The organism is Stenotrophomonas sp. YJH_SMC_69 (genome assembly GCF_059370495.1).
The window spans coordinates 1-95475 of the sequence record NZ_JCAFTS010000014.1; the positions used below are offsets into that span (position 1 = coordinate 1).

General features: G+C 67.8%; 80 protein-coding genes and 1 pseudogene. 17 read left to right on the forward strand and 64 right to left on the reverse strand.

The features are described 5' to 3' along the window. Positions 1 to 138 precede the first annotated feature (138 nt). The 3 genes from AC5P8F_RS18710 to AC5P8F_RS18720 are packed head-to-tail and all read right to left on the reverse strand — an operon-like array spanning position 139 to position 5629. Entirely contained in the window at positions 139 to 3216 is a 3078-nt protein-coding gene (locus AC5P8F_RS18710; RefSeq protein ID WP_262093855.1) for an efflux RND transporter permease subunit, read from the reverse strand. Then, positions 3213 to 4385 (reverse strand): efflux RND transporter periplasmic adaptor subunit, encoded by a 1173-nt coding sequence (locus tag AC5P8F_RS18715; RefSeq protein WP_495228740.1) that lies wholly within the window; start codon positions 4383 to 4385, stop codon positions 3213 to 3215. Before AC5P8F_RS18715 ends, AC5P8F_RS18710 begins: the two co-directional genes overlap by 4 nt. Then, positions 4382 to 5629: a TolC family protein gene (locus AC5P8F_RS18720; RefSeq protein WP_495228741.1), complete on the reverse strand. Its 1248-nt coding sequence runs from the start codon at positions 5627 to 5629 to the stop codon at positions 4382 to 4384. Before AC5P8F_RS18720 ends, AC5P8F_RS18715 begins: the two co-directional genes overlap by 4 nt. A gap of 62 nt (positions 5630 to 5691) precedes the next feature. On the opposite strand from AC5P8F_RS18720, the gene AC5P8F_RS18725 reads away from it, so the two are divergent. Next, the gene (locus tag AC5P8F_RS18725) at positions 5692 to 6366 is read left to right on the forward strand and encodes a response regulator (RefSeq protein ID WP_032962610.1); all 675 of its coding nucleotides are present in this window, start codon (positions 5692 to 5694) and stop codon (positions 6364 to 6366) included. Continuing rightward, positions 6359 to 7732 carry a sensor histidine kinase gene (locus tag AC5P8F_RS18730; RefSeq protein WP_014647335.1) on the forward strand — a complete coding sequence of 458 codons (1374 nt, stop codon included), beginning with the start codon at positions 6359 to 6361 and terminating at the stop codon, positions 7730 to 7732. The genes AC5P8F_RS18725 and AC5P8F_RS18730 overlap by 8 nt, the downstream gene beginning before the upstream one ends. Before the next feature lie 137 nt (positions 7733 to 7869). On the opposite strand, the gene AC5P8F_RS18735 is transcribed toward AC5P8F_RS18730, so the two are convergent. Continuing rightward, the gene (locus AC5P8F_RS18735) at positions 7870 to 10221 is read right to left on the reverse strand and encodes a GH92 family glycosyl hydrolase (RefSeq protein WP_495228743.1); all 2352 of its coding nucleotides are present in this window, start codon (positions 10219 to 10221) and stop codon (positions 7870 to 7872) included. Between the two features lie 460 nt (positions 10222 to 10681). On the opposite strand from AC5P8F_RS18735, the gene AC5P8F_RS18740 reads away from it, so the two are divergent. Next, positions 10682 to 10927: a hypothetical protein gene (locus AC5P8F_RS18740; protein WP_046430922.1), complete on the forward strand. Its 246-nt coding sequence runs from the start codon at positions 10682 to 10684 to the stop codon at positions 10925 to 10927. Positions 10928 to 10986: 59 nt separating this feature from the next. On the opposite strand, the gene AC5P8F_RS18745 is transcribed toward AC5P8F_RS18740, so the two are convergent. Together AC5P8F_RS18745 and AC5P8F_RS18750 are read right to left on the reverse strand one after the other, a co-directional pair. Further along, positions 10987 to 11310: a thioredoxin family protein gene (locus tag AC5P8F_RS18745; RefSeq protein ID WP_053495407.1), complete on the reverse strand. Its 324-nt coding sequence runs from the start codon at positions 11308 to 11310 to the stop codon at positions 10987 to 10989. A 5-nt stretch (positions 11311 to 11315) separates the two neighbouring features. Beyond that, positions 11316 to 11732, reverse strand: a complete 417-nt coding sequence (locus AC5P8F_RS18750; RefSeq protein ID WP_014647339.1) for a host attachment family protein — start codon at positions 11730 to 11732, stop codon at positions 11316 to 11318. A 569-nt stretch (positions 11733 to 12301) separates the two neighbouring features. Here AC5P8F_RS18750 and proP point away from each other — a divergent pair. Next, positions 12302 to 13792, forward strand: coding sequence for a glycine betaine/L-proline transporter ProP (gene proP / locus AC5P8F_RS18755; protein ID WP_046430926.1), 1491 nt, complete (start codon positions 12302 to 12304; stop codon positions 13790 to 13792). Positions 13793 to 13864: 72 nt separating this feature from the next. On the opposite strand, the gene AC5P8F_RS18760 is transcribed toward proP, so the two are convergent. The 10 genes from AC5P8F_RS18760 to AC5P8F_RS18805 all read right to left on the reverse strand — a co-directional run bounded on the left by AC5P8F_RS18760 (position 13865) and on the right by AC5P8F_RS18805 (position 25308). After that, complete coding sequence (locus AC5P8F_RS18760) at positions 13865 to 14494, reverse strand: ATPase (RefSeq protein WP_014647342.1); 630 nt, start codon at positions 14492 to 14494, stop codon at positions 13865 to 13867. Between the two features lie 3 nt (positions 14495 to 14497). Continuing rightward, complete coding sequence (locus tag AC5P8F_RS18765) at positions 14498 to 14839, reverse strand: type II toxin-antitoxin system prevent-host-death family antitoxin (RefSeq protein WP_014647343.1); 342 nt, start codon at positions 14837 to 14839, stop codon at positions 14498 to 14500. A 70-nt stretch (positions 14840 to 14909) separates the two neighbouring features. After that, on the reverse strand, positions 14910 to 16496 hold the full coding sequence (locus AC5P8F_RS18770) for a sensor histidine kinase (RefSeq protein ID WP_495228745.1): 1587 nt from the start codon (positions 16494 to 16496) through the stop codon (positions 14910 to 14912). A 9-nt stretch (positions 16497 to 16505) separates the two neighbouring features. Continuing rightward, positions 16506 to 16910, reverse strand: a complete 405-nt coding sequence (locus AC5P8F_RS18775) for a response regulator (protein WP_014647345.1) — start codon at positions 16908 to 16910, stop codon at positions 16506 to 16508. A gap of 136 nt (positions 16911 to 17046) precedes the next feature. After that, positions 17047 to 18501, reverse strand: coding sequence for a surface lipoprotein assembly modifier (locus tag AC5P8F_RS18780; protein WP_495228748.1), 1455 nt, complete (start codon positions 18499 to 18501; stop codon positions 17047 to 17049). 89 nt (positions 18502 to 18590) lie between these two features. After that, entirely contained in the window at positions 18591 to 19355 is a 765-nt protein-coding gene (locus AC5P8F_RS18785) for a Slam-dependent surface lipoprotein (RefSeq protein ID WP_014647346.1), read from the reverse strand. A 52-nt stretch (positions 19356 to 19407) separates the two neighbouring features. Next, positions 19408 to 22524 carry a TonB-dependent receptor gene (locus AC5P8F_RS18790; protein ID WP_495228750.1) on the reverse strand — a complete coding sequence of 1039 codons (3117 nt, stop codon included), beginning with the start codon at positions 22522 to 22524 and terminating at the stop codon, positions 19408 to 19410. A gap of 184 nt (positions 22525 to 22708) precedes the next feature. Continuing rightward, complete coding sequence (locus tag AC5P8F_RS18795; RefSeq protein WP_495228751.1) at positions 22709 to 23665, reverse strand: FecR family protein; 957 nt, start codon at positions 23663 to 23665, stop codon at positions 22709 to 22711. Positions 23666 to 23747: 82 nt separating this feature from the next. After that, a complete protein-coding gene (locus AC5P8F_RS18800) occupies positions 23748 to 24251 on the reverse strand; it encodes an RNA polymerase sigma factor (protein ID WP_014647349.1) in 504 nt (167 codons plus the stop codon). 130 nt (positions 24252 to 24381) lie between these two features. Then, positions 24382 to 25308 carry a LysR family transcriptional regulator gene (locus AC5P8F_RS18805; RefSeq protein ID WP_014647350.1) on the reverse strand — a complete coding sequence of 309 codons (927 nt, stop codon included), beginning with the start codon at positions 25306 to 25308 and terminating at the stop codon, positions 24382 to 24384. A 149-nt stretch (positions 25309 to 25457) separates the two neighbouring features. Here AC5P8F_RS18805 and AC5P8F_RS18810 point away from each other — a divergent pair, with 149 nt between their 5' ends. The 4 genes from AC5P8F_RS18810 (at position 25458) to AC5P8F_RS18825 (ending at position 28290) form a co-directional block, all read left to right on the forward strand. Next, a complete protein-coding gene (locus AC5P8F_RS18810; RefSeq protein WP_329767875.1) occupies positions 25458 to 26324 on the forward strand; it encodes a pirin family protein in 867 nt (288 codons plus the stop codon). Between the two features lie 72 nt (positions 26325 to 26396). After that, positions 26397 to 27077, forward strand: coding sequence for a hydrolase (locus tag AC5P8F_RS18815; RefSeq protein ID WP_495228753.1), 681 nt, complete (start codon positions 26397 to 26399; stop codon positions 27075 to 27077). A 55-nt stretch (positions 27078 to 27132) separates the two neighbouring features. Then, complete coding sequence (locus AC5P8F_RS18820) at positions 27133 to 27774, forward strand: hydrolase (protein WP_032962577.1); 642 nt, start codon at positions 27133 to 27135, stop codon at positions 27772 to 27774. A gap of 117 nt (positions 27775 to 27891) precedes the next feature. Then, complete coding sequence (locus AC5P8F_RS18825; RefSeq protein WP_049404363.1) at positions 27892 to 28290, forward strand: OsmC family protein; 399 nt, start codon at positions 27892 to 27894, stop codon at positions 28288 to 28290. An 8-nt stretch (positions 28291 to 28298) separates the two neighbouring features. Here the strand turns inward: AC5P8F_RS18825 and AC5P8F_RS18830 are convergent, their stop codons facing one another. The 6 genes from AC5P8F_RS18830 to AC5P8F_RS18855 form a co-directional block, all read right to left on the reverse strand. Continuing rightward, positions 28299 to 28628: a hypothetical protein gene (locus AC5P8F_RS18830; protein ID WP_005409871.1), complete on the reverse strand. Its 330-nt coding sequence runs from the start codon at positions 28626 to 28628 to the stop codon at positions 28299 to 28301. 98 nt (positions 28629 to 28726) lie between these two features. Further along, the gene (locus AC5P8F_RS18835) at positions 28727 to 30472 is read right to left on the reverse strand and encodes a putative porin (protein WP_111207007.1); all 1746 of its coding nucleotides are present in this window, start codon (positions 30470 to 30472) and stop codon (positions 28727 to 28729) included. A gap of 42 nt (positions 30473 to 30514) precedes the next feature. Continuing rightward, entirely contained in the window at positions 30515 to 31180 is a 666-nt protein-coding gene (gene tolA / locus AC5P8F_RS18840) for a cell envelope integrity protein TolA (RefSeq protein WP_495228756.1), read from the reverse strand. A 39-nt stretch (positions 31181 to 31219) separates the two neighbouring features. Further along, positions 31220 to 31633, reverse strand: a complete 414-nt coding sequence (locus tag AC5P8F_RS18845; protein WP_005409874.1) for an ExbD/TolR family protein — start codon at positions 31631 to 31633, stop codon at positions 31220 to 31222. A 10-nt stretch (positions 31634 to 31643) separates the two neighbouring features. Then, positions 31644 to 33428: a DUF2341 domain-containing protein gene (locus AC5P8F_RS18850; protein ID WP_495228758.1), complete on the reverse strand. Its 1785-nt coding sequence runs from the start codon at positions 33426 to 33428 to the stop codon at positions 31644 to 31646. A 38-nt stretch (positions 33429 to 33466) separates the two neighbouring features. Then, positions 33467 to 35083: a ShlB/FhaC/HecB family hemolysin secretion/activation protein gene (locus tag AC5P8F_RS18855; RefSeq protein ID WP_495228760.1), complete on the reverse strand. Its 1617-nt coding sequence runs from the start codon at positions 35081 to 35083 to the stop codon at positions 33467 to 33469. A 201-nt stretch (positions 35084 to 35284) separates the two neighbouring features. On the opposite strand from AC5P8F_RS18855, the gene AC5P8F_RS18860 reads away from it, so the two are divergent. Beyond that, positions 35285 to 35620: a hypothetical protein gene (locus tag AC5P8F_RS18860; RefSeq protein ID WP_495228762.1), complete on the forward strand. Its 336-nt coding sequence runs from the start codon at positions 35285 to 35287 to the stop codon at positions 35618 to 35620. Between the two features lie 90 nt (positions 35621 to 35710). On the opposite strand, the gene AC5P8F_RS18865 is transcribed toward AC5P8F_RS18860, so the two are convergent. Continuing rightward, positions 35711 to 36187, reverse strand: a complete 477-nt coding sequence (locus tag AC5P8F_RS18865; RefSeq protein WP_014647359.1) for a general secretion pathway protein — start codon at positions 36185 to 36187, stop codon at positions 35711 to 35713. A gap of 103 nt (positions 36188 to 36290) precedes the next feature. Here AC5P8F_RS18865 and gspH point away from each other — a divergent pair, with 103 nt between their 5' ends. From gspH to AC5P8F_RS18880, 3 genes are read left to right on the forward strand one after another with little or no spacing between them, the layout of a single operon-like run. Beyond that, positions 36291 to 36737, forward strand: a complete 447-nt coding sequence (gspH, locus tag AC5P8F_RS18870; protein WP_111206999.1) for a type II secretion system minor pseudopilin GspH — start codon at positions 36291 to 36293, stop codon at positions 36735 to 36737. A gap of 8 nt (positions 36738 to 36745) precedes the next feature. Next, entirely contained in the window at positions 36746 to 37096 is a 351-nt protein-coding gene (gene gspI / locus AC5P8F_RS18875) for a type II secretion system minor pseudopilin GspI (protein ID WP_153643303.1), read from the forward strand. Further along, on the forward strand, positions 37093 to 37707 hold the full coding sequence (locus AC5P8F_RS18880; RefSeq protein ID WP_111206998.1) for a prepilin-type N-terminal cleavage/methylation domain-containing protein: 615 nt from the start codon (positions 37093 to 37095) through the stop codon (positions 37705 to 37707). Before gspI ends, AC5P8F_RS18880 begins: the two co-directional genes overlap by 4 nt. Positions 37708 to 38073: 366 nt before the next feature. Here AC5P8F_RS18880 and AC5P8F_RS18885 read toward each other — a convergent pair whose 3' ends face one another. From AC5P8F_RS18885 to AC5P8F_RS18955, 15 genes are all read right to left on the reverse strand, one after another. Further along, positions 38074 to 50457, reverse strand: coding sequence for a filamentous hemagglutinin family protein (locus AC5P8F_RS18885; protein ID WP_495228765.1), 12384 nt, complete (start codon positions 50455 to 50457; stop codon positions 38074 to 38076). A 199-nt stretch (positions 50458 to 50656) separates the two neighbouring features. Next, positions 50657 to 51832, reverse strand: coding sequence for a substrate-binding domain-containing protein (locus AC5P8F_RS18890; RefSeq protein WP_014647364.1), 1176 nt, complete (start codon positions 51830 to 51832; stop codon positions 50657 to 50659). Between the two features lie 311 nt (positions 51833 to 52143). After that, positions 52144 to 53343 carry a type II secretion system inner membrane protein GspF gene (gene gspF / locus AC5P8F_RS18895; protein WP_197621105.1) on the reverse strand — a complete coding sequence of 400 codons (1200 nt, stop codon included), beginning with the start codon at positions 53341 to 53343 and terminating at the stop codon, positions 52144 to 52146. Between the two features lie 7 nt (positions 53344 to 53350). Continuing rightward, entirely contained in the window at positions 53351 to 54784 is a 1434-nt protein-coding gene (gene gspE, locus AC5P8F_RS18900) for a type II secretion system ATPase GspE (RefSeq protein WP_080355725.1), read from the reverse strand. Then, a complete protein-coding gene (gene gspD / locus AC5P8F_RS18905) occupies positions 54781 to 57162 on the reverse strand; it encodes a type II secretion system secretin GspD (protein WP_478411066.1) in 2382 nt (793 codons plus the stop codon). The genes gspE and gspD overlap by 4 nt, the downstream gene beginning before the upstream one ends. After that, entirely contained in the window at positions 57159 to 57686 is a 528-nt protein-coding gene (locus AC5P8F_RS18910; RefSeq protein ID WP_014647368.1) for a type II secretion system protein M, read from the reverse strand. Before AC5P8F_RS18910 ends, gspD begins: the two co-directional genes overlap by 4 nt. Beyond that, positions 57683 to 58846 (reverse strand): type II secretion system protein GspL, encoded by a 1164-nt coding sequence (gspL, locus tag AC5P8F_RS18915; protein ID WP_346601186.1) that lies wholly within the window; start codon positions 58844 to 58846, stop codon positions 57683 to 57685. The genes AC5P8F_RS18910 and gspL overlap by 4 nt, the downstream gene beginning before the upstream one ends. Beyond that, entirely contained in the window at positions 58843 to 59748 is a 906-nt protein-coding gene (gspK, locus tag AC5P8F_RS18920; RefSeq protein ID WP_495228768.1) for a type II secretion system minor pseudopilin GspK, read from the reverse strand. Before gspK ends, gspL begins: the two co-directional genes overlap by 4 nt. Positions 59749 to 59757: 9 nt before the next feature. Beyond that, positions 59758 to 60195, reverse strand: a complete 438-nt coding sequence (gene gspG / locus AC5P8F_RS18925; RefSeq protein WP_014647371.1) for a type II secretion system major pseudopilin GspG — start codon at positions 60193 to 60195, stop codon at positions 59758 to 59760. A gap of 57 nt (positions 60196 to 60252) precedes the next feature. Then, positions 60253 to 60834 carry a hypothetical protein gene (locus AC5P8F_RS18930; RefSeq protein ID WP_111206991.1) on the reverse strand — a complete coding sequence of 194 codons (582 nt, stop codon included), beginning with the start codon at positions 60832 to 60834 and terminating at the stop codon, positions 60253 to 60255. Between the two features lie 120 nt (positions 60835 to 60954). Further along, a complete protein-coding gene (locus AC5P8F_RS18935; RefSeq protein WP_049439478.1) occupies positions 60955 to 61506 on the reverse strand; it encodes a hypothetical protein in 552 nt (183 codons plus the stop codon). Between the two features lie 58 nt (positions 61507 to 61564). After that, positions 61565 to 62545 (reverse strand): FecR family protein, encoded by a 981-nt coding sequence (locus tag AC5P8F_RS18940; protein WP_049439476.1) that lies wholly within the window; start codon positions 62543 to 62545, stop codon positions 61565 to 61567. A 69-nt stretch (positions 62546 to 62614) separates the two neighbouring features. After that, positions 62615 to 63145, reverse strand: coding sequence for an RNA polymerase sigma factor (locus AC5P8F_RS18945; protein ID WP_032961748.1), 531 nt, complete (start codon positions 63143 to 63145; stop codon positions 62615 to 62617). A 16-nt stretch (positions 63146 to 63161) separates the two neighbouring features. Then, positions 63162 to 63842 (reverse strand): TonB-dependent receptor, encoded by a 681-nt coding sequence (locus AC5P8F_RS18950; RefSeq protein WP_046430979.1) that lies wholly within the window; start codon positions 63840 to 63842, stop codon positions 63162 to 63164. A 526-nt stretch (positions 63843 to 64368) separates the two neighbouring features. Continuing rightward, positions 64369 to 64833: an Lrp/AsnC family transcriptional regulator gene (locus AC5P8F_RS18955; protein ID WP_005413654.1), complete on the reverse strand. Its 465-nt coding sequence runs from the start codon at positions 64831 to 64833 to the stop codon at positions 64369 to 64371. Positions 64834 to 64961: 128 nt separating this feature from the next. Here AC5P8F_RS18955 and AC5P8F_RS18960 point away from each other — a divergent pair, with 128 nt between their 5' ends. Further along, a complete protein-coding gene (locus tag AC5P8F_RS18960) occupies positions 64962 to 65693 on the forward strand; it encodes an AzlC family ABC transporter permease (RefSeq protein ID WP_495228771.1) in 732 nt (243 codons plus the stop codon). Beyond that, positions 65690 to 66004, forward strand: a complete 315-nt coding sequence (locus AC5P8F_RS18965; RefSeq protein WP_014647378.1) for an AzlD family protein — start codon at positions 65690 to 65692, stop codon at positions 66002 to 66004. The genes AC5P8F_RS18960 and AC5P8F_RS18965 overlap by 4 nt, the downstream gene beginning before the upstream one ends. A 68-nt stretch (positions 66005 to 66072) precedes the next feature. Here the strand turns inward: AC5P8F_RS18965 and glgX are convergent, their stop codons facing one another. From glgX to glgA, 7 genes are read right to left on the reverse strand one after another with little or no spacing between them, the layout of a single operon-like run. Further along, positions 66073 to 68193 (reverse strand): glycogen debranching protein GlgX, encoded by a 2121-nt coding sequence (gene glgX / locus AC5P8F_RS18970; RefSeq protein WP_495228773.1) that lies wholly within the window; start codon positions 68191 to 68193, stop codon positions 66073 to 66075. Next, positions 68180 to 68350, reverse strand: a complete 171-nt coding sequence (locus tag AC5P8F_RS18975) for a DUF2934 domain-containing protein (RefSeq protein ID WP_014647380.1) — start codon at positions 68348 to 68350, stop codon at positions 68180 to 68182. The genes glgX and AC5P8F_RS18975 overlap by 14 nt, the downstream gene beginning before the upstream one ends. Then, positions 68319 to 70892: a malto-oligosyltrehalose synthase gene (treY, locus tag AC5P8F_RS18980; RefSeq protein ID WP_111205430.1), complete on the reverse strand. Its 2574-nt coding sequence runs from the start codon at positions 70890 to 70892 to the stop codon at positions 68319 to 68321. The genes AC5P8F_RS18975 and treY overlap by 32 nt, the downstream gene beginning before the upstream one ends. Continuing rightward, positions 70889 to 72733: a 4-alpha-glucanotransferase gene (locus tag AC5P8F_RS18985; RefSeq protein ID WP_495228775.1), complete on the reverse strand. Its 1845-nt coding sequence runs from the start codon at positions 72731 to 72733 to the stop codon at positions 70889 to 70891. The genes treY and AC5P8F_RS18985 overlap by 4 nt, the downstream gene beginning before the upstream one ends. Continuing rightward, complete coding sequence (gene treZ, locus AC5P8F_RS18990) at positions 72730 to 74448, reverse strand: malto-oligosyltrehalose trehalohydrolase (protein WP_495228777.1); 1719 nt, start codon at positions 74446 to 74448, stop codon at positions 72730 to 72732. The genes AC5P8F_RS18985 and treZ overlap by 4 nt, the downstream gene beginning before the upstream one ends. Then, entirely contained in the window at positions 74445 to 76679 is a 2235-nt protein-coding gene (locus AC5P8F_RS18995) for a 1,4-alpha-glucan branching enzyme (protein WP_046430990.1), read from the reverse strand. The genes treZ and AC5P8F_RS18995 overlap by 4 nt, the downstream gene beginning before the upstream one ends. Beyond that, positions 76676 to 78202: a glycogen synthase GlgA gene (gene glgA, locus AC5P8F_RS19000; protein WP_080354736.1), complete on the reverse strand. Its 1527-nt coding sequence runs from the start codon at positions 78200 to 78202 to the stop codon at positions 76676 to 76678. The genes AC5P8F_RS18995 and glgA overlap by 4 nt, the downstream gene beginning before the upstream one ends. 441 nt (positions 78203 to 78643) lie before the next feature. On the opposite strand from glgA, the gene AC5P8F_RS19005 reads away from it, so the two are divergent. Then, positions 78644 to 79072: a PAS domain-containing protein gene (locus AC5P8F_RS19005; RefSeq protein WP_005409905.1), complete on the forward strand. Its 429-nt coding sequence runs from the start codon at positions 78644 to 78646 to the stop codon at positions 79070 to 79072. Continuing rightward, positions 79069 to 80598 (forward strand): diflavin oxidoreductase, encoded by a 1530-nt coding sequence (locus AC5P8F_RS19010; protein ID WP_495228780.1) that lies wholly within the window; start codon positions 79069 to 79071, stop codon positions 80596 to 80598. The genes AC5P8F_RS19005 and AC5P8F_RS19010 overlap by 4 nt, the downstream gene beginning before the upstream one ends. 93 nt (positions 80599 to 80691) lie before the next feature. Here the strand turns inward: AC5P8F_RS19010 and AC5P8F_RS19015 are convergent, their stop codons facing one another. From AC5P8F_RS19015 to moaA, 11 genes are all read right to left on the reverse strand, one after another. Next, on the reverse strand, positions 80692 to 81360 hold the full coding sequence (locus AC5P8F_RS19015) for a sulfate/molybdate ABC transporter ATP-binding protein (RefSeq protein WP_126412424.1): 669 nt from the start codon (positions 81358 to 81360) through the stop codon (positions 80692 to 80694). After that, entirely contained in the window at positions 81350 to 82033 is a 684-nt protein-coding gene (gene modB / locus AC5P8F_RS19020) for a molybdate ABC transporter permease subunit (RefSeq protein WP_005409908.1), read from the reverse strand. Before modB ends, AC5P8F_RS19015 begins: the two co-directional genes overlap by 11 nt. A 3-nt stretch (positions 82034 to 82036) precedes the next feature. Further along, a complete protein-coding gene (modA, locus tag AC5P8F_RS19025) occupies positions 82037 to 82780 on the reverse strand; it encodes a molybdate ABC transporter substrate-binding protein (protein WP_288495954.1) in 744 nt (247 codons plus the stop codon). An 18-nt stretch (positions 82781 to 82798) separates the two neighbouring features. Continuing rightward, on the reverse strand, positions 82799 to 83575 hold the full coding sequence (locus AC5P8F_RS19030) for a helix-turn-helix domain-containing protein (protein WP_134808965.1): 777 nt from the start codon (positions 83573 to 83575) through the stop codon (positions 82799 to 82801). 68 nt (positions 83576 to 83643) lie between these two features. After that, on the reverse strand, positions 83644 to 84009 hold the full coding sequence (locus AC5P8F_RS19035) for a hypothetical protein (RefSeq protein WP_014647390.1): 366 nt from the start codon (positions 84007 to 84009) through the stop codon (positions 83644 to 83646). Continuing rightward, positions 84006 to 84572, reverse strand: coding sequence for a molybdenum cofactor guanylyltransferase (mobA, locus tag AC5P8F_RS19040; protein WP_075075753.1), 567 nt, complete (start codon positions 84570 to 84572; stop codon positions 84006 to 84008). Before mobA ends, AC5P8F_RS19035 begins: the two co-directional genes overlap by 4 nt. After that, complete coding sequence (locus AC5P8F_RS19045; RefSeq protein ID WP_495220528.1) at positions 84538 to 85038, reverse strand: molybdenum cofactor biosynthesis protein MoaE; 501 nt, start codon at positions 85036 to 85038, stop codon at positions 84538 to 84540. The genes mobA and AC5P8F_RS19045 overlap by 35 nt, the downstream gene beginning before the upstream one ends. A 3-nt stretch (positions 85039 to 85041) precedes the next feature. After that, a complete protein-coding gene (locus AC5P8F_RS19050; RefSeq protein ID WP_005409914.1) occupies positions 85042 to 85302 on the reverse strand; it encodes a MoaD/ThiS family protein in 261 nt (86 codons plus the stop codon). Then, positions 85302 to 86555, reverse strand: coding sequence for a molybdopterin molybdotransferase MoeA (locus tag AC5P8F_RS19055; protein WP_495220529.1), 1254 nt, complete (start codon positions 86553 to 86555; stop codon positions 85302 to 85304). Before AC5P8F_RS19055 ends, AC5P8F_RS19050 begins: the two co-directional genes overlap by 1 nt. Continuing rightward, on the reverse strand, positions 86555 to 87550 hold the full coding sequence (gene moaCB, locus AC5P8F_RS19060; RefSeq protein ID WP_049439441.1) for a bifunctional molybdenum cofactor biosynthesis protein MoaC/MoaB: 996 nt from the start codon (positions 87548 to 87550) through the stop codon (positions 86555 to 86557). The genes AC5P8F_RS19055 and moaCB overlap by 1 nt, the downstream gene beginning before the upstream one ends. Before the next feature lie 8 nt (positions 87551 to 87558). Then, positions 87559 to 88539, reverse strand: coding sequence for a GTP 3',8-cyclase MoaA (moaA, locus tag AC5P8F_RS19065; protein ID WP_134966351.1), 981 nt, complete (start codon positions 88537 to 88539; stop codon positions 87559 to 87561). Positions 88540 to 89105: 566 nt separating this feature from the next. Here moaA and AC5P8F_RS19070 point away from each other — a divergent pair. Beyond that, the gene (locus tag AC5P8F_RS19070) at positions 89106 to 89480 is read left to right on the forward strand and encodes a hypothetical protein (RefSeq protein WP_262093806.1); all 375 of its coding nucleotides are present in this window, start codon (positions 89106 to 89108) and stop codon (positions 89478 to 89480) included. Positions 89481 to 89499: 19 nt separating this feature from the next. Here AC5P8F_RS19070 and AC5P8F_RS19075 read toward each other — a convergent pair whose 3' ends face one another. From AC5P8F_RS19075 to AC5P8F_RS19110, 8 genes and pseudogenes are all read right to left on the reverse strand, one after another. Further along, on the reverse strand, positions 89500 to 89853 hold the full coding sequence (locus AC5P8F_RS19075; RefSeq protein ID WP_495228788.1) for a hypothetical protein: 354 nt from the start codon (positions 89851 to 89853) through the stop codon (positions 89500 to 89502). A 277-nt stretch (positions 89854 to 90130) separates the two neighbouring features. Continuing rightward, positions 90131 to 90517, reverse strand: a complete 387-nt coding sequence (locus AC5P8F_RS19080; RefSeq protein ID WP_495228792.1) for a hypothetical protein — start codon at positions 90515 to 90517, stop codon at positions 90131 to 90133. 98 nt (positions 90518 to 90615) lie between these two features. Then, a complete protein-coding gene (locus AC5P8F_RS19085) occupies positions 90616 to 90993 on the reverse strand; it encodes a hypothetical protein (RefSeq protein ID WP_049439435.1) in 378 nt (125 codons plus the stop codon). Between the two features lie 475 nt (positions 90994 to 91468). After that, complete coding sequence (locus tag AC5P8F_RS19090; protein WP_126412432.1) at positions 91469 to 91792, reverse strand: hypothetical protein; 324 nt, start codon at positions 91790 to 91792, stop codon at positions 91469 to 91471. Between the two features lie 318 nt (positions 91793 to 92110). Next, on the reverse strand, positions 92111 to 92551 hold the full coding sequence (locus tag AC5P8F_RS19095; protein WP_262225042.1) for a YbbD-related protein: 441 nt from the start codon (positions 92549 to 92551) through the stop codon (positions 92111 to 92113). 17 nt (positions 92552 to 92568) lie between these two features. Beyond that, the gene (locus tag AC5P8F_RS19100) at positions 92569 to 93000 is read right to left on the reverse strand and encodes a hypothetical protein (RefSeq protein WP_275428250.1); all 432 of its coding nucleotides are present in this window, start codon (positions 92998 to 93000) and stop codon (positions 92569 to 92571) included. A gap of 15 nt (positions 93001 to 93015) precedes the next feature. Next, a pseudogene (locus AC5P8F_RS19105) lies at positions 93016 to 93758 on the reverse strand (RHS repeat-associated core domain-containing protein); the annotation flags it as partial. Between the two features lie 483 nt (positions 93759 to 94241). Further along, on the reverse strand, positions 94242 to 95475 hold a 1234-nt coding region (locus AC5P8F_RS19110; RefSeq protein WP_495228800.1), incomplete at its 5' end, for an RHS repeat domain-containing protein.

Genomic DNA, 95475 nt, shown 5'->3' on the forward strand with positions numbered 1-95475 from the left:
GCCAACGGCGGAATGGTGTAGATCGCACAGGTGGCATCCACGCATGGCGCGACGCCCTTGTAGAGCCGAGCCCATGCTCGGCTGCTCTTCGCGCAAAGGCCAGAAGCAGCCGAGCGTGGGCTCGGCTCTACAGGTAGGTCACGCGATGCGCGCCTCGCGGTGGCGATGCACCCAGTAGTACAGCGTCGGCAACACCAGCAGGGTCAGCAGCATCGCCGACAGCAGACCACCGATCACCACCACCGCCAGCGGCTTCTGGGTCTCGGCACCGATCGCGTGCGAGGTGGCCATCGGCAGCAGGCCGAACATCGCCAGTAGTGCGGTCATCAGCACCGTGCGCAGGCGCTGCAGCGAACCCTGCACCACCGACTGCAGCAGGTCCATGCCCTGCTCGCGCAACTGGGCGAAGCGGCTGAGCATCACCACGCCGTTCAGCACCGCTTGCCCGAACAATGCAATGAAGCCGATTGCCGCCGACACCGACAGCGGAATGCCGGTCAGCCACAGGGCCAGGATGCCGCCGATCATCGCCAGTGGCACGTTGGCCAGGATCAGCGCGGCGCTGCTGATGTCCTTGAAGGCATCGAACAGCAGCACGAAGATGATCAGCACCGACAGCGGAATCACCCAGCCCAGCCGCTTCATCGCACGCTGCTGGTTCTCGAACTCGCCGGACCACTCCAGCCGATAGCCTTCCGGCAGCTGTACGCTGGCATCCACGCGCTTGCGCATGTCAGCCACCACGCTGCCCATGTCGCGGCCGGCGATGAAGATGCTCACCGCCTTCACCCGCTGTGCGTTCTCGCGCGAGATGTTGATCGCGCCGCTGGCCATGCGGAAGTCGGCCACGTCGGACAGCGTCACCGTGTGGCCATCGCCGATGCCAACCGGCACCGTACGCAGCCGCTGCAGGTCACGATCGGCATCGTCCAGGCGCAGGGTGATGGGGAATCTGCGGTCACCCTCCCACAGCTCGCCGACCTGGCGCCCGCCCAGTGCGGTCTCGATCACTTCGTCGACGTCGCGTACGTTCAGGCCATAGCGCGCGGCGCGGTCGCGGTCGATCTCGATCTGCAGCTGCGGCAATGACCCGTCGCGGTCGATGAAGGCGCTCTCCACGCCCTCCACGCCGCGTACCTGGCCGAGGATCGCCTGCGCCTGCTGGTTCAACACGTCCAGATCCGAGCCGCTGACCTTGATCACCACCTGGCCCTTGATCTGCGAGATGCTCTCCAGGATGTTGTCGCGCACGGGCTGCGAAATCGAGAACTCGGGGCCCGGAATGCGCTGCTCCAGCGTGCGCTGCAGATCGCTCACCAGCTGTCGCTTGCCCACGCCTTTCGGCCATTCCTTCTCCGGCTTCAACGCCACCAGCGCCTCGATCTGGTTGGCGCCCTTGGCATCGGAGCCGTCTTCCGGGCGTCCCAGCTTGGCCACCACCGTCGATACCTGCGGAAAGCTGCCGACCAGCTCACGGATGCGCCGCGACTGCTGCTGCGCTTCGCCCAGGCTGGTGCTCGGGTCGAGCGTGGCCGTCAGCCAGATCGATCCTTCGTCCAGCTCGGGCAGGAACTCCGAACCCAGCCGCGTGCCCAATGCCAGCGTGCCGACCAGCAGCGCAATCGCGGTCAGCACTACCGCACGCGGGCGGGCCAGTGCGCGCTCCAGGACCGGCCGGTACCAGCCGGTCAGGCGGTCCATCAGCGGATTGCCGTCGCGCATGCGGTCGCGCCGCAGCCACCAGTAACAGAACAACGGCACCACGGTCAGCGCCAGGATCAGCGCGCCGATCAATGCCGAGGTCACCGAGTACGCCATCGGCGCGAACATGCGGCCTTCCTGGCGCTGCAGGGTGAAGATCGGGATGTGCGCGGCGATGATGATCAGCATCGAGAAGAACGTCGGCCGGCCCACTTCCGACGCTGCCGAAAGAATGGTCGAGAACCGTGTCTTACGGTCGGCCGCAGGTGGCAGCTTCGACAATCGCGAGACGATGTGCTCGGTCACGATTACCGCGCCATCGATGATGATGCCGAAGTCCATCGCACCCAACGACAGCAGGTTGGCCGGCACGCCCCACAGATGCAGGCCAAGGAAGGTCGACAGCAGCGCAAGCGGCATCATCGCCGCCACGATCAGCGCGGCACGGGCGTTGTACAGGAACAGCCACAGCACCAGGAACACCAGCACCGCGCCTTCCAGCAGGTTGCTGAAGACGGTTTTCAGCGTGGTCGAGACCAGCCACGAGCGGTCGTAGAACGGCTCGATGCTGACCCCGGCCGGCAGCTGGTTCGCTTCGATCTCGGCGATGCGCGCATGCAGGGCGTCGAGCACGTCGGACGGGTTCTCGCCCTTGCGCATCAGCACCATGCCGAACACCGCATCGTCGTTGTCATCCTGGCCGACCAGGCCCTGCCGGGGCAGGCCGGTATCGGCGATGCCGGCCAGGTCGCGCACCAGGATCGGCGTGCCACTGCGCTGCGCGACCACCACGTTGCCGATGTCGGCCGGCGAACGCATCAGACCGACGCCGCGGATCAGGAACTGCTGCTGGCCACGTTCCACGTAGCCGCCGCCTGCGTTCGAGCTGCCCTTCTCCAGCGCCTCGGCGAACTCAGCCAGGCTGATGCCGCGGTCACGCAGCTTGTCCAGGTCCGGCTTGACCTGGAACGTACGCGCGAAGCCGCCGAAACTGATCACATCGGCTACGCCCGGCACGGTGCGCAGGCTGCGCTCCATCGTCCATTCCTGCACGGTGCGCAGCTGGGTCGGTGTCAGGTGCGGGCCTTTCAGCACGTACCGGTAGATCTCGCCCACCGCCGAGCTCATCGCCTCCAGCTCCGGCGTCACCCCTTCCGGCAGCTCCACGCCCTGCAGGCGTTCCAGCACCTGCTGGCGCGCGAAGTAATCGTCGGCCTTGTCATCGAAGGTCAGGATGATCATCGACAGGCCGAACTGCGTATGCGAGAACACCCGCACCGAATGCGGGATGCCGGACAGTGCCACTTCCAGCGGCATCGTCACCTCGCGCTCCACCTCCTCGGCGGCCCGGCCCGGGTGCAGCGATACCACCGTCACCTGGGTGTCGGACACATCCGGAAAGGCTTCCACCGGCAGCACGCGGAACGCGGCAATGCCAGCGCCGATGAACAGCAGCAGCGCCAGCATCACCATCAGCGGCTGGCGCAGGCAATAGGCAATCAGGCGATCGATCATGGCGCGGCATGCCCCGTCCCGGTGCTGGCGGCTGCGGGCGCACTGTCGACCAGCTGCTGCAGCAACAGGCCCCCTTCGACCACCACCCTGGCGCCCTGGGCCAGGCCCTCGCGCACCCACAGGCGGCCATCGCCCAGTTCCTCGGCACGCACGGCGCGGCGCGCGAAGCGGCCCTTGGCCTCCTCCACGAACACCACCTGCTTGCCGTCGATGAGCAGTACCGCAGCATCGGGCAGCGAGACACCGCCCCCGGCCGGCACTGCCACCTGCGCACGCACGTACTGGCCCGCCTTGAAACCGCGCGCACGGTTGTCCAGTTCGGCGCGCGCCTGCACCACGCGGCGTTCGCTGTCGACGAAGTCATCCACGTGCTGCAGGGTCGCCTGCTGCGGCTGCCCATCGGCGCCGGGCACGCTCACCTGCATGCCCGCCTTCAAGCGTCCGGCCAGGCTCTCCGGTACATCCAGCAGCAACCACAGGCGGTCAGGATCGCCAATCATCGCCAGCGGCTGTTCGCTGTCGGGGCTGACTGCCATGCCCGGGCTCATCCGCCGCTCCACCAGCACGCCATCAATGGGTGCGCGCAGCGGCAGCCGTTGGTCGACGTGCTGGCCGTTGCCATACGCCCTGGCGAAGGCGGTCGCGCGCGCGTGATCGGCCTGGCTGCCGGCGAAGCTGGCCTCGGCCTCGTCCAGTTCACGGCCCGACGCCACCCCTGCCGCGTGCAGTTCGCGGGTGCGGTCCAGTTCCCGGCGTGCCAGCTGCAGCTCGGCACGGCCACGCACGCCCTCCGCCTGCGCCTGGCCGAACTCGGGCGAGGTGATCCAGGCGATCACCTGGCCGGCCTTCACCTTCTGCCCCGGTTGTGCCTCGATGCGCGCCACCTGCCCCGCCAGCGGGGTGCGCAGCGCGCTGGAGCGGGTCTCGTCCCAGACCACCCGGCCCGGCAGCTGCAGGCTGGCGCTGACACCGGCGGTCACCAGCTCGCTGCGCAGCACATCCAGCTGGCGGCTGCCGGCCGGAAACAGGATCTGGCGGGCACTGACCTGCGGCGCATCCTCGGTATACGACGCCGGTTCGCGACCGCAGCCGCCCAGCAGGGCCAGCGCCAGCAGGGCCGGCAGCATGGCATGTCGCGCCCGCGGGCGATGGGCGACGGTGGACTTCATCGGGACTCTCCTTCAGCAACGGATGTGGCCGCTTCCCAGCGCGCCAAGGCAATGGCATGGTCGGCACGCGCATCAATCAGCGCGGCCTCGAACTCGCGCCAGCTGCGGCGCGCGTCGAGCAGATCGGTCAGGCTGGCGGCGCCACGGCGATAGGCCAGTTCGATGCCCTCCACCGCCTTGCGCGCAGCGTCGGACTGCAGCCCCTCGTAATCGCTGCGGCGCTGCGCGGCGGACTGCACGCTGGCCTGCAGCTGGTCCAGTTCAGCGTGTGCTTCGCGCTGCAGCAGCTGCAGTTCCAGCGCGGCGCTGTCCCGGTCGGCCTCGGCACGCTGGATCGCGCCGCGTGCGCGCGACGGGCCGCCCAGCGGAATGGTCAACGACACGCCCCAGGTGACACCGCTGATATCGGTGGGCTCGCGCTCGGCCTCCACACCCAGCTGGATGTCGCGGTGGCGCTCGCTACGTGCCAGGGCCACGCCAGCGTCGGCGGCGGCCAGGCGCGAGCGTGCCGCGCGCAGATCGGCACGCTGCTGCGGATCGAACGCGCGCACCTTGGCCACGCTGCTGGCATCCGGCCAGGGGTCATCGGCACTGATGTCGCGGCTGTCATCGCTGCCGAGCAGCAGGCCCAGCGCATGCCGCGCGTCACGCAGATCCAGGGCCGCCTCGCGCGCCGCATCGGCCACCGCCAGATGGTCCACCGCCATCCGCGCGCGATCCACCGGCGCCATCGCCCCGGTGGCCACCTGCTTGTCGGCCGCCGCCATCTGTTCGGCCGAACTCTGGCGGTTGGCCTCGGCAATCTGCGCCCGCTCCTGCGCGCCCTTCAGGCCGAAATAGGCTTCATGCAGTGCCACCTGCTGCCGGCGCCGGGTATCGAGCATGTCCAGCCCGGCCACTTCCAGCAGCGCGTCCGCCTGGCGGATGCGCAATGCGCGCTTGCCGCCGCGCTCCCAGGTCCAGCCCAGGCCCAGCGTGCTGTCCACCCGCTTGTCCTGCCAGCGCCCCGGGCCGATGCCGTGCTTCGGGCTGATCTTGCTGCTGCCGATCGACAGCTCGGCCGCTGGCCGCAACGCAGCGGTCTGCGCATCGCCCTGCACCCCACGCAGTTCCAATGCCGCCGCGCGCAGGTCCGGGTTGTGCGCTTCCATTGCACGCTGTGCATCCTGCAAGGACAGCGCCGAAGCCGCAGGCGCGCACGAAAGGGCGGCCAGCAGGGCCGCAAGACGACGGGAGAAATTCATGCACGTCACGGTAAGGTGACGCACTTGCGCCAAACTTGCCCCAACCTTGCACGAAGCTTGCAATGCGAATCCTGCTGATCGAAGACGACGCCGCCCTGGCCGATGGACTGATCCGCGCCCTGCAGGGCGCCGGCCATCTGTGCGACCACCTTTCGCGCGGGCTGCACGCGCCGGCTGCACTGGCCAGCGCGCCGTATGACGTGATGGTGCTCGATCTTTCATTGCCCGACGTCGATGGCCTCGACCTGCTCTCGCGCCTGCGCAACGACGGCGTCACACTGCCGGTGCTGATCCTCACGGCGCGCGATGGCGTGGAGGACCGCATCCTCGGCCTTGACCGCGGTGGCGACGACTATCTCGCCAAGCCGTTTGCACTCGGTGAGCTGGAAGCCCGCCTGCGTGCGCTGTCGCGTCGCCGCAGCGACGCACCGGCGCAGAAGCGGTTGGGCCGGTTGTGCTTCGACAGCATCCGCAATGAAGTGCAGGTGGAAGGCCAGCGCATCGAACTGACCGCGCGCGAGCTGTCGCTGGTCGAGGCACTGATGCAGCATCCTGGCCGCACCGTCACCAAGCAGCGCCTGTTCGACGCGCTGTACAGCTGGGATCACGAGGCCAACCTGTCAGTGATCGAAGTGCATGTCAGCCGCCTGCGCCGCAAGCTGGAACAGGCGCGCGCCGGCGTCGGCATCCGCATGCTGCGTGGCCTGGGCTATCGGCTGGAAGCCGGTGGTGACTGAGCGTGTGCACAGCCTGCGTGGCCTGCTGCTGCGCCGCCTGTGGCTGCCCCTGCTGGTGCTGCTGCTGTGCAGCGCGATCGGTTCATTCGCGTTGGCCCGCTTCTATGCCGGCCAGGTCTATGACCGCTGGTTGCTGGACTCGGCGATGTCGTTGTCCGAGCTGGTGAAGGTGCAGGACGGGCGTGCCTCGATCGAGATCACGCCCGCGGTGTCGCGCATGTTCACCTGGGATACCGCTGACGAAGTGCATGGCGAAGTGGTCGACGCTGCCGGCGGGCGCCTGTATGGGGACCTGCCCGAAGCGCTGCCCCGCCCCGCGATCGCTGCCGGCAGCGACGATGCCGTCTACTACGACGCGCGCCTGCGTGGGCAGCCGGTGCGCATGGTCGAGGTCGTGGTCAGCGCTGGGCCGGGCCACGATATCCGCCTGCGCGTGGCCGAGACGCTGCGCAAGCGGCACCGGCTGGAGCGCAAGCTGCTGCTGGCCAGCATCCCGTTCCAGGCCGCGATCCTGGCGCTGGCCGCGTGGCTGGCCTGGTCCGGTACCGGCGCGGCTGCACGCCATGCCAACCAGGTGGCGCGGCGGCTGGCCAGCCCGCGTCCGGACCCGCTGGCGCCACTGGAGCCCGCGCAGGAAGCCCCACGCGAACTGTGGCCGGCGGTCGAAGCCTACAACGCACTGCTGCAACGGCTGGACGCGATGCAGGCCGCGCAACGGCGCTTCGTCAGCAATGCGGCGCACCAGCTGCGCACGCCGCTGGCGGCAATGCAGGTGGAGCTGGAGAGCTCACTCCGCCAACAGGATCCGCAGGCCCAGCAGCTGGCGCTGTCCGGCACGCTGGCCGGGCTGGCACGGCTGCAGCACCTGGTCAACCAGCTGCTGATGCTCAGCCGCTCGGAAGATCCACAGGGCAGCGCACTGCCGCTGCAGCCGCTGGATCTGGCCGCGTTGGCACGGGGCGTGGTCGAGCGCTACGCCGACCGTGCGTTGGTGGCGGGCGTGGACCTGGGTTACGACGGACCCGACGACGGCGTGAAGGTACAGGGTGACCCGCAGTTGCTGCGCGAGGCGCTGGGCAACCTGCTGGACAACGCGCTGCGCTACGGCGCCGTGCCCGGTGTGATCACCCTGGGACTACAGCGGGATGCCGAGGGCGTGCAGGTGTGGGTGGACGATGACGGTACAGGTATCGCCGAAGCCGAGCGCGCGCGCGTCACGGAACGGTTCTACCGGGCCAGCAGCGAGGGAGATGGCTGCGGGCTGGGGCTGGCGATCGTGGCCGAGATCGCGCAGCGGCATGGCGCGATATTGATGATCGAAACGGCCCCGCTCGGTGGCGCGCGCGTCGGGTTGCGTTTCCGTTGACCTTTGTCGAATTGCCCTTGTAGAGCCGAGCCCATGCTCGGCTAAGGCACCGTGCCAAAAGCAGCCGAGCATGGGCTCGGCCCTACAGGTTCCAGGTCACCCGTGAAGCGTGCCGGCCAAGGTCGGCACCGTGCGCATCACCGGCTCATCGAGTACGGCGCCTGCGCGTCCTGCCCCGGCCAGTCCTTGTTCGGCTCGGCCTGCATGCTGAAGCGCAGTTCGCCGCCGGCCAGGATCTCGTCATGGCGCAGGAAGGTGCGCTGCAACGGCTTGCCGTTGAGGCTCACGCTGCCCACATAGGTGTGCTTGTCATCCAGGCCCTCGGCCACGATGGTGAACGTCTTGCCGTTCGGCAGACGCATCGCGGTCTTCGGCAGGAACGGACGGCCCAGGATGTACTCGCCCGAGCCCGGCGCCACCGGGTAGAAGCCCAGCGCGGTGAACACATACCAGGCCGACATCTGGCCAACGTCATCATTGCCGGCCAGGCCATCGGGGCGGTCGGCGTACTGGGTGTCCATGATCTGCTTCAGCCGCGCCTGGGTGCGCCATGGCTGGCCCGCGTACGAATAGAGGTAGGCCACGTGGTGGCTGGGCTCGTTGCCGTGCGCGTACCAGCCGATCAGGCCGGTGATGTCTTCCATGTGCTCGAAGATCGATGGATCCACCTTGGCGTTGAACACCTCGTCCAGGCGCGCGAGCAGCTTGTCGCTGCCACCGTGGGCTGCCGCCAGGCCGGCAACGTCCTGCGGCACGTACCACGAGTACTGCCAGGCGTTGCCCTCGGTGTAGTCGGTGCCGTAGCCGCTGGCGCTGGGGTCGAACGGCGTACGGAAGCTGCCGTCGCGCTTGCGCGCGCGCATGAAGCCGGTGTCCTTGTCGAACGCGTTGCGCCAGTTACCCGCGCGTTTGTCGAAGGTGGCCGCGATATCGGCCTTGCCCATCGCCTGCGCCATGCGTGCGATGGTCCAGTCATCAAAGGCGTACTCCAGCGTCTTGCTGGCCGCTTCGCCTTCCTCGTCGATCGGCACATAGCCCAGCTCACGGTACTGCGCGATACCGTCATACGGGCCGTAGTTGGCGGTCTCGACCATCGCCTTCAATGCCTTGTCGGCGTCGAAGCCACGAATGCCCTTCACGTAGGCATCGGCGATCACCGGCACGGCGTGGTAGCCGATCATGCACCAGTCTTCCAGGCCATGGAACGACCACACCGGCAGCATGCCGTACGGACTGTGCTCATGGTGGGCCAGCATCGAATTGACGAAGTCGCTGTTGCGCTTCTCCGGCTGCACCAGCGTCAGCAACGGGTGCAGCGCGCGGTAGGTGTCCCACAGCGAGAACGTCGAATAGTGCGTGAAGCCGTCGGCCTTGTGCACCGCGTTGTCCGAACCGCGGTACTGGCCATCGGCGTCCATGAACAGCGTCGGCCCCAGCATCGTGTGGTACAGCGCGGTATAGGCACTGCGCCGCGCATGCTCGGGGGCATCGATATCGAGCACGGACAGTGCCTGCGTCCAGTCCTGCTTCGCCTGCGCACGCACCCGATCGAAGTCGAAGTCGGCCACTTCAGCGTCGAGGTTGGCGATGGCACCGGCCTCACTGACCGGCGAGATGGCTACCTTCACCACCAGCGGTGCGTCCAGCTTGCCGAAGTTGAAGGTCCCGACCAGCTGCCGGCCTTCGATCTGGGCGCGCTGGGCCGGATCCTTCTCGCCCGGCGGCGGGAAGCCCTTGTAGACGATGTCCTGCTCGGTGTTGTGCAGCTCATGGCCGGCCAGCGGCCGCGAGAAACGCATCGCGAAATACAGCTGGCGACCCGGCGCCCAGCCGCGCGTCTCGCGGAAGCCGGTCACCGTGCCATCGGCGCGCACCCGCACCCGCGACCACAGCACCTTGCCAGGGTAGTCGTACATGCTGGTACGCATGTCCAGCAGCACCTTGGCGTCGGTGCCTCTGGGGAAGGCGTAGCGATGCACGCCCACGCGCGCACTGGTGGTCAGCTCGGCACGCACCTTGTAGTCGTCCAGGGTGACCGCGTAGTAGCCCGGCTCGGCCTTCTCGTCAGCGTGACGGAACCGTGAGGCGTAACCGCTGCGCGGCTTCTCCGGATCGCCGCGCTCCAGCCCGGGGTTGCCGGTGAACGGCATCAGCAGGATGTCGCCCAGGTCCGAATGACCGGTGCCGGAAAAATGCGTGTGCGAGAAACCGACGATGCTGCTGTCGTCGTAACGGTAGCCCGCCGCCCAGCCATAGGCCTTTTCGCGCGGCTGGATGCGCGTGTCCGGGCTGAGCTGGACCATGCCGAACGGCACCGTCGCCCCCGGGTAGGAATGGCCTTCCCCGCCGGTACCGATGAACGGGTCGACCGAGCCATAGGCGCGTTCGGCGGCGGATTTCGACGGAGCCGCCAGCACCGCCCCGGAGGCAAGCATGGCGGTTGCGACGAAAGCGATCAGGAGACGACGGTCCAGCGTGGGCATCGGCATTTGGATCGATTCAGGTGGTAGTCGGATCCTAGCACCGGCCCTGCCCTGTCGCATGCTGCAGTGCGGCCGCCGGAACCGGCACGATGCTTTGCACGTAATTGCATGGCCGCACGACGAATCACCTCATAGCCTTCCGGTCTCCCGCGTCCCGATCGGTGCCGATACGGCAATGGATGTCCAGACATGCACTTCTGAAAGACCGCGCCTTCCGAACGGGACAAAGCGAGACAAACCATCAATTGGTGCGCAGCGCCTCGATCTGCCCAGGATTGCACCGCAGCGGACATCCCGCTGCCGGGATTGGAACCCCCGAAAAGAAGGACAGAGATAGCCCGTCGTAACTACGGCGGGCGCTGCGTGTGGCCGTCAGGCCTTCCGGTTTTCTCTGTTCCTTCCGGGAGTTCCAAGCACGCATCGCCCGCCACCCTTGCGGTGGCCCTCGCACCCAAGGAGTTCCCGCATGAAACACACGCGTCCGCTCAGCCCGGCCATGGAGTCGCTCTTCCAGCGCATCGAACATGCCCTCAACAGTGCAGAAGGCATGGCCATCCTCATCGGCGAACAGTACGGCCCCGAGCCGAAACCTCCCGCGCCAATGGGCTACGACGCCAGGCAGATCGCCAACGCGATGGTCATGCTGAGCCAGCATGGGCGGTGCCTGTTGCAGAAGCTGCGTGCGGAAGCGGAAAAGGTGACCTATCACTAGGTCGCCCTGCAGCCGAGCCTGCTCGGCGCCGTGCGCACCGCACGCAGCGATTGCTGCCCTCAATCTGGCAATGCGTCCTGCAAGGTGGCGAGGTCGGCGCTGTCGACCGGCCTCACCACGCGCGCCACTTCCTGGCCGTCATGCAGCAACACCGCGGTGGGCCACAGCTTTACCTTGAACGCACGCCCCAGTGGCTTTCCCTTGCCATCCTCGATCTTCCAATGCACAAGATCGTGGGCGTCCACAAACGCCTGGAGTGCGGGCTGCGCGGCCTGGCAATGGCCACACCAGGGTGCACCGAACTCCAGCAGCTGCCAGCCCGCTTGGGCTTCCACGTCCGCGCCTGCTGGCTCCGCCGCCGGGTAGTCACGCATGAACGGCATGCCGGTTACGCCGCCAGCGCTTTCTGGATATCCGCCAGCGGGGCGTTGGTCAGGTCCTTGGCGATATCGCCCAGCAGACGCGCCTGGACCTCCTTGTGCAGCAGCGGGCGGATACGGCCCAGCGTGGTCGGGTCTGCCACCAGCACCAGGTGTGCATAGCGGTTGTTGAGCGCATCTTCGTTCAACTGCTCCGCCACCTGCTTGGCGAACGTCGCCTCGTTGAGCTGCGCAATGGACATGTCCTTCGGCACCGCGCCGGCCGGGCCCTGACCAGAGACGCCCTGCTCGCTGATGTCCTGCAGGCGCAGCTCACCTTCCTGCTTCAACGCCAGCTGATGTTCGCTGCCGACGTTGGTGAACACGCGGGCCGAACCGCCATCGGCGACGATGATCAACGTGCCTTCGGGAATGCGACGGGTCATGCGATGCTCCTTCTCGATTGCGTCCAGCGCTACCGTAGACAGCGTCGCGTGAGCGCTGCGGCCAGAGTTCGTTCAACACTTGTCATTGCATGCCGCGCGGATGAACAGGCGCGATGGAACACAGCGTGCAGATCAGTCCGCTTCGCTGCATGCTCACGCCGATGCCGCTATGATGAACGAATGATCGACACGACCCACTACGTGACGGGCGCACCTGTTACGTGGGAAGCACTGCCGACCGGCGCTTCGCTTGCCACGATGGCTCCCGCCCTGCCGTTCCACCGCCTCGCGCTGGATCCTGGCGGATGACGCCCGCAGGCCCTCGGCCTGCACTCCCCACGCTGCTGTGACCGCCGGCCGCTGATTGCGCGACCGCTGTGATCCCGTTGCTGCGTTTCCGCCGTTGCGGCGGTGCTTTGCCGTGCGCGTGGCGTCGTGCCTGCACACATTCCCCGGCCCCCACGCCACTCACCGATGCCCCTGCGCCACCTGCGCCTGCATCGCCGTTTCCGATTTCCGGGACCTACCTCACCGCTCATTTCCCCTCTTCTGCCTACAAGGGAGCCCCCATGCAGGACACCCCCGATGCACACGCCCATTTCGGCTGGTTCAAACGCCGCCGCCACCTGAAGGTCGATGAGATCACCGTCGTCGACAAGCCCATGCTCAAGCGCGCCGTCGGCGCGGCCGCACTCGGCAATGCCATGGAGTGGTTCGACTTCGGTGTCTACGGCTATCTGGCCGTCACCATCGGCCAGGTGTTCTTCCCCTCCAGCAACCCCACCGCCCAGGTGATCGCTGCGTTCGCCACCTTCACCGTGGCGTTCCTGGTGCGGCCACTGGGCGGCCTGGTATTCGGCCCCCTGGGTGATCGCTACGGCCGCCAGAAAGTGCTGGCGTTCACCATGATCCTGATGGCGCTGGGCACGTTTGCCATCGGCCTGATTCCCGCCTACGAGCGCATCGGCATCTGGGCACCGGTGCTGTTGCTGCTGGCGCGCGTGGTGCAGGGCTTCTCCACCGGCGGCGAATACGGGGGCGCGGCCACCTTCATCGCCGAGTATTCCACCGACCGCAACCGCGGCCTGATGGGCAGCTGGCTGGAGTTCGGCACGCTGGGCGGCTACATCGCCGGCGCCGGCACCGTCACCGCGCTGCACATGCTGCTGAGCAGCGAGCAGATGCTGGACTGGGGCTGGCGCATTCCGTTCCTGGTGGCCGGCCCGCTGGGCCTGCTCGGCCTGTACATGCGCATGAAGCTGGAGGAAACCCCGGCGTTCCGCGCCTTCGCCGAGGAAGCCGAGAAGCGTGAGCACGAGCGGCCGGGGCTGGGCGCGCTGTTCCAGGTGCATGGCCGCCAGCTGCTGGTGTGCATGGGCCTGGTGCTGGTGTTCAACGTGACCGATTACATGCTGCTGACCTACATGCCCAGCTACCTCAGCGTCACGATGGGCTATGCCGAGAGCAAGGGCCTGCTGCTGATCATCATCGTGATGCTGGTGATGATGCCGCTGAACATCGTCGGCGGGTTGTTCAGTGACCGGCTGGGCCGGCGCCCGATGATCATCGGTGCGTGCATCGCGCTGCTGGTGCTGGCCATTCCGTGCCTGCTGCTGGTCGGTAGCGGCAACGACGGGCTGATCTTCCTCGGCCTGATGCTGCTGGGGCTGGCGCTGGTGTGCTTCACCAGCTCGATGCCGTCCACGCTGCCGGCGCTGTTCTACACCCCGGTGCGCTACAGCGCGCTGTCGATCGCCTTCAATGTGTCGGTGTCGCTGTTCGGTGGCACCACGCCGCTGGTGACCGCGTGGCTGGTGGAGCGTACCGGCGACCCGCTGGTGCCGGCCTATTACCTGATGGGCGCGGCGGTGATCGGCCTGGTAACCATGCTGTTCGTGAAGGAAACCGCCGGCCTGCCGCTGCGCGGTTCACCGCCAGCGGTTGGCAGCGACAAGGAAGCAGCCGCGCTGTTGAAGAGCGATGTGCCGGTGACGGTGGACCCGACCTTGCCGCCGCTGCCGGACGTTGCCGAGCCCGAGCAGGCGAAGCCGGCGTTGTAGAGCCGAGCCCGTGCTCGGCTGACTTGCAGGGGATCAGCCGAGCATGGGTTCGACTCCGCACCCCGTGCGGCATCAATCACCCGGGGTGTCCAATTCCATCGCGCGCATCACGATGGGCTTGGCCCAGCCCGGCGTGTGCAACAGGTCGGCCACTGCGACCGGGTAATGCAGCTGGCCTGCAGCCATGGCCAATACCGGCAGCGGCACCACGCAGCCGTCGGCATCGGCCGGCGCGCTGTTGTCGTAGACATGCAGCTCGGCCAGGTGCGGCAGCAGCTCCAGCAGGTTTGCGCGCGCCGAATCGAAACGCGCGTGGATCTTCTCCACCGGAATATCGTGGCCACCGGCGGCCACCCGCGCGGCCACACGGGCGACGTGCAGCCCGACATCGGCCAGCCCACAGAACCAGATCGCCACCTGGTGCCGCTCGCAGGCCTCACGCAGCAGACGCGGAATGGTGTTGCCACCGAGCGTGGTCTCGAAGGCGAAGTCGGTGCCATCGGCCATGGCCTGGCGCAGGCGGCGGGTGCCTTCCTGCCAGGCCTCGGCATTGGCGTCCGGCAGCGGCCAGCCGGCGTCGACCAGGCGGCGGGTGAACGAGTCCGGGTTGAACCAGCTCAGCCCTTCGGCGTCCAGCCAGGTGCCCAGCAGCGAACTCTTGCCGGCGCCATTGACACCGGCCAACGCCAGGATGCGTCCCATCGATCAGAGCGGACGGCCAAGGGTGACCTTGCGGCCGCGCCGGATCGGCTGGCCCAGCACCTTGCCCAGCCCTTCCCCGCGCTGCAGCCCGGCCAGGGTCTGGTCGAACTCGCTGCGCAGGCGCTGCAGCTCCTCGCTGCGCTCACCGGCATCACCGCCGGCGGCCTTGGCCAGCAGTTCCTGGTAGGTGCGGATGTCCACGATCACCGCTTCCGGGTGGTTGTGGTTGGTGATGACCAGCGCCTGCTTTTCGCGCACGGTGCGCATCAGGCTCGGCCAGCCCCGGGTCTTCACCGACGAGGCCGGGGCCTTCTCGAGGCCAGGCAGATCCAGCGGCAGGGTCATGGCACGGCTCCAGGCGGGGTGGATGAGCGACACTATACCCAATTTGGCCAAATTGGGGATAAATCCCCTTTTACCGCAGGGGCGCGGTGTCCGGAGCGTCGGTCTGCAGCAGGCTGTCGCGTTCGCGCAGCGGGAAGCGGATCCACGCATCCAGCCCCTGTGGGCCAAAGTGCAGCTCGCCGCTGCCAGCCAGCTCGTAGGGCACGCGCTGCTCGATCAGCGCCCGGCCCAGGCCGCGCTGGCGTGGCATTTCCCAGCCCTCCACGTCGGCATGGCGCTCGCACCAGTGCAGGCCCAGCCACGGTTCGGCGTCCTGCACCTGCAGATGCCAGGACACCTCGATCCGCCCCGCCGCGCGCGCGGCCGCGCCATAGCGCAGCGCGTTGCTCGCCAGCTCATGGATGGCCAACGACAGCACCTCGGCCGCTTTCGGTGGCAGCAGCACGTCCTCACCGTGCAGCTCGCACAGGCCCGTGCCCGGCATCTGCGCCGACACTTCCTCTTCGATCATCCCGCGCAGGCAGACCCCGGCATTGCCGCCGCGGGTCAGCAGGCTCTGCGTGCGCGCCAGCGACATCAACCGCCCGCACAGCCGCTCGGCGTACTCGTCCACGCTGGCCACGGTACTGCGCGTCCGCCAGGCAAGGGCATGGATGGTGGACATGATGTTGCGGACCCGGTGCTGCAGTTCGGCCAGCAGCACCGCCTGGCGCTCGGTGGCGCGCTTGAGGTCGTCGATATCCACCGCAATGGCGAACACCCCGGTCACCTCGCCGTCTGCATCGCGCAGCGGCGCAGCGGCGACGCGTGTCCAGCGGGCGCGCCCGTCGTCATGGATGAACTGGAACTCCAGGCCAGGGACCACCGTCTCCCCCCGCAGGGCGCGGGCGATGGCGAAATCATGGGGCTCGATGCGCGAGCCGTCGGGGTGCCATCCCTGCCAGCGGTGGTGGTTGGGACGATCGGTGGACGGCACCTTGCCGGTGGGCAGATAGGTCCGCATCCGGTCGTTGGACAGTTGCAGTCGGCCTTCGGCATCGACAATGCAGACGCCCACCGGCAGCACCTTGAATGCCAGCGCCAGGCGCCGGTCGCTCTCACGGCGCTTCTGCTCCTCGCGCTCGCGGGCCGCCTGCGCGACATGCGCGGCGGTCGTTTCGAACATGGTGACAAGCACACCGTTGATGCGCCCTTCCTCACCGCGGATGGGGCTGTAGGTGATGGTGAACCAGACATCCTCCAGCCGCCCCCGCCGCGCCAGCGGATAGAGCTTGTCCTCGTAGGTGATGGTCTCGCCCTGCCACACCCGCTGGTAGATCGGGCCGTTGATGTGCCAGACCTCAGGCCAGCACTCGCGGGTGGGCTGGCCAAGCCCGCCCGGATGCTTGTCGGCGAGGATCTCGGCATAGCCATCGTTGTAGAGCTGCACCAGCTGCTCGCCCCACAGCACGATCATCGGGAAGCCGTGGGCCAGCATCAGGTCGACAGTGGCGCGCAGGTGCGGCGGCCATCGCTCGATCGCACCCAGTGGCGTGCCTGACCAGTCGTGGCGGGCAATACGGGCGGCCATGCCGTCATGGCGCGCATGCGCCTGCAGCGGCGGCGGCATGCCCGCCGGGCGCTCAACGGCCGGGAGACCCTGGATGCGGTGTGACATGCCGCGCAATCAGGCGATGCCCGCAGCAGCCTGCGGGCCTGCCACCAGCCGTGCCAGCTGCTGCACCAGTGCCTCGATGTGATAGGGCTTGGTACAGCGGGGCGCGCCAGCGAAGCGGCTGGGCAGATTGTCATCGTAGCCGGAGGTCAACATGAACGGCGTGCCGGCGTCCGCCAAGCGGTCGGCCAAGGGGTAGACCAGTTCACCCCCCAGGTTGATGTCCAGCAGGGCGACATCGATGGGGTTCTCATCGACCAGACGCCCCAGCGCCTGCAGGTCACCGGCCGGTCCCACCACCTGCGCCCCCTTCAGTTCCAGATAGTCCACCAGGAACATCGCGATGGCGAATTCATCTTCCGCCACCAGCACCCGCAGCCCTTTCAGGCCCTCTGGCTTGTTGCCCGCTTCCAGCACGACCCGCGCTCCTCGATACACGCGGCGCACCTCTGCCGCAACGCCTGCAGGATGCGCGAAACGGGCTACAAGGGCGCGTGATGATCGATGAAGATCGCCGCCACGGCCCGTTCACCCAGGCATTGCAGCGGCGCGTTCAGAACGCACGCTCCCATTTCAGGCTGAGCAGGCTGCGGTCGTGGCTGTACAGCCAGCCGACGTTGCTGTCGATGCGGGCGTAGCGCAGGCCCAGGCTGGGCACCAGCCCGGCCACCGCCAGCCGCTCGCTGCGCACGATGGCGATCAGGTTCTGTTCGTCGTCCTGCCTGCGCGCCTCCAGCAATGGACTCCAGGCGTCGTAGTCGCGGCGGCGCAGCGACACGAACACCGTGGCCGTGGTGCCGCTCCACTGCCGCGCCGCGCCCAGCCGCAAGCCGCGCTGGCGGTAGCCGTTGGCCGGGTCGGCAGCGCTGCTGCCGGTGACATCCAGCCCGGCGAAGACCGTCCAGCGCGGATTGAGCGCACGGAACCAGGTGGCATACACCGATACCAGCTCGCCGTCATAATTGCTGGCCAGGCCCTGCTGACGATACCGCTGGCGCTTCCAGTCGGCCTCCAGCTTGAGCAGGCTGCGTGCATCCAGGGCGTACTGCCATTCGCCGTGCACGCCACTGCCGCCCTGCAGCGCATGGTTGCCCAGGCCCTGGAGGTCATAGCTGGGGGCAAGCAGCACGGTCTGCCGCGCACTGCGCCAGCTGTAACCTGCCTGCACATTGGCATTGAGCTCGTTGTAGGCACGGTGCCCGCGCCATGCCTGACCGAAGGCGAGACCGCGCACGTACAGCCCATGATGCCCGTCGAGGACCCAGCGCCGTTCCAGGCTGGCGTCGTAGTCGAGGCCCCCTGCGTGCTGGGCGTCGGGCAGTTTCCGTTCGATGATGCAGGCGTCGCCTACGCCGAACAGGCAGGTGCGGCTGGCCGAGCTGCGGTTGATGTTGTCACTCCATGCGGGGCCGGCGGACAGCGCGCCTTTCCAGCGCTGGCGCGCCTGCAGGGCACCCAGGTACCCGTCCACGCGCGCGCGGACGCCGGCCGTGGCCGGATCATCAGCATTGATGCCTGCAGCGATGGCCGTGAACAGCGCGACCGCATCGCGATCACGCTGGTCTTCCGCATAGACACGTGCCAGCTCGAGACGGGCCGGCAGGAACTCCGGCTGCGCCGCCAGCAGCGCTTCGTACTCCTTCGCCGCGCGACGATGGTCGCCGGCCACGCGGGCCAACGCCCCCTGCGCGTAATGGCGCAGCAGCGGGTCATGCCCCGGCAGTTCGATGTACTCCTCGAGGAACGCCGCGGCGGCCCGCCATTGCTGATGCTGCAGTGACAGGTAGAGGGCCTGGCCGAGATCGTCAACGGTGCGCTCCACGCGCAGCGTCCTGCCGTCGATGGTGATGGTCGGCCGCTCCGACTCGGCCTGTTGCAGGCGCTGCCGGTCCTGCTGCTGGTGGCGCAGTTCGCTGCCCTGTTCAAGCACGCGGCGCAGATCGTCCTGCTGGGCGCGCACATCAGCGGCCGCCAACAGCAGTACGACAAGGAAGGTGGAATGGCGCATGGTCGATCCGTGGTGGTGCATGCAGCGGCCGAAGCAGGGACTGGCGGATCGCGGCTTGTCCCTGCCCTGCCCCGTCAGGGGCGTGGCGATCAGTTCTTGCTGCCGCCGAAGGCGGTGTCGTACTGGCTGTTGCCGGCGAACGTGGCGATACCGGCGAGCGTGGCCGCGTTGGCGCCGAAGAACTGGCCCTGGCTGTTGCCGGTGACCGAGCCGTTGGCCACGGCGGTGCCGGCGAAGGATGCATCGGCGCTGTTGATGTTGGCGCTGATCGCCAGGGTCTGGCCACCACCGGTCAGGCCGCCGGTCAGCTTGCCAGTGCCGAAGTTCGCCGCGAAGGTACCGCTGAGCAGGTTGCTGCCATTGAACCTGTTCAGGCCGGCCACCGCGTAGGTGGCGGTACCGCTGGGCAGGGTGGTGCCGGCGCGGTCGCCAGCGAAGTACACCTGGCGGTTGTTGAAGCCACCCGCAGCGCCGTCCTTGGACCATTCGCCGAACCACACATCGCCACTGCCCACCTTGACGAAGTTGAAGTGGCCCATGCCGGAATGGCTACCCGGCGTACCGGTGATCGGCATGGCCAGGGTACGCACGGTAACGCCGTTGACGGTGGTCGGGGCCGAGTAGGCCGCCAGCCCCTGGAAGTCGACCGGCTTGCCATTGGAGACGGTGCCGACGCCGATGCCGGCCTTGCCTGCGCTGTGCGGGCCGCCGTTGACTTCGGAGGCACCGACCTTGACGTACAGCTGCGAATCGGTGGCCGGGCTGGCCGCACCGACGATGTCGGCGGCCTGCGCGGCACCGGCCAGGGCGAAGGTGGCGGCCATGGCCAGTACGGAACGGGAGATCATCTTCATGGAACTACTCCTTGGGTTGAGGGAACAACGGGTACAACAACGAGGCAGGTCATCAGAAGCGCGCAGTGACACCGAGCTTCAGCGTGCGCCCCGGCGCCGGCAGCGTGGAGCGCGTGGCCGGGTCGACGTAGTAGCGGTTGCCGAGGTTGGTGCCGACCAGCTCGACGCTGGTGTGGTCATTGAAGCGCCAGCGCGCGTAGGCATCGACGGTGGTGATGTTTCCCCAGGTGAACGGCACGTTCTGCCAGATCAGGCCACCGCTGCCGGCGTACAGGCGATCACGGTAGGCCTGCAGGTCCGGGTTCTGGTGGCGCCGGTAATGCACGATGCGGCTGCCCAGCTCCAGGCGCTCATCGAACAGCCGGGTGCCCAGCGACACGTTCACCGACAACCGGGGAATGGCCTGGGTCAGCAGGTAGCCACTGACGAAGCCGTCCTGCACGCAGTTGGGCACCTTGCCGGCCAGCGCATCGAGCTGCACCGCCATGCTTTCGTCGCAGACCTTGTTTTCCAGCGTACGGGTGATGCCCAGGTCGGTGAAGAAGCGCCGGTTGTCGAACCGCGCCTGCAGCTCCAGGCCGCGGATGCGCTGCTTGTCCAGGTTGTCGAACAGGAAGTTGCCGTCGCGCTCGATCACGTTGCGGGTCTTGTGCACGTAGTAGGCCAGCTTCACGTCGGCATCGGCGGTGTTGCCGAACAGCGCCGACAGGTTGTGCACGTAGCCCACTTCGTAGTTGTAGGCGTGTTCGGGCTTGAGCGGGTACAGCGGGTTCAGGCTGCTGGAGAACGCGATGGTGCTCTCGAACATGCTGGGGAAACGCACCGCCTCGCTGTAACGCACATAGGCGCGCGCATTGGGCGAGAAATGCGCGGTGGCCGAGAAGGTCGGCAGCCAGGCATGGTCGCGCCTGCGCTCGTTGCGCCCGGCCACCGTCTGCGGCCGCCCGTTCTGGATGCTGCACAGGATCTGCGCGCCCTGCACCGGCAACAGCCCGGGAATGGCCGCCACCTGACCATTCAGGCACGGGTTGCTGGCACGGCTGTAGTTGCCGTCCGCATCCGGCAGCCACGGAATGCTGTGCTCCACCGCAACCGGCGTCTCATACCTGCTGAGCAGGCCCTTGAGCAGATCATCAACGATGAAGCCCATGCCGATGCTGTCCCAGAACGCGCGCTGCGCCTCGATGGCGTCGATCTCGCCCTGCAGGCTGGCCGGGCGCTCAGGCAGTTCGTTGACCCGGTAGCGGGCCTCCTTGGGGAACACAGAGGTGGTCATCAGTTCCGGGTGTTCCTGCAGGAAATCATCGAAGGCCCAATAGCGCGCGTAGCGCACGCCGGCGCTCAGGGAGAGGAAATCCACCGGCCGCCAGTCCAGCACCAGATAGCCCTCGCCTTCCTGGCGGCGCCCGGCGCGCGGGTACATGCGCCAGCCATCGCTTACGCCAAAGTACGGGTCCGCCGAGCGCAGTTTCTCGAACTGCCAGTTGCCGCCCACCGTCAGGTCCAGGGTGGAATGCAGCGCGAAGCGGTTGCTCAGGGTCAGGCCGGTGCGGTCGTTGCGGGCATTGGCCAGCGCGGTATTGCGCAGGATCGGGCTGCTGCCGGGGTTCCAGTCGGGGTTGCTGGCAAAATTGGGGAAGCCGCCAGCGGTGTAGGTATCGCTGGTGGTTTCGGTGCGCCACAGGTTGGCACGCAGGTCCAGCCAGCGGCTGCCGGCAGGCTGCCAGTGGTATTCCAGGTTCCAGGCATCGGCATCGACGCGGCTGAGCGGCCACTGGATGCGACCGTAGTCGGGCGCGGACAGGATGCGCGAGGGCATGATCTCGCCGTAGTGGGAGAGCGTACGCCGCCAGGTGGCGCGCAGCTGCTGGTCATCGTTGATCTGCCAGGTCGCCTTCAGCAGCCACGATTCCTGCTCGCTGGAGGTGTTGGGCACCTCGTCGCCGGGCTTGAAGTAGCGCGCCAGCGTGGTGATGTAGTCCAGGCCCTTGTACTCGAACTGCTCGCGCGGGTCCTGGTCGTAGTACGCCGTGCCCTGGGTGCCGGAGAAGTAGTTGCCGCGCTTGCGCCAGGCATACGCGGCCATCAGGTCCACGTGTTCGCCGCGCAGGCCCAGCGCCAGCCGCCAGGCCTGGTCCTCGCCGGCGAACACATTGGCTTCCGAACCGCGCGACTTCACCGGCACCAGCAGCGTGCTGTCGGCATACGGTGCCGAGGGCGAGCCCTGCGGGAACCCGGGCACCGTGCGGTAGTCCTCGCCGGTATGCAGCCGCGGCAGGCGTGGCGCCACCGCATTGCTGCTGCCTTCGATCTTCAGCTCCCCGCCGAAGCGCTCACCCGTTTCCACGATGTCATCGACGTCGATGGTCTTGATCACCAGCGCGCCACCGATCCCGCTGTGCACATCGCGCACCAGCCCCGGCCCCTTGATGACCTGGATGCCACCTATCAGGTTGGGATCGATGTAGTTGCGGTTGCTGACGCCGTTGTAGCCGCGCCAGACCGTAAGTGCCTGCTCGCCGCCGTCGATGCTGACCGGCACCCGCCCCGGCCCCTGGATGCCGCGGATGTTGATGTCCAGCGCGCCACTGTTGCGCGCATCGCCGCTGAACACACCGACCAGATCCTTGACCACGTCGGCCGGATTGGAGCCGCGGTAGCGCTCCACCCGGTCGCGCCCCGAATACGCCGTGGCCATGTCCAGCGCGAACACATCATCGTAGCCGCGCCGATCGCGGGCCTCGCCCCCTTCCGACTGCAGGCGACCGGCCACGTCCAGTGTCTCGGTCACCCGCACCCCTTCCCCTTCACCCGCCTCCGCTGCGGTACGCAGGCTCCAGGTGCCGTCCATGCCACGCTGCGCGCGCACGCCGCTGCCACGCAGCAGCAGCTGCAGGGCCTGCATCTGGCTGTACTCGCCGCTCACCGCGCTGGAGCGACGGCCTTCCACCAGGTCACTGCGGAACACCACCTGCACATCGGCCTGGCGGCCAAAGGCACGCACGGCGTCGGCCAGGGGCTGTTCCGGAATGGCGTACTGGCGCAGCGGCGCGACGACCGCCGGTTGCGCCTGCCCGGCCGGCACCCAGGCCAACTGCAGCAATGCGGTGGAAACAGCCAGGGCCAGAGCGGTGGCGCGACGATGACAGGCGGATGCCGTGGACGGCATGGACAGGAACTCCTCAAGCGGGGCGGGACCACGGACACGTCCGGTGCCCGGTGGTGTGTCTGGCTTGAGAAGAAACGCTGTTTCGCTCTGGCTATACCTCTATAGACAGCGGGCTGCGACGACTGCCCACGGTTTTTTCATGTTTTTTTTCATGCGACCGGTTCGTCCATGTTCCGCGGGTGCTTCACCACAGCAGCAACGCACCACCGGGCAAGCGCTGCACGCGCAGTCCCGCCTGCGCGGCCACGGCGACGATGGCCGTGTCCGGTTGCTGCAGGTGGAACAGGCCACTGACCCGTATGCGTGCGCCCTGCCCGCCCAGTACCCAGACCGGGGCACGACGGTAGCGCGCCAGGTCGGCGATGGCCTGCGCGGCCGGCCGATCATCGATCACTACCTCGCCACGCCGCCACGGCGCCATGCTCTCCGGATCTTCCAGCTGCACCGGCTGCAGCCAGTGCCCGTCACGGAACGCGCGTGCCTGTCCGGCATGCAGGCGCTGCACGCTGCCATCGCCCGGGCGCACATCGACCACACCCGCGCTGACCTGGGTGGTGACCGTGGTATCCAGCATCGACACGCTGAAGGCAGTGCCGATGTCACGGACCAGGCCGCCCGCTGCCTCGACCTGGAACGGGCGAGCCTCGTGCGCTACCTGGAACCAGGCCTGGCCGCGCAGCAGGCGCAGGTGGCGCTGCCGGTCATCGAACGAAAGTGCCAGCGCGGTGCCGGCATCGAGTACCGCCGTGCTGCCATCGGCCAGCTGCAGCACTCGTGGCGCATCGCTGCTGCGCACATCACTGCGCGCCAGCAGCAACGCATGCGGAGCGGCCGCGACCATCAGCACCACGGCCGCAGCCGATGCCAGCAGCCACGGCAGGCGACGGCGCGGTGCGATCGGACGCAGCCCCTGGCGGTCGGCGGTCAGCTCGGGCAGCGCGGCCAGCACCTCGGGCCCAGCAGCGTCCAACCGCTGCCAGAAGGCCTGCTGCTGGCGCCAGGCCAGCGCATGGCGCGGATCGGACTGCAGCCAGCGCTGCAGGGTGCGTTGCTGGCGTTCCGGCAACGGGCCTGCACTGCACCGTATCACCCAGCGCAACGCCTGCCTGGCCTGACGCGGCGAGGGTTCGGACGTGGTCATGGTTGTGGCCTGCCGCACCGCGAATGGGTGCGCTTTCCTGTTGTGACAACGGCGGGCACGATCTGCCCACGGCAATCGCCGCTCATCGGCCCATTCCCCGCTGCTGTTGCTGGATCAGCAGCGCTGCGCGCAGCACATGCTTGCCGACCAGGCTCTTGGAGATCCCCAGGCGCGCGGCAATCTCGCGTTCGCTCAGGCCCAGGTAGCGGTTGAGCACGAAGCACTCGCGTACCTGGGCCGGCAGGGCCAGGATGGTCTGGGTGATCTCGCGCAGCTGCGCCTGGTCCAGCGCCTGAGCCTCGCCGTCGTGGCCTGCCTCGGCCATGCCGGTGGCGTACTCGGCCATCGCGCGCCGCTCGCGGGCGTCGGCCTGGCTGCGGTTGAGCGCGTGGTGGTAGGCCATCCGGTACAGATAACCGCGCGGCTCCAGGATCGGTGGATCGCCGGGCACGCTGCTGGCCTTCAGGTAGAGGTTCTGCAGGGTGTCCTCGGTGCTGGCCGGGTCGAGGTAGCGCGCGACGAAGCGGGACAACGCACGGCGCTCGCGGATCAGCAGCTCGACCAGCGCCAGGGCATTGGGAGACATAGGTGCCAAGGCCGGACCGGGGAATGATGGGCGTGATGGCGACGGTCCGGACGTGGATTGTGGGCTGCGGGGCCGCAGGCGGCAAGCCGCGCCACGAAAGCATCATCGACGCATGGCGTGGATGGAGGATCTACGGTTCCTCCAGCGCCTCGAAGCGTTCGGCGAGGTAGTCGATCAGCGCACGCACCGCAGGCAACAGGCCGCGTCGCGACGGGAACACCGCGTGCACGATGCCGTGCTTGGGCACCCACTCCGGCAGTACCGGCACCAGCGCGCCACTGGCCAGCTCGTCGCTGATCATCATCCGCGGCAGCATCAGCAGGCCCACCCCGGCCACCGCGGCGGTGCGCAACGCGATCATGTCATCGCTGACCAGCCGCGGGCGATGGTGCACGCTGGCCAGCACATCGCCCGGCCCGGTGTATTCCCAGGCATGCTGCTGGCTGGGCGATGCCAGATCCACGGTCGGCATCATCGCCAGGTCGGCCGGCACCTGCGGCGTGCCCAGCCGCTGCAGCAGCGCCGGGCTGGCACTGGTGCACCAGACCCGGCGCGCCAGCACGCGTACCACCAGGTCACTGTCCTCCAGCGGCGGCGGCCGCACGCGGATCGCCACGTCCACACCCTCGCCCACCACATCGACGCGCCGGTTGGTGGCGTCCAGCTGCACCGTCACCTGCGGGTGCAGGGCCAGGAAATCGGCCAGCATCGTGCCAATGCGCGCGTGCAGGATCGCGATCGGACACGCCAGGCGGATGGTGCCGCGCGGCTCGGCACGTGACATCGCAATGGCTTCCTCGGCCGCTTCGGCTTCGACCAGCATGGCCTTGCAGTGGCGGTAGTAGTCCTGGCCGACCTCGGTGACCGAGAAACGCCGGGTCGAACGCTGGATCAGGCGCACGCCCAACCGTTCCTCCAGCAGCGCGATGCGCCGGCTCAGTTTCGACTTCGGCATCGCCAGCGCCCGGCCGGCCTGCGAGAAGCCGCCATGCTCGACCACCATGGCGAAGTAGAACAGGTCGTTGAGGTCACAACGGCGGATATCTGCGATGAACACGGGGCGATCTCCTGCGGCCACGGCCTGCGGACATTGTTCACCAGATAGGACTATGACGGCAAATACTGGCGTCTACCGGCCTTATTGTCACGGCGATATCGTCTTCGCAACGAAGAACAGCGGCCGGCAGCCCCGGCCAGGAGATCGCCATGAAGCGTGTCACCGGTACCTACAGCGCCCCCCGCCCGCACTGGGTGGGCGACGGATTCCCCGCCCGCTCGATGTTTTCCTACAACACCCACGGCCAGCACCTCAGCCCGTTCCTGCTGCTGGATTACGCCGGCCCGTACACCTTCGCCCCCAGCAATACGCCGCGTGGCGTCGGCCAGCATCCGCATCGCGGATTCGAGACCGTCACCATCGTCTATGAGGGTGAGGTCGCCCACCGCGATTCGACCGGGGCCGGCGGCACCATCGGCCCGGGTGACGTGCAGTGGATGACGGCTGCCTCCGGCATCCTCCACGAGGAATTCCACACGCCGGAATTCAGCAGGCGCGGCGGCACGCTGGACATGGTCCAGCTGTGGGTGAACCTGCCGGCGCGCGCCAAGATGGGCGCACCGGGCTACCAGACCCTGCTCGACGCAGAGATTCCCTCGGTGGATCTGCCCGATGGCGCCGGCCGCGTGCGGGTCATCGCCGGCCGCTTCCACGGTCATGCCGGCCCGGCGCGCACCCACACGCCGATGAATGTCTGGGACATCCGCCTGCAGCAGGGCCACCACACCGACCTGCCGGTGGCCGAGGGCCGCACGCTGGCGCTTGTGGTGCTGAAGGGCACGGTGCGGATCAACGGCGGCCAGCCGGTCGGCGAAGCGCAGCTGGTCACCTTCGACCGCAGCGGCGAGGACGTGTTCGTCGACGCCGACAGCGACGCCACCGTACTGCTGCTCAGCGGTGAGCCGATCGACGAGCCGGTGGTGGGCTATGGCCCGTTCGTGATGAACAGCCAGGCCGAGATCGCGCAGGCGGTCAACGATTTCAACAGCGGCCGCTTCGGCCAGATCGCGCACTGATCGTTTCAAAGCGGCGGGCGATGGCCCGCCGCACCGTCCGGGCCATCGCCCGCTTTTTCCAGGAGACTGACCATGAGTACCCCCGCCAACTTCAACGGTGCCCGCCCGGTGATCGATCCGGACAACGCCGCGATGCTGCTGATCGACCACCAGAGCGGCCTGTTCCAGACCATCGGTGACATGCCGTTCACCCGCGTGCGCGCCCACGCCACCGCGCTGGCCAGGATGGCCACGCTGGCAAAGATGCCGGTGATCACCACTGCCTCTGTTCCGCAGGGCCCGAACGGCCCGCTGATCCCGGAGATCCACGACGCAGCCCCGCATGCCCGGTACGTGGCGCGCAAGGGCGAGATCAACGCCTGGGACAACCCGGAATTCGTTACCGCAGTGAAGGCCACCGGCCGCAGGCAGCTGATCATTGCCGGCACCATCACCAGCGTGTGCATGGCCTTCCCGTCCATTGCCGCCGTTGCCGATGGCTATCAGGTGTTCGCGGTCATCGATGCCTCGGGCACCTATTCGAAGATGGCCGAGGAGATCACCCTGGCCCGGGTGATGCAGGCCGGCGTGGTGCCGATGGACACCGCCGCGGTGGCCTCGGAGATCCAGCGCAGCTGGAACCGCGATGATGCCCAGCAGTGGGCCGAGGTCTACACGAAGATCTTCCCGAACTACCAGCTGCTGATCGAAAGCTACCTGAAGGCGCAGGACGTGCAGAAGAACCACGAGCCGCTGGATTCGCAGCGCAGCTGACCTACGCCCGGGGTGCCGGCCCGCTGTCGGCACGCCTCTCAACCGGAGACCCATCATGTCCAGTGAACCGATCCGCGACCCGGCCAGCGATCATCTGCTGACCCCGCAGAACTCCGCCTTCATCATCATCGACTACCAGCCGGTGCAGGTGAACTCCATTGCTTCGATGGACCGCCAGTTGCTGGTCAACAACATCGTCGGCACTGCCAAAGCCGCAGTGGCTTATGGCCTGCCGATCGTGCATTCGACGGTGAACGTCAAGACCGGCCTGAACAAGCCGCCGATTCCGCAGCTGCGCCAGGTGCTGGGTGACTATCCGACCTACGACCGCACCACCATCAATTCCTGGGAAGACGTCCAGTTCCGCAGGGCGGTGGAAGCCACCGGCCGCCGCAAGCTGATCATGACCGCGCTGTGGACCGAGGCCTGCCTGACCTTCCCGGCCTTGGATGCGTTGAAGGAAGGCTATGAGGTGTATGTGGTGGTCGACGCCGTCGGCGGCACCTCGCTGGCCGCGCACGATGCCGCGCTGCGCCGCATCGAACAGGCCGGCGGCCAGCTGATCAGCGTGCCGCAGCTGTTCTGCGAGCTGCAGCGCGACTGGGCCCGTTCGGAAACGGTGCCGGCCTTCATGAACCTCTTCATTGAAACCGGCGGTACGGCGGGCATCCAGTTCTCGTACGATCGTACCGAGTAACCGGGTGGCGGCGCCGGTCCTGGCTGGCGCCGCCTTTGGGGAGCCGTCGAGCATGGCTCGACGCTACAGTGGGTTTAATCGAGCGTGGCTCGACGCCATGGATAGATGGAGAATGTGATGGCCTACGCACGCATTGTTTCGACCGCCGACAATTACCTGCACCACATCAGCAATGGCAGCTTCGATGTGGATGCGGACGAGCCTGCCTCGTTGGGCGGCCAGGGCAAGGGCTTCGCGCCGTTCGACCTGTACCTGGCCTCGCTGGCGGCGTGCACCGCCATCACCCTGCGCATGTACGCGCAGCGCAAGGGCTGGGACCTGGGCGAGTTCCATGCCGAGCTGCGCTCGGAACGTGACGAGGACGGACGCCTCCACGTGCACCGCGTGCTGCATGCCAGTGCCGAGCTGAGCGATGCGCAGTGGCAGCGATTGCTGGAGGTGGTGGAAAAGACCCCGGTGACCCTGGTGATGCGCGAAGGTGCACGCATCACCAGTGAGCGCGGGGCGGCGGCGTAACAGAGGGCTCAGCGCCGTGAATGCAGCACCGTGCGCTGACGCATCGCGTTGAATTCCTGCTCCACCTGCTGGATGTCTTCGGCCTGGAACCCGGCGGCATCCAGCAGCTGGTCGGCGGCCGCGGCCGCCAGCGGATCATCGTCACGCTGGCGCCAGCAGCGCGCCGGCAGGAAGTAGCCCACTTCGCTGCGCCCGCGCATGATCACCACCGGCCGGCCCGCGTACAGCAGGAACTCGGCCAGGTGCTGGCGCAGGCCCTCCACGGAAACATAGGCCGGTCCAACACCCAGCATCTGGCTGGACGGTTCGGGACTCTCGAACAGCTTGCGACGGCTCATCCACTCCTCCTTTTGAACAACGCGTGGTCTCCTTTCCCTAGACGGGCGCATCGCTGCGCCCCCGCCACGCACTACGTGATCCGCATCACGCCCGCTACTCAGAAGCCGGTGTTGAACTCCAGCTGGAACACGTCGATCGACAGCGGCGCACCGGACACTTCCTTGGCCGCCATCCACTTGCCGCTGATCCAGCTGCGCGCGTCCAGCGCATAGGCACCGCCCACGTAGTAGCCGCGGGCGTTGGTGCCACCGAGGTGGAAGTTCGGATCGTTGTAGGCATCCGGCAGCGCATCGGCCTCGATGTGCTTGTAGCCCAGCAGCGCCTGCCACTGGCCCTTCTCCTTCAGCTCGGTGGCACCGAAGGTGGCCTGCAGCATCCATGCCGTGTCGCCGCTGCGGAAGGTATCGATGCTGGCGGCACCACCGGCACCGTAGTTGTTGACGATGCCGTTGTTGGCGCGACTGAACATCGCCTGCTTGTCATAGGCCAGGTTGCGGATGTAGTCGCCTTCAAGGCGCAGGCCGACGTCCTGGGCCAGCTGCGTATCCCAGCGCAGGTTCAGCGTGGCCAGGCGGAATGCCGAGGCCAGGCCGACATACTGCGGGGTGGGCGTATTGGCCGGATCCAGCGGATTGCGCGCGATGTCGCGGATCAGCATCAGGGTGTTGCCCTTCTGCATGAACGCCGGACGCGACCAGTCGGTGTCGCAGCCCACCGCGCCCGCATACAGCGCGCACGGCGAGGACAGGCGGCCGCTGATGTTCTTGAAGTCGTAGTAGCCCAGTGCCGCGCGCAGCGCGTTGTCGTCATTGAAGCGCCAGTTCACGCCCACCTGCGCCCCGGACAGCCACTTGTTCTCGTTCGGGGTCTTGACCCGGCTCTGGCTGGGCGCGCTGTCGGAGGTGTATTCCAGCGGTACCACCGCCAGGTTGCCGAACAGGCCGAGGTCGCCGCCGTCGAAGTCGTACTTCAGGTTGGCGGCCAGGCCATCGAAGTTGAGGTCGTTGGAGAACAGCGTGTCGCTGGTCCAGAACGGATTGCCGAAGCGGCCGCCGCGCACCGTCACCCAGTCGGCCGGGCTGTAGGCCAGCCATGCCTGGTCCAGCCATACATCCTTCTTGCTCAGGCCGCCACCCAGCTGCTCGGTGGTCGACACCGGGCCATTGCTGCTGCCGCTGGCCAGGCGCACACCGGCCGTGGTGTGCTGGCCGATGGTCGCCTCGATGCCCAGGCGGGCGCGGATGCGCCACAGGTTGCGGCGGTCCTGGCGGGTGTTCAGCAGTGGTGGCAGCTGCAGGTTGGTGTTGGTGTTGGTGTCGAAGCCGTTGCCGGAATTGATCGACGACCAGTTGCTCACGATATCGCTGTTGCGTTCGGAGAAGAAGCGCGATTCGCTGCGCACGCGCATGTCACCGGTGACCTTGATGCGCTTGGTCCACTCAGCCACTTCGTTCGGTGCCGCCCAGCCCTCGGACCTGGCCTGCGCCATCACGTCCTGGCGTACTTCGTCACGGATGCCGTCGCGCACGCTCTGCGGCACGTAGGGCACGCGCACGTCGCCGGCCTCCAGGGCGACACCGCCACTGGCGGCCGAGGTCGCGGTGGCTGCGCTGCGCTGGGCGGCCGCCGCTTCGGCCTCGGCCTGCACCAGCAATGCCTGGCCATCTTCGGGTTTCAGTGCGCCGCTGGCGATAAGGCCCTTGATCAGCTTGACCATGGTGGTTTCAGCGGCCATCGCACCGGCCGGGGCGGCCAGGCTGAGCAGCACGGCGCAGCACAGCAGCGCCCGTCGGGCCGGCCGCGGGCGGCGGGAATCGGTTCGTGCGCGGACGTGGTCGTTCATCACGGTTCTCATCGAAAGAAGGGAAATCACGGAGGTCGGGAATCAGGCCCCGGGCCGGCGGCCCTGGATCAGGACGCGGGCGGGGAAATCAAGCGACGGTGGGGGTGCCTGGTCGACCTTGCCGATGCGACGCAGTGCATCGAGCACGGCCGCGTCGGCCTCCTCGTTGCCACTGCCACGCACCAGCTCGACCTTTTCCAGGCGGCCATCGCTGGCCAGCCACACATTCACCTGCAGCTGGAACGCCAGGCGCTTGACCTTGTCGTCGCGCGAGATTGCCTGCTGCATCAGGTAGCCGAGGTAGCGCCCATAGGTGGCATTGCCGGCACCGCCGCGACCGACGCCGGACGAACCGCCACCATTGCCGGACTGGATGCCGAAGTTGTCACCGCCGGCCTGCGCATCGGCGTTCATCGTCACCGGATCGGCATTGTCCGGAGTCGGTGCCGGCACTTCAGCCGGCGTCGGCTGCTCCAGCGGCTCCGGTTCGGGCATCGTCTCCTCCGGCGGCGTTTCCGGTTCCGGGGGCTTTTCCGGCGGCGGCGGGGGTGGCGGAGGCGCTGGCGGCAGCGCCAACATCGGCGGCTGCACCACCGGCCGACGGGTGCTGGCGGTGTCCTTGAACAGCATCCACCACACGGCGATGCCGAGCACCAGCAACGCGGCCAGCACCAGCGCGACAGTCACCAGAAGCTGGCGACCGCGCATGCCGGGCTCCGGCCGAGGGGGTTGATGGGCCGTCATGCCTCAGCCCTGCGCCTTGCCCGTGACCAGGCCCACCTGGGCCAGCTCCAGCCGCCGCAGCAGGTCCAGCACCTCGACCACGCGGGCGTACTGCACCTGTGCGTCACCGCGCACGATCACCGGGAAATCCGGCGTGGTCGCGCGCTCGGTACGCAACCGGTCTTCCAGCTCGGCCATCGTCACCGGGTAGGCATCCAGGAACACCTGGCCGCTGGGGTCGATGGTGATCGCCTTGGTCTTCGGCTTCTCCAGCGCAACGCTGTTGCTGGCCTTCGGCAGGTTGACCTCGATGCCGGGGATGGAAGCGTTGCTGGTCAGGATGAAGATCACCAGCACCACCAGCAGCACATCGACGAAGGGCGTCACGTTGATGCCCTTCTCGCGCTTCTTGATGCCGAACTTCGCCTTCTGGCCCATGGCGCGCCCCTCAGCCCTGGACCGCGGCCGGGCCGCGCCCGTCCTGCTCTTCGGCCAGGCGCGCGGCGAATTCGTCGATGAACACCGCCATGTCCGCACCGATCGCTTCGGCACGCGCGCCCAGGTAGTTGTAGCCGAACAGCGCCGGGATCGCGACGCCGAGGCCGGCGGCAGTACACAGCAGCGCCGCGGCCATGCCCGGTGCCACCGAGTTGATGTCCACCGCGCCGGCCATTGCCGCAACCACGAACACCAGCATGATGCCGATCACGGTGCCGAACAGGCCCACGTAGGGCGCGCCTTCGATGGTGGTCGACAGCCAGTTCATGCGCCGCGCCATCGCTTCCTGCTCGCGCACCATCACTGCATCCATCGAGGCGCGGATCGCCGCGATGGTGGCACCACTGAGGTAGCCGCTGTTGCCATCGCGCTGGTGGCGTTGCTGCATTTCATCGATGGCCACCTGGTAGATGCGCCACAACGAGCCATCGTGCATGGCGGTCGGCGCCCTGCCCTGGCGGTCCATGTCGGACAGGGTGCGCAGCGGTACGCCGGACAGCTTGCCGAAGCTCTCGGTGAACACCGCATTGGCCTTGCTGGTACGACCGAAGTGGCGGCTCTTGGCGATCATGATCGCCCACGACAGCAGCATCATCAGGCCAAGGATGGCGACCACCACCCAGGCATCGAACGGCATCGCCTTGAGAATGAAGGCGAAGTGGCTCTGCCCGGCGGACTGCTCGTCGGCGCCGTAGCTGACCAGGCGCGAGTCGGCGCCCTGAGCGGTGGCGTCGGCCAGCAGCAGCGCGGCCGGACGTGCCACCCGCGAAATGCGCAACTCGTCCAGGGCACCTTCGAAGTTGGCCAGCGGCTGCGCCGCGCCCGGCGCATCGGCGCCCACCACCGGCGCGGTGGCCAGCGCCGGCAGCGCACCGCTCAGCTGGGCAGCTACGCGCCCATTGAGGTACAGCTGCAACGCGCCGTTCTCTGCCGTCAGTGCAACATGCGCCCACTGCCCTTCCGGAATCGGTTGCGCCGGCGTGCTGCGCTGGCCATTGAGCTGCACGAACGGCACGCGGTTCTCGATGCCCAGCACCAGTTCGGAAGCACCATCACGGCGGGCGTAGATGGCTTGAGCCGCATTGTTGCTGCCCGGCTTGATCCAGGCCGAAACGGTGAGCGGCGCGCCCGCTTCCTGCGCCAGCGACGCGCTGGCCGGCAGCGGCAGCGAGCCGGCGCCCAGCTGCACGCCGCGGCCGATCACCGCGCCTTCCGACGGCGGCACCACCGCACCGGCATTGTTGCCATAGGCGGTGGTGTCGCGTGCCGGCGCATTGGCCTCGGCAAAGTGGTAGACCAGCGTGTAGTCCGGATCGAACACCTGCTGGCCGTTGCCGCTGGCCGGGGCTTTTTCATTGCCGTAGTACATCCAGATGGTCTGCGGCGCGGCGGCACTGACCGCCGGCAGGTCCACCCAGACCAGGGCCAGGCCCAGCGTGGGATCGAACTGCTCGATCTGGTGGGCCAGCACGGTACGGCCATCACCCGAGACGAAGCGAAGGTCGTTGCCCGCATCCTGGGTGCCGTCGAAGCCGAAGTTGCCGGTATGCAGCCGCAGCAGCAGTGGCGTGCGGCCCGGGTCACCGGCCAGGCCCGCGCCCTGCGGGCCCGCGTCTACGGTGATCGGCTTGCGGTATTTCCATTCGGCCTGCCACCAATTGGCATCGGCCGCAGCCGCAGGCAACGCAACCAGCGCGGCCAGCAGCAGCAACACTCGGGAAAGCAAACGGTCCATGCGAAGGGTCTCCGGAGAACGCATGTTCAAGGGAAGGGTCAGTAGCTGGTGCTGATGTTGAAATGCAGGCGCGGGTCGTCCTTGCGCGTGACCGGGCCATCGGCATAAGGCCAGGCGTAGTCCAGGCGCAGTTGCAGGTGTTCACCCAGGCGCAGCTGCGCGCCCAGGCCGACCGAGGCCAGGTTGTACTTGTCACGCTGCTCGGGCAGCGGCCGGCGCAGGCGCAGGTAGGCCGCGTCGGCGAAGCTGTAGACACGCAGATCGGTGCCGCTCCACAGCGACCACGCCGGGGTGCGCCATTCCAGGCTGGCCAGGCCGCCGTAGTCGCCGATCGCCTCGGCCGACAGGTAGCCACGCACGGTGTACATGCCGCCAGCAGCGAACTGCTCGGCCGACACCAGTGGCGCATCGGTTACCTGCAGCGAGCCACGCGCATACCACTGCCAGTCATTGCTGAAGGTGTGGGTCTTGGCCACGTCGGCCTTGAAGGCCACGAAGCTCGGGTCAGCCCAGTAGCGCTTCTGCCCGAACGCGGTGGCGTCGCTGCCGTAACCGAACAGGCGGCGGGTACCGGCCACCAGCTGGGTGTTGATGCTCAGCTGATCCTGCTCGCCCTGGCGCACGCCGACGAAGGCCAGGGTGATCGGCGCATACTTCAACGGTGTCTTCAGGCTGTCCTTGCCCATCTGCGTGTCTTCCTCGGTGTCCTTGAAATCCACACCGAGACTGAGCTGGCGCCACCACTGGCTGCTGCCGGCAAGGCGGTAGTTGAGCTTGAGGCCGATCGAATGGCCGTTGCCGATCACGTTGGTGCCGGTGCCGGTACCGACCTGCCCGCCTGCATTCAACACGCGGCTGTCGGATCTGTAGCCGGAGGCTTCCAGGCTCCACGGCGTGCCTTCGAACGGCATCGTGTACGAGGCCGAGAACACCTTGGCCTGCTTTGTATCTTCCGGCGCCAGGTACACGCCGATGTTGGCGCTGTGCCCGCGCTTCCACAGGTTGTCGTAGGCCAGCGACGCACTCAGGCGCAGCTTCTCGGTGTCGGCACTGTGGTCGTTGTTGAGTGACGCGCTGGCACGCCACGGCGACTTCTCCTCGACCTGCAGGTCCACATCCATCGTGCCCGGCACCTGGCCTTCGCGCACCAGCGGCATCACCTGGCGACGCCCGCCTTCGTTCAGTGCGGTCAGTTCCTTCTGGGCCTGGTCGAAGTCCGGCACCTTGCCCTCGGCCAGTGCCGGTACGCGATCGCGTATGCGGTCGGGCGATTCGTGGCGGGTGCCGACCACGCGCAGCTGGCCGATCGGCGTCTGCTGCACCTTCAGCAGCACCACGCCGCCACTGACCTGCTGCTCGGGAAGCTCGACGTAGACCGACTGGTAGCCCGCCTGCTGGTACAGCGCGTGGACCGCATCGCGCGCCTTCTCGACATCGGCCAGGGTCCTGCCCGGGCCGAGGAACGGCTCTACCGCCCGTTCGATCTGACGCGGATCGAGCACGGTGTTGCCGCGCACGATGTATTCATTGATGTTCACGCTGGGCGCAGGCGCTGCCTCCTGCGCGAACAATGGCAGCGGCATCGCGGCCAGCGCCAGCACCAGCGGATGCAGGCGCAACGGAAAGCGGACGGCTCGGCACGGAACAGGAGTCATCGAAGGCATCGCGTCGTATCGGAGGGAGTGGCCAGGGAGCGGCGCGTGGGTCTACCAACAGGACGTGCACGTCGCGTCAAAACCGCCACCAGTTTTGTGACAGCACTGTCATCTTGTGACAGCGCCAGAGCACTCGCCGGCGTAGACTGCCCTCGCCACACGTCTTCATTGCAGAGCGTCGGTTGTTGCAGGAGATTCGAGATGAGTGAGCCATTGAAGGCGGGCCTTCGCCCTGCCCTCGCCCTTGCCTTGTTGCTGGCGTTGCCATCGGCCTTGGCCGGAGAGGCGAAGAAGCAGGACGGTGCTGCGCCGTGCATCGAAGTACAGGTCAACGGCGAGCGCATCCCCGCGTGGGAATGCCTGCAACGCAGGCTGGCGCCGGCGCCGAAATCGGCGAAGTCAGCGGCGCTGCCGGATGCCGAACGCCTGATGCGGCAGCCCGGCAACCAGCTGATGCAGTACAACCTGGAAGGCACGCGGCAACGCATGGGCGATGCCTTCGGGCGGTCCGTGGTACCGCAGCGTCCGGCGCGATGAACCCATGCATCTGCAGAGCCGAGCCCACGCCCGGCTGCGCCTGCACACCGTTCAACAGCCATGCAGAGGCAGCCGAGCGCGGGCTCGGCTCTACCGAGCGCCGCCCTGCGGAGCGGCCGGCACGATGCCATCGTTCGGCACCGGTGGCAGCGCGGGCACCGGCAGGCTGCGCGATTGCCCAGCCTGGTTCAGTTCCACCGCGTTGGCGCTGATGCTGGCCAGCACCGTACAGGGCCCCAGCCGCTGGCCGGGCGCGTAAGCCTCCGGCGGGCGTCCATCCACCGACAACAGGGCCAGGGGCGCGTGGTCACCCGCCATCACACCCAGCACGACCACCTCGGTCTGCACCGCACCGGGCGACAGCAGCCGCACCAGCGGCAGACTGGCCACCGCATCGAACAGCGGCCGCGCCGGCGCATCGGCATGCGCTTCGCTGGCCGCCGCCGCAGGCGCCACCGCAGACAGGGTGACGCTCCAATAGGCCACCACCGCCAGCAGCAGGGTGGCCGCCAGCAGGGTCAACATCCGATTGCGATCCCAGCGCCTGCCATCCATGTTCCGCACCATCGCCACGTTCGTGTCCGCCCACGCTAGCAGCCGCCGCTGACGCTTTTGTTTCATCATGCGGGCCTACGCTGGCAGGCATCGACCTGGACAGGAGGCAACGTCGATGCAGCACGTGCCGCGTGGTTTCACCCTGCTGGAACTGATGGTGGTGCTGGTGATCATCGGCATCTGCACGGCGGGCATCGGCCTGGGCCTGGGCAGCCTGCTCGACCCCGCGCGCCAGCTGCGGCAGGAGGCCGAACGACTGGCGCAGCGCCTGCAGGTGGCGCGCGACGAGGCCCGCATCGATGGCCGCCCCCTGCGCTGGCAGGCCGACGCCGCCGGCTACCGGTTCAGCAGGCGCGAAGGCACCCGCTGGGTGGACGTGCAACGCGACGACCTGCTGCGCCCACAGTCATGGCAAACGGCCGGCATCGTGGTGCAGCCGGCCACCCCGGTTGAACTGAGCCCGGAGTGGATCGGCGTGGCATGGGAACTGACGTTGTCGTTGCAGGGCCGCCAGCTGCGTCTTCGTGACGATGGCAGCGGACAGTTGCAGGTCGTGCAGTGAAGCGGAACATGCGCGGATTCACCTTGATCGAAGTGCTGATCGCACTGGCGATCGTTTCGATTGCGCTGGCTGCGGTCATGCGCTCGGTCGCGGTGGCCACCGACGATCAGTCACGCCTGCGCGACCGTCGCCTGGCGCTGCTGTGCGCGCAGGACCGCTGGCAGGAGCTGCGCCTGGCCGGGCAGCCGCCGCAGGATGCACGACTGCGCTGCGTGCAGGGGCGAAGCAGTTTCCTGGTGCTGCAGCATATCGGCACGGGGAGTGACGGACAGCCGCAACTGGAACTCAGCGTGGCTGCCGAAGATGCACCGCGGCAGTCGCTGGCGCGGATGCAGCTGCCGTGGACCGCGGCGCAATGAAGCATACCGCAGCAGGCTTCACCCTTATCGAGGTGATGATCGCGATCACCATCATGGGCGTGCTGGCGCTGATCTGCTGGCGAGCGCTCGACAGCGTGGCCAGCAGCGACCAGCGCCTGCGCCGGGCCGATGCCGAGACCACGACGGCACTGCGCGTGCTGCAGCAGTTCCAGCGCGATATCGAGATGCGTGCCGACGATGCGCTGATGAACGGCGCGGTGCGCCCGGCGGATCAGCCTCAGCGCCTGCTACCCCCTTCACTGGTGAGCGAACGGCATCCGGATGGAAGCTTTGCGCTGGAGATCACCCGCAGCGTCGACAGTGATGGGCTGCGCTGGCAGCGGGTGCGCTGGTGGCGGCAAGGCAACACGCTATGGCGCGCCAGCGGTACGGCGACGGACCGCTATCCCCTGCCCGCGCCGGTTCCTTCGGAAGGCATTGCAGTGGCAAAGGATGTGCAGCGGTTCGAGGTGCGCGCCTGGCAGCCCGGGGCCGGCTGGGCGATGCTGCCGAGCGAGGGCGAGGTGCTGCCGGCCACCGGGCTGGAACTGCGGCTGGGCCTGCGTGACGGGCGTGGACCGCTGGGCTACCGGCGGGTACTGGAGCTTTAGGGTTCGTTCGTGGCACCGCATCCACGCATGGCGTGGATCTACTGCCGAGCGGCTTCTACTGCCCGGCCTGCCCTGGTGGGTGCCGACCGTTGGTCGGCACTGAGGCTGGTCCGGGCATCCGCGCATGCCGTGGACCTACTGCCGAGCCTGCCGCCGGGCGCGCTCCTGCGCCCGGCGGCGCCGTGTCGGTGGTCCTCACCGCTGATGGCCGCTCCCTGCCGTCCGTGCCATCCTGGCTGGGGCCGCTGCCGTTCCGTGGCGGCTGGCCCGATGCTGTTCGTTCTTTCGGCCCGGTCGCATCCACGCATGGCGTGGATCTATTGCCGACCTTGGTGGGCAGCAACGTGTGCCGACCAAGGTCGGCACCTACCGGCGCTGCGTGCCCTCGTCGCGACTTGCCTGCGGGAACTGGAAGGCACTGTTGGCGTCATAACCGCTGTTGGCAGTGTTGCCACGCGCCGGCGGGTCGATGCTGCTGGTACCACTGCCGAAGCCCAGAATCTGCACGCTGATCACCGACGGCTGGTTGCGCCGTGCCTCGTCCTGGCTCTTGCGCATCACATCCTGTGCCGCCTGGCTGGCGCTGTTGGCTGCCGCACTGGCCGAGGCCAGCGCATTGACGTTCACCGATGCCAGCACCGGCAGGCCCTTGCTCTCGCCCTGCACCTGGATGTTGGCCGCGTTGAGCACCTGCAGTGCGGCCAGGTTGATGTTGCCCGAGACGCGGATACCGGCCTCGCCCGCATCGATGGAGCCAAGCGGTGCGATCAGGTCGACGTCGCCCGGCGATACTTCGGCAATGGGGTTCAAGGTCGCGATGCCGGCACCGCTGGCCGGGGCCTGCGGCGACAGGATTACATTGCCCCAGCCGTCATAGACGCGGCGCGGTGGCGTGTACAGCAACGTCGTCCGCGAACCACGACCGGCGTTGATGTCACCCTGCTCCGACCACGCCAGGATGTCGCCGCCGAAGGTGGTCATCACCCGCGACAGGCCCAGCAGCACGCTGTCCTGGCTGAACAGCCGGATATCGCCTTGCCCCTGGGTGACAAGGCCGGCGCTGGCAGGTGGCACCACGCCCTGCACACCGATCACGATCTGCCCACCCGGTGCCATCAGCTCGATGTTGCCGCCCGCCTCGGTACGCACGCCGGAGCCACCGTACATCACGATATCGCCGGTACGGTCGATCGTCGCACCGGCCGCATTCCTGTCCGGCATCAGCGTGGCGATGGCTTCGCGCCCACGCAGGTAGGAGCCGAAGCGGGGCCCTTCTGCATCGGTATATTCCCGTCCACCTTCGCGCAGCTCGGCGTAATAGACCTGGCGCAGGAAGATGCGCTGCTGTTCCTGCGGCAGCGCATCGAACGCGGCCAGCGCCCCGTCGCCCTCGGCCGCCACGCCGAAGCGTCGCTGCAGCCACTGCTTCAGTTCCTGGTCGTACACCTTGGCTGCCTTGCCCGGCTGCGACGCAAGCGATTGCGCGGGATTGGCAAGGTTGGCAGGGTCCAGATAGCGTGCACGCAGGGCCGCGAAATCGATCTGCTGGTTGCCGGCCGTCAGCGCGATGCTGGCGCCGGGACGGGTGTCGCCCTGCACGATGCCACCGAGGCTGGCGATGCTGCCCGCATCCTCCTGGCGCAGCTGGCGGCCGGCACTGATCTCGGTGTTGCCGGGGCCAGCGATGGTCGCGTTCAGATGCACGATGTCGCGGCCCGCCGCCGCCACCGTGATGTCGGTGGGCGCGGTGTTCAACGCGGTCATCGACACCCCGAGGATGTCCCGGCCTGCCCGCAGTTGCACGGCGCCGGCGGCCTCGAACCAGTTCAGCTGCGTGCGCTGCCCCGCGTTGACATTCAGCGTGCGCTGGGCGCCGGTGGCCAGACCCATGATGTCGCCCTGCACCGCGTAGAAGCGGCTCGGCGCCAGTGCCGCAGACACAGTGGACAGCGGCGTATTCGGACCGAATGCGAACAGTGGAAGCGACCCCGCCGGCGATGCCGTGTTGCCGTCGACGGACAGGTTGTGCCGCGAGCGGGTCACATTGCCTGCGGAATCCCCCTGCTCGGCCATGAATGCCGGGTCGAAGGGTCCCGGCAGGCGCGCGTCACTGGCCGAGCGCGCGATCTGGGTCGCGCCAGGCTGGGCGAAGATGCCGCCACCGGCCAGGACGTCCAGCCGTCCTGTCGCCGAGGGTGCCAGCAGAATCACATCCTGCGTCCCCGGCGTGGTGCTGATCCGGTCCAGCTTGATGTCACCCTGCGCAGCAATGGCGCTGAAGCGCGAAGGATAGAGCCAGTAATTCAGCAGATCATCGCCGCCACGCACAACAAGCTGGACCTGCTCCCGCCACAGATTGCTGCCCGTCACGTTTTCCGGCCCGGCGAGGCCTGGCGCGAGGTCACCACCGGCACTGAACAGATCCACGGCCGTGTTGGCGGTCCACAGGGAGAACCACGTACTGCCTGCAGCGCGCGCGCCGTCATCCTGCAGCACCGCGCTGTAGTTGGCCAGCGGAACCCGGCCGGCATCGGCGACGCCGCCGAGCACCACATCGCCCCGCGCCTGCAGCTGCGCGGCGGCGTCGCCCAGCACCAGCACCGGCCCGCCCATCGCGCGGGCGGCGTCAGGCGCAAACAGGTCTGCCGCCCGCTGCTTACCCAGCGTCGCGTAGCTTTCCAGCGTGACGCCCATTGCACCGATGCGCCCCGCATCGAGCTGCAGGCTCCCACGCAGGTTGCTGAAGGTACCGTTGAGGTCGAGATTCTGTCCCGCCCTGGAGGGGTTGAGGCTGGAGATCGTCGCCTGCAGGTTCGGATTCAGCGCGCCACCGATACGCAGCTGCAGGTCGCCTCCGCCGGTCAGGTGCAGCTGGCCATCGCTGACCCGGCCGGTCGATCCCACCGCAGCAATGATCGCACCCGAGCGCGGTGCGATCGTCGACACCAACGCGTCACCTATCGCATCGCGCACGCCGGCGTCACGCCCGGCCTCCAGCGTCAGGTTGCCCCCGCCCAATGTGCCGAAGCCGGTGAAACCAACCATCCGTGGAGAGGCGCCGGCGGCAGCGGACACGTTGGTGTAGGCGCCAAAGTTCACCCACCAGCTGGTCGGCACCGGCTCCACCCCAGTGGTGCCGCCGGTACCCTGCCGCCACAGCCAGTTGCCGACCGCGGCACTGGAGTACAGCGCCCAGTCGCGATCGCTGCTACCCGACTCTGCGCGCGCGGTCCAGGCGTCGCCGACGATATCGCGCCCGGCTTCGACGCGCAGGTTGCCACCATGATCCGGATACCAGGCCTGGTAGCCTGCCATCGCGGCGTCATAGCTGCCCGGCACCAGGTTCGGCCCCAGCACTGCGGTGTTCCAAGGGGCCGCTGCACGGGGCGAATTGAAGGCAGCGTCGCGGCCCCCACCCAGCGCGGCGGGAGTGCCGGCGGTGTAGACGCCAAAGCCTGACTTCATCACGACGTCACCGGCCGCGAGCAGTTCCATGTCGCCCCTGCCGGTGCGCAGTACGCTCCACGCCGGCGTGCCTGCGCGCTTGCCGTAAGTGGTCACTTCGGTCTGCGTGCCGCCGCCGGCGCAGTAGGTGGGCGCGGTGCTGCAGAACTCGTCTTCGGTCATGCCAAACATCGCGGCGAAGTCCTTCGCAGGAGTGCCTGCGTAGGACTCGTCGCCCCAGTAATCCAGCGAGCCCTGCGCGGCCACCTGGCGGGGTGCCGGGCCGCAGTAGTCGGCCGACATCGCGCAGAACTCGTCTTCGGTGAAGCCGAACATGTCGGCCAGCTCCGCGATCGGACGGCCTGCATAGGAGGTGTCGCCGATCCAGTCCAACGATGCCTGCTCGGTCAACGCGCGATCCCCCACCCAGATGATTTCCGTCTTGACCGTGCCGATCGAGCCCTGGTGGGTATCGGCCAGCACCACGCTGCCATCGCTGCCCCAGCGCCGGCTGCGTGGGTCGGCTGCCCCGGCATCGGCGCCGGCAACAACGGTCAGGTCCCAGGAGGTGGTGCCCTCGGCCAGCATCGGCGCCAGCGCCCAGTTGCGCCCCTGGTTGCCGCCGGCATCGGCCGGCCTCAGATTCACCGGCGCGTCGCCGGGCAGCTCCACCTTGGTCAACGACGGGATGTACGCGCCCACCTTGAGCGCGACTTCGCGTGCCAGGCGCAGCGCAACCGGCAGCACCGCGCCGGCGGGCCACTCCTGTGCCGCCATCTGTACCGCACTGCGCAGGCGGAAGCCGGCTCCCAGCCGCGCACCGGCCGCCAGCATCAGCGGCTCCTGCAGCACGGTGCCCGCGGCCAGCGTCTGCCCGGAGTCGGTGGTCACCGCCGCACCCAGCACCGTGCCTGCAGGCAGCCGCAGGTTCTGCGAGATCACCATCGGCGCGGGCAGCACGGTACCGACCGGAAGCGTTACCGATTCGACCGGCACGTCATAGTTCAGGCGGGTGCTGGCCTGGAACTCGGTGCCGGGCTGCAGCTTCACTCCGTCCACCGGCACCACCAGCCCACCGCCAAAGGGGGTGTGCCCCGCGCTGCCATTGCGACCCTCGTACAGCTGCCAGCCGCCCTCATCCGGCGTGGACGGCGGCGCTGCGAACCCATCGTTGATGCTGCCGTAGACGTTGATGTTGCCTTCGGCGCGCAGCACCAGCGAGGCCGATTCGCCGAAGCCACGCCGCGATGGATCGGCGCGGTTGGCATCGGGGCCATAACGGTAGCCGGACAGATCGATGTCGCCGGCGATGGTCAGGTCGCCGTCCGGGTTGGCGTCGCTGCGCCGCGCCAGCACCTGCACGCCGGGACGAAGGCGCACATCGCCCAGCGCCCGCGTGCGCTGCTGCAGATCCGCGTTGCCGAGCGCACCATCGATCCAGGCCACGCTGTGCGGATCGACCACCTGGTCCAGCCACTGCTGGGTGACCAGCTGCGCGCGGTTGCCGCGCACGTCAGCCGTGGTTGCCAGGGGCGCATCGTCGTAGCGGCGAACACCATTGAGCTGGATGTCGGCCGCGCCATCGATGCGCAGGCCGGTGGCCGCGGCAATCGCCGCGTCGTTGCTGCCCAGCCGCGGCACATCGATCTTCAGCGTGCCGCGCGGGGTGCCATCGTTCTGGCCAGGACGTCCACCGACGGTAACGTCGCTGCCCGCACGCAGGTCCAGCTGCGCCGCGCTGCCCAGGCCGACGGCACCTTCGGCGCTGCCCAGCGTGATGGTGGCCCGGTTGGGACTGTCGATGATCTTGCCATGGCTGTCCACGCGCAGGCCGGTACCGTGCGCGTCCAGCGTGCCGTCCACCTGCAACTGATCGCGGGCGTACAGGCGGATGCTGCCGACCTGCTCGCCGCTGGCATCAATGCGGCCGGCCACGGTCAGGCTGCCCGCGTCGACGCTGATATCGACCCGGCGCGCCTTCACTTCGTCGCCGATCCGCAGATCGCCCTCACCGATCTGGAAGCTGCGACCGCCGACGACGCCGCCGGCAGTCAATCGCTGGTTGAGGCCGGCGAAGTCCTGCAGCTGGCGTGCCCGCACCACCAGTTCGCCACCGTCATAGGGCACCAGCGTGCCACCGGCATCGTAGCGACCAGTGGCGGCACCCTGCAGAACACCGGCCAGATCGGCTCGGCCGGCCATTGCGGTGACCGTCAGGCGTCCGCCGCGGTTGTTGCGTGCGGAAACATCGATGCGGGAGGCCGCATCGGCGCGGATGTCACCCGTGTCGCTGGACAGCAGGACATCGCCGCCCCAGCTGAACTTGTCCACGTCGTACAGCGAGACCTTGCGCCCGGCCAGGTCCAGCGCGGCCCGGCTGCCAAGCGTGATGCCCTCGCGCGCGTTCGCCGACAGCCGTCCGGACGCCAGCGCGATCGTGCTGTCCAGCGCGATCCGGTTGGCGTCGATGCTCAACTCACTGCCCAGTGCATCGCCACCCGTCTTGCCGGCGCCACCCTGCAGGCGGAAGTCGCCGCCGGTGCGCACGCGCAGCTGCGCGGCGGGATCGGCAGCCAATAGCGGTGTATCGATACCGAGGTTGCCTCCGCTGTACTGCCACCCCTTGTCGGCCAGATAGTCGCCACGCTGCTGGAATACGTCCAGCGTGCCCTGCGCGGAGAACGACAGCTGCTCCGAGGCACTCAGCTTCAGCGCACTGAAGCCGAGCACCTGCCGGTTCGCAGGTACTTCAGAGCTGGGACGGCTGAATGGCGCCCGCCCCAGCTGCAGCTGCCGGGTGACGATGTCCAGTTGCCCGGCCCCGAGCCGGTCCACCATCGGCTCGGCCGGCGGCACCGTCGCGTCGCTGCCCGGCGCCTGGCCCGCCGCCAATGAGCCGTCCCAGACCAGCGTGTCCACCAGGATGCGCGCGCGGTCGGTCGCCGCACCGTAGCCGCGGATGGCCTGCGCACCGAGCACAAGCGTCTGCAGGCCACTGCGGCCGGTGGCACTGTCGCGCGCATCCAGGTCGACGCTGCCGAACACGTTGACAGACTCCCTCGCGACCAGGCTCAGCGTGTCCAGCCCCGGCGCGCCGGTCGCATCATTGCCGCGCAGCAGTTGTTGCAGCACGGACTGGTTCATGGTCATGCCACTGGGCAGCGCCCCGGCCGCAGCGGCCTGGGCGATCGCTTCGGCACTGCCGAGGTTCAGCGCCGCCATGCTCAGGCCGAGCTGGCGGGTGCCATAGCTGGCCGAGTCGCGCATCTGCAGCGCGCCATCGGTCGCTACCGCGATGCTGCCATCGGAAACCAGCCGCGTCTGGCCGTCGCACGCCGCCTGGCATCCGCCGATGTCGATCGCCACCGGACCGGCCTCCACCCCGGTGGTGCCGGTGATCAGGTTCAGGCGCTGGTTGGACACCGCCAGCAGGCCGCCGGAGACCTGGTAAGGCAGCGTCGCGCTGGCATTCGCGTTGGCGGATGCGAACGGCAGTGTATCGAGGGTCGCACCGGCCTCGACCAGCACGCCACTGCCACCGGAGGCCGCTGCCACCAGCACTTCCGGTGCGTTCAAGGTGACGCCGGAACGGATCGCCACGCTGCGCGCCTGGCCGGTCACCGCCACCTGCGAGGCCTCCTGGTTGAACTGCCCGCCGATCATCATCCGCGCCGGCAGGAAGGCATTGAGCGCGTCGTCGCTGAAGGTGGCGCCGCGATCACTCGCCTGCGATTGCGTGGTGCCATCGACGATCTCCAGCGAACCGACCGCCGGGCTCGCCAACGTGGCTGCCAGCGTGCCACCACGCCCCTTGTCGGTGGCAGCCGCGAACCGCGCGGTGCCGGCGAAGTGGATGGCAGGCGTTGCTGCACGACCTGCACCTTCGCCCAGCGCAAGGGTCAACCCGAGCGCATCGATGGTCTGCCAGCCACGCGACTCGCCGCGGCGGTCAGCTACCGATTGCGCGAAGCTGTTGTAGGAGGTTTCGTTGTAGCCCGAGTGCCGGCGTACCACTGCCGCGGGAGTCAGCAGGATGTCGGTGAGCAACGGCGAGATTGCCGCGCCCAGCGCCGTGCGCTGCTGCCCGGACACACGCCAGGTGCCGGTGCCGGTCGCAATCGGTTGCACGATGCCGGAGGTGCCGGTGGCGCCCAGCTCCACCCGAAATGCGCCGGGCTGCAGCGCATAGCTTGCCGGCATCAGCGTGTAGGTGCCGGCCGCCAGGCCGGGCACGCCAGCCGGCACGGTGATCTGCTGGCCCACCGCCGGAGCTGCGAACCCTTCTTCGCCACTGGGGGCGAACGCCCCGGCGCGTCCCGGTACGATCGCGTACACCGGGTTGCCCGACGCACTGAACCCGTAGCGCGGGTTGGCGTCGGCCAACGCCGTACGCAGGACGTCGACAGAGCCACCGCGTCCTGACACGAAGGCGGCGCCGGTCAGCTCACCACCGCCGGACATGTCCAGCAGGGCCCCCGGCGCCACCTCGATCTCGTTGGCCTTCAGTGTCACCCCCATCGAGGAGATACCGGCCGGCGTCAGCGAACCCAGGCTGCGCGTACCGACCCGCCAGTCAACACCATCGACGGTGCCACCATAGGGCAGCGACAAGCCGGCGCCACTGGTCGAGGTTACGCTGCCTGGCAGCAGTTCCACCCGGCTGCCGACGGTTCCGTTCTGGATCAGGCCACCCAGCTGCAGCGTGCCCATCGGCGCCTGTACGTTGCCGCCCTGCTGCACCGTGGCGGCCACCAGGCGAAGCGTACCCAGCGCCGATTCCGGCGCCGGCTTCGTGGCCGCACCGGTGCCGTGGATGCGCAGCACGGCATCCGGATCGGACCAGTAATCAGCGGTCTGCACGGTCTGCGCCGACGCGCCGGCCACCAGCGTGCCGACCGCGCCTGTGGTGGGATACAGGCGCGCAGCGGTCACGTCCATCGAACCAGCCGTCATCAACGCGCTGGTGTTGCCACTGCTGGCAATGCCGTTGGTCAGGCGCACGTCACTGCGGCTTTCCAGCGCCACATGCTTGAAACCCGGCAGCCAGGTGACGTCGCGGATGTCGATCAGCCCGGCCTGCACCGCCAGCGCGTGATCTTCCGGCCCGGACGAAGCGACCGCGGCGGTGCCCTGCAGGTTCTCGCCCGGCATCTGGCGCCAGCGTGCCTGCGCCAGGCGAACGTAGGGCGCACTCAGTCGCAGCCCCGACGATGGCCCGGCATCCATGGCCATGCCCAGGCTCGAAGTACCCTGGCCGTGGATGCGCAGGCTCTGGGCCAGGCGCAGGTCGACGTCGCCGACCGCGCGGATGTCACCGAACACGGACAGATTGTCGAAACCGCCAGCCTGCAGCTGCTCGACCGACAACGCGGCGTGGCCATACTCCAATGTGGCCGGCAGTGGCTGCCCCGGTGCGCTGTGCTGGCTGAGGGTGATCGCACGTGACCGCAGTACCTCCTCGCTGGCGCCACGTGCATGGATGCTGCCGCCAAAGGCCAGCCCCAGGGTGCCGCCGCGTGCGCCGGCACCGCCGGCGGCCGCATCCATCCCGCCGTCCAGGTACAGCGCATTGGCCGAGCGCAGCACGATCTGCCCGCCATCGCTGTCCATGCGCACGCGGCCCTGGCCGTCGACGTCCAGCTCGGCCGACGCGCCCCGCGCCTGCAGGCGCGCACCGCGTTCGACCACCACGAAGGCTTCCGGTGGTCGGTTGTCGACGAACGCTGTGGTCTCCCAGTCCAGCGCCCCGCCAATCTCGATGCGTCCACCCGCGCGCACTTGCCCGCGCAGACGGCCGCTGGAATCGGGCAGCGAAATCGCGTCTGCATCGGCATCCAGCAGCGCGCCTTCGGCGAAACGCCAGGTGCGTTCGGTGCGCTGCCCGGCGTACAGCGCGTTCTCCGGGCGCACATCGTCGATCAGGATGCGTCCGCCCTTCGCGCGCAGCGTGCCTTCAACATCGATGTTGCCCGCACCAAGCAGCGAGATCGTCTGCCCTGGATCGACCGCCACCAGTGCATCCTTGCCGACCCGCAGGTCACCGCCCACGCTGTTGCGCTCCGAACGCAGGCTGACGCTCGCACCCGCGCGCTGGCTGACGCGCCCGCTCGACGGATCGGCGCTGTACAGCGGCGCGTCCCACGCCGCCAGTGCGGACGCCCGGTCGGTCGCCATCGGCGCGTCCTGGGTCAGGCGCAGGCCTGGCAGGACAGCGACCAGCCGCGCGCCATCGGCCACCTCCACGCCGTGGTGGCCATTGATGTCGTACTGCGCGAAGCCACTGCCGAACAGGCCGGGGTCCAGTCGCAGCGACGCGCCCGCCAGGTCCGCATCGCCCACCCGCACCTGGCCACCGGTCCCCAGCGAGAAAGAACCACCGCCCTGTCCTCGACCACTGAACCGGCTTCCCTCACCCAGTTGCACCCGGCCACTGCCGTCGGTCGTCACCGTACTGCTGTTCGCCTGCAGGCTGACGCTGCCGCCTTTGCCGATATGGGCCTTGCCGCGCAGGTCCAGCGCAGCACCGGCCTCGACCTCAACCGTTGCCTTGGCGCCCACGGCCACGTCATGACTGTTGCCCAGGCTCAGGCGGCCGCCATCCGTCCAGGCACCGCTCGCGTCGCGCGGCATCGCCAGTGAGGCGTTGCTCCATTCGCCGGAGAGGTCGATCCGCGTGCCGTCGGCAATGACGGTGCGGGCGCGGCCATCGTGCAGCAGCGCCGTCGGCCGGCCCTGGACATCCAGCAGGTTGCCCGCCGACAACTGGCCGCCGGCAATGCCGATGTCGCCTGCCAGCTCCACCTCGCTGCCGGTCAGGTTGAGCTGCCCGCCGGCCTGAAGCCGAAGGCTGCCGTCGATGCGGATGCGATCGGCGGTCGCCAGGTCGATCCGCCCCCACTGCTGGGCACTCAGCTCTGCGATATCCAGCCACACCGTGTCACGCCGCTCCTCGTTGACCGGAGCCGCCAGCGACCACGCCGTCTTCGTCGGAGCCTTGTCACCCAGGCGCACATCCGAGCCGAACACACCACTGCGGCCCTGGCCGTCGTAGCGCCCCAGGTACAACTGTGCATTGCGCGCGACCGCCGTCTGCGCCTGTGCATAGCCATCCAGCGCGGCATCCGGCCTGCGGTTCTGCTGCGCGCCCTGGAAGGTGGCAGTCTCAACCTTTCCATCCAGCACCGCGGTCGGTGCGGAGACGATCAGCCGTCCTGCATCGCGGCCGACCGTGTACCCGTTATCGACCCGCTGCGCCGCGAATACGATCGGATCACGGAAGGTCTCGGTGATGCCCCAGCGTTCCTGCTTCACCTCATGGCCGCTGTACAGGCCATCGAACAGCATCTCCGCTGGCGCCTCATCAAGACGGTAGACCTGGCCATCAACGCCGCGCACCCAGCTCTGCCGGACCACGCCGCTCTGCACATCCAGGCTGCCGCCGGCAAGGTTGATGCGTGAGCCACCCTGCGTGATCACTTCCCTGCCGCCCAGCAGGACGGTGCCTCCCTGCGCAGCCCATTCGCCGATCGAGTGACCCTGGTTGTCGAGGTAGCCCCCCACTTCCAGCAAGCCGCCTGCGGCGTACCAGCGCTCACCCTCGTAGCCCCCGGTACCGGCCGGAACGTGGACCAGCCTGCGGCGGTCGACCCAGACTTCGCTGCTGGTCAGCTTGCCGCTGTCGCGGTTGTCCAGGGCATCGCGCAGTTCGTTGCCCTGCACCTTGACCTGGACATTGTTGCTCTCCATCGACACCTGCACGCCCACTGCGCCGGACACGTCCACGCGCGCGGCATCGTCCACGTAGCTACGGGCCGCCGCATCGGCAATGATCTGGCCGCCCGTGGCAACCGTCAGCGAATCCGCGCTGAAATGGATGTTGCCACCCGAGACGATCTCCACCCGCGACTGGTCCCGGCGATCATTGTGCTGGGACAGATTGTCGAAGGTTGCCGAACGCGCGCCAGCGCGGATCGCGTCCTGCTCGGCCGATTCCTTGATTAGAGCGTCGCGCTGCGTATCCAGCACCGTGGTCTTGCCATCGTCCTCGATCAGCACCGCCGTGGTGGCTCCGTCAGCAAGCGTGACGCTGCTGCCTGCATCACTGGCCGAGGCCAGAAGATGCACGGTGCCGCGCTGTGCAAGCGTGGTGCTGGCCACGGCCACACCGGCCTGCTCGACGCTGCGTCCGGCCAGGGTCACGTCACCCTCGAGTGCGCGCAGCAGACCGGTATTGCGCACGCTGCCAGCCCTGCTGCCAGCGATGAAGCGCGGCGCGATTTCATTGCCGCGGGTGGTGGAACTGGTGTTGGTGGCCGTACCCACGCCGCGCCGGATCACGAAACTGTCACCTGCTGCGAGCTGCACCTGGCCCTTGCGCGCTTCGATCTGGCCAGCATTGTCCACGCTGTGCCCGGCCAGCAGCACGTAGCCACCGCCGCGCGTCGCACTGGTCGGCTCATGGGTCGCGATGCGCGCGCCCCGCTCCACCATGACCTTGCCGAATGCATCGCTGAGCGCGCTGCTGCTGGCGTCGGGGCTGTACAGGCCGTTGTCGCGGAACTGCGCATCGCTGATCCGTGCTGCAGCCGCCAGCAGATTGCGTACATTGACCTGGCTGTTGTTGCCGAACACCACGCCGTTGCGGTTGGCCACGAACACCGTGCCACTGGCCTTCAGCTGGCCCAGGATCTGGCTGGGCCGCGCCTGCGGATCGTTGACGCGGTTCAGTACGGCCCAGTCAGGGTTCTGCAGGAAATTCAGCGTGGTGTTGCCGCCGATGTTGAAGGTCTCCCAGTTCAGGATCGCCTTGTCCGCGGTCTGCTCTACCGTGACCTGCACCCTCCCGTCGCTGCCCTGCGACTGGATCGCGTCGCGCGCATTGAGCCAGCCACGGGTCAGCGGGTTCTGGTCGACGCTCAGGCCGTCCTTGCCGAGGCCATCGGCGACGATGAAGCCAGCCTCGCGGCGCGCCTGCCGGGCCTGTTCCTGCAGGCGCTGCTGCAGGGCAATCGCCTGCGCCGCAGTGCCAAGATTGTCGATCGACTGCTGCAGCTTCTGCCGTGCCGCATCCTGCTGCTGGGCCGGCAACTGGAACTGGATCGGCACGCCGTTGGGCATCCGGCCACTCTGTGCCGCGCTGCCCTGGGCCGCACCCCGTTCGGCGAACCAGCCCGGAGTGAACGCCTGCTGCGCCTGGCTGGCCGGGGCTACCATGCTCCCCAGTGCGACCGCGATGGCCCACGCCATCGGATGATTGCGGCGCATCGACGCGGTCGGATGAACAGCGGACGGGAGCGGGTGCGACATCGGAACCTCATCAACCTGGTGGGCCGCAGCTGCGGCGACGATCGGGGAGGCACACGCAACGCATGCCCTGCCATTGATAGACGGTTCACGCGAGACGAAGCCGACAGCCAAACGCTGCAACAGCGGCACCGTCGCGGAAATGGCGACGCCGGCCCAGAGGCCGGCGTCGGGTCAAGCAGGATTCAACCCGTGCTGCGGATTACAGCGGACGGCCGATGCCGGCGCAGGTGCTGGGGTTGTTCAGGCCGGCAGTGCTGCTGGCCAGCACGAAACGGTTGCGGATCGCATCGCGCCAGGCCTTGGTCAGCGGGATGAAGCCGTGGTCGGTGATCGACTTCTCATACGCGACGGTGTAGGTCGCCGGATAGTGGCGCGCCAGGAAGCCGCGCAGGCTGGTGGCGACGCTCGAATCCTTGTAGCACTGGCCGATCACCAGGTTGGTGTAGCCGGCGATCGGATAGCCGGCCGACGGGTTGCCGAACACCGGCACCCAGTTGGCGGGGTTCTCTGCATCGGTGCCGGTCGGCGGAGCGACGGTGTCCAGGGTGGCCTGCACGCTCACCTGGTCCGGCGAGAAGCCCTTGACCTTGGCGACCTTGGTCGCATCGGTCAGGTTCGGGATCACGTCCGGGCCAACGTAGCCGATGCGGCCTTCAGCCGCGTAGACAGTGTTGTACAGCGAGGTGCCGCCGGTGGCCGGGGCGGCCACCAGGAACGCCGGCAGGTTGCCGTTGGCATCGCGCTTGTACAGGTCGGCGAAGGTCGACTTGATGGCGAACTTGCCGCCCACCAGCTTCGAGGTGTCAGCATTCTCAGCGGCACAGGCCGCGGTCAGGAAGCGGCTGAACATTTCGCTGGTGCCGCTGCTTTCCGCGCGGTACACCACCTGGATCGGGCCGCTGCGGTTGGCATCGATGGTCGACCAGTCGCTGATCGCGCCCGAGAACACGCCGCAGATCTGCGCCACGCTCAGGTTCACCGCCGAACCGGCCTTGTTGAACGGGATGGTGACCGAGGTGGCCACCGACGGCACCTGGATCAGCGCGCCGTAGCGGTTGGCATTGGTCGGCTGGTTGAAGTTGGTGGTGTAGGTGTTCAGCTCGGTGCCGCTCAGTACCGAATCGCTGCCGGCGAAGTGCACGGTGCCGGTGGTCGAGAACAGCAGCGAGTTGTTTTCCAGGAAGGCCTTCTTGCCGGTGCCCGAACCGGTCACGGCGTAGCTGAAGTTCGCCGGCAGGATGCTGTCGGACGAACCCTTGTAGAGGTCGGCCGGCAACGAGGCACCGCCGCCGGTCACGGTCTGCGCCGAGGCGGCGCCCACGGTAGCGAGCAGCGCGGTGGCAACCAGCGCGGCCAGGGTCTTGCACTTGTTCATGATCTTCTCCTGAAGGGTTTACTGCGAAGGGAAACACCAAGGGAGGAACGGTCACTACACGCCTGCTGCCGCCGAGGGCCTCCCAGCCCACTCTGCGGCGACGTGTCCATGCTGGTCCGCGCCGATGACAGGCCGCTTAAGAAACCTGTGGAAGATCGGAAAAAGGTGTGGAGGATTGTGTGGAGAATCGAAGACGGCGACCGGGTAGAGTCGACTGTTCGTCGACTGGTGCACGGAGCGCTGGTCCTGTCGAAGTGTGCTTGGGAAGCAGTCGACTGACAGTCGACTCCACCCGTGATGCGCGTTGCGCATCACTGCACCAGCTGGTTCATTTCCATGATCGGCATCAGCACGGCCAGCACGATCGTCAGCACCACGCCGCCCATCACCAGGATCATGGTCGGTTCCAGCAGTGCGGTCAGCGCCATCGCGCGACGCTCGATCTCGCGCGAGATCGTCTGCGCGGCGCGTTCGAGCAGTGGCGCCAGCGAACCGGTCTTCTCGCCGCTGGCCACCAGATGCACCAGGATCGGCGGATAGACCTTCTGTACCTTCAACGCAGCACCCAGTGCCGCACCTTCGCGTACGCGAGCAGCCACATCATCGGCACAGCGCGCCAGCAACGCATTGCCAAGCGTCTGCCGCGCCGCTTCGAGCGCACGCAGCAGCGGCACACCGGCGTCCAGCAGGATCGCCAGCGTCGAGGCAAAGCGCGCACTGTTCACACCCAGCACGAAGCGCCCGACCATCGGGACCCGCAGCAGCATCGCGTCCCAGCGCAGGCGCAGTTCCGGCCGCCGCAATGCCAGCCGCCAGGCCACCACCAGCGCAGCCATGCCCAGCGCTGCCCACACGCCCCAGCTGCGTACGAACGCGCTGGCGGCCAGCATCACCTGGGTCAGCATCGGCAGCGTCTGCCGTGCCTGAACGAACGCGGTCACCACCTGCGGCACCACGTAGCTGAGCAGGAAGATCACGATCGCCACTGATACCAGGCTGATCGCCGCCGGGTAGATGAAGGCGGTCAGTACCTTGGCCTGCAGCGCATTGCGCTCTTCGATGTAGTCGGCCAGGCGCTCCATCACCCGTGCCAGATCGCCGGAATCCTCACCTGCACCCACCAGCGCCCGATAGATCGGCGGGAAATCGCGCGGCCGCGCTGCCAGCGCCACGGTCAGGCGCTGGCCGGCACGCACGTCGGCGCGTACTGCGGTGAGCGCCTGGGCCACGTGCGGGCGTTCGGCCTGCTCGATCACCGCACTCAAAGCGCCTTCCAACGGCAGGCTGGCGGCCAGCAGGCTGGCCAGCTGGCGCGTGGCCCAGGCCAGCTCGCTGGCAGACAGCCGCCGGGCAGCCCAGCCACTGCCGGCACTGCGCGCCACGCTGACCTGCACGGGTGTCAGCCCACGACCGCGCAGCAACTGCCGCGCACCGCGCGGGCTGTCAGCGTCCAGCTGGCCCTTCTCGATGCGGCCCTGCGCGTTGGCGGCCTGGTAGTCGAACAGCGCCATGCAAGCCTCAGTCGTCGCCGGTGACGCGCAGGATCTCTTCCAGCGTGGTCACCCCGCTGTCGACCCAACGCTGGCCGTCCTGACGCAAGGTCCGCATGCCGGCACGCCGCGCCGCCTCGCGCAGTGCAGGTTCACCCTGCCCTTCATGGATCAGCGTACGCACGCGATCGTCCACCACGAACAACTCGTGGATGCCGGTACGCCCCCGGTAGCCGCTGTTGGCACAAGCCGCGCAACCCACCGCGCGCCATACGGTACGGCCGTCCCCATCCACCTCGGCACGCCGGCAGTGGGTGCACAGCCGCCGCACCAGCCGCTGCGCCAGCACGCCGCGCAGCGACGAGGCCAGCAGGAACGGTTCCACCCCCATGTCGGCCAGGCGCGTCACTGCCGAAATCGCGTCGTTGGTATGCAGGGACGCCAGCACGCCATGGCCGGTCAGCGACGACTGCACCGCAATCTGTGCGGTCTCCAGGTCGCGGATCTCGCCGATCATGATGGTGTCCGGGTCCTGGCGCAGGATCGCGCGCAGCGCGGTGCCGAAGCTCATGCCGATGCGCGCGTTCACCTGGATCTGGCCGATGCCGGCGAAGTCGTACTCCACCGGGTCCTCCACGGTGAGGATGTTGCTGGTGCTGCTGTCGAGCTGGCCCAACGCGGCGTACAGCGAGGTGGTCTTGCCACTACCGGTCGGGCCGGTGACCAGCACGATGCCATGCGGCTGCCGGATCAATCCGGTGAACGTGGCCAGGGTGTCATCGGCCATGCCCAGGCGCTGCAGCTGCAGACGGCCGGCATCCTTCTCCAGCAGTCGCAGCACGGCGCGCTCGCCATGCCCGGTCGGCACCGTGGAGACTCGGATATCCAGCGGACGCCCACCCACGCGGATCGCGATGCGCCCGTCCTGCGGCAGGCGCTTCTCGGCGATGTCCAGGTGGGCCATGATCTTGATGCGCGATACCAGCGCTGCGTGCAGTGCGCGCCGTGGCTGCACCATGTCGCGCAGCGTGCCGTCCACCCGGTAGCGCACCACCGAATGGGTCTCGAACGGCTCGATGTGCAGATCGCTGGCGCCATCACGTGCGGCCTGCGCCAGCAGCGCGTTGATCATGCGGATCACCGGCGCATCATCCTGCGCGTCCAGCAGATCGGTGACTTCCGGCATGTCCTGCATCAGCCGGTCCAGATCGACTTCGCTCTCGGCGGCACCAACCACGGCAGCGGCGTCGCCGCCGTCACGGTACTGCTCAGCCAACCGCTGCTGCCACGTCGCGGCATCCAGTGCCTGGAAGGGCAACGGTCCATGCCGGCGGCGCAGTTCGGCCACAGCCCACGCTGCGGTATCGACGGTACCCAGCAGCACAGGCTCACCGCCAACCTCGGACAGCATCACCCCATGGCTGCGCACCCAGGCGTACGGCAGTGACGCGGCGGCGCTCACGGTCCGATCACCAGTTCCGGCGTGTAGCCCAGCCCGCGCAGTTGCTGCAGTGCCGGGTCCAGCGTCGCCGGGTCGCGCGGCAGCCGCACCCGCAGGCGCTGGCCACTCTCGCCCGGCGTCGCCTCGGCATAGGCCTGCAGGCCCAGCGCCCGCACCTGCGCCACGCCCTGGCGGGCACGGGTCGGGTCCAGCCCCTGTGCGAACTGCACCAGCTGCGCATCGCCGTCACCGGCCGGATACAACACTGCCAGGCTGGTGTTCTGCAGCGGCTGGCCCTGGCCATCGCGCGCATTGCCCTGGCCGAGTACAGAAAGGTCCTGCGGCGGCAACTGCGGTGCCGACAGCGCCGGCAATGCCCAGCTCTGCACCGGTTGCGCGCCAGCCTGCGCGTTGCGCATGTAGTCATAGCGGTCGCGGGTCAGGCGCTGGCCGCCGGCCGGGTCACGCACCACGTGCGGACGCAGGAACACCATCAGGTTGGTCTTGGCGCGCCTGCGCGTGTCGCTGCGGAACAAGGCACCCAGCACCGGAATCTTCCCCAGCCCCGGCACCGCGTCACGGCCATGGCTGACGCTGTCCTCCAGCAGGCCACCCAGCACCATGATCTGGCCATCGTCCAGCAGCACGCTGGTATCCAGTGCGCGCTTGTTGGTGATGATGCCGGCCGTGCTGTTCGCGCTCTGCGCATCGATGCTGCTGACTTCCTGGTAGATGTCCAGCTTCACCGTGCCGCCCTCGGAAATCTGCGGGCGTACCCGCAGCTTCAGGCCCACGTCCTCGCGCACGATGGTCTGGAATGGATTGTTGCTGCCGCCGCCACCGTCGGTCACGTAGCGGCCGCTCACAAACGGCACGGTCTGCCCGACCATGATGCTGGCCGCCTCGTTGTCCAGCGTCATCAGGTTCGGCGTGGACAGGATGTTGGCACCGCCCTTGCTCTGCAGCGCGTTGGCCAGCGCCTTCATGTTGAGGATCTGGCCGACGCCGGGCAGGTTGATGGTGCCGTCGATCACCCCGATCTTCAGGCCATCCTTGGGCAGCACGTCCAGGGTGGTGCGCGCGGTGGTGTTCAGCCCGCTGCCACCGCTGGTGCCGCCGAAGTGGGTGCCGCCGAAGGTGCGGCCATTGCCCAGCATCCACTGCACGCCCAGTTCGGCCGCGTCGGTCTGGTTGACCTCCACGATCAGGCTTTCCACCAGCACCTGTGCACGGCGCTGGTCAAGCTGGTCGATCACCCGGCGCAGGTTGCGGTACACCGGTTCCGGCGCCGAGATCAACAGCGTGTTGGTGGCCACGTCCGCCTGCACCGAAATGCCGTTCTGGCTGAAGCCGGTGCTCCCGGCGTCGATCGGGTCGCGGCGGTTCGGATCCAGCCGCTGCGATTCCAGCGCATTGCTGCCGGTCCTGGCCTGTTGTGGCTGCGACGGCTGCGCCGGTGCGGAACGGCTTGCATCGCCAGGCAGTGGCGTGATGCCTTCATTGCTGCCCACTGCCGGCGCATCGCTCTGCCCCGCGACCACGCCGCGCAGCACGCCGGCGAGCTGATTGGCCTGGGCATTGCGCAGGTAGACCACATGCAGGTTGCCGGACTCGTCCTGCGCGCGGTCCAGCTTCTCCACCAGCTGCCGGGCCAGACGGGTGCGCCCGGGACTGCTGGAACGCAGCAGCACGCTGTTGCTGCGGGGGTCGGCCATCACCACCACCTTCTGGCTGGGCTCTGCGCCCTGCGCATCCAGCAGCGGCGCGACCATCGCCGCGACGTCTACGGCGATGCCCTGCTGCAGCTTCACCACATCGGTGTCCATGCCGGCCGGCGTGTCGACGCTGGCGATCACCCGCGCGATGCGCTCCAGGTTGTCGGCATAGTCGGTGATCACCAGAGTGTTGTTGCCCGGGTTCGCCGTGATCGGATTGTCCGGGCTGATCATCGGCCGCAGCACCGCCACCAGCGCGGCGGCGTTCTCGTAGCGCAGCGGAAAGGTGCGCGTGGCGACCTCGCCTCCTGCACCGCCACTGCCCACCCGGCCACCGAGCAGCTTGGCGTCGGCCTGCGGCACCACCCGGCTGACGCCGCCATTCTCGACCACGGCGAAGCCGCGCATGCGCAGCGCGCCCAGCAGCAGCTGATAGGCCTGGGTACGGCTGACCGGGCCATCGGAGACCACCGTCATCTTGCCGGTCACCCGTGGGTCGACCAGGAACTGGCGGCCGGTGAACCGTGCCGCCATCCGCAGCACGCCACCGATATCGGTATCCACCAGGTTCAGCTGCACCGGCTCATCGCGTGTGTCCTGCGCTGCCACCGGCGCCGGCACGTGGGCCATGCCCACGATCAGGGCCAATGCAGTACTGCAGGCAAGGCTGCGCATCGCCCTCATGGATGGGCACCCGCAGTGGCCACCATCACGATGTTTCCGGAAATCCGTGCCGCCGGCATGTTCGCGTCCCCTGTGCGTGTCAGTTGCAGCTGCTGCAGCTCGATGGCCGGGTCGGCCAGCAGCGGCAGCAGCCAGTTCCATAGCGCATCGGCGGGCACCGCCTGCACCTGCAGGTGCCAGCGCCCGTCACGCGCTTCGATATGCAGGCCGTCGGCAAGGCCGGCGGTCTTGATTCCATCGCGCAGCCCAGGAAGTGTCGGATGCTGGCCCTGCGCCAGCTGCTGGCGCTCACGGACGCGCAGCAGCGGTGCCAGTGCGCGCGACTGCGCCTGCAGCCGCGGTAGCTCGGCCTGCCAGTGCGTGCGCTGCTTCAGCAGTGGCTCCAGCCACAACGACCACAGGCCCGCCACCAGCAGCGCCACCACCATCACCCACAGCATCCGCCGGTCGCGCGGTGGCAGGCGTTGCCAGCGCTGCTGCAGGCCGGCCAGCCCCCCGCCCAGCCGCAGGGTGCGGGCCGTCACTGTCCCGCTCCGCTCACCCGCAGGGGCCCACCGGCGTCGCGCACCAGCAGCAGGCCCTGCACCTGCAGCGCCTGCTGCCAGTGCTCAAGCCGCTGCGGATCATCGGCCAACGCCTGGGCATCGGCATCCAGCTCCATGTCGAGCTGCCCGGGCTGGTAATGCAGGCTGCGCACCTGCCCGGCCAGCTCCGGAACCGCCAGCAGCGTGCCGGCTACCTGCCGTTGCAACGGCGGCAACGGTGGCGCCGGTGGCGGCACCGCCAGAGCACGCCTTGCCTGCAGCACCGGATCCACCACATCGGTGATCTCCGGGAAGCGTGCGCTGAACTGCCGCGCCATGTCCTGTTGCAGCGCCTCGCCCTCGATCCGCCAACGCCAGACCTGCAGCTGCAGGCCGAGCGCGGCCAGCAGCACTGCCGCCAACGCGAGGCCGATTGCCAGGCGTGGCGCTTGCCGACCCGCATCGGGCAGCGGCAGTGACCACCCCGGCAGAGGGCCACATGCCTGCCGTTCCTTCATGACGGCGGTGGCCGGCAGGCTGTCCGGCCACGCCGGCGGTACGCTGCCGATCCATTGCACGGCCTGCACGCCGGCCTGTCGCAGGCGCACGGCCAGCGCCTGCATGACTGCACACGCATCACGTCCGCCATACCACTGGACGAACCCCCGATCGCGCCCGCTTCGCACCAGCAGGTGCTCGCCGCTGACCTGCAGCGTGGCCTGTCCGTCCTGCCAGGGCAGCAGCAGCGGCGTCGGATGGAGTGCCTGCAGCTGCAGTCCGCACGAGGCCAGCAACTGCTGCGCCTGCAGGACCGCCTGCTGGCCGAGCCAGGCCACCGGAACCGTGCCGTCACCCGCCTGCGCACCGTGGGCCAGCGCGACGTCCTGCAGGTCATCCAGCAACATCGCCTCCACCTCACCCTGCAACGCCAACTGCAGGCGGCGCCCGGACAACGGTGGCAGCTGCAGTTCCAGCAGGATCAGGTCGCTCGGATCGAGGCAGGCATGCACCGCAGCCCGCGGATGCCGCAGACCCAGCGCCGCCAGCGTGGCGCAACCGTGGGCCAGCACCTCGCCCTTGTGCAGCTGCGCCCAGTCCACCGCGCTGTCGGCGTGCAGACCCTCAAGCGTCGGCAGGCGCACCCGAAGCTGCCCGTTCATGCGCCGATCCTCGTCCACACGCGTTGCACACGCACGCCATCGTCGCGGTACTCGCGCCAGAGCAGCGCGCGGAAATCAACCGCGCTGCCGTCAGCCTGCACCCGGCCGACAGCCAGGAACCACTCGCTATGGATACCCAAGGGAAGTACCGCCATCTGTTCGTTGCTCAGTTGGAGTCGGTTGGCGATGTCGCCGCGATTGAGCAGCCAATGGCCAGCGTCGCGCTCACCGAGCAGCGCCTGCAGCCGTGCCGGCTCGACCGCAGGCGTCACCGCCTGCAGAACGCGCAGGTCGCTGGTGTTGGCGTTGACCAGGGTCTGTGCCGGCAACACCACGGTGCGTCGCGCCAGCGCCTGCAACGCCACCGGATCGGCACCCGGCAGCGCCTGTTCGATCAGTGATTCGCGCGGCAGCGGCGCCTGCGCCTGCATGTCGCCATCGCGCAGGCGCGCCTGGATGTGGTCCGCGGCGGATGTGCAGGCGCCCTGGCCCAGCCCCTGCCCGGCACACAACGCGATGAACGCGCGCCGCGCCTCGGGGTCCGGCCTGCCATGCGCAAGCAGATTGCGCAGGTTGAACATCGACTGCGCATCGACCAGCTGCAGCTGCACCGGCAACGGCGCCTGCAGCTCCAATGGGCGCGCCCAGCGCCCGCTGCGCGCCGTGGTCAGCTGTTCCTTTGCGTCCTCACGCAGCTGTTGCGCCGCACGTTCCAGCGTTGCGTCCACGGCCATGCGTACCTGTGCGCGCAGCTGGTCACCACGCAGCGCGCGCAGCTGGGCCGACTGCCGGGTGAGCAGTGCAGTGGCAATCACTGCCACCAGTGCCACCACCAGCAGGGCGACGATCACCGCCATGCCACGTTGACGGACACTCGAAACAGACCGCATCCGGGCTGACATCGGCCTGCCTCACAGCTGCCACGAGCCGATGTCCGCGTTCCCGGCGTCGCCACCGGGCTTGCTGTCCGCACCCAGCGAGAACACATCGATGTCGCCATGTGTGCCAGGCACCTGATATTGGTACGGATGGCCCCACGGGTCATTCGGCAGGCGATCCAGATAGGGCGTGACCGGCATCGCGCCACTGCCCTGCGGCGGCTTCACCAGCGCCTGCAGGCCCTGCTCGGCGCTGGGATAGCGACCATTGTCCAGCTTGAACAACTTCAGCGCCTGCATCAGCGCCGCGATGTCCTGGCGCGCTGCCACCACGCGCGCCTGGTCGGGACGGTCCATCAAGCGCGGCACGATCAATGCCGCGAGAATGCCGATGATCACCACCACCACCATGATCTCGATCAGGCTGAAACCCTGCTGCCGAGCCCTGCGACCACCCACCTGCCTTGCCATTGTTCCGCCCTCGTCATCCTGGAAGAGACCGCTGCGCCATGGTCAGCGGTGCATGTGTCAGTACGATAAACATCCGCCGGCAATTCGCTGCGCATGTGCCTGGGCGGGCGCCGGCGCAGCCGGTACGCGTGCCGCCTCGAGCAGGTGTGGCGGCACACTGGACAGCGTTTCGTCGATGCAGCCGCGCAGCAGCGGAAGCGCGCACGCCTGCAACAGGCGCACGCACTGCATCGGCGACCACGCGGTGCCATGGTCGAGGCCGATGAACGTGCGGTAGGCCTGGTGATAGCGCAGATCGTCGTACACGCGCTGCGCACTGTTGAGATCACGCACGACCACCAGCAGGGCCGCACGTTGCAGCAGCCGCGCATCGCCTGCGTCAAGCGGCAGCGCGTTCATGGCTGCTTCGGACCACGGCCGCAGCTGCAGATCAAGGGCGTGCCGCAGCGCCGCCAATGGATGCGCGCTGCTGTCCAGTGCCGCCCAGCGCGCGGCATCGGCCCAGGCATCACTGGACAGCACCCAGACCCACGAGTGTCCGTAGCGTTGCACATTCAAGGGCGTGTGCCGCGCCTGCTCCAGTGACCGGCTCAGGTGGCGATCCAGCTCCAGCATGCTGATCCTGCGACTGTCTGCCATCTTCGTCGCCCGTGCTCCGCGACGCGTGGTGCGTCGTACTCTGGAGAAGACGTCAGCAAGGCAGGTGAAGCGACAGCGCGAATGCCGCTCTGTGCGCTGGGTGGTGCTTCATCGGCAACGTCATCGCAGCGTCATCCGCCTGCAGGCTTCGCGCTGCAGGCGCGGTGCGTCACCCCCGCAGCGGCGGGCCAGTACCGCCACGTCGCTGCGCGCGGCGAACGCGACCAGCGCGTCTGTCATGTCCACGTCATCGCACCACGACGCCATCGCAATGCGCACCGCGGGCAGCTGCCAGCCGTCCATCACCCCGCGGGTGCCCGCCACGAACCAGTGCCACAGCCGGTGGTGCAGCACCTGCTCGTGCAGCTGCGCGAGATCCCTGATGCCATGCATGTCCATCAGCAGCAGTGCGCGTGCCAGCGCCGCAGGCGGCAACACACCGGTTTCAGCCAGCGGCAGCACCTGCTGCTGCAGGCGCAACAGCATCGCCAGCGGGTGCGACTGCGGATCGAAGTCCAGCAGCACGGCCTGTTGCTGCCACTGTGCGTCCGATACCACGCATACCCATGGCGAGCCGTAGCGGTGCACCATCAACGGCCGTCGCTGGGTGGTTTCCAGCAACGCCGACAGATTGCGGCGCAGATCCAGCACACCGATGGTCTCGTTGCGCATCCTTGGCGTCTCCTTGCTTGCAACAGCCCTGCGCGGCGCGCACGTCCAGCGTCTTCACCTAACCAAGGACGGCAATGCCACCTGGAAAGCGACGCAGATCCAGCGACATCGTCAGTCGCAGCTGCTCCAGCGCCGCATCCGGATCATCGATGCGGAAGCGGCCGCTGACCGGGGCGCGCGCCAATGCCGATTCACCCAGCAGCACCTTGCCGCGGCGGTAGCGGTTGATCTCCTCCACCACCTCGCGCAGCGGCGCCCGGCGGAACACCAGCATGCCTTCGGTCCAGGCACTCACTTCCGAGGCCACGGCTTCGGCCACCACGCCACTGAGGCGCTCGTCGTACCGGGTCTGCTGGCCCGCCTGCAGCTGCAGGCGGCCCTGCGGGTGCTCGATCCGGGCGCTGCCCTGCAGGCAGGTCACCCGTACCTGGCCGTGGGTGTTGCGCACGTCCAGGCGCACCGCCCCTTCATCGGCAATCACGCAGCCCGCCCCTGCGAACAGGGCCAGGCGCAGGCCGGCCCGGGTCTCGATCGCGGCCTGGCCCTGCACCAGCTCGAAGCCTTCGCCCTCCGTGTCCGCACGGCGGCGCAGGCTGCTCTGCGTATCCAGCTCGATCTTCAGCTGTGGCGAAGGTGCGATCTGCAGCCGTTCACCGGTACCGGTGTGGAAGTCGGCCGTCATCGCCGTCACCGAGGGCCACAGCCCCAGCGGCGGACGGATCGCCGCCACCACTGCCAGGCTGGCCGGGGCGGCAATCGCGGCACCCAGGAAGGCACGCCGGCTCCAGCGCTGGGTCGGCGTCGGCACGACCGGTTGGCGTGCAGCGGCAGGCAGCTGCTCGCCGGCCAGGCGTACCTGCTCCCATTGCCGGCGCGCACGGCCGAATGCTTCGCGATGACGGGGATCAGCCTCGCACCACGCGCGGAAGCTGCGCCCGTCGGCCGCAGTAGCCTCGCCCGAGGTCAGCCGCACCACCCACGCGTGCGCCTGGCGCTCGACGGCATCCAGCGGGCGTTGCGGGTGATCGTCAGGATCCATGGGGGCTCATGCCGGACCCGCACGCTGCGGGGTTCTGCTCGGCGTCAAAGTGTAGACGGATGCCGCCGCTCAGAACCGCACCTGGCGCCCCTGCCCGCTGCGCTCGGCCAGGTAGTCCTGGGCCGCCTTCAGCTCACGCTGCACCAGCCGCAGCGACACGCCGAGGTGATCGGCGACGTCACGCTGCTGCAGGCCATCGACGCGGATTGCCAGCAGGATGCGGCGACGCCGCTCGGGCATGCGCTGCAGCAGGCCCACCATGTCCTCCAGCGCGAAGTCCAGTTCGGCCGCCTGCGCCGGCCCCGGTGCCGGGTCGGCCATGTCCATCAGCGTCTCCACCTCTTCCAGGCTCAGCAGGCGATGGTCGGCACGTTGGCGGTCGATCACGGTATTCATCGCCATGCGCAGCAGGTAGGCCGCAGGGTTCTGCACGGCGTCCAGGCGGTCACGGCGCGCACTCAGGCGCATCCAGGTGTCCTGCAGCGCGTCACCGGCCAGCTCCTCCGATCCCAGCTTGCGCACCAACCGGCGCTTCAGCTCGTCGTAGGCCCCCAGAAGGTGGTCCATCAGGTCAACTGCGCCAGCCGTACCGTTGCTCATGTTCGAATCCTTGAAGTCATGGAAGGGGCGCGCGCCCGCCACAGTCGTGGTCGGTGCCGGAAGGACGGATCTGCAGGGTCACCGGCTGCGCCAGCGCGGCGGCCTCGGTCGCCAGCACCAGGCCCTGCAGCGCCTGCAGCAGGCGTGCATCGCGGCGGGCACTGCCACTGCCGGACAGCAGCTCGGGCTCGCTCACCCGGCCCGCGCCGTCGATGCGGAAGCGCAGCGTCGCGGCGTAGCGGCCGGGCGCGATCTCCGGGTCGTCACAGAACGCCGCACGCAGCCGCTGCTGCAGCCCGCCATAGCGACGCCGACGTTCGGCCTCGGGAAGTTCGGCGCCAACACCGGGTTCGGCGGCCGAGGACGTGCCCCGGCGCAGCACCACGCGCTGCGCGCCGATCACCTCGACCTCGATGCCGGAGTCCTGCAACAGCACCTGCAGGGCAGGCAGCGGCTCCAGGCTGGCGCGCAGCGCATGGCTGCTGCGGCCCGCGGCCAGGTCGCCCGGGTACATCACCGACCACCCACTGATGACGCTGAAGCGCTCGACCGCCTGTTCCAGCGGTTGCGCAGGGATGTCGTAGGCATGAACTCCGTCCTGCCCGGCAGCGGCAGAGGACAGCAGCAGCCACGCGACGATGGCCACCTTCCAAGTTCTGACCGCATGGTGTCCATTCAGCCCCCTGACGTAGAACACATGACCCTCGGCAGCGACAGCAGCTGCAGTGGACGCGCACCAGGACCAGCACCCCGGCCCGCGCGCGACCCGCAAGCGGGCTCAAACCGTAGCGGGGCCACATGTCATTGCGATGACCGCCGCCTACAGCCGACGTGAAGCCAGTCACCCATCAGGAATCAATAAATCGAACGGACCACCTCATCCACGCCTGGGGTCAGAGCCCGTTGCGCAGCAACGGGATCCGACCCCGTGCCGGCCCAAACGTGTCGACCAAGGTCGACACCCACCAGGAGCAGTTCATGCCGTTCCGGCAGATTGCGGGGAACTGTCGAAGGCGGGGTGGGTCTGGTTGCAGGGGAGTCCGCGGCATGAATGCCGCGGCCAAGCCCCCATGGAAGGGTTTACGGCGTCCCCTGCAACCGGACCCACCCCGCCATCCAACGGAATGCACGCTGTTGCTTCGGCTGTTGCTTCTGGGGTTGCCGGCCAGAGGCCGGCACTACCCGCGGGTGCCGGGCGCCACCCTGGCGGAAACCCCCGCCCTTCACAGCGGCAGCTGGGTCGTCTGCTTGATCCGCTGCATCGGAATCTCGGTCTTGGTGTTCTGCACCCCGGCGATCCGGTTCAGGTGCTGCATCTGGAACTGCCGGTAGGCATCAAGGTCGGCCACCGCCACCCGCAGCAGGAAATCGCAGTCACCGGCCATCAGATGGCATTCAAGCACTTCCGGGAAAGACTTGATGCTGTTGATGAAGTGATTGGTGGTGTCCTCGTCCTGCCCGCGCAGCCACACGCGGACGAATACCGTGAAGCCACGGCCCACCTTGGCCTCGTTCAACAAGGCCACGTAGCGGTCGATGTAGCCGCCTTCCTCCAGCAGCCGCACCCGACGCAGGCAGGCCGACGGCGACAGCCCGACCAGCCGGGCAAGCTCCAGGTTCTGCAGGCGGCCGTCGCGCTGCAGGGCGTCGAGGATACGCCGATCGAGGTTGTCGAGCTGATACTGCATGGGATTCCGCCCTTGTCACTTCTGGCCGCATGAAATATCAATCATCAAGAATCCAGTGGCATGAACGCAACCCGATTTCGCGATCGGACCGCTAGCATGGGCCACCCCCTACCTCGTTGTTCCGTTCCATGGACGCCCGTACCACCCTCCCCCTGCCCGACACCTGCGATACCGCGCCGCGTGCCGAATTCCTGCGCGGCCTGCGCGCCGCCCTGCCGGTGATGATCGGTTTCATTCCCTTCGCCCTGGTGCTCGGCGCGCAGGCCGCGCAGAAAGGCCTGAGCGCACTGGAAGTGCCACTGATGACGGGCCTCAACTTCGCTGGCGGCTCGGAGTTCGCCGCCGTCGAACTGTGGACCTCGCCACCGCACATCGCACTGATCGTGGCGATCACCGCACTGGTCAACAGCCGCCATCTGCTGATGGGCGCCAGCCTGGCCCCACTGCTGCAGCACCTGCCGCGCCGCCGGGTGCTGCCGGCGTTGTTCTTCATGTGTGACGAAAGCTGGGCGATGGGCGTGGCCGATGCGCGCCGCCGTGCGCTCGGCTTCAGCCTGGCCTATTACCTGGGCGTCTCCGCGGGCCTCTACACCGTCTGGGTGGCCTGCACCGCGCTGGGTGCGATCGTCGGGCCGCTGCTGGGCGACATCCACGCCTACGGCTTTGACATGGCCTTCCCCGCCGTGTTCCTGGTGCTGCTGCGCGGCATGTGGCAGGGCATGAAGGCCGCGCGCCCGTGGCTGGTCAGCCTGGTCGTGGCCGCCGCCACCTATCTGCTGATCCCGGGTGCGTGGTACGTGGCCAGCGGCGCATTGGCCGGCCTGGCCGCCGCCTGGCTGCTGGCGGAGGACGCAGCATGATCTTCAACGGCCTGATCCACTGGTCCTCGGTGCTGACCATCGTGCTGATGGCCGCCGCCACCTACCTGACCCGCATCGTCGGCTTCCTCGCGCTGCGCAACCGCACGCTGGGCAAGCGCGCGGTGACGGTGATGGAAGCCGCGCCGGGCTGCGTGCTGATCTCGGTGATCGCTCCGGATTTCGTCGCCGACAAGCCCGCCGACCTGGCCGCGCTGGCGATCACCCTGCTGGCCGCCACGCGGCTGTCGATGCTGCCGACGGTGCTGATCGGCGTGGCCTCGGCCGGGCTGCTGCGCTACCTGATGGGCTGACTGCGGTGCGCCGGGCAAAGGCCCGGCGCTGGCCAGTCATCGCAGCACCGCCTGTACGCGCGCTGCCGTCAGGCGCTGCTGCTGGCTGCCAGCAGGCACAGGCTGCGCGGCGGCAGCGTCCAGCCGCCTTCCTCATCCGGCTCCAACGGCGTTTCGTCGGTCTGCAGCAGTACGCGCCGGAACGACAAGGCTTCATCCGACACACTGAACCGCTGCGGCTGGTCCCCGGCGTTCAACAGCAGGGCCAGGCTGACATGCCGCCCGGGCTCGCGCAGGCCGCTGTCCGGGCTGCGGCCGTCCAGCACGATCAGCAGCGCACGCAGCCCTGCGTCATGCCAGTCCGCTTCCTCCATGCTGCGGCCGTCAGGATGCCGCCAGTCGATATCGCGCAGGCCCAGCGCTTCATCGTATTCGCCGCGCAGGAACCGGTTCCTGCGCAGCAGGCCATAGCGTCGGCGCAGCGACAGCGCCCGGCGGACGAACGCCACCTGCGCCTGTGCAGCCGGCGATGCCGCACGCTCCCAGTCGATCCAGCTCAGCGGGTTGTCCTGGCAGTAGGCGTTGTTGTTGCCCTGCTGCGAATGGCCGAACTCATCGCCGGCCAGCAGCATCGGCGTGCCCTGCGCGAACAGCAGCGTGGCCAGCAGGTTGCGCATCTGCCGCGCACGCAACGAGAGGATCGCCGCATCATCGGTGTCGCCCTCCACACCGTGGTTGCTGGAGAGGTTGTGCGAGTGGCCATCGCGGTTGTCTTCGCCGTTGGCCTCGTTGTGGCGATCGTTGTAGCTCACCAGATCGTGCAGGGTGAACCCATCGTGCGCCGTCACCAGGTTGATGCTGGCCGAGGGCCGCCTGCCATGATGTTCGAACAGGTCGGCCGAGCCGGTGAAGCGCGTGGCGAATTCCGGCAACTGGCCGCCATCGCCGCGCCAGAGCGCGCGCACCGTATCGCGGAAGCGGTCGTTCCATTCCGCCCAGCCCGGCGGGAACTGGCCCAGTTGATAGCCGCCCGGGCCGATGTCCCATGGCTCGGCAATCAGCTTCACCTGGCTCAGGATCGGGTCCTGGCGTACCGCATCAAGGAAACTGCCCGAGGCATCGAAGCCATGCCGCTCGCGGCCAAGGATGGTGGCCAGGTCGAAACGGAACCCATCCACCCGCATCTCGGTCACCCAGTAGCGCAGCGAGTCCATCACCATGCGCAGCGCGCCGGCATTGGTCAGGTCGAACGTGTTGCCGGTGCCGGTATCGTTGATGTAATAGCGGCGATCATCGGCCAGGCGGTAGTAGCTGGCATTGTCGATGCCCTTGAAGGACAGCGTAGGGCCCAGCTCATTGCCTTCGGCGGTGTGGTTGTAGACCACGTCCAGGATCACTTCGATGCCGGCACTGTGCAGCCGCGCGACCATCTGCTTGAACTCGGCCACGGTGCCCAGCGACAAGTAGCGTGGCTGCGGCGCGAAGAAGCCGATGGTGTTGTACCCCCAGTAGTTGCGCAGCCCGCGCTCGAGCAGCTGCTGGTCATCCACGTAGGCATGCACCGGCAGCAGCTCGATGGCGGTCACCCCCAGATGGCTGAGGTGGTCGACCACCGCGTCGTGGCGCAGGGCAGAGAAGGTGCCGCGCTCGGCCTGCGGGACATCGGGGTGCTGCATGGTCAGTCCGCGCACGTGCGCTTCGTAGATCACGGTCCGGTCCCAGGGCGTTGCGGGTGCACGTTCGACACCCCAGCTGAAGGCCGGATCGATCACCGCGCAGCGTGGCATGTAGCTGGCGCTGTCGCGGCGGTCGAAACTGAGATCGCCATCGCGGTGGCCCAGGGTGTAGCCGAACAGGTGCGGCGCCCACTTCAGCTCGCCGACGATCTGCTTGGCGTAGGGGTCCAGCAACAGTTTGTTGGGATTGAAGCGATGCCCCTCCTCCGGCGCATACGGGCCGTGCACCCGATAGCCATAACGTTGCCCGGGCCGCACGTCCGGCAGGTAGCCGTGCCAGATCTCGTTGGTGTACTCAGGCAGGACGATGCGCTCGACTTCACGGTTGCGCGCATCGAACAGGCACAGCTCCACCCGGGTGGCATGCCGCGAGTACAGCGCAAAGTTCACGCCCAGCCCGTCCCACGTCGCGCCCAGCGGGAACGGCCGGCCTTCGCGCACGCGCGAGGTCTGCGTCCACTTACGGCTGGCCATCGGTGCCCTCCTCGCCGCGCGCCGCGGCAATCTCGGCCTCCACCAGGCGCTCGGCCATGTGCCAGTGCCGCTGCTGCTGGTCGTCCGGGCGCCCCTCCGCTTCCCAGATCTGGTGGGCCAATGCCTCAATCCGCTGCCGTCGTTCCCTGCTGTCCATCCCTACCTGTCTCCTCGTTGATCCATATCGCCAGCGGGCTGCCAGCCAGAAGCCTGCCCACGTCCGCGGTTGCGTTGAAATGTTCGATGCGCCCGTCCAGGAGGTTGCGCATGGGGCCTGTCGGCAGACCGTGCAGTGCTACACCGGTGCCGACGTCGTGCGCGGCGTGCAGGCTGGGCCCAGGCACGGCGGCGGGCGAACCCCGCCGCACGATCACCAGCAGCACCTGCGCCTGATGCCTGCGCGTGAACGCCAGCCACGGCGAGCGCGCAGGCGCGGACAGCGGCTGCAACTGGCCATGCAGGAACAGGTGCGGGTGCCTGCGGCGGCACTCCAGCAATTGCCGCAGCAGGAATGCCTTGATGCCACCGTCCCGCCAGTCTTCCAGCAGCGCGGGCCACCCGCGCGTATCGCGCAGCCACGCCTGCCGCGCTGGATAGTCCACGGCACGCCGGTTGTCCGGGTCCACCAGGCTCAGGTCCCAGCCTTCGCCGCCCTGGTAGAGGTCGGGCACGCCGGGCAGGCAGTGCTGCAGGCACAGCTGCGCCAGGCCGTTGCAGGCGCCGGCCGGCGCGATGCGCGCCACGAACGTCGCCAGCGCCTCGCGCACCGGCTGCAAGGGCGCTGCGTCCAGCAGCGCGTGCAGCCACTGCGCGGCGGCCTCCTCCACGGCCACATCCGGGTCTGACCAGCTGCTGACCCGCTTGCCCTCGCGCAATGCCTTGGTCAGCCATTGCACCATCCTCGAGGCGAAGTCGGCGCCAGGGGCACCGTGCATCGGCCATGCGGCCACGAGCGCCTGCCACAGTGCGTAGGCCTCGGCACCCGGCAATGGCATCGGCGCGCCGGCGCGGGTCAACATCCGGTTCCAGCGCCGCACAGCGTCCCGCCATTCGAACGTGCAGGTACTGAGAACCGCCAGCCGTGCCCGGCTGTCGGCGCCGCGCTTGTGATCGTGGGTCGCAAGCGCAAGCAACGCCCTGGGATGGCGACGCAGGCGCGCGGCGGCGTGTTCCAGCAGCGCGCGCCCCTCCATGCCCAGCCGCTGCGGATCACTGCCGACGTCGTTGCGCGAGAGCAGCCTGAAATAGCGATAGAACCCGGTGTCTTCCACCGACTTGGCATTCAACGGCGCGGCCAGTTGACCGAAACGCGCACGCAGCACGCGCTCGGCCTGCGCCTCGCCGGCAAGCGCTGCCAGCAACAGGTCCAGCGCCGCGCGTGCGGCACCGTCCAGTGCCTGGCGCGCTGCGGCGGAAGCGTCCGCCAGCGCCTTTCGTTCACCCGCCCCCTGCAGCGAATAGGGCCGGTAGGTGCGGTAATGCCCCAGCACGGAAGCCAATGCGCGGGCCAGCGCAGCCACTCCGATATCGGCTTCGGCCAGCCGCGGCTGCAGGACCTGCTGCGCGCTGCGCAGCAGCCGCTGGAAGTCGGCATGAAGGCCCTGGCGCAGCAACATGGCGCGGGCGTCCTGCTGGATCCGGTCGAAGCTGCGCGGGTCACCGCCCAGCGCCTGCCACGTGCGCGAGAGCGCGGGTGCAGCCGCCGGATCGTGCAACCAGGCACCGGCCTGGTCCATGAAGTCATAGCCGGTGGTGCCGTCGCAGGCCCAGCCGTCGGGCAGCTGCTCGCCCTCGGCCAGTATCTTCTCCACATGCAGGCTGACGGTCTGCGGGTCACGACCGCCGGCCGCGCAGGCGGCGTCGAGCGATTCACGCAGGCGCTGCAGGTACGCGCCCGGGCAGGACAGGCCATCCACGTGGTCGATGCGCAGGCCGTCCACCCATCCCTCGCGTACCAGCCGCAGCGGCAGCGCATGCACTGCCTCGAACACATCCTCGCGCTCCACCCGCAGCGCGGCCAGTTCGTTGATATCGAAAAAGCGCCGGTAGTTCACCTGATCGCCGGCCGTGCGCCACCAGGCCAGACGGTAGTGCTGCCGCTGCAGCAGCGTGTGCAACCGTTCAACGCTGCGGTTGCAGCGTTCGGCCCACGCCGGCCACTGCGCGGGTTCCAGCGGATGGCTGCGCGGCGACAACGGCAATGCCAGGCCATGGTGGCGCAGCACGGGCCGCGCGTTGTCCACCACCACGCGCACCACGCCGTCGCGTACCGCGTCGTGCAACGGCCGGTCCAGTACCGGCAGCCAGAGCCGGCCCTCGCAGCCCGGCGCCTCCCACTCGATGTCAAACCAAGCTGCGTGCGGGCTTCGAGGCCCGTGCATCAGCACATCGCTCCACCACTGGCTGTGCGGGGACGCCGCCAGATGGTTGGGCACGATGTCCAGGATCAGGCCCATGCCGTGCGCGCGCGTCACTTCCGCCAGCTGCCGGAAGCCCGCTTCACCGCCCAGTTCCGGATTGATGCGAGCCGGGTCGATGCCATCGTAGCCATGCGTCGACCCGGGCACCGCCGCAGCGATCGGTGACAGGTAAAGGTGGCTGACGCCCAGCGCGGCGTAGTACGGCACCTGCGCGGCAGCCGCCCCGAGGTCGAAGCCTGCGTGCAGCTGCAGGCGCGCGGTGGCACGCAACCCCGTCATTGCCCGGCCCTGCGGCGCGTGGCACTCAGGCGCGCCACGCGCGCATCGGCCGAGTCAGCATCCCACGTCGGCGGCAGGCGGCGGCGCCAGTTGGGATGGCCGCCGACGGTGCCTGGCAGGTTCACCTGTGCGCGACCGCCCAGCGCGTCTTCCAGCGGCAGCAACGCCAGCCGGGACGCCGCGTGGGCGACCAGAGACAACGCCCTGGCGTCCAGCGGCGCGCCCTCGCCGCCAACCACCGCAGACAGTGCCTGCGCGTCGCTGGCACGCGCGCGCAGTGCCGCTGGCAGATCCGCCAGCTCACCCAGGCGTGCGCGCCAGCGCAGGTCACGCCCGCGCAGCCAACCGGCCAGCGGTGGCAGGTCATGGGTGGAGGGCATGGCCACTGCATCGCGGCGCCACTGCGGCGCCGGCAGGAAGCGCGCGCCGTTGCGGGCAAACGGCAGCACCTCGATGCCCAGAATGCCCCGGGCTGCCAGCCGCTGGCGCATGCCCGGCGGAACCACGCCCAGGTCTTCGCCGATCAGCACGCAGCGATGCCGCCAGGACTCCAGCACCAGCAGGTTGATCAGATCATCGAACGGATAGCGCAGGTACACGCCCTGCCCGGCGTCCGCGCCACGGGGCAACACCCACAGCCGCAGCAGGCCCAGGATGTGATCGATGCGAAGCCCGCCGCGGCCGGACATCACGGCGCGCAGCACGCGAAGGTAGGGGGCGAAGCCCTCGCGCAGCAACGCCATCGGTGACCAGCTGGTGATGCCCCAGGCCTGGCCGAGCGGATTGAACGCGTCCGGCGGCGCACCCAGCTCAAGTCCCTGCAGCAGATCAGCCCCCCCGGTGCGTGCCTCCACGCCCTGCGGCGCGCAGCCCACGGCCAGGTCGGCAATCAACCCGATCGAAGCGCCCTCGTCGCGCAGCGTGGCGTGTACCTGCGCCCAGCCCTGCTGTGCCAACCACTGCGCAAACGCGTGGTCGTCCGCGCTGCCGGTGAACCGGTCGGCGGCATGCTGGCAATAGTGCCGTAGCGGATCGCCCTGCATGGCACGCCAGGTTTCGATCTGTGCGTGCTGCGACGGTGCCTGCGCTGCAATCCATTGGCGAACCTGCCGTATCCAGCGCCACTTCACTGCCGCCGAGTGCGGCCAGTCAATGCGACGTGCGGCAGTTCCCGCTTCCACCGCCGCCGCCAGCGCCTCGTCCCCGCCCAGCACGCTGTTGGCGGCATCGGGCAATACCTGCGGCAGGGAGACCTGCAGCGGGTCGAGCCAGCGCCGGTCGCTGGGCGAATAGGGGCTGTAGCCTGGGCCCGGTGGTATGCCTGCGTGCAGCGGGCTCAACGCCAGTGCGTCGCCGCCGTGCCGGTGCAGCAGCTCGCTCCATCGTGCACAGCCGGCACTGTCACCGATGCCGGCATCACCGGGCGCGCGCAGGCTGTAGACCTGCGCCGACAGGCCCCAGCCGCGCAGCGTGCCCCGCGGCCACCAGGCACGCTGTGGCGCCACCGCAACCGCCTGTTGCTGGTCGCCCCGGCGCCACTGCCAGTAACCCGGCTGGTCCGGCACGCGCCAGCGGCCCTGCGCATCGGCACGGGCGGGCAACGCTGCGCCCTGCTCATCCACCCAGCACGCTGCGCCGGCTGCCTCCGGCATCACCAGCAGCTGTCCGCAGCAGGCCGTGCGCAGGCCAGCGTGCTCGGGCACCGCCTCGCACTGCAGCCCCTCCAGCACGGCGCGCAGCACGTCCGGCGCGACCTCGCGCGCGGCACCGGCCACGTCGGTCCAGCGGACCAGCAGGCCCGCACGGCGGGCCGTCCCCCGCACCGCTGCATCCGTATTCATGCGGCGACCCAGCAGGCCAGCACGCCGCCGCCTGCCGGCAGCATCCCGGCAGCGTCCGGCCCCACGACGTACTCGCCGGCCGGCACCGCATGCTCCACCGGCACAGGGCCCACGTTGATCGCGATCCACCATTGGCCCGATGGCAACTGCCAGCCCGCCTGCACCGCGCCTTGGCCAAGCACGCGCGCGCCCAGCGACCGCGCCTGCAGCAGGCCCGGCTGCAGATGGCGCCTGCGCAGGCCGAGGAATTCACCCGAGCAGCGCAGCCAGTGCTGCGACCAGGGATCATCGCCGGGCGGCGGCGTGTACGACGCCTGCAGGGTCGCCGCATCGTTCGGGTCCGGAATACGCGCGCGCGCGGCGGCGTCGGCAAAGGCGCTGAAACCAGCGAACTCACGTCGACGCCCTTCACGCACCGCCTCGTCCAGCGGCGGCGCGTAGTCGGTGAAGAACAGGAAGGGCGATTGCGCCTGCCACGGCTCGCCCATGAACAGCAGCGGGATCATCGGCGTCAGCAGGGTCAGCGCCAGCGCCGCGCGCAGCGGCGCAGGATCGGTCAGCATCGACAGGCGCTCGCCGAAAGCGCGGTTGCCCACCTGGTCATGGTTCTGCGCGAATACCACGAAACGCGCGGGCGACAGGTCGGCGCTGGGTTCGCCGCGGGGATTGCCGCGCAGGTCCGGTTCACCCTGCCAGGCGAATCCTTCGGCCAGGCAGCGCGCCAGCAGTGCTTCGGCGCGACCGGCATAGGCCGCGTAATAGCCTTCCTGCTCGCCGGTCAGCATCACATGCAGCGCATTGTGGAAGTCATCGTTCCACTGCCCCTGGTAGGCGCCGCGCAGCCACCGCGCCTGGTTGCGCTCGTTCTCCAGCACCAGGTGCGCGTGCGGGGCCACCGCACGTACCTCATCGGCCAGCTGCTGCAGGAAACGGTCATCGTCAATGGCGTGCACCGCGTCCAGGCGCAGGCCATCGAAGCCGTAGTCGCGCAACCACATCAGCGCGTTGTCGATGAAAAAGCGCTGCACCCAGGGCTGGCGGAAGTCGATGGCCTCGCCCCACGGCGTGCTGCGGTCGTCACGGAAGAACCCGCGCGCGTAGTCGCGCAGGTGGTTGCCCTGGGGTCCGAAGTGGTTGTAGACCACATCCAGCAGCACCGACAGCCCTGCATCGTGCGCCGCTTCGATGAAGGCCCTCAGCGCTGCCGGCCCGCCGTAGGCATGGGCCGGCGCATACGGGAACACGCCGTCGTAGCCCCAGTTGCGCTGCCCGGGAAACTGCGCGACCGGCATCAGTTCAATGGCGGTGATGCCCAGCGCGGCCAGCATCGGCAGTTGCGCGGTCAACGCCGCGAAGCCGCCCCCGGCCTCGATATGCACCTCATAGATCACCAGGTCCTGCCAGGCATGCCCCTGCCAGGCAGGCCCCGTCGCGTCGGTATCCAGCACCACCGCGCTGTCGCCGTCGATGCCGTCCGGCTGCCAGCGCGAGGCCGGGTCGGGCACGTCCTGGCCAGAAGGCAGGCGGAACCGGTAGCGGTCGCCATGCGATGCCGGTATTCGCAGCCAGTGGCAGCCGTCCGGGTCGCGCTGCATCGGCCGCTGGGTGCCTTGCAGGCACAGCGCCATCGTCCTTGCGCCCGGTGCCCACACGCGGAACTCCACCCCGTCACCGGCCACCGGCCAAGCGCCCAGGCGCGGGGCCACTGTGGTCATGCATCAACCTGCAGGTAGAGCGTGGACAGCGGCGGCAGCGTGAGCCGCAGCGACTGCGCGTGGCCGTGCATCGGCCTCGGCTCGGTATGCACTGCGCCGAGGTTTCCCGCATTGCCGCCACCGTAATACGCGCTGTCGGTGTTGAGCCGTTCGCTCCAGCGCCCCGGTTGCGGCACCCCGACCCGGTAGCCGTCGCGACGCAGCGGGGTGAAGTTGCTCACCACCAGCAGGGTGCGGCCGCTGCCGGCAGGATCCCGGCGGATGAAGGCGTAGACGCTGTTGCGACTGTCGTCCGCCACGCTCCAGTCGAAGCCGCGTTCGTCGCGTTCGTCGCGATGCAACGCAGGTTCGGCGCGGAGCACGTTATTGAGGTCGCCCACCAGGCGCGACAGGCCCTGGCCCTCGTTGCTGGCCGCCCGTGCCCAGTCCAGTGCCGCATCGTGCGACCACTCATGGCCCTGGCCGAACTCGCCGCCCATGAACAGCAGTTTGCTGCCCGGGTGCGCCCACATGAAGCCGTAATACGCGCGCAGCTGGGCCAGCCGCTGTGCCGGCTCGCCCGCCATCTTGGCCAGCAGCGCGCCCTTGCCATGCACCACCTCGTCGTGGGACAGCGGCAGCACGAACCGTTCGGAGAAGGCGTAGACCAGGCCGAAGCTGATCTGGCTGTGGTGATGCGAACGATGGACCGGATCGCGCCCCAGGTACTGCAGGGTGTCGTGCATCCAGCCCATGTTCCACTTGTGGGTGAAGCCAAGCCCGCCCTCCTCCACCGGCGCTGTCACCCCCGGCCACGCGGTGGATTCCTCGGCGATCACCAGCACGTCCGGGAAGCGCTCCCGCAGCGTCTGGTTCATCCGCCGCAGGAAAGCGACCGCCTGCAGGTTCTCGCGCCCGCCCTGCTCGTTGGGTACCCACTCCCCCTCGGCACGGCTGTAATCCCGGTACAGCATCGACGCTACGGCGTCCACGCGCAGACCGTCGACATGGAAGCGCTCCACCCACTCCAACGCACTGCCGATCAGGTAGGCGGCCACTTCGTTGCGGCCGTAGTTGTAGATCAGCGTGTCCCAGTCGGCGTGCACCCCTTCGCGCGGGTCGGCATGCTCGTACAGCGCGGTGCCATCGAACCCGGCCAGGCCATGCGCATCGTTGGGGAAGTGCGCGCTCACCCAGTCCACGATCACTCCCACGCCGGCCTGGTGACAGCGGTCCACGAAGCGTGCGAAGGCCTGTGGCGTGCCATGGCGTGCCGTCGGCGCGTAGATCCCCAGCGGCTGATAGCCCCAGGAACCGCCGAAGGGATGCTCGCTCACCGGCAACAGCTCGATATGGGTGAAGCCAAGACCGGCCACGTACGGAATCAAACGGTCGGCCAGGGCATCCCAGTCCAGCGGCGCACCATCGTCGCTGCGCTGCCAGGAACCCGCATGCACTTCGTAGATCGACAGCGGTGCGCAGGTTCCGGCCAGGCGGCGGGCCGCCAACCAAGCATCATCGTGCCACTCCATTTGCCCAGCCGAAGGCACCCGCGATGCGGTCGCCGGTGGCAGCTCGGCCCAGCGCGCCATCGGATCGAACTTGTCGGGCATCACCCGGCCGTCGGCGCCGACGATGCGGAATTTGTAGCGGGCACCGGCCTGCACGCCCGGCAGGAACAGCTCCCACACGCCGGCGGTGTGACGCAGCCGCATCGGATGGCGTCGGCCGTCCCACCCGTTGAAATCGCCAACCACGGCGACCCGCTGGGCATTGGGTGCCCACACCGCGAAGCGCACGCCCGCAATGCCCTGCACCTGCATCGGCACCGCACCCAGCTGCCGCGCCGCATCGGCATCACCGGCATGGAACCGCTGCAGCAGGGCTTCGTCCAACAGTGGACCGAACGCATAGGCATCGTGCACCTGCTCCACGCCCTGTTCGAAATGCAGGGCAAGCAGCGGTATCGCCGCGTCACCGGCCGCGCCCTCGAACAGGCCGGGCAACGGGCCAGGGGACAGGTTCCAGCGCCGCCCATCGTCTGCAATCACCTCGACGCGCTGCGCATGCGGCACCAGCACGCGCAGCTGGCGTCCGCCTTCTGGCTGGCGATGCGGGCCCAGCCAGGCGAATGCATCGGCCGGGCGCGCGTGGACGAGGTCCTGCAGCGCCGGGGCGATACGCTGATCCAATCCCGTCTCCGTGATCGCTTCATCCTCCAGGGCGGCCAGATGCAGGCTGTCGTGGCTCATGCGGCCACCTGGCAGGTCTGCTGGTACAGGGCCAGATACGCGCGACCGGCCGCATCCCAGCCACCCGGCCGCAGCATGGCGGCGCGGCGCATGGCCTGCAGCAGGCCGGGCAGGCGGAAGGTGCGCATCGCCCGTTCCACGCAGCGGCGCAGGCCATCGGCATTGGCGCCGTGGAACAGGAATCCGGTCACGCCATCCTCGACGGTATCCACCAGCCCGCCGGTCGCGTGTGCGATGGGCAGGCAGCCGAAGCGCTGCGCGTACATCTGGCTCAGCCCGCAGGGTTCGAAGCGTGAAGGCATCAGCAGGAAGTCGGCGCCGGCAAACATCTGGCGGGCCAGCGCCTCTTCGAAGCCGATGAATGCGCCCACCCGTCCGGGGTAGCGCCGGGCCAGCGCCTGCACCTGCGCTTCCACCTGCGGCTCGCCGCCGCCGATGATGACCAGCTGGCCGCCGGCCGCCACGATCTGCGGTGCCACGTCGCAGGTGATGTCCAGGCCTTTCTGGTGCACCAGGCGGGAGACCACCGCGAACAGCGGGCCGGTCGACGGCGCCAGCCCGAACGCCTTGCGCACCGCATGCGCGTTGGTGGCGCGCCCGGTCCATTCGCCGATGCCGAAATGGGCCTTGAGGTGGATGTCGCGGCGTGGATCCCAGCTGGCGTCGATGCCGTTGACGATGCCACTCAGGTGTCCGCCGGCCGCCCGGCGCGCCAACAGGTCATGCAGCCCGCAGCCGTCATCCGGGGCGGTGATCTGCTGCGCGTAGCGCAGGCTGACCGTGTTCAGCCGCGTGGCATTGGTGATGCCGCCCTGCAGGAACGACATCTGCCCGTGGAAGTGCAGTTCATCCAGGTGTTCGGCCGGCACGCCCAGCACCGGCGCAAGCGCGTAGGGAAACAGCCCCTGATAGGCCAGGTTGTGGATGGTCAGCAGGGTCGGCACGGCTGTCCGGTCCCAGCGTACGTAGGCGGCAGCCATGGCCACCGGCCAGTCATTCAGGTGCAGCAGCTGCGGCGCCCAGTCCAGCCCGGCGCGCCCGGCCGCAATCTCCGCAGCCGCATGCGAAAGCGTGGCGAAGCGGACCGCGTTGTCTTTCCACTCCTGTCCCTGCCCATCCACGTAGGGCGAGCCCTCGCGCTCGTACAGCCCAGGCGACAGCAGCACGTAGATAGGAAGGCCGTCGGCCTGCACCGCCATGCCGATCGTGCACGCGGGCAACCCGGCTCGGGCGCTGACCCGCCCCACCGGTCGCAGCTGTGGCAGGCGCTGCAGAACCTCCGGGTAGCCGGGCAGCAGCACGCGCGAATCACATGCACCGCGCACCGCACGCGGCAACGCCGCGGCCACATCGCCCAGTCCGCCGGCCTTGATGAAGTCGGCCATCTCGGTGGCGACGAACAGCACGCGCTGCACCAGTTCTGGGAGATCCAACGGTTGCGAGTGGCCGCGGCGAGTGCCGATCGGCACGGGCGTGAGCGGAGAGATCGCAACGGGTGAAGCGGACTGGGCGGCGCGGGCCATGGGGATGATCTCGGATGCTTCAGGCAGACAGACGCCAGCGGCGCCCGGACGGGCGCTTGTGCTGGGAAGGAAGTCGACGCAGGACGTGGGGGACGTCAGCGAGAGGCTCAGGACGACAATAGCCCTCCATGCGATCAATCAACCGTGAAGCCATGGCGATTTCTTTGTGACAAGGCGTCATGAGCTCAGTACACATGACAGGCGCCCGCCTCCTGCCCGTGTCTCTCCTGTAGAGCCGAGCCCGCGCCCGGCTGCCGGCAATCCCGTTTGCCCCGTGAGCCGAGCATGGGCTCGGCTCTACAGGGATTCTTCCTGCGACACCCGGTCGCAGGCCATCGAGCGACGCGCTTGACCAATGTCAAACCGCCCGCCGCCGCGCGGGCGTATTTCTATGCAGGACCCGAACACGCCGGCACTGCCGGCATCCACAAGGACCCTGCGATGAGCTACACCCCCGACAACGCCCAGCTGCTGAACGCCATGCAGAACGTCATGGTGATCTCCACCACCGACCTGCAGGGCAACATCACCTACGCCAATGACCTGTTCTGCACGCTCACCGGCTTCGCCCGCGAGGAACTGATCGGCCAGCCGCACAGCATCGTGCGCCACCCGGACGTGCCCAAGGCCGTCTACAAGGACATGTGGGACACCATCAAGGCCGGCAAGACCTGGACCGGCATCGTGCCCAACCTTGGCAAAGGCGGCGTGCTCTACGTGGTCGACACCACCGTGCAGCCGCTGTTCGACGCCGACGGCAACATCACCTCGTACATCAGCATCCGCCGCGTGGTGAACGACCTGATGCAGAACTACGACCTGGTCGAGTTCAGCAAGGAAAAGTTCGACGACTTCTACGAGGCCGCGTGAACGCTCTCCCGACCAGTACGCCCTTCAGCCGCCTGCTGGTGGGTTTTGCGTCCGAGTCGGGCAACGCCCGCGCCCTGGCCCAGCGCCTGGGCGCGGGCCTGCAGCTGCACGGGCCGCAGGTACTCCCGTTCAACGACATCGACGTGGCCAGTCTCGGCCAAGGCGATGTGCTGCTGGCAATCTCCAGCTCGTTCGGCGATGGCGAACCGCCGGCCAATGGCGAGCAGTTCTTCGAAACACTGCGCCAGACCCCGACGCTGCGCGGCCTGCGCTATGCGGTGTTCGGCCTTGGTGACACCGGCTACCCGAGCTTCTGCGGCTTCACCAAGGCGCTGGATGCTGCATTGAGCGAGCGCCAGGCCCAGCCGCTGCTGCATCGGGTGGACGCCGATCTGGGCTACGAGCAGTTCTTCCAGCAATGGCAGCCGGTGCTGGGCCAGGTGCTGGAGGGTGACCTCAGCGCTGGCCAGCACCTGCACCTGCAGGTCACCGCCTATTGCGAAGACAATGCCTTTGCCGCGCGCATCCTCGAACGCCGCCGCTTGAACAGCAGCGACCCGGCCGCGTGGCACCTGCAACTGGACATTGCCGGCAGTGGCATGGCCTATCGCGCGGGCGACACCCTGCACGTAGTACCCGGGAACGACCCTGCCCTGCTGCAGGCGTTGGCCACCTGGTACGGCGACACCGCCGCCGTGGCCGCCCTGCACGACCGCGAGCTGCGCCTGCTGAGCAAGGGCGTGCTGCGCGAACTGGCCCGGCTGGGCGGTAGTGAGGCACTGAAGGGCCTGCTGAAGGTCAGCCAGAAGCGCGAGCTGGACGCCTACCTGCACGGCCTGGACCTGCTGGACGTGCTGCAGGACCACGCCACGCCGGACAGCGTGCCGCTTGCCCGGCTGCGCGAACTGCTGTCACCGCGGCTGCCGCGCGCCTATTCGATCGCCTCGCACCCGTGCGACGACCAGCTGAGCCTGTGCCTGCGCGAAGTGCGCTACACCCTGCGCGGCCGCGAACGCTTCGGCACTGCCACCGGCAGCCTCCTGCATGGAGGCGACCATGCCCGTGTGTACTGCCGCTCCAACCCCGGCTTCCACCTGCCCGATACCGGCGAGGCACCGCTGCTGCTGGTCGGTACCGGTACTGGCATCGCACCCTTGATGGGCCTGCTGCAGGAACTGCAGGCCAAGGCCTGCGAACGCGAAGTGCACCTGGTGTTTGGCGAGAAGCACCGCCAGCACGACTACCTGTACCGTGACCAGCTGCTGGACTGGCGCACGCGTGGCGTGCTGGCCGGCCTGCATACCGCGTTCTCGCGCGATGGCGCCGAAAAGATCTATGTGCAGCATGTGCTGCAGCAGCGCGGCGATGAAGTGCGCGATGTGCTGGCCCGCGGTGGGCATCTGTACCTGTGCGGCAACAAGCGCCACCTGGAAAGCGCGGTGCGCGAGGCCATCGATGCCATCGGCGGCGAAGGCCACTGGGACACGCTGCGCAATGAGGGCCGCACGCACTGTGAATTGTACTGATCCGTTGATCCTGTAGAGCCGAGCCCACGCTCGGCTGCTGTTGGCGTTGTCGCGCAGAGCAGCCGAGCATGGGCTCGGCTCTACAGGTGCAGGTCAACCGTCGACAATGCGGCCGTCCACCACGCGCGCCACCTGCTGGCCGAACATGGCCACATCCTGCGGGTCATGGCTGATCAACAGCAGCGGAATGCCGGTCCTGTCCAGCACGGTCTCCAGCTCCTGGCGCAGATGATGGCGAAGATCATGGTCCAGCGCGGAAAACGGTTCATCCAGCAGCAGCGCCTGCGGCTGTGTCACCAGCGCGCGCGCCAGCGCGGTACGCTGGCGCTGTCCGCCGGAAATCTGTGATGGCAGCAGATCGCCCACCGCGTCGATGCGGAAGGCGTGCAACCACTGTTCCACCGCGTCGAAGCGCTGGCCGATCCGCGGATTCAGCCATCCCTTCTGCAGCCCGAACGCCACGTTCTGGCGCACGCTCAGGTGCGGGAACAACGCGTAATCCTGGAACACGTAGCCCAGCCGACGGCGCTGCGGTGGCAGGTCCACGCCGGTGGCCGTATCGAACAGGGTCTGCCCCTGCAGGCGCACATGGCCCTGGCCTGGCCGCAGCAGTCCGGCCACCGCCTTCAGGGTCAAGCTCTTGCCGGCGCCGGAGGGTCCGAACAGCACCACCTGCCGCTGCGTGCACTGCAGCGATACGTCCAACACGAAATCCTGGCCGGCCGCCTGCAGGCGACGCTGCACCTGCAGGTCAAGCCACATCACGCAGCTCCCGGCGACGTCCGCCCACCAACCGCGCAGCCAGCAACAGGATCACGATGCACACCACCGAGGTCAGGATCACCAGCGCATTGGCCTTGCCGTCCTGACCGGCCTGCACCGCCTCGTAGATGGCGATCGACAACGTCTGCGTCCGGCCCGGAATGCTGCCGGCCACCATCAACGTCGCGCCGAATTCACCCATCGCGCGTGCAAACGCCAGCAACAGGCCGGCAAGAATGCCGCGCCAGGCCAGCGGCAGCGTGACGCGGAAGAACACCGCCGCTTCGGACACACCCAGCGTCCGCGCGGCCTGCTCCAGCTGTCCGTCCACTTCCTCGAACGCCGCGCGTGCCGGCTTGAACACCAGCGGCAGCGAAGCCACCGCCGCCGCAATCACCGCAGCCTGCCAGGTGAACACCAGGTTGATGCCGAACCACGACTGCAGCCACGCGCCGATCGGGCCGTTGCGACCGATCAGCACCAGCAGGTAATACCCCAGCACCGTTGGTGGCAGCACCATCGGCAGGGTCAACAGCGAATCCAGCAGCTCACGGCCGGGAAAGCGCCGACGCGCCAGCAGCGCGCCCAGCGCCACGCCCAGCACCAGGTTGATCGCGGTGGCCCAGCCGGCCACCTTCAGCGACAACCCCAATGCACTCCAGTCCAGATCCATGCGTCAGGGCTTGCCGAATCCGTGCCGGGCCAGGATCGCCTGGCCCTGCGCCGAACGCACAAAGGCGACAAACCGCTTGGCCTCTGCCGGCTGCGCGCTGGCCCTGGTCACCGCCAGCGGATAGGCGATGCGCCCGGACACCGGTACCACGAAGGCACGGCGTACCCGGTCCGGCATGGCCTGCGCGTCAGTGGCATAGACGAAGCCGGCATCCACTTCACCGCGCGCCACGTAATCCAGCGACTGGCGCACGTTCTGCGTGGTGATGATCCGGCCCTGCACCGACGGCCACAGGCCGGCCGCTTCCAGCGCGCCCTTGGCATAGCGGCCGACCGGCACGCTGTCCGGGTTGCCCAGTGCGATGCGTTGCACGCCGGCACCGACCAGGTCCTTCAAGCTGCGCGGCGCGGCCCTGGCCTGCGGCGGCGCCACCACCCACAGCGCGTTCACCGCGAACACCGCGCGGCTGCCGGCCGCCAGCAGGTCCTGCTGCTGGGCCTGGTCCATGGTGGCTTCATCGGCCGACGCGAACACATCCACCGGCGCGCCGCGGCTGATCTGCTGCAGCAGTACGCCAGAGGCGGCGAAGTTGAAATCGACCCTGGTTCCCGGGTGCGTCTTCTCATAGGCCGCACCCAGTTCGCGGAAGCTCTCGGTCAGGCTCGACGCCGCCGACACCGTCAGGTCGGCCGCCCAGGCCGGTACCGTGGCCAGCAGGCCCAGCCACAACAATGCCGCTCGCTTCATGCCCAGCCCCCTGCCTGATCAGTCCAGTCCGGCGTCCCGGGCTACGGCCAGTTCCGCCAGCCGGTCCGGGTCCAGCAACAGCATCTCACGTTGGTTCACCGCAATCACACCGTCGTCGCTCAAGCGGCGCAGTACCCGGCTCACCGTCTCCGGCGCCATCCGCAGGTAGTTGGCGATCTCGGTGCGGGCCATGCTCAGGTTGAAACGGGTGGCGGAGAATCCGCGCCGGGCATAGCGCTCGGAAAGATCCAGCAGGAACGCCGCCATGCGCTCCTCGGTGCGATGGTTGGCGGCCAGCGTGGCGACCTTGCCGATCTCGGCGCTGAGCAGGCTGAACAGCCGCGCCTGCAACCCCGGCATGCGCGTGGCCAGCAGGCTCAATCGCGGAAACGAGATCCGGCACAGGTAGACGGTGTCCAGGGCCACGGCGTTGCAAGGGAAGCGCGCGCCGTGGATGGCATTGAGCCCGATCACCTCGCCCGGCAGGCTGAAACCCAGCACCTGCTCGTTGCCCTGGCTGTCATCGACGAACGTCTTGACCATGCCGGCACGCACCGCGGCGATCGAGTCGAATGGATCGTCGGCACGGAACAGGTAGTCGCCGGCCTGGAACGGGCCGACGTGGTCGACCAGCACATGCAGTTCGCCCAGCGCGGTCTTGTCGTAGCCCTGCGACATGCAGGCGTCGGAGAACGCACAGGTGCTGCAGAAGTGCAGCGCGTCTCCGTCATCGGCCGCTGCCGGATTGGGCGTGGCCGGCCGGGACGCAGAGGGAGCGGAGGGGTTCAGAGGCATTGCAGCGAGGCAGGAACGAAGGCCCTCATCATACGACAGCGCACCGCCCGGCCCTGCGCAACGTGCACCTACTCTGGCGCGGGTTCGGAACGCCGCTGCGGGCCACGCTGCCGCATGCTGTCGCGCACGTCCACGTCGAACTGCAGCTGCAGCATGCTGTCGTCATCCAACGCGATACCGAAGCCCAGCCCATCCCGGCAGGGCAGCCTGCCCGCCAGCGACTCAACGGCCTGGCGAGGCAGTACCAACCGGCAGAATGTCCCGCCATCGAGCAGCACCGCCTGATCGCCGGCATGCAGCGACAGCGCCACGCCCCAGCCACCGCTGCCACCAAAGCGCGTCAGGTTCTCCACTGATTCGCCGGCCAGCAATCCTGCCAGTTCTTCTTCATCCACGCGCAGGCGCATCGATTGCTGTTGCAGCTGGACCTTCATGCTGTGATGGACTCCCATTCCGACGGGGTGTTGCAGTTGAGCAGCAACGCCTGATCCTCCGGCGCCAGTGGCATCCGTGTCACGCCCAGGCGTTCCTGCAGGGCGCGCAGTGAACGGCGCGCCGTCGGATCATCGATCAAGGCCTGCAGCACGCGGCGGCAATGATCATCGATCTGCAACCGCATCGGCAACGGTTCATCGTCGAATACCGTGCAGGCACGCCCTTGATCGGCCTGCAGCCGCTGCAACAGCGCGGGTGTCACCCGCGGCGTATCGACCGGCACCACCCAGGCGGGGCCGTCTGGCATCTGCATCGCCACACTGTAGAGGCCGCCCAGCGGGCCGCAGCGTGCGACCCGGTCCGGGATGCCACCAAAAGCTGGGTAGTCGCCGCTCACCCATACCCTCCCGGCGCCGGCCTGCAGCAGCAGGCCGCGCATGTGTTCCAGCAGCGTGCGGCCGTGCCAGGGCAGCAGCGCCTTGTCGCGGCCCATCCGGCTGGACAGGCCGCCGGCCAGCACGATGCCATCAATGGGGATGTTCGTGATCGTGCGCATGGTCATGGCCGGGTTCGCTGTCCGCATGGCACAGACTGCAACCTTCGCTCCACTGGCTGTCGCCGTCTTCGTAATGCTCCTGCTTCCAGATCGGGCACTGGTGCTTCACCACCTCGATCAGCTGCCGGCACGCGCGGAACGCCTCGTCGCGGTGCGGGCTGCCTGCGGCCACCACCACCGCCACATCGCCGATGCCGAGTCGCCCCTTGGCATGGGCCACATACAGTTTCAACTTCGGACTGAACGTAGCCTCGACCTCGGCCGCCAGGCGCTTGAACTCGTTCAATACCAGCGGCTCGAACAGGTCGTAGGTGATCCCGGTCACCCGCCGGCCCACATTGACGTCGCGCACCTTGCCGATGAACACATCGATGCCGCCGAAGCCCGTATCGGAAACCGCCGCGATGCCCTCGGCCGGATCGATTGCCGCCTGCGCGCGGTCCACGACCTTGGCGATGATCGTCTCGCTCATCGCTCAGCCCCCGCTCACCGGCGGCAGGATCGCCACCCGGCCATCGTCGGGCAACGCCTCGTGGTCGCGCAGCACGCGTTGCTGGTCGGCGAATGCCGAGTAATCCAGCAAGCCGGCACGGAAACCCGGCCAACGCAGCGGCAGCAGCTCGCGCAGCGCCTGGCGCAGATCGGCCACGGTGCCACCGGCTACATCCACGGCGATCTCGCGGCTGGCATCCAGATCGGAAAACGCACCGAACAATTGCAGATTCACCTGTCTCATCACGGCTCCTGGCTTGCCAGCTGCACAGGGTCCTGATGACCCCAGCCCTGCACGCGCACTGGCGTGCCGGCAGGGGCGAGACCGCCCTCGCCGTCCAGCACCACCCAGGCGTTGGCCTGCAGCATGGACATCAAACGGAACGACTCCTGCCCTGCCAGCACGCGCGCACTCAGGCGGCCCTGCGCGTCCACTTCCACCCGGGCCCGCGCATGGAAGCGCAGGCCCGGCGGCGTGCGCACGTCGGCCTGCAGCGGCAACATCAGCACCTGCTCCGGCGCCAGCCCCAGCAGGCGACGCAACACCGGCTCGACAAAGAAGCGCTGGCCCACCGCAGCCGACACCGGGTTGCCCGGCAGGCCGAAATACAGCGCGCCATTGGGCAGCACCGCGAACAGCAACGGCTTGCCGGGGCGGATCGCCACCTTGTGGAACACGATGCGCGCACCCCGGCCGCGCAGCGCGTCGGGAATGAAATCGTAGCGGCCGGCCGACACCGCGCCGGTGCTGATCAACAGCTGCGCACCCGCGTCCAGTGCTTGATCCAGTACGGCATTGAAGGCGGCCGCCTCATCGCCCACCGTGCCCTGCCAGACCACCTCGGCACCGGCGGCCTGCAGGCGGCCGACCAGGTACGGCCGGTTGCTGTCACGGATCTGCCCGGATTCCAGCGTCTGCGCCGCCTCGGTCACCAGCTCCTTGCCGGTGGCAATCACCGCCGCCTTCGGCCGTGCCACCACCGCCACCTGAGCCACGCCGATGGCATGCAGCAAGGTGCGCGCGTTGATGTCCAGCACCTGCCCGGACTGCAGCACGCGCTCGCCGTCGCTCACATCCTCGCCACGCAGGCGCACGTTCTGGCCCGGCTTCACCGATGCCTTCAGGGCGATGCGGGTCGGGCGTCCATCTTCGCTGGTGAGGATCTCGACGTTCTCGACCGGCACCACCGTATCCAGCCCGACCGGCATGCGCGCGCCGGTCATGATCTCCCAGGCGCCCTCGCCGCCGTCGGCACCGGCATCGCCGGCCGCCTGCCAGCCCTGCACCGCGAATTCGGTACCGGCCTCGAACGCCGTACCGTTGGCGCGCAGCGCGAAGCCGTCCATCGCCGAATTGTCGAACGGCGGCAGCGACTGCGCGCTGTGGATGTCACGGGCCAGGGTACGGCCGCCGGCCTCATGCAGCGGCAGGCGCTCGGCCGGCAGCGGCGTGGCCGCGTCCAGCAGGTGCTGCAAGGCCTCGCTGTAGGCAATCATCAGTGGCCACCACCCTCGACCATCGCCAGGGCGTGGCCCAGCACCGGCGCCAGGATGTCCAGGCACTGTGCCGCCGCCTTGGGGCTGCCCGGCAATGCAAACACCAGCATGTTGCCCAGCTGCACCACCTCGGCGCGGCTCAGCCAGGCCATCGGCGTGTGCTGCGCACTCAGGGCCCGCACCATCTGCGCCAGGCCATGCACCGGCCGCGCATTCAAGGAACGCAGCGCCTCCGGGGTCAGGTCACGCGGGCCCAGCCCGGTACCGCCGGTACACAGGCACAGGCGCACGCCCTCGGCAGCCAACGCCTGCAGGCGGCCCGCCAACGGCTCGATGCCATCGGGCAGCACTTCGGCGGCCACCACCTCGCCCCCCAGCTTCTTCAGCCCGATCACCAGGGTCGGGCCAGAGGCATCCTCATAGGTGCCTTCGCTGGCGCGATCGCTCAGCGTGATCACCGCGCAGGCCGCGCCTTCCAGGCCCTTCGGCGCACGCGGCTTGAACCGCTCACGCTCGGCCTCGTCCATGCCGTCCGGGTGCAGCCAGACACCGCGCTTGCCGCCCTCCTTGAACAGCAGGCGGATGCCTTCGATCCGCAGGGCCGGTTCCACCGGCTTGCTCAGGTCGTACAGGGTCAGCAGCGCCGCGTTGACGCCGGCCAGTGCCTCCATCTCCACGCCGGTGCGCGCCTCGCTGGCGCACTCGCACCACACGCGGATCGCCTGCCGTTCCGGCACCGGCGCGCAGAACACCTGCACCAGTTCCAGCGGCAGCGGATGGCACAGCGGCATCAGCATCGACGCCATCTTGGCGCCCTGCAGACCGGCAATCTCGGCCATCACCAGCGCATCGCCCTTTGGCAGGCGGCGCTCGACGATCAGCGGATAGGCCACTGGACCGGCATGCAGCTCGCCCACCGCCACCGCACGGCGGCGACTGATGCGCTTGTTGCGCACATCGGCCATGTGGAAGGCCGCGTTCAATTCCCCACTCATCGTGTTGCTCATCCTCCGATGGAGGCCAGGTGCGGGGTCAGCCCGGTCTGGCCCTGGTGCAGTCCATGCCCGGCCGCTTTCAGGCCAAGCTGGGTGGTGATGCGTGCCAGCAGCGCGTCGTGGTCCTCATCGCGCTGTAGCAGCGGACGCAGCGGCACGCCGAACTCGCCAAACAGGCACAGCCGCAGGTCGCCCTTGGCGGTCACCCGCAGGCGGTTGCAGCCCTTGCAGAAGTCACGCGAATATGGGGCGATGATGCCGATGCTGCCGCGATGGTCGGGGTGGCCGAACTCGCGCGCCGGGCCGGCATCGGCCGCGCGCGGCCGCTCGTGCCAACCGGCAGCCAGCAGCTGCTCGATCACCACGTCGGCGCGCAGGTGGTGGCGCTGGAAATAGGCTTCGTTGTCGCCGGTGCGCATCAGTTCAATGAAACGCACGCTGAAGGGGCGGTCACGCAGGTAGTCCATCCACTGCGGCAGCTCGTCGTCATTCAGGCCACGCAGCAGCACCGCATTGAGCTTGATCGCCGGCAGGCCCAGCGCCTGCGCCAGGGCCAGGCCCTGCTGGATCTCCGGCAGGCGGTCGTGCCCGGTGATGGTGTGGAAACGCTCGCGTTGCAGGCTGTCCATGCTCACGTTCAGCGCGGTCAGGCCGGCCCGGTGCCAGCCCGGCAGGCGCCGCGGCAGCAGCGTGCCATTGGTGGTGATGGCCACCTTGCGGATGCCCGGCACCGCCGCCACGGTGGCGATGATCTCGTCCAGATCCTTGCGCAGGCTGGGCTCGCCACCGGTCAGGCGGATCTTGCTCATCCCCAGCGCCGCAAAGGCCCGCACCAGGCGGCCGATCTCCTCCACCTGCAGGAAACGCGGGTGGCCATCGGCCTGGTACCCGTCGGGCAGGCAGTAGCTGCACCGGAAGTTGCAGGCTTCGGTGAGCGACAAGCGCAGGTACGGAAAGCTGCGTCCGAAGCTGTCGGTGAGTTGGCTCATGGCTGTTCCGCCTCCTGGTACCACCCTGCAGCCCTGCCCCTGAACGGGTTGTCGACCCCAGCCCGCAGAGTGCGCTGGGGCGTTGAAAGCGTCAACCCGGGAGGCACGCAGCCTGAATTGGTACCGCCTGTCGCGATAGGCCCTCCGCGCCCGTCCCGTTCGCCGTGACAACCTCGACACCTGTCGCAGATTGCACGCTGCGGGCGGATCACTACGCCAGCCAGCACTGGCGGGGCTTAACAGCGTAGGACAATGTCAAAAGCGTCTCCAATCGAGTGATGTTTGCAACTCTTCTGATTGGCATTGCACAGCGCCAGGGGCTCAGATGGCGTGCCACCGGAAAAGGGTGGCCGGGCTTCGAACACCCGAGTTGATGTTGATGTATGCGCTTGCCAGCCGGCGCCACCCTGGCGTGGCGCCGGCTGGCAATCCGTCTGCCGGCTATGGCGGGCGGTGCGTGGGGGCCTTCGGGCCCACCGGACTGACATCAACCCGGTGTTCGAACCACGTACCGTCCGCCACTTTTATGGGTGGCGGCTACCGATTGCCCTGCACGGAGCCTTGCCATGAACGAATCGGACCTCCCGCATCTGCACGCCCACCGCAGCACCGCCGGCGACGACGGTTCGCCTCCGGCTGCGCCAACAGTGGACAGGAACACCTTCATTGCCAATCTCCACCGCATCGGCTCCGGTGCGGCGGCCGACGGACAACCTTGGCCGGAGCGTCACCAGCTGCCCGGCCGCTGCCTGGCCCTGGCCGACGCCGATTGCGCGTTGACTGGGTTGCGGGTGGTGCTGGAAATGCTGCTGGCAGCCGAACGCACCCGGCAGAACGGCGAACCCGGGCAGTACGTGGGCGACCGCGTGATGGAGGGGTTGGTCATGGCCTGCCAGTCGTTGTGCGCCCAGGCGGTAGGGCGGTTGCAGCCCGAAGGGTGAATGCCATGTGCAACGGACTTCAGCGAGGATCGCCTCCCGCCCGACACGCCGTCGGCGCAGCCCCCTTGTTCGGGGGAACCGCGTGTACATTCCAGCGATCTGCCAAAGCGCGTTCGACGCGGAAAGAGAATGACCATGCCTCGGCGGGCATCTTCCGTTCAGAGAAGCCAATAGCTATCTCGAAGCGATCCAATCCGAGGTTCCCCGCCTCCAGTCCCGAGCCATCTTCCCGCTTCACTCCGATGTAGACGACAGGGCGTTTCACGTCCACCTTTGCCCTGGCAAGCTGGCGATCCAATTCAGCGCTGCCATCGAAGAACTGCATTCCTTCGTCCTTGGCGATAGAGCTGAGGGTCTGCTTGAACCGATTCACGCCCTCTTGGTCATGCACGCAGAACTGGAGCATCTTGAAGGGCCGCTTTCCTACAGCCCATGCGCCGCCAGAGAATCCAAGTCCGACTCCAATCAGAAGTAGTGCTGTCAGGATCCTCACCATCATCAAGGTCCCAATTTGCAGAGTGTGGCGGCCAACGTCGCCGCAGGGCCAAAAATCATGACCCCAAGGATATCTCCGCTCGGTCTTCTCAGGCGCCTTCCGCCGGATGAGGGAGACCTTGTCGGGGGTGAGGAATCTGGGCACGGAATGTCTTTCAGGGCACTGCACCCGCCATCGGCAGATGCTCGATCCGCCATGTCCTGGCGTAGATCAGAATGACGCTACCGGTCGAGGTGGTCTCGATACGAAAACACTTCAGGCCGGACAGCGGATAGCCGACCGCCTTCCAACGATCAAGAAGATGAGCAAGCCCCGGCTCGTCGTCCTCGACCCTGGCGAACTCTATTCCCTCCTCCCCCAGTACGCCGAAGTTCATGAGCGCCGAGCACCCGTAGGCTTCCGGGAAGCAGACGGTTGCCTGCCGGCCGTCCGGCCAGCGCACGTGGACCTTTACCTCGTCGCATACGCCAGGTTTGCTCCTATCAATGTTGATGGCCAGCAACGTGGCGTCACACCATTCGAGCGCGTTGAAATCTTTCATCTACTGGAATTCCCCAAACCCATACAACAGAACGACCGAATCACCGCCGCCATCATTGCTGCGGCGTGTACGGGGAATTTCTTCAGCCTCGCAACGCCCTACTTCACGCAAGACGACTTCAACGCGTGCCTAGCCTGTGCTGATCCAACATTGGCCGACACCAGTTGATCGACGAGTTGACAAGAGATTCTCTGTTCCCCGTGCATAGGGACGACAAACAGATCCCCATTGTCCCTCGTTGTGTCCAACGCAACCCAAACCCTCGCTTGCGCGTCTACAGAGAACCCGGCGAGCAGATGCCCGCCCCCTTCTTCATAGATCAGGTCGCCAACCGGCTGGCGTCTGTACTCCAGCTCGGCGCTTTGCAAAGCGGCATAAACCGGCTTCTCGCCCAGCTCACCTCGTTGGAGTTTGCGAAATGAAAACAGCGCCGCACCTGTGAGAAGGATGAAGAGCAACACGTAAATGAATCTCATGTACTAGATTCCCGATCAGAGCTCTGGGATGCGCGAGGACGATCACCGGTCACCGCTCCTGAAGCTCCCCAAGATTGAGATCCCGGGCATATGACCGCCGACTACTGATCTGTACTTCTTTGGATGCGAACCTTCGACCATCCCTGCATTCGACGGCGAATTGGTAGCTTCTGGGTTCCGGCCCTGCAACGACCATCATGGGGACCGAGAATGTGCTTCCAACCGGTTTCGACGAAACTACACCTTCGTCCTCCCCGAGCATACTCAGCTCACAATCTAGAGCGCGAACGTCACCCTGACCTGGCGGCACGCTTCCCGAGACGCGCACGATCATATCGCCACCCGATGTTGCACAGCCGGCCAGAACCAGACCGGCAACGACAGCGGCGGCATACCTCACCTTCGGCATCCCCGAATTCTCAGTACGCACTGCGACGTCTACGCCGATTAGCCATTCAGGGATGCATCAATCTCATCAATAGATACCCGCCATGATACGAATGTAGTCGTCGAGCGAATCCACCCGCCGATCGACTGCAATACCACGCTTTTTTGCGAGCGATTGAAGCTCGAATATCAACACCCCATACCCCGAGTCCCAACCATGAGCTTCACCAGGCGACAGTTCCTTCGAAAATCGATCTCCAGGACGGAGCCTCCCGGAGGGCAAACGAAGCTCGTCTGCAACATGCTCCAGCAGCTCCACTACGGTTTCCTGATCCAGACCACTCTCCGCATAGTATTGGTCATAGAAGCCAGTTGGCGACAGCACGCCTCTTTCTCTCAGGCATTCTTTCATGTCCATTCGCCTCCATCCACCACCTGCGCTGCAGCCACAATAGACCATGGAGCCGATATCCCATAGGTCCTCCCGCACAGTCGTCACCGCGGCCCAGCAATCTTCCTGCCGAACGCCTGGGTGCTTGAAGCTTGCCGGACCATCCGATCTTCTTACACGGCCCTCCCATTCGTGAACACGGACAAGTGGCAAGGTCGATTTGACACATACCCGAACCCACACGACGCTCGGCCGGAAAGTGCCGAATCAGGCACCGGGAAAGGAGATCGCCACGTGCCACTCACGCATTTCGCTTACTAGGTGAGACCGCCCAGCCACCTATAACTTTATTCCGCTGTAAACAAGGCCCAGCTCTTCATCGCGCATGACCCAGCGGCCAGCATTTCCCTCCGGACACAGATAGAACTTGCCGCCATAGCTTGATGCTCGTGACCACGCGCTGCGAGCAGACTGTGGAAATCTCCGCATGACTCGCGCGTCGGACATCTCCGGCCTGCTCACCAGCCTACATTCTTCGGGCAAAGCAAGAACCCCGCTGGTCAGGCGGAAAACCAGCCACGAATCATTTGTGTCCATGTCGTGCGACTCGCGTATGTTGACTGCGTCCTCAGGCAACCATGAAGGCAACCATTTCGATTCACCGATTGCTTGTCTTGAGACGGCTTGATTGCGGTCTGCATACTCGGTGCTGGCAACTTCCATGCAACCAGAAAGTGCGATTGACAGCATCACGACTGGGAGCAGCTTGGGGGCGTACATTTGAGGCGTCCAAATCATCAGTAGGGGAAGTTTCCACCGGGACGATAGCTCCCGCACATCTGCGAGCAACTCCCCGTACGACTCATTTGTCCAGATGATCGTCCGAGGCGATTTGCCAACTGATCCGCAGCGGAGTCAGCGGCAGAGTCGCCCTTGATGCTTTGATCGAACCACTCGCGCCCGTTGCTTATGCACTGAGCAGCAGCTGATCCGCCCATACCCTTCTGTGCAGCCTCGCAGTTCGCCATGCAGTGGAAGTACTTATCCTGGCCAACCCATCCGTTATGAGACCCACCAACCACGTGTGTGGCTGACCATTGATTGGCATACTGCCCGCCGAAGTCGCTGGCTCCCGCGACAAATGCCCCCGGAAAGCCAAGAGCTTCCAATGTCCTATTCACGTAATAGCGCCAATCGACCGTATATGCGCCAGTTTCTGTCACAGTCACTCCAGGCTGGGAGTCTTTCAAACCCAGTGGATCAACGTGCGAAATTGTATTGCCGATTGCATAGGTATAGGTGCTAACACCTCCACCAAGTCCAATTGGATCACTCTGCGAATACCGCCCCACCGCCGGGTCGTATTCCCGCTGGTAGTTGTAGAGCATCCCACTCGCAGCCGTCGCCTGCTGGCCTGGGAAGCGCAGCGCAAGCCCAAACGCCACACCATCGCCATCCGGGTCAGCCCTCGGAATCTGGTTGCCGAACACTTCGCTCTTGTTGCTCCACTCCCAGATCGAGACATTCCGTACCGGATCGATCACCACGCGCGGCATGCCCAGATGATCTGGTTGGACGTAGGCCAGCTCCGGCACGCCGGTAGCCGGCGTGTTCATCAGTGCCACCGGGTAGTTGTCCAGCCAGATGGCCTGCTGCTGCGCTTGGTCCGTGGCCGAGTAGTTGCCCAGCCACTGCCCTGCTTCGTCGTACAGGGTGATCTGCGCTGCGCCACCGGCCGGGGTACGCAGCACGCGCTCACCGCGATGATTGTAAGCGTAGCTTTCCAGCACGGCATTGCCCTGCTTCACCGCGTTCATGCGGTTGGCATCGTTGTAGATGAACGTCTTGCCGCCGATGCTGGTGGTGTTGCCCACTGCGTCATGGTTGCGCGCTTCGCCATCCACGGCGGCCAGACGGTGGCTGGCTGCGGAATAGTTGTGGCTGGCAGTGCCTGCTGAAGTGGCAGCGAGGTGCGATTACCGGTGGCGCCGGGGCATGGGTTAATTCGGCATGATGGAAATCCGGGGCTCAGTGGCAATTATTCAGGGCATCCCTAGGGACGCTCGCCTTAAATAAGCCGATGCCCCGCAAAATGAGATCGCTCCCACAAGCCAGCCTCCAAGTAACAGCGATGGCCAAAGGTCTGCTACCAATGCCGTTGCTCCGAATCTCTCAAAGCTCTTTAGAAGCAAGCGCCCCCCTCCATCAATTGCCAGATTGGAAGAAGTTACAGCCACGACCCCGAGTACAAGACCAGCGATCAACCCCACCACTAAACTTCGCGGGATGCGGCGCATACTTTCGCCTCGAGAGAGCGCAAAGAATGTGACCGAAAGGAGTAATGAGAGAAGCAGTACGTAGGGAACTCGCATCGCTCCTATCTTCATGAAAGCGGATATCCATACCCATCCCGCAAAATTCACAGAAGCAGATAGAGTGAAGCAAATCAACGATGAGAAAATTCTATCCTTTACTTGACTGGACATTCCGCTGCCTTTGCACTCTTTTGAAGAACACCTGGGAAGAGGGTTTGCTTGATTCCACACATTCCGCCCAACGCCCCGGACACATGGCTCGCACACCAGAATCCACGCGCATCCCCCCACTCCTCCGCGTTCGCAATGAGAGTCAACTCTTGCTCGGGAGTCAAAGGAATTACTGTAAAAACACCTCGACTACCAGTTCCTACCTGATACTTCTTGTAGCTGGCGAAGCTGGCGTCGCGCCCCTCAAATAGCCCGCCTGTTCCTCGACGGCCACCAGGTGCGTAAGTGCCGGAAGGGTCGTACAGGAAATCAGGCTTTCCAGGCCTCGAAACATGAATCGCCGAGTGGTTTGCAATACCGAAATTATATGTCGTTATCAGCGTAGTCGTCAGCCCGAGCGGATCAGTAAATCGGGTGGGATTCGAGATCACGTAGCCATACGTACTGACGCCAGAATTCAACCCAATCGGATCACTCTGCGAATACCGCCCCATCGTCGGGTCGTACTCGCGCTGGTAGTTGTAGAACAGCCCACTCGCGTCCGTCGCCTGCTGGCCCGGGAAACGCAGCGCCAGTTCGAAGGCCACACCATCGCCGTCCGGATCGGCACTTGGGATCTGGTTGCCGAACACTTCGCTCTTGTTGTTCCACTCCCAGATCGACACATTCCGTACCGGATCGATCACCACGCGCGGCGTACCCAGATGATCCGGCTGCACGTAGGCCAGTGCCGGCACGCCGGTGACCGGCACATTGAGCAGCGCCACCGGATAGTTGTCCAACCAGATGGCCTGCTGCTGCGCCTGGCCCGTGGCCGAGTAGTTGCCCAGCCATTGCCCCGCCTCGTCATACAGGGTGATCTGAGCCGCGCCACCGGCCGGGGTACGCAGCACGCGCTCGCCGCGGTGGTTGTAAACGTAGCTCTCCAGTGTGGCGTTACCCTGCCTCACCGCGTTCATGCGGTTGGCATCGTTGTAGGTGAACGCCTTGCTGCCAATACTGGTGGTATTGCCCGCTGCGTCATGGCTGCGTGCCTCGCCATCCACAGCAGTCAGGCGATGGCTGGTTGCGGGATAAGTGTAGCTGGCGGTGCCTGCCGACGTGGTCAGCGCGGTGCGATTGCCGGTGGCGTCATAGGCATAGGTTTCGATCGGCGTGCCGGTCGTACCGTCCTGGGTCTGGGTCAGGCGACCCAGCGCGTCGTAGGCGTACTTGGCC

Bases quoted from the DNA above. Each gene is read 5' to 3' on its own strand.
- AC5P8F_RS19015 (WP_126412424.1), bottom strand. From the start codon at position 81,360: ATGTGGCTTGACCTGCAGGTGCAGCGTCGCCTGCAGGCGGCCGGCCAG.
- AC5P8F_RS18710 (WP_262093855.1), bottom strand. From the start codon at position 3,216: ATGATCGATCGCCTGATTGCCTATTGCCTGCGCCAGCCGCTGATGGTG.
- AC5P8F_RS19035 (WP_014647390.1), bottom strand. From the start codon at position 84,009: ATGAAGGTCCAGCTGCAACAGCAATCGATGCGCCTGCGCGTGGATGAA.
- AC5P8F_RS19085 (WP_049439435.1), bottom strand. From the start codon at position 90,993: ATGAGATTCATTTACGTGTTGCTCTTCATCCTTCTCACAGGTGCGGCG.
- AC5P8F_RS18850 (WP_495228758.1), bottom strand. From the start codon at position 33,428: ATGGACCGTTTGCTTTCCCGAGTGTTGCTGCTGCTGGCCGCGCTGGTT.
- AC5P8F_RS18935 (WP_049439478.1), bottom strand. From the start codon at position 61,506: ATGCGCAACGAGACCATCGGTGTGCTGGATCTGCGCCGCAATCTGTCG.
- AC5P8F_RS18725 (WP_032962610.1), top strand. From the start codon at position 5,692: ATGCGAATCCTGCTGATCGAAGACGACGCCGCCCTGGCCGATGGACTG.
- moaCB (WP_049439441.1), bottom strand. From the start codon at position 87,550: ATGAGTGGGGAATTGAACGCGGCCTTCCACATGGCCGATGTGCGCAAC.
- AC5P8F_RS18735 (WP_495228743.1), bottom strand. From the start codon at position 10,221: ATGCCGATGCCCACGCTGGACCGTCGTCTCCTGATCGCTTTCGTCGCA.
- AC5P8F_RS19045 (WP_495220528.1), bottom strand. From the start codon at position 85,038: ATGAGCGAGACGATCATCGCCAAGGTCGTGGACCGCGCGCAGGCGGCA.
- AC5P8F_RS18965 (WP_014647378.1), top strand. From the start codon at position 65,690: ATGATCTTCAACGGCCTGATCCACTGGTCCTCGGTGCTGACCATCGTG.
- gspF (WP_197621105.1), bottom strand. From the start codon at position 53,343: ATGGCGCTGTTCGACTACCAGGCCGCCAACGCGCAGGGCCGCATCGAG.
- gspI (WP_153643303.1), top strand. From the start codon at position 36,746: ATGCGCGGATTCACCTTGATCGAAGTGCTGATCGCACTGGCGATCGTT.
- AC5P8F_RS18790 (WP_495228750.1), bottom strand. From the start codon at position 22,524: ATGCCGTCCACGGCATCCGCCTGTCATCGTCGCGCCACCGCTCTGGCC.
- moaA (WP_134966351.1), bottom strand. From the start codon at position 88,539: ATGAGCCAACTCACCGACAGCTTCGGACGCAGCTTTCCGTACCTGCGC.
- AC5P8F_RS18720 (WP_495228741.1), bottom strand. From the start codon at position 5,629: ATGAATTTCTCCCGTCGTCTTGCGGCCCTGCTGGCCGCCCTTTCGTGC.
- AC5P8F_RS19055 (WP_495220529.1), bottom strand. From the start codon at position 86,555: ATGATTGCCTACAGCGAGGCCTTGCAGCACCTGCTGGACGCGGCCACG.
- AC5P8F_RS18860 (WP_495228762.1), top strand. From the start codon at position 35,285: ATGAGTGAGCCATTGAAGGCGGGCCTTCGCCCTGCCCTCGCCCTTGCC.
- AC5P8F_RS18885 (WP_495228765.1), bottom strand. From the start codon at position 50,457: ATGTCGCACCCGCTCCCGTCCGCTGTTCATCCGACCGCGTCGATGCGC.
- AC5P8F_RS18945 (WP_032961748.1), bottom strand. From the start codon at position 63,145: ATGAGCAACGGTACGGCTGGCGCAGTTGACCTGATGGACCACCTTCTG.
- tolA (WP_495228756.1), bottom strand. From the start codon at position 31,180: ATGCGCGGTCGCCAGCTTCTGGTGACTGTCGCGCTGGTGCTGGCCGCG.
- AC5P8F_RS18940 (WP_049439476.1), bottom strand. From the start codon at position 62,545: ATGGATCCTGACGATCACCCGCAACGCCCGCTGGATGCCGTCGAGCGC.
- AC5P8F_RS18760 (WP_014647342.1), bottom strand. From the start codon at position 14,494: ATGGGACGCATCCTGGCGTTGGCCGGTGTCAATGGCGCCGGCAAGAGT.
- AC5P8F_RS18995 (WP_046430990.1), bottom strand. From the start codon at position 76,679: ATGAGCCACGACAGCCTGCATCTGGCCGCCCTGGAGGATGAAGCGATC.
- gspK (WP_495228768.1), bottom strand. From the start codon at position 59,748: ATGTCAGCCCGGATGCGGTCTGTTTCGAGTGTCCGTCAACGTGGCATG.
- AC5P8F_RS18855 (WP_495228760.1), bottom strand. From the start codon at position 35,083: ATGACTCCTGTTCCGTGCCGAGCCGTCCGCTTTCCGTTGCGCCTGCAT.
- AC5P8F_RS19080 (WP_495228792.1), bottom strand. From the start codon at position 90,517: ATGAAAGATTTCAACGCGCTCGAATGGTGTGACGCCACGTTGCTGGCC.
- AC5P8F_RS18975 (WP_014647380.1), bottom strand. From the start codon at position 68,350: ATGGACAGCAGGGAACGACGGCAGCGGATTGAGGCATTGGCCCACCAG.
- proP (WP_046430926.1), top strand. From the start codon at position 12,302: ATGCAGGACACCCCCGATGCACACGCCCATTTCGGCTGGTTCAAACGC.
- AC5P8F_RS18825 (WP_049404363.1), top strand. From the start codon at position 27,892: ATGGCCTACGCACGCATTGTTTCGACCGCCGACAATTACCTGCACCAC.
- AC5P8F_RS18715 (WP_495228740.1), bottom strand. From the start codon at position 4,385: ATGAAGTCCACCGTCGCCCATCGCCCGCGGGCGCGACATGCCATGCTG.
- mobA (WP_075075753.1), bottom strand. From the start codon at position 84,572: ATGACCATGCGCACGATCACGAACATCCCCATTGATGGCATCGTGCTG.
- AC5P8F_RS18795 (WP_495228751.1), bottom strand. From the start codon at position 23,665: ATGACCACGTCCGAACCCTCGCCGCGTCAGGCCAGGCAGGCGTTGCGC.
- AC5P8F_RS18930 (WP_111206991.1), bottom strand. From the start codon at position 60,834: ATGGCAGACAGTCGCAGGATCAGCATGCTGGAGCTGGATCGCCACCTG.
- AC5P8F_RS18880 (WP_111206998.1), top strand. From the start codon at position 37,093: ATGAAGCATACCGCAGCAGGCTTCACCCTTATCGAGGTGATGATCGCG.
- AC5P8F_RS19005 (WP_005409905.1), top strand. From the start codon at position 78,644: ATGAGCTACACCCCCGACAACGCCCAGCTGCTGAACGCCATGCAGAAC.
- modA (WP_288495954.1), bottom strand. From the start codon at position 82,780: ATGAAGCGAGCGGCATTGTTGTGGCTGGGCCTGCTGGCCACGGTACCG.
- AC5P8F_RS18770 (WP_495228745.1), bottom strand. From the start codon at position 16,496: ATGTCACACCGCATCCAGGGTCTCCCGGCCGTTGAGCGCCCGGCGGGC.
- AC5P8F_RS19090 (WP_126412432.1), bottom strand. From the start codon at position 91,792: ATGAAAGAATGCCTGAGAGAAAGAGGCGTGCTGTCGCCAACTGGCTTC.
- glgX (WP_495228773.1), bottom strand. From the start codon at position 68,193: ATGGCCAGCCGTAAGTGGACGCAGACCTCGCGCGTGCGCGAAGGCCGG.
- AC5P8F_RS18835 (WP_111207007.1), bottom strand. From the start codon at position 30,472: ATGAACGACCACGTCCGCGCACGAACCGATTCCCGCCGCCCGCGGCCG.
- AC5P8F_RS18740 (WP_046430922.1), top strand. From the start codon at position 10,682: ATGAAACACACGCGTCCGCTCAGCCCGGCCATGGAGTCGCTCTTCCAG.
- AC5P8F_RS18865 (WP_014647359.1), bottom strand. From the start codon at position 36,187: ATGGTGCGGAACATGGATGGCAGGCGCTGGGATCGCAATCGGATGTTG.
- treY (WP_111205430.1), bottom strand. From the start codon at position 70,892: ATGACGGGGTTGCGTGCCACCGCGCGCCTGCAGCTGCACGCAGGCTTC.
- AC5P8F_RS18960 (WP_495228771.1), top strand. From the start codon at position 64,962: ATGGACGCCCGTACCACCCTCCCCCTGCCCGACACCTGCGATACCGCG.
- AC5P8F_RS19050 (WP_005409914.1), bottom strand. From the start codon at position 85,302: ATGAGACAGGTGAATCTGCAATTGTTCGGTGCGTTTTCCGATCTGGAT.
- AC5P8F_RS18955 (WP_005413654.1), bottom strand. From the start codon at position 64,833: ATGCAGTATCAGCTCGACAACCTCGATCGGCGTATCCTCGACGCCCTG.
- AC5P8F_RS18810 (WP_329767875.1), top strand. From the start codon at position 25,458: ATGAAGCGTGTCACCGGTACCTACAGCGCCCCCCGCCCGCACTGGGTG.
- AC5P8F_RS18745 (WP_053495407.1), bottom strand. From the start codon at position 11,310: ATGCCGTTCATGCGTGACTACCCGGCGGCGGAGCCAGCAGGCGCGGAC.
- AC5P8F_RS18800 (WP_014647349.1), bottom strand. From the start codon at position 24,251: ATGTCTCCCAATGCCCTGGCGCTGGTCGAGCTGCTGATCCGCGAGCGC.
- gspH (WP_111206999.1), top strand. From the start codon at position 36,291: ATGCAGCACGTGCCGCGTGGTTTCACCCTGCTGGAACTGATGGTGGTG.
- AC5P8F_RS18830 (WP_005409871.1), bottom strand. From the start codon at position 28,628: ATGAGCCGTCGCAAGCTGTTCGAGAGTCCCGAACCGTCCAGCCAGATG.
- AC5P8F_RS19070 (WP_262093806.1), top strand. From the start codon at position 89,106: ATGAACGAATCGGACCTCCCGCATCTGCACGCCCACCGCAGCACCGCC.
- AC5P8F_RS18890 (WP_014647364.1), bottom strand. From the start codon at position 51,832: ATGAACAAGTGCAAGACCCTGGCCGCGCTGGTTGCCACCGCGCTGCTC.
- AC5P8F_RS18820 (WP_032962577.1), top strand. From the start codon at position 27,133: ATGTCCAGTGAACCGATCCGCGACCCGGCCAGCGATCATCTGCTGACC.
- AC5P8F_RS18750 (WP_014647339.1), bottom strand. From the start codon at position 11,732: ATGACCCGTCGCATTCCCGAAGGCACGTTGATCATCGTCGCCGATGGC.
- AC5P8F_RS18765 (WP_014647343.1), bottom strand. From the start codon at position 14,839: ATGACCCTGCCGCTGGATCTGCCTGGCCTCGAGAAGGCCCCGGCCTCG.
- gspG (WP_014647371.1), bottom strand. From the start codon at position 60,195: ATGGCAAGGCAGGTGGGTGGTCGCAGGGCTCGGCAGCAGGGTTTCAGC.
- AC5P8F_RS19030 (WP_134808965.1), bottom strand. From the start codon at position 83,575: ATGCCTCTGAACCCCTCCGCTCCCTCTGCGTCCCGGCCGGCCACGCCC.
- AC5P8F_RS19095 (WP_262225042.1), bottom strand. From the start codon at position 92,551: ATGTACGCCCCCAAGCTGCTCCCAGTCGTGATGCTGTCAATCGCACTT.
- gspD (WP_478411066.1), bottom strand. From the start codon at position 57,162: ATGAGGGCGATGCGCAGCCTTGCCTGCAGTACTGCATTGGCCCTGATC.
- AC5P8F_RS18985 (WP_495228775.1), bottom strand. From the start codon at position 72,733: ATGAATACGGATGCAGCGGTGCGGGGGACGGCCCGCCGTGCGGGCCTG.
- glgA (WP_080354736.1), bottom strand. From the start codon at position 78,202: ATGGCCCGCGCCGCCCAGTCCGCTTCACCCGTTGCGATCTCTCCGCTC.
- AC5P8F_RS18845 (WP_005409874.1), bottom strand. From the start codon at position 31,633: ATGGGCCAGAAGGCGAAGTTCGGCATCAAGAAGCGCGAGAAGGGCATC.
- AC5P8F_RS18780 (WP_495228748.1), bottom strand. From the start codon at position 18,501: ATGCGCCATTCCACCTTCCTTGTCGTACTGCTGTTGGCGGCCGCTGAT.
- modB (WP_005409908.1), bottom strand. From the start codon at position 82,033: ATGGATCTGGACTGGAGTGCATTGGGGTTGTCGCTGAAGGTGGCCGGC.
- gspL (WP_346601186.1), bottom strand. From the start codon at position 58,846: ATGAACGGGCAGCTTCGGGTGCGCCTGCCGACGCTTGAGGGTCTGCAC.
- AC5P8F_RS18785 (WP_014647346.1), bottom strand. From the start codon at position 19,355: ATGAAGATGATCTCCCGTTCCGTACTGGCCATGGCCGCCACCTTCGCC.
- AC5P8F_RS18815 (WP_495228753.1), top strand. From the start codon at position 26,397: ATGAGTACCCCCGCCAACTTCAACGGTGCCCGCCCGGTGATCGATCCG.
- treZ (WP_495228777.1), bottom strand. From the start codon at position 74,448: ATGACCACAGTGGCCCCGCGCCTGGGCGCTTGGCCGGTGGCCGGTGAC.